At 74.5% G+C, this 113,046-nt stretch carries 104 protein-coding genes, 2 tRNA genes and 2 pseudogenes (1 of these 108 only partly in view); 66 read left to right on the forward strand and 42 right to left on the reverse strand.

Features of this window, described 5'->3' with window-relative positions:
* Together IE106_RS26250 and fdxA are read left to right on the forward strand one after the other, a co-directional pair.
* Positions 1-208: pseudogene (locus IE106_RS26250) on the forward strand (flavodoxin-dependent (E)-4-hydroxy-3-methylbut-2-enyl-diphosphate synthase); the annotation flags it as partial.
* A complete protein-coding gene (gene fdxA / locus IE106_RS26255; protein ID WP_189537714.1) occupies positions 205-525 on the forward strand; it encodes a ferredoxin in 321 nt (106 codons plus the stop codon). The pseudogene IE106_RS26250 and the gene fdxA, both read left to right, overlap by 4 nt.
* A gap of 69 nt (positions 526-594) precedes the next feature.
* On the opposite strand, the gene IE106_RS26260 is transcribed toward fdxA, so the two are convergent.
* The 3 genes from IE106_RS26260 to IE106_RS26270 all read right to left on the reverse strand — a co-directional run bounded on the left by IE106_RS26260 (position 595) and on the right by IE106_RS26270 (position 2,337).
* The gene (locus tag IE106_RS26260; protein WP_189537715.1) at positions 595-777 is read right to left on the reverse strand and encodes a hypothetical protein; all 183 of its coding nucleotides are present in this window, start codon (positions 775-777) and stop codon (positions 595-597) included.
* Positions 774-1,223, reverse strand: a complete 450-nt coding sequence (locus IE106_RS26265; RefSeq protein WP_189537716.1) for a hypothetical protein — start codon at positions 1,221-1,223, stop codon at positions 774-776. Before IE106_RS26265 ends, IE106_RS26260 begins: the two co-directional genes overlap by 4 nt.
* 136 nt (positions 1,224-1,359) lie before the next feature.
* Entirely contained in the window at positions 1,360-2,337 is a 978-nt protein-coding gene (locus IE106_RS26270; protein WP_189537717.1) for a prenyltransferase, read from the reverse strand.
* 742 nt (positions 2,338-3,079) lie between these two features.
* Here IE106_RS26270 and IE106_RS26275 point away from each other — a divergent pair.
* Positions 3,080-4,051 (forward strand): GNAT family N-acetyltransferase, encoded by a 972-nt coding sequence (locus IE106_RS26275; protein WP_189537718.1) that lies wholly within the window; start codon positions 3,080-3,082, stop codon positions 4,049-4,051.
* 352 nt (positions 4,052-4,403) lie between these two features.
* On the opposite strand, the gene IE106_RS26280 is transcribed toward IE106_RS26275, so the two are convergent.
* Both IE106_RS26280 and IE106_RS26285 read right to left on the reverse strand, forming a co-directional pair.
* Positions 4,404-4,477, reverse strand: a tRNA-Pro gene (locus tag IE106_RS26280).
* 80 nt (positions 4,478-4,557) lie between these two features.
* Positions 4,558-5,484 (reverse strand): metallophosphoesterase, encoded by a 927-nt coding sequence (locus IE106_RS26285; protein ID WP_189537719.1) that lies wholly within the window; start codon positions 5,482-5,484, stop codon positions 4,558-4,560.
* Between the two features lie 88 nt (positions 5,485-5,572).
* On the opposite strand from IE106_RS26285, the gene IE106_RS26290 reads away from it, so the two are divergent.
* The gene (locus tag IE106_RS26290) at positions 5,573-6,037 is read left to right on the forward strand and encodes a GatB/YqeY domain-containing protein (protein ID WP_189537720.1); all 465 of its coding nucleotides are present in this window, start codon (positions 5,573-5,575) and stop codon (positions 6,035-6,037) included.
* 68 nt (positions 6,038-6,105) lie between these two features.
* On the opposite strand, the gene IE106_RS26295 is transcribed toward IE106_RS26290, so the two are convergent.
* The gene (locus IE106_RS26295; RefSeq protein WP_189537721.1) at positions 6,106-8,361 is read right to left on the reverse strand and encodes a transglycosylase domain-containing protein; all 2,256 of its coding nucleotides are present in this window, start codon (positions 8,359-8,361) and stop codon (positions 6,106-6,108) included.
* 461 nt (positions 8,362-8,822) lie between these two features.
* Here IE106_RS26295 and IE106_RS26300 point away from each other — a divergent pair, with 461 nt between their 5' ends.
* Positions 8,823-9,167, forward strand: coding sequence for a WhiB family transcriptional regulator (locus tag IE106_RS26300; protein WP_175408568.1), 345 nt, complete (start codon positions 8,823-8,825; stop codon positions 9,165-9,167).
* Positions 9,168-9,306: 139 nt separating this feature from the next.
* On the opposite strand, the gene bagB is transcribed toward IE106_RS26300, so the two are convergent.
* A complete protein-coding gene (gene bagB / locus IE106_RS26305; RefSeq protein ID WP_189537722.1) occupies positions 9,307-10,581 on the reverse strand; it encodes an ATPase BagB in 1,275 nt (424 codons plus the stop codon).
* Positions 10,578-11,546: an ATPase BagA gene (bagA, locus tag IE106_RS26310; RefSeq protein WP_189537723.1), complete on the reverse strand. Its 969-nt coding sequence runs from the start codon at positions 11,544-11,546 to the stop codon at positions 10,578-10,580. Before bagA ends, bagB begins: the two co-directional genes overlap by 4 nt.
* Positions 11,547-11,627: 81 nt before the next feature.
* Between bagA and sp36 the strand changes: the two genes are divergently transcribed.
* The 5 genes from sp36 to IE106_RS26335 all read left to right on the forward strand — a co-directional run bounded on the left by sp36 (position 11,628) and on the right by IE106_RS26335 (position 15,161).
* Complete coding sequence (sp36, locus tag IE106_RS26315) at positions 11,628-11,786, forward strand: Sp36 family protein (RefSeq protein ID WP_019992579.1); 159 nt, start codon at positions 11,628-11,630, stop codon at positions 11,784-11,786.
* Complete coding sequence (locus IE106_RS26320) at positions 11,783-12,256, forward strand: RidA family protein (protein WP_189537724.1); 474 nt, start codon at positions 11,783-11,785, stop codon at positions 12,254-12,256. Before sp36 ends, IE106_RS26320 begins: the two co-directional genes overlap by 4 nt.
* A 164-nt stretch (positions 12,257-12,420) precedes the next feature.
* The gene (locus IE106_RS26325; protein ID WP_189537725.1) at positions 12,421-13,326 is read left to right on the forward strand and encodes an NUDIX hydrolase; all 906 of its coding nucleotides are present in this window, start codon (positions 12,421-12,423) and stop codon (positions 13,324-13,326) included.
* Entirely contained in the window at positions 13,323-14,153 is an 831-nt protein-coding gene (locus IE106_RS26330) for an MBL fold metallo-hydrolase (RefSeq protein ID WP_189537726.1), read from the forward strand. The genes IE106_RS26325 and IE106_RS26330 overlap by 4 nt, the downstream gene beginning before the upstream one ends.
* 123 nt (positions 14,154-14,276) lie before the next feature.
* Positions 14,277-15,161, forward strand: coding sequence for a prohibitin family protein (locus tag IE106_RS26335; RefSeq protein WP_189537727.1), 885 nt, complete (start codon positions 14,277-14,279; stop codon positions 15,159-15,161).
* 80 nt (positions 15,162-15,241) lie between these two features.
* Here the strand turns inward: IE106_RS26335 and IE106_RS26340 are convergent, their stop codons facing one another.
* Positions 15,242-15,916 (reverse strand): Crp/Fnr family transcriptional regulator, encoded by a 675-nt coding sequence (locus IE106_RS26340; RefSeq protein ID WP_010473292.1) that lies wholly within the window; start codon positions 15,914-15,916, stop codon positions 15,242-15,244.
* Positions 15,917-16,232: 316 nt separating this feature from the next.
* Here IE106_RS26340 and nth point away from each other — a divergent pair, with 316 nt between their 5' ends.
* The 3 genes from nth to IE106_RS26355 all read left to right on the forward strand — a co-directional run bounded on the left by nth (position 16,233) and on the right by IE106_RS26355 (position 19,125).
* Positions 16,233-17,099, forward strand: a complete 867-nt coding sequence (nth, locus tag IE106_RS26345) for an endonuclease III (protein WP_229840798.1) — start codon at positions 16,233-16,235, stop codon at positions 17,097-17,099.
* A 47-nt stretch (positions 17,100-17,146) separates the two neighbouring features.
* The gene (locus tag IE106_RS26350; RefSeq protein WP_373295982.1) at positions 17,147-17,860 is read left to right on the forward strand and encodes an NUDIX hydrolase; all 714 of its coding nucleotides are present in this window, start codon (positions 17,147-17,149) and stop codon (positions 17,858-17,860) included.
* A 65-nt stretch (positions 17,861-17,925) separates the two neighbouring features.
* Positions 17,926-19,125, forward strand: coding sequence for a MarP family serine protease (locus IE106_RS26355; RefSeq protein WP_189537729.1), 1,200 nt, complete (start codon positions 17,926-17,928; stop codon positions 19,123-19,125).
* A 309-nt stretch (positions 19,126-19,434) separates the two neighbouring features.
* Here IE106_RS26355 and IE106_RS30525 read toward each other — a convergent pair whose 3' ends face one another.
* The 6 genes from IE106_RS30525 to IE106_RS26380 form a co-directional block, all read right to left on the reverse strand.
* The gene (locus IE106_RS30525; RefSeq protein ID WP_229840804.1) at positions 19,435-19,614 is read right to left on the reverse strand and encodes a hypothetical protein; all 180 of its coding nucleotides are present in this window, start codon (positions 19,612-19,614) and stop codon (positions 19,435-19,437) included.
* A 141-nt stretch (positions 19,615-19,755) separates the two neighbouring features.
* Complete coding sequence (locus IE106_RS26360) at positions 19,756-20,694, reverse strand: alpha/beta fold hydrolase (protein WP_189537730.1); 939 nt, start codon at positions 20,692-20,694, stop codon at positions 19,756-19,758.
* Positions 20,691-21,185, reverse strand: a complete 495-nt coding sequence (locus IE106_RS26365; protein WP_189537731.1) for a phage holin family protein — start codon at positions 21,183-21,185, stop codon at positions 20,691-20,693. Before IE106_RS26365 ends, IE106_RS26360 begins: the two co-directional genes overlap by 4 nt.
* 38 nt (positions 21,186-21,223) lie before the next feature.
* A complete protein-coding gene (gene nhaA, locus IE106_RS26370) occupies positions 21,224-22,675 on the reverse strand; it encodes a Na+/H+ antiporter NhaA (RefSeq protein WP_373295983.1) in 1,452 nt (483 codons plus the stop codon).
* Positions 22,676-23,069: 394 nt separating this feature from the next.
* Positions 23,070-25,082, reverse strand: a complete 2,013-nt coding sequence (gene acs / locus IE106_RS26375) for an acetate--CoA ligase (protein ID WP_189537733.1) — start codon at positions 25,080-25,082, stop codon at positions 23,070-23,072.
* 239 nt (positions 25,083-25,321) lie between these two features.
* Positions 25,322-27,673 carry a SulP family inorganic anion transporter gene (locus IE106_RS26380; RefSeq protein ID WP_189537734.1) on the reverse strand — a complete coding sequence of 784 codons (2,352 nt, stop codon included), beginning with the start codon at positions 27,671-27,673 and terminating at the stop codon, positions 25,322-25,324.
* A 295-nt stretch (positions 27,674-27,968) separates the two neighbouring features.
* Between IE106_RS26380 and IE106_RS26385 the strand changes: the two genes are divergently transcribed.
* Entirely contained in the window at positions 27,969-29,240 is a 1,272-nt protein-coding gene (locus IE106_RS26385) for a polysaccharide deacetylase family protein (protein WP_189537735.1), read from the forward strand.
* A 28-nt stretch (positions 29,241-29,268) separates the two neighbouring features.
* On the opposite strand, the gene IE106_RS26390 is transcribed toward IE106_RS26385, so the two are convergent.
* Complete coding sequence (locus IE106_RS26390; protein WP_189537736.1) at positions 29,269-30,252, reverse strand: ATP-binding protein; 984 nt, start codon at positions 30,250-30,252, stop codon at positions 29,269-29,271.
* Between the two features lie 102 nt (positions 30,253-30,354).
* Here IE106_RS26390 and IE106_RS26395 point away from each other — a divergent pair, with 102 nt between their 5' ends.
* Positions 30,355-31,182: a Fic family protein gene (locus tag IE106_RS26395; protein WP_189537737.1), complete on the forward strand. Its 828-nt coding sequence runs from the start codon at positions 30,355-30,357 to the stop codon at positions 31,180-31,182.
* A gap of 368 nt (positions 31,183-31,550) precedes the next feature.
* On the opposite strand, the gene IE106_RS26400 is transcribed toward IE106_RS26395, so the two are convergent.
* Positions 31,551-32,420: an HAD family hydrolase gene (locus IE106_RS26400; protein ID WP_189537738.1), complete on the reverse strand. Its 870-nt coding sequence runs from the start codon at positions 32,418-32,420 to the stop codon at positions 31,551-31,553.
* Positions 32,421-33,011: 591 nt separating this feature from the next.
* Here IE106_RS26400 and ssd point away from each other — a divergent pair.
* The 7 genes and pseudogenes from ssd to IE106_RS30535 form a co-directional block, all read left to right on the forward strand.
* Positions 33,012-34,115 (forward strand): septum site-determining protein Ssd, encoded by a 1,104-nt coding sequence (ssd, locus tag IE106_RS26405; protein WP_189537739.1) that lies wholly within the window; start codon positions 33,012-33,014, stop codon positions 34,113-34,115.
* Positions 34,112-35,263 carry a TadA family conjugal transfer-associated ATPase gene (locus IE106_RS26410; RefSeq protein WP_189537740.1) on the forward strand — a complete coding sequence of 384 codons (1,152 nt, stop codon included), beginning with the start codon at positions 34,112-34,114 and terminating at the stop codon, positions 35,261-35,263. The genes ssd and IE106_RS26410 overlap by 4 nt, the downstream gene beginning before the upstream one ends.
* A complete protein-coding gene (locus IE106_RS26415; protein ID WP_373295984.1) occupies positions 35,257-36,105 on the forward strand; it encodes a type II secretion system F family protein in 849 nt (282 codons plus the stop codon). Before IE106_RS26410 ends, IE106_RS26415 begins: the two co-directional genes overlap by 7 nt.
* Positions 36,102-36,875, forward strand: coding sequence for a type II secretion system F family protein (locus IE106_RS26420; RefSeq protein WP_229840807.1), 774 nt, complete (start codon positions 36,102-36,104; stop codon positions 36,873-36,875). Before IE106_RS26415 ends, IE106_RS26420 begins: the two co-directional genes overlap by 4 nt.
* 61 nt (positions 36,876-36,936) lie before the next feature.
* The gene (locus IE106_RS26425; RefSeq protein WP_373295985.1) at positions 36,937-37,149 is read left to right on the forward strand and encodes a DUF4244 domain-containing protein; all 213 of its coding nucleotides are present in this window, start codon (positions 36,937-36,939) and stop codon (positions 37,147-37,149) included.
* Between the two features lie 41 nt (positions 37,150-37,190).
* Positions 37,191-37,526, forward strand: a complete 336-nt coding sequence (locus IE106_RS30530; protein WP_373295986.1) for a TadE family type IV pilus minor pilin — start codon at positions 37,191-37,193, stop codon at positions 37,524-37,526.
* A 41-nt stretch (positions 37,527-37,567) separates the two neighbouring features.
* Positions 37,568-37,789, forward strand: a pseudogene (locus IE106_RS30535) (Rv3654c family TadE-like protein); the annotation flags it as partial.
* A gap of 40 nt (positions 37,790-37,829) precedes the next feature.
* Here IE106_RS30535 and sftH read toward each other — a convergent pair.
* Positions 37,830-40,445, reverse strand: a complete 2,616-nt coding sequence (gene sftH, locus IE106_RS26435; RefSeq protein WP_229840810.1) for a DEAD/DEAH box helicase — start codon at positions 40,443-40,445, stop codon at positions 37,830-37,832.
* A 78-nt stretch (positions 40,446-40,523) separates the two neighbouring features.
* Here sftH and IE106_RS26440 point away from each other — a divergent pair, with 78 nt between their 5' ends.
* The 11 genes from IE106_RS26440 to IE106_RS26490 all read left to right on the forward strand — a co-directional run bounded on the left by IE106_RS26440 (position 40,524) and on the right by IE106_RS26490 (position 57,471).
* Positions 40,524-40,877: an STAS domain-containing protein gene (locus IE106_RS26440; protein WP_003967428.1), complete on the forward strand. Its 354-nt coding sequence runs from the start codon at positions 40,524-40,526 to the stop codon at positions 40,875-40,877.
* A gap of 604 nt (positions 40,878-41,481) precedes the next feature.
* Positions 41,482-41,940 carry an ATP-binding protein gene (locus IE106_RS26445; protein WP_189537743.1) on the forward strand — a complete coding sequence of 153 codons (459 nt, stop codon included), beginning with the start codon at positions 41,482-41,484 and terminating at the stop codon, positions 41,938-41,940.
* Between the two features lie 253 nt (positions 41,941-42,193).
* Positions 42,194-44,590: a sodium-translocating pyrophosphatase gene (locus IE106_RS26450; protein ID WP_189537744.1), complete on the forward strand. Its 2,397-nt coding sequence runs from the start codon at positions 42,194-42,196 to the stop codon at positions 44,588-44,590.
* Positions 44,591-44,801: 211 nt separating this feature from the next.
* Positions 44,802-45,521, forward strand: coding sequence for a small secreted protein (locus IE106_RS26455; protein ID WP_189537745.1), 720 nt, complete (start codon positions 44,802-44,804; stop codon positions 45,519-45,521).
* An 87-nt stretch (positions 45,522-45,608) separates the two neighbouring features.
* Positions 45,609-47,132 carry a DUF7059 domain-containing protein gene (locus tag IE106_RS26460; protein ID WP_189537746.1) on the forward strand — a complete coding sequence of 508 codons (1,524 nt, stop codon included), beginning with the start codon at positions 45,609-45,611 and terminating at the stop codon, positions 47,130-47,132.
* A gap of 344 nt (positions 47,133-47,476) precedes the next feature.
* Complete coding sequence (locus IE106_RS26465; RefSeq protein ID WP_189537747.1) at positions 47,477-47,674, forward strand: hypothetical protein; 198 nt, start codon at positions 47,477-47,479, stop codon at positions 47,672-47,674.
* A 382-nt stretch (positions 47,675-48,056) separates the two neighbouring features.
* Positions 48,057-50,912 (forward strand): type I DNA topoisomerase, encoded by a 2,856-nt coding sequence (gene topA, locus IE106_RS26470; protein ID WP_189537748.1) that lies wholly within the window; start codon positions 48,057-48,059, stop codon positions 50,910-50,912.
* A gap of 226 nt (positions 50,913-51,138) precedes the next feature.
* Positions 51,139-54,246, forward strand: a complete 3,108-nt coding sequence (gene tmk / locus IE106_RS26475; RefSeq protein WP_189537749.1) for a dTMP kinase — start codon at positions 51,139-51,141, stop codon at positions 54,244-54,246.
* Between the two features lie 161 nt (positions 54,247-54,407).
* Positions 54,408-55,619, forward strand: a complete 1,212-nt coding sequence (locus tag IE106_RS26480) for a DNA polymerase III subunit delta' (protein ID WP_189537750.1) — start codon at positions 54,408-54,410, stop codon at positions 55,617-55,619.
* Positions 55,620-55,737: 118 nt separating this feature from the next.
* On the forward strand, positions 55,738-57,309 hold the full coding sequence (locus IE106_RS26485) for an alpha/beta hydrolase (protein ID WP_189537751.1): 1,572 nt from the start codon (positions 55,738-55,740) through the stop codon (positions 57,307-57,309).
* A gap of 85 nt (positions 57,310-57,394) precedes the next feature.
* Positions 57,395-57,471 (forward strand) — tRNA-Thr (locus IE106_RS26490).
* Between the two features lie 136 nt (positions 57,472-57,607).
* On the opposite strand, the gene IE106_RS26495 is transcribed toward IE106_RS26490, so the two are convergent.
* Positions 57,608-58,138: a pyridoxamine 5'-phosphate oxidase family protein gene (locus tag IE106_RS26495; RefSeq protein ID WP_229840815.1), complete on the reverse strand. Its 531-nt coding sequence runs from the start codon at positions 58,136-58,138 to the stop codon at positions 57,608-57,610.
* A 19-nt stretch (positions 58,139-58,157) separates the two neighbouring features.
* Entirely contained in the window at positions 58,158-59,600 is a 1,443-nt protein-coding gene (locus IE106_RS26500) for an MFS transporter (protein WP_373295987.1), read from the reverse strand.
* A 124-nt stretch (positions 59,601-59,724) separates the two neighbouring features.
* Between IE106_RS26500 and IE106_RS26505 the strand changes: the two genes are divergently transcribed.
* Positions 59,725-60,675, forward strand: coding sequence for a LysR family transcriptional regulator (locus IE106_RS26505; RefSeq protein ID WP_229840816.1), 951 nt, complete (start codon positions 59,725-59,727; stop codon positions 60,673-60,675).
* A 160-nt stretch (positions 60,676-60,835) separates the two neighbouring features.
* Here IE106_RS26505 and IE106_RS26510 read toward each other — a convergent pair whose 3' ends face one another.
* Positions 60,836-61,597, reverse strand: a complete 762-nt coding sequence (locus IE106_RS26510) for an alpha/beta fold hydrolase (RefSeq protein WP_189537753.1) — start codon at positions 61,595-61,597, stop codon at positions 60,836-60,838.
* Positions 61,598-61,639: 42 nt separating this feature from the next.
* Positions 61,640-62,506, reverse strand: a complete 867-nt coding sequence (locus tag IE106_RS26515) for an NAD(P)-dependent oxidoreductase (RefSeq protein WP_189537754.1) — start codon at positions 62,504-62,506, stop codon at positions 61,640-61,642.
* A 134-nt stretch (positions 62,507-62,640) separates the two neighbouring features.
* Here IE106_RS26515 and IE106_RS26520 point away from each other — a divergent pair, with 134 nt between their 5' ends.
* Positions 62,641-63,018 carry a winged helix-turn-helix transcriptional regulator gene (locus IE106_RS26520; RefSeq protein WP_189537755.1) on the forward strand — a complete coding sequence of 126 codons (378 nt, stop codon included), beginning with the start codon at positions 62,641-62,643 and terminating at the stop codon, positions 63,016-63,018.
* Between the two features lie 19 nt (positions 63,019-63,037).
* Here the strand turns inward: IE106_RS26520 and IE106_RS26525 are convergent, their stop codons facing one another.
* Positions 63,038-64,378, reverse strand: coding sequence for an aminotransferase-like domain-containing protein (locus IE106_RS26525; RefSeq protein ID WP_189537756.1), 1,341 nt, complete (start codon positions 64,376-64,378; stop codon positions 63,038-63,040).
* A 120-nt stretch (positions 64,379-64,498) separates the two neighbouring features.
* Here IE106_RS26525 and IE106_RS26530 point away from each other — a divergent pair, with 120 nt between their 5' ends.
* Both IE106_RS26530 and IE106_RS26535 read left to right on the forward strand, forming a co-directional pair.
* The gene (locus tag IE106_RS26530) at positions 64,499-65,149 is read left to right on the forward strand and encodes a LysE family translocator (RefSeq protein WP_189537757.1); all 651 of its coding nucleotides are present in this window, start codon (positions 64,499-64,501) and stop codon (positions 65,147-65,149) included.
* Positions 65,150-65,335: 186 nt separating this feature from the next.
* The gene (locus IE106_RS26535) at positions 65,336-67,291 is read left to right on the forward strand and encodes a caspase family protein (protein ID WP_189537758.1); all 1,956 of its coding nucleotides are present in this window, start codon (positions 65,336-65,338) and stop codon (positions 67,289-67,291) included.
* A 138-nt stretch (positions 67,292-67,429) separates the two neighbouring features.
* On the opposite strand, the gene IE106_RS26540 is transcribed toward IE106_RS26535, so the two are convergent.
* The 6 genes from IE106_RS26540 to IE106_RS26565 all read right to left on the reverse strand — a co-directional run bounded on the left by IE106_RS26540 (position 67,430) and on the right by IE106_RS26565 (position 71,512).
* Complete coding sequence (locus IE106_RS26540) at positions 67,430-68,083, reverse strand: RES family NAD+ phosphorylase (RefSeq protein ID WP_189537759.1); 654 nt, start codon at positions 68,081-68,083, stop codon at positions 67,430-67,432.
* Positions 68,084-68,088: 5 nt separating this feature from the next.
* Positions 68,089-68,835 (reverse strand): hypothetical protein, encoded by a 747-nt coding sequence (locus IE106_RS26545; RefSeq protein ID WP_189537760.1) that lies wholly within the window; start codon positions 68,833-68,835, stop codon positions 68,089-68,091.
* Positions 68,832-69,899 carry a macro domain-containing protein gene (locus IE106_RS26550; RefSeq protein ID WP_189537761.1) on the reverse strand — a complete coding sequence of 356 codons (1,068 nt, stop codon included), beginning with the start codon at positions 69,897-69,899 and terminating at the stop codon, positions 68,832-68,834. Before IE106_RS26550 ends, IE106_RS26545 begins: the two co-directional genes overlap by 4 nt.
* Before the next feature lie 128 nt (positions 69,900-70,027).
* Complete coding sequence (locus tag IE106_RS26555) at positions 70,028-70,681, reverse strand: vitamin K epoxide reductase family protein (RefSeq protein WP_189537762.1); 654 nt, start codon at positions 70,679-70,681, stop codon at positions 70,028-70,030.
* A gap of 117 nt (positions 70,682-70,798) precedes the next feature.
* Entirely contained in the window at positions 70,799-71,047 is a 249-nt protein-coding gene (locus tag IE106_RS26560) for a chaplin (RefSeq protein WP_189537763.1), read from the reverse strand.
* Between the two features lie 189 nt (positions 71,048-71,236).
* The gene (locus IE106_RS26565; protein ID WP_189537764.1) at positions 71,237-71,512 is read right to left on the reverse strand and encodes a hypothetical protein; all 276 of its coding nucleotides are present in this window, start codon (positions 71,510-71,512) and stop codon (positions 71,237-71,239) included.
* A 409-nt stretch (positions 71,513-71,921) separates the two neighbouring features.
* Here IE106_RS26565 and IE106_RS26570 point away from each other — a divergent pair, with 409 nt between their 5' ends.
* The 9 genes from IE106_RS26570 to IE106_RS26610 are packed head-to-tail and all read left to right on the forward strand — an operon-like array spanning position 71,922 to position 82,632.
* Positions 71,922-73,028, forward strand: coding sequence for a DUF3344 domain-containing protein (locus IE106_RS26570; protein ID WP_189537765.1), 1,107 nt, complete (start codon positions 71,922-71,924; stop codon positions 73,026-73,028).
* Positions 73,029-73,073: 45 nt separating this feature from the next.
* Positions 73,074-74,234: a glycosyltransferase gene (locus tag IE106_RS26575; RefSeq protein ID WP_229840821.1), complete on the forward strand. Its 1,161-nt coding sequence runs from the start codon at positions 73,074-73,076 to the stop codon at positions 74,232-74,234.
* Positions 74,231-75,715, forward strand: a complete 1,485-nt coding sequence (locus IE106_RS26580) for an exopolysaccharide biosynthesis polyprenyl glycosylphosphotransferase (protein WP_189537766.1) — start codon at positions 74,231-74,233, stop codon at positions 75,713-75,715. The genes IE106_RS26575 and IE106_RS26580 overlap by 4 nt, the downstream gene beginning before the upstream one ends.
* Positions 75,715-77,133, forward strand: a complete 1,419-nt coding sequence (locus tag IE106_RS26585) for an O-antigen ligase family protein (protein WP_189537767.1) — start codon at positions 75,715-75,717, stop codon at positions 77,131-77,133. Before IE106_RS26580 ends, IE106_RS26585 begins: the two co-directional genes overlap by 1 nt.
* On the forward strand, positions 77,130-78,860 hold the full coding sequence (locus IE106_RS26590) for a lipid II flippase MurJ (protein WP_373295988.1): 1,731 nt from the start codon (positions 77,130-77,132) through the stop codon (positions 78,858-78,860). Before IE106_RS26585 ends, IE106_RS26590 begins: the two co-directional genes overlap by 4 nt.
* Positions 78,796-79,542 carry a polysaccharide deacetylase family protein gene (locus IE106_RS26595; RefSeq protein WP_189537768.1) on the forward strand — a complete coding sequence of 249 codons (747 nt, stop codon included), beginning with the start codon at positions 78,796-78,798 and terminating at the stop codon, positions 79,540-79,542. The genes IE106_RS26590 and IE106_RS26595 overlap by 65 nt, the downstream gene beginning before the upstream one ends.
* Positions 79,539-80,651: a glycosyltransferase gene (locus tag IE106_RS26600; RefSeq protein ID WP_189537769.1), complete on the forward strand. Its 1,113-nt coding sequence runs from the start codon at positions 79,539-79,541 to the stop codon at positions 80,649-80,651. The genes IE106_RS26595 and IE106_RS26600 overlap by 4 nt, the downstream gene beginning before the upstream one ends.
* Positions 80,648-81,421, forward strand: a complete 774-nt coding sequence (locus IE106_RS26605; protein WP_229840822.1) for a YveK family protein — start codon at positions 80,648-80,650, stop codon at positions 81,419-81,421. Before IE106_RS26600 ends, IE106_RS26605 begins: the two co-directional genes overlap by 4 nt.
* Positions 81,418-82,632 (forward strand): GNAT family N-acetyltransferase, encoded by a 1,215-nt coding sequence (locus IE106_RS26610; RefSeq protein WP_189537770.1) that lies wholly within the window; start codon positions 81,418-81,420, stop codon positions 82,630-82,632. The genes IE106_RS26605 and IE106_RS26610 overlap by 4 nt, the downstream gene beginning before the upstream one ends.
* Here the strand turns inward: IE106_RS26610 and IE106_RS26615 are convergent.
* Positions 82,568-83,812 (reverse strand): glycoside hydrolase family 26 protein, encoded by a 1,245-nt coding sequence (locus IE106_RS26615; RefSeq protein ID WP_189537771.1) that lies wholly within the window; start codon positions 83,810-83,812, stop codon positions 82,568-82,570. The two genes, IE106_RS26610 and IE106_RS26615, sit on opposite strands and share 65 nt — an antisense overlap.
* Positions 83,813-83,982: 170 nt before the next feature.
* Here IE106_RS26615 and IE106_RS26620 point away from each other — a divergent pair, with 170 nt between their 5' ends.
* Both IE106_RS26620 and IE106_RS26625 read left to right on the forward strand, forming a co-directional pair.
* A complete protein-coding gene (locus tag IE106_RS26620) occupies positions 83,983-85,332 on the forward strand; it encodes a carboxylate--amine ligase (protein ID WP_189537772.1) in 1,350 nt (449 codons plus the stop codon).
* 17 nt (positions 85,333-85,349) lie between these two features.
* Positions 85,350-86,639, forward strand: coding sequence for an NAD(P)-binding domain-containing protein (locus IE106_RS26625; protein ID WP_189537773.1), 1,290 nt, complete (start codon positions 85,350-85,352; stop codon positions 86,637-86,639).
* Positions 86,640-86,721: 82 nt separating this feature from the next.
* Here the strand turns inward: IE106_RS26625 and IE106_RS26630 are convergent, their stop codons facing one another.
* The 3 genes from IE106_RS26630 to IE106_RS26640 form a co-directional block, all read right to left on the reverse strand.
* Positions 86,722-86,943, reverse strand: a complete 222-nt coding sequence (locus IE106_RS26630; RefSeq protein WP_189537774.1) for a hypothetical protein — start codon at positions 86,941-86,943, stop codon at positions 86,722-86,724.
* Positions 86,944-87,044: 101 nt separating this feature from the next.
* Positions 87,045-88,385, reverse strand: a complete 1,341-nt coding sequence (locus IE106_RS26635) for a cytochrome P450 (protein WP_189537775.1) — start codon at positions 88,383-88,385, stop codon at positions 87,045-87,047.
* A gap of 178 nt (positions 88,386-88,563) precedes the next feature.
* Positions 88,564-88,944 carry a DUF6479 family protein gene (locus IE106_RS26640; protein ID WP_189537776.1) on the reverse strand — a complete coding sequence of 127 codons (381 nt, stop codon included), beginning with the start codon at positions 88,942-88,944 and terminating at the stop codon, positions 88,564-88,566.
* 194 nt (positions 88,945-89,138) lie between these two features.
* Here IE106_RS26640 and IE106_RS26645 point away from each other — a divergent pair, with 194 nt between their 5' ends.
* Both IE106_RS26645 and IE106_RS26650 read left to right on the forward strand, forming a co-directional pair.
* Positions 89,139-89,672 (forward strand): SigE family RNA polymerase sigma factor, encoded by a 534-nt coding sequence (locus tag IE106_RS26645; protein WP_189537777.1) that lies wholly within the window; start codon positions 89,139-89,141, stop codon positions 89,670-89,672.
* A gap of 50 nt (positions 89,673-89,722) precedes the next feature.
* Positions 89,723-91,027 carry an NADH-quinone oxidoreductase subunit E gene (locus tag IE106_RS26650; protein ID WP_189537778.1) on the forward strand — a complete coding sequence of 435 codons (1,305 nt, stop codon included), beginning with the start codon at positions 89,723-89,725 and terminating at the stop codon, positions 91,025-91,027.
* Positions 91,028-91,060: 33 nt separating this feature from the next.
* Here IE106_RS26650 and IE106_RS26655 read toward each other — a convergent pair whose 3' ends face one another.
* The 3 genes from IE106_RS26655 to IE106_RS26665 all read right to left on the reverse strand — a co-directional run bounded on the left by IE106_RS26655 (position 91,061) and on the right by IE106_RS26665 (position 94,258).
* On the reverse strand, positions 91,061-92,728 hold the full coding sequence (locus tag IE106_RS26655; RefSeq protein ID WP_189537779.1) for a bifunctional 3'-5' exonuclease/DNA polymerase: 1,668 nt from the start codon (positions 92,726-92,728) through the stop codon (positions 91,061-91,063).
* A gap of 99 nt (positions 92,729-92,827) precedes the next feature.
* On the reverse strand, positions 92,828-93,382 hold the full coding sequence (locus IE106_RS26660; RefSeq protein WP_229840824.1) for a sugar O-acetyltransferase: 555 nt from the start codon (positions 93,380-93,382) through the stop codon (positions 92,828-92,830).
* Positions 93,383-93,439: 57 nt separating this feature from the next.
* A complete protein-coding gene (locus IE106_RS26665) occupies positions 93,440-94,258 on the reverse strand; it encodes an NAD(P)H-binding protein (protein WP_189537780.1) in 819 nt (272 codons plus the stop codon).
* Between the two features lie 81 nt (positions 94,259-94,339).
* Between IE106_RS26665 and IE106_RS26670 the strand changes: the two genes are divergently transcribed.
* Positions 94,340-94,741 carry a winged helix-turn-helix transcriptional regulator gene (locus IE106_RS26670; protein WP_189537781.1) on the forward strand — a complete coding sequence of 134 codons (402 nt, stop codon included), beginning with the start codon at positions 94,340-94,342 and terminating at the stop codon, positions 94,739-94,741.
* Positions 94,738-95,874, forward strand: coding sequence for a DUF2786 domain-containing protein (locus IE106_RS26675; RefSeq protein WP_189537782.1), 1,137 nt, complete (start codon positions 94,738-94,740; stop codon positions 95,872-95,874). Before IE106_RS26670 ends, IE106_RS26675 begins: the two co-directional genes overlap by 4 nt.
* Before the next feature lie 144 nt (positions 95,875-96,018).
* On the opposite strand, the gene IE106_RS26680 is transcribed toward IE106_RS26675, so the two are convergent.
* The 3 genes from IE106_RS26680 to rpmB form a co-directional block, all read right to left on the reverse strand.
* Positions 96,019-96,510 carry a hypothetical protein gene (locus IE106_RS26680; protein ID WP_189537783.1) on the reverse strand — a complete coding sequence of 164 codons (492 nt, stop codon included), beginning with the start codon at positions 96,508-96,510 and terminating at the stop codon, positions 96,019-96,021.
* Positions 96,511-96,571: 61 nt separating this feature from the next.
* Complete coding sequence (rpsN, locus tag IE106_RS26685) at positions 96,572-96,877, reverse strand: 30S ribosomal protein S14 (protein WP_189537784.1); 306 nt, start codon at positions 96,875-96,877, stop codon at positions 96,572-96,574.
* Complete coding sequence (gene rpmB, locus IE106_RS26690; RefSeq protein ID WP_189537785.1) at positions 96,877-97,113, reverse strand: 50S ribosomal protein L28; 237 nt, start codon at positions 97,111-97,113, stop codon at positions 96,877-96,879. Before rpmB ends, rpsN begins: the two co-directional genes overlap by 1 nt.
* 63 nt (positions 97,114-97,176) lie before the next feature.
* Here rpmB and rpmG point away from each other — a divergent pair, with 63 nt between their 5' ends.
* The 5 genes from rpmG to IE106_RS26715 all read left to right on the forward strand — a co-directional run bounded on the left by rpmG (position 97,177) and on the right by IE106_RS26715 (position 99,576).
* Positions 97,177-97,341 (forward strand): 50S ribosomal protein L33, encoded by a 165-nt coding sequence (gene rpmG / locus IE106_RS26695; RefSeq protein ID WP_010470368.1) that lies wholly within the window; start codon positions 97,177-97,179, stop codon positions 97,339-97,341.
* A 5-nt stretch (positions 97,342-97,346) separates the two neighbouring features.
* On the forward strand, positions 97,347-97,634 hold the full coding sequence (locus tag IE106_RS26700; RefSeq protein ID WP_189537786.1) for a type B 50S ribosomal protein L31: 288 nt from the start codon (positions 97,347-97,349) through the stop codon (positions 97,632-97,634).
* Positions 97,634-98,770 (forward strand): CobW family GTP-binding protein, encoded by a 1,137-nt coding sequence (locus tag IE106_RS26705; RefSeq protein WP_189537787.1) that lies wholly within the window; start codon positions 97,634-97,636, stop codon positions 98,768-98,770. Before IE106_RS26700 ends, IE106_RS26705 begins: the two co-directional genes overlap by 1 nt.
* Positions 98,771-98,775: 5 nt before the next feature.
* Positions 98,776-99,021, forward strand: coding sequence for a 30S ribosomal protein S18 (rpsR, locus tag IE106_RS26710; RefSeq protein WP_189537788.1), 246 nt, complete (start codon positions 98,776-98,778; stop codon positions 99,019-99,021).
* A 336-nt stretch (positions 99,022-99,357) separates the two neighbouring features.
* A complete protein-coding gene (locus IE106_RS26715) occupies positions 99,358-99,576 on the forward strand; it encodes a DUF397 domain-containing protein (RefSeq protein ID WP_086024571.1) in 219 nt (72 codons plus the stop codon).
* A gap of 124 nt (positions 99,577-99,700) precedes the next feature.
* Here the strand turns inward: IE106_RS26715 and IE106_RS26720 are convergent, their stop codons facing one another.
* Complete coding sequence (locus tag IE106_RS26720; protein ID WP_189537789.1) at positions 99,701-100,201, reverse strand: ATP-binding protein; 501 nt, start codon at positions 100,199-100,201, stop codon at positions 99,701-99,703.
* A gap of 289 nt (positions 100,202-100,490) precedes the next feature.
* Between IE106_RS26720 and IE106_RS26725 the strand changes: the two genes are divergently transcribed.
* From IE106_RS26725 to IE106_RS26745, 5 genes are all read left to right on the forward strand, one after another.
* Complete coding sequence (locus tag IE106_RS26725) at positions 100,491-101,375, forward strand: Sco1979 family transcriptional regulator (RefSeq protein ID WP_189537790.1); 885 nt, start codon at positions 100,491-100,493, stop codon at positions 101,373-101,375.
* Positions 101,376-101,453: 78 nt separating this feature from the next.
* Entirely contained in the window at positions 101,454-102,911 is a 1,458-nt protein-coding gene (locus IE106_RS26730; protein WP_189537791.1) for an aldehyde dehydrogenase family protein, read from the forward strand.
* 281 nt (positions 102,912-103,192) lie between these two features.
* Positions 103,193-103,834, forward strand: coding sequence for a PadR family transcriptional regulator (locus tag IE106_RS26735; RefSeq protein WP_189537792.1), 642 nt, complete (start codon positions 103,193-103,195; stop codon positions 103,832-103,834).
* A gap of 97 nt (positions 103,835-103,931) precedes the next feature.
* The gene (locus tag IE106_RS26740) at positions 103,932-104,687 is read left to right on the forward strand and encodes a MerR family transcriptional regulator (RefSeq protein ID WP_189537793.1); all 756 of its coding nucleotides are present in this window, start codon (positions 103,932-103,934) and stop codon (positions 104,685-104,687) included.
* Positions 104,688-104,963: 276 nt separating this feature from the next.
* A complete protein-coding gene (locus IE106_RS26745; RefSeq protein WP_189537794.1) occupies positions 104,964-105,659 on the forward strand; it encodes a VTT domain-containing protein in 696 nt (231 codons plus the stop codon).
* A 73-nt stretch (positions 105,660-105,732) separates the two neighbouring features.
* Here IE106_RS26745 and IE106_RS26750 read toward each other — a convergent pair whose 3' ends face one another.
* Together IE106_RS26750 and IE106_RS26755 are read right to left on the reverse strand one after the other, a co-directional pair.
* Positions 105,733-107,385, reverse strand: a complete 1,653-nt coding sequence (locus tag IE106_RS26750; protein ID WP_189537853.1) for a threonine/serine exporter family protein — start codon at positions 107,383-107,385, stop codon at positions 105,733-105,735.
* A 799-nt stretch (positions 107,386-108,184) separates the two neighbouring features.
* Entirely contained in the window at positions 108,185-108,679 is a 495-nt protein-coding gene (locus IE106_RS26755; RefSeq protein WP_189537795.1) for an inorganic diphosphatase, read from the reverse strand.
* Between the two features lie 136 nt (positions 108,680-108,815).
* On the opposite strand from IE106_RS26755, the gene dacB reads away from it, so the two are divergent.
* The 4 genes from dacB to hpt all read left to right on the forward strand — a co-directional run.
* Complete coding sequence (dacB, locus tag IE106_RS26760) at positions 108,816-110,240, forward strand: D-alanyl-D-alanine carboxypeptidase/D-alanyl-D-alanine endopeptidase (protein WP_189537796.1); 1,425 nt, start codon at positions 108,816-108,818, stop codon at positions 110,238-110,240.
* Between the two features lie 166 nt (positions 110,241-110,406).
* Positions 110,407-111,534 carry an Rv3626c family coenzyme F420 biosynthesis-associated protein gene (locus IE106_RS26765; RefSeq protein WP_189537797.1) on the forward strand — a complete coding sequence of 376 codons (1,128 nt, stop codon included), beginning with the start codon at positions 110,407-110,409 and terminating at the stop codon, positions 111,532-111,534.
* A gap of 211 nt (positions 111,535-111,745) precedes the next feature.
* Positions 111,746-112,837: a tRNA lysidine(34) synthetase TilS gene (gene tilS / locus IE106_RS26770; protein WP_189537798.1), complete on the forward strand. Its 1,092-nt coding sequence runs from the start codon at positions 111,746-111,748 to the stop codon at positions 112,835-112,837.
* Between the two features lie 95 nt (positions 112,838-112,932).
* Positions 112,933-113,046: the 5' portion of a hypoxanthine phosphoribosyltransferase gene (gene hpt, locus IE106_RS26775; RefSeq protein ID WP_037947448.1), read on the forward strand. It continues 426 nt past the right edge of the window; only the first 114 of its 540 coding nucleotides appear in the window; it begins with the start codon at positions 112,933-112,935; the stop codon falls past the right edge of the window.

The raw sequence follows: 113,046 nt of genomic DNA on the forward strand, positions 1-113,046 counted from the left end.
GCTGCGGGTGGCGGTGATGGGGTGTGTGGTCAACGGTCCGGGTGAGGCGCGGGAGGCGGATTTGGGGGTGGCCTCGGGCAACGGCAAGGGGCAGATCTTCGTGAAGGGCGAGGTCATCAAGACGGTGCCCGAGTCGAAGATCGTCGAGACGCTGATCGAGGAGGCCATGAAGCTCGCCGAACAGATGGAGAAGGAGACCCCGCAGTGACGTACGTCATCGCCCAGCCCTGCGTCGACGTGAAGGACAGGGCGTGCGTCGAGGAGTGCCCCGTCGACTGCATCTACGAGGGCCGGCGCTCCCTGTACGTCCACCCGGACGAGTGCGTCGACTGCGGGGCCTGCGAGCCGGTCTGCCCGGTCGAGGCGATCTTCTACGAGGACGACGTGCCGGCCGAGTGGAAGGGCTACCACACGGCGAACGTCGAGTTCTTCGACGGACTCGGCTCGCCCGGCGGTGCCTCCGCGCTCGGCCTGATCGACCGGGACCACCCGCTGGTGGCGGGGCGGCCGGTACGGACGGCCTGACGCCGGTACGGCGAGGGGCGGCCCGCCCGGCACCCGCCGGACGGGCCGCCCCTCGCCGGCGCGGCCCCCTCACCCCCTGGTCGTGCGGATCACGTCCAGTAACTCGGTGATGTCGAACTCGGCGCGGTTGCGCGGCCCGTACCGGGTCAGCTTGCCGCGCCGCACCCACTGGCGGATGGTCGCGGGGGAGACCCCCGCCGCGAGCGCGGCGAGTTCGGTGGGGACGCGGCGGTGCCTGGCGGGACCGGTCACGACGCCTCCCGCCGCTCGATCCGGGCCGACAGGAGCAGCCACTCCCGGGGCGGCCAGCTGTGCCCGCGGTCGCAGCCGATCTGCGAGGCGGCCAGGCGGCCGGGGGAGGTGCGGGCGGTGAGCCGCCCGTCGCACGATGCCTCGACGCAGCCGCCCAGGTGGTGGCGGGCCGGCGCGGAGCCGTTGACCAGCCGCTCCGCCCGGCCGCGCAGCGCCGCCACCTCCTCGGCGAACTCGGCGGCGGCGGTGGAGTCCATCAGCCAGTCGAGGTGGGCGGTGAGGAAGGCGGCCAGTCCGCCGACGCCCCCGTCCCGGTCCGGGCCCGGGACGGGTGATCCGCCCCTCTCCGCGACGAGGCCCGCCCAGGAGCGCAGGACGTCGTCGATGTGGCGGCGCACCTCCACCGCCTCGTCGTCGAACGGATCGGGGTCGCGGGAAGTCCGCACCCGGGTCGCGACGATCGCGGGGGACCGCCTGGGGGCAATCGCGTGGAAGCAGTCCTGGTAGAGGCCGGGAAGTCTTGTCAGGTCGTCTTTCACCGTGTTCCGGTGCGGTGCCTTCAAAGCCACTCGATTTCCCCTTTCAGCGGGCCCACAGCAGGGGGACGGCGAGGCCGGCGAATCCGAAGTTGTAGGCGATGAGCCCCAGCCTGCGGGCTTTGAGCCAATTCTTTTCGCGGGGGCCGTGGTACAACTGCGCGGCGTGGAGTGCGATGGTGGGAAGGATGATGAGCAGGGCCCACCGGGGCAGGTCGCTGAGGGAAATCCACACGAGGAGCGCGGTGGAGAGGGCGAAGAGTGCCGCCATCACCGTGACGACCGTCTTCGTGCCGGTCGCGACCGCGAGGGTCTTCCGCCCGACGGAACGGTCCCCCTCGATGTCGTTCATGTTCGAGTAACTGCTGACCATGACGAGCCAGAGGCCGAGCAGCAGGGAAATGACGACGGACGGGCGCGTCCATTCCCCGTGCACCGCCAGGAAAGGCGCCAGGAGTCCCGCGGCGGTCGACAGGCACAGCAGGGTCTCCGCCCCGCCGAGCCGGTAGCTGACCTTGATCCCGGCGGAGTACTGGACGCTGAAGAAGAAGCCGGCGCCGTAGACGACGTACGCCTCGACGGGCGCGCGCCAGTCGAGCACCCAGAACGCGAGCGTCCCCGCGACGACGGCGACGACGCCCGACCAGACGGCGAACCGGATCGCCTGCCGCTCGGTCACGGCCCCGCTGAGCAGGGGTTTCATGCGGATGTCGCGGAGGGTCTCGCCCTCCTTGTAGTTCACGGCGTCGCTGCCGTTGCGGTAGCCGGCGATGTCGTCCGCCGTGCAGGCGCAGGCGACGATCGCGGCCGATCCCAGCAGGAACAGCAGCATGGCGTACGTCGTCCCGGGGCGTCCCAGGGTGGCGCGGTCCAGCAGCGACCAGGCGAGGAACAGTCCGAAGTAGTGCTGGACGACTCTCACCTTGGAAAGGCGTAACAGCCCCAGCAGGACGTCGTTTCGGGACGGGTCGGGGACGGGTTTCGCGATGGTGGTGTGGAGTGCGGTCGTTTTTTTCGAGAGCATGCGACCCTTCCAGCTGTAGCGCTGCATGGCAAAAGGAAGTGACCTGCTGTCGAGCCAGCTGTGGAAGAAAACCCGGGAGAACGGCGGTGGGAGGCATCCCCAAGGGCATCGCGGTCGATTACGCGGCCGTGGGGGGATGCGCCGGGCGGCGCCGGAGAAGCGCCGGTTTCTCCCCGGGGTGGAGCGCGCGGGCGTGCGTCAGTGCGCGAGGGGCGACAGTCCGGGGTCGGGGCAGACTGGTGCCGTGTGCAAGAAAATGGATAGGCGTATGTGCCCTGATCGCATTCTTCGCTCCCCCGATGCGTGATGCTCTGACCGCGGGGCGTTCTGGCCCCCCGCTGGACCGTACGTGGATGCTACCGATTTTAGCCGTCGAGTATCAAGGGCTGACTGAATTCCGATCGGTTCTGGTGGGGGGTGACGCCTAAGAGATGGTTTGCCCGGCGACAGGTCGGCCGACTGACAAGTAATCAAACAATGGACGAGAGAGCGCCTGCATTTGCCAGATGAATGTGGGGCCGGGACACCGCCCCGGTGCGCTCCCCGCGACCACCGGTGCCGAGCCCGCCCCGGGCGGGGCCGATGTCCACGAGAAGGGACGGCGCCCGTCACCCCGTCCCGGGCAGCGGTGGCCTTCCTGTGCCTCGGAGACCCCGATCCTCAGGTCTGTCGCCGGACGCTCGCCTCGCCCGCGGCGCACCTCCGTGGTGCGATGGAAAAGGGGCGACGGAGGTACGGAGCGATGATCCCACCAGCAGCGGAGCGCAGGAGTGGCGCGGCCCCGGTATCGGTCCGCCCGCTGGGTGAGGCGGACCTGGATCGGGCCGATGAGATCTGCGGGCTCGCCTTCGGGACCTTCCTGGGGGCCCCTGATCCCTTCGGGACCGTCGACTACGTCCGTACGCGCTGGGCGGCCGCTCCGCAGGCGGCGTTCGCCGCGACGGTCGAGGGCGAAGTGGTCGGATCGAACTTCGCCACCGGCTGGGGCAGCGTCGGGTTCTTCGGACCGCTGACCGTACGTCCGGACCTGTGGGACCAGGGCATCGGCAGGCGTCTGATGGAGCCGGTCATGGACTGCTTCGACGCCTGGGGGAACCGCCACCTCGGCCTGTTCACCTTCGCTCACAGTCCCAAGCATCTTGAGCTCTACCGTCGGTACGGTTTCTGGCCCCGATTCCTCACAGCCATCATGAAGAAGCAGGTCACAGGCGGTGCCGCGGTCCCCGGCAGAGTGCTCTACGGCGAACTGCCCGCTGCCGGGCGGCCTGACGCGCTGAGTCTCTGCCGCGCACTGACAGGAGCCGTGTACGAGGGCCTGAGCCTGGAACGCGAGATCGTGGCCGCGCACGCGCAGGGACTCGGTGACACCATCCTGCTCCATGGCGCCGGCTCCGAGCTCGACGGCCTGGCCGTCTGCCACTGCGGAGCCGGGTCGGAGGCCGGCACGGACGTCTGCTTCGTCAAGTTCGGCGCCGTACGTCCCGGTCCGGATGCCGCCGACCGGTTCGAGCGACTGCTGGACGCGTGCGAGCGGCTGGCCGCCGAGCGTGGGCTGGGGCAACTGGACGCCGGCGTGAACCTGGGCCGCCCGGATGCCTACCGGCGCATGGCCGACCGTGGTTTCCGCACCTGGTTGCAGGGCGTGACCATGCACAGACCCAACGAACCCGGGTACAGCCACCCCGGGGCGTACGTGATCGACGACTGGCGCTGAGACCACCCCCGCGCCCGGCTGGGCGCACGGCCCACGAGTGTCGTCGACGGTTGCCGGACCCGATCAGGACGAAGACCTCGGCGCAGGGGAGCCGTCCGGGAACGCACCGCGCCCCGACCCGCCACGGACCGAACCGTCCGGCCTTCCCGGACAGGCCGACCGGCGGGGTCATCCGCCGCAGCGGATCCGGCCCGTGATCCGGACCGGCGCTGCGGTCCCGGACGGGATCTCCGGCGTCGACGCACAGCGGGCTCAGGCACGCGGGAAGCGACGGTCACGCAGATGGACACGCGGACGGAGACAGGCGAGGCACCTACGGATATCCGTAGGTGCCTCACCTGCTACTTCTCTGTCGGGGTGGCGGGATTTGAACCCACGACCTCTTCGTCCCGAACGAAGCGCGCTGCCAAGCTGCGCTACACCCCGATGTCGCCGTTGTTGTCCTGGCGACGACGTTTACTTTAGCCCACCGGCGCCCGGAGGCGAAATCCGGTTTCCCGGGGCCCTCAGTCGCGGGGCGTCAGGGTGAGGAGGGTGGCCTCCGGGGGGCAGGCGAAGCGGACCGGGGTGTAGCGGTTGGTGCCGCAGCCCGCGGAGACGTGGAGGTACGCCGTGTGGCCGCCCGCGCGGTGGGTGGAGAGGCCCTTCGCGCGGTCCGTGTCCAGGTCGCAGTTGGTGACCAGCGCCCCGTAGAAGGGGACGCACAGCTGGCCGCCGTGGGTGTGGCCGGCGAGGACCAGCGGGTAGCCGTCGGCGGTGAAGGCGTCCAGGGAGCGCAGGTACGGGGCGTGGACGACGCCCACCGAGAGGTCGGCGTCCGCCTCCGGGCCGCCCGCGACCTTCTCGTACCGGTCCCGCTTGATGTGCGGGTCGTCGAGGCCGGTGAACGCCAGCTCCAGGCCCTCCACCTTGAGGCGGCCGCGCGTGTTGGTGAGGTCCAGCCAGCCCGCCGTGTCGAAGGCGTCGCGGATCCCCTCCCACGGGTTGTGGACGACGCCGACGGCCGGGGCGTTGCCGTTGAGGCCGTGGCGGCCCTGGAGCTTCTCGAACAGGTAGCGGGCCGGGTTGCGGAGCTTGGGGCCGTAGTAGTCGTTGGAACCGAAGACGTACACGCCCGGGAACTCGAGCAGCGGGCCCAGCGCGTCCAGCAGCTCCGGCACGCCCTCCGGGTCGGAGAGGTTGTCGCCGGTGTTCACGACGAGGTCGGGGCGCAGGCCCGCCAGCGACCGCAGCCAGCGCTGCTTCTTGCGCTGCCCGCTCACCATGTGGATGTCGGAGACCTGGAGCACCCTGAGCGGGTGCGCGCCGCGCGGCAGGACCGGGACGGTCACCCGGCGGAGCCGGAACGAGCGGGCCTCGAAGCCGGCGGCGTAGGCCAGACCGGCCGCGCCCAGTGCAGTGATGCCGAGGGGTACTCCGTATCGCGCGCGCATGGGTCCATGGTCGCAGACCGGGGGAGGGGGTGCGACGCCCGGGAAATGGACGGGCGGGTGCGACGGGCCACCTGTCATGCTGGTCCGCATGACCACGCTCAAGTCCAAGTTGCAGGAAGACCTCACGGAGGCGATCAGGGCGCGTGACGAGCTCCGCTCCTCGACCCTTCGGCTGACCCTCTCCGCCATCACGAAGGAGGAGGTCGCGGGCAAGCAGTCCCGTGAACTCTCCGACGATGAGGTGCAGAAGGTGATCGCCAAGGAGGCGAAGAAGCGCCGTGAGGCGGCCGAGGCGTTCGCCCAGGGCGGTCGCGCCGAGCAGGCCGAGCGGGAGCGGGCCGAGGGCGAGCTCCTCGACGCCTACCTGCCGAAGCAGCTGACGGACGACGAGCTCCGCGAGATCGTGGCGCGTGCCGTCGAGGAGGCGAAGGCGGGCGGGGCCGAGGGGCCGCGCGCGATGGGCGCCGTGATGAAGATCGTGAACCCGAAGGTGGCCGGGCGGGCGGACGGCGGCCGCGTCGCCGCCGTCGTCAAGCAGCTCCTGGCGGGTTAGCGCCGGCGGACGGGCCGAGCACGCGAGAGGGCGCCCCCCGGGTGGGGGGCGCCCTCCGTGCGTCCGGGCTACCGGTCCCGGCCGCCCGGGCCGTTGCCGTTGCCGTTGCCGCCGTTGCCGTTCCCGTTTCCGCCGCCGCCCGTCTGGGCGCCGCCGCTGAGGACGTCCGTCGGGAAGGAGAAGCCGGGGAACGGCCTGTCGCCGCCGGTGCCGCCGCCCGGCTTGTCGTCGCCGCCCGGGTTCGGGGGCTGCGGCTTCTGGGCCTCCGGGATCGTGACCCTGGTGAAGTCCGGTCCCGGGTGCCCTTCCAGGGCGCCCGACATGGCGTCCTTCCAGATGGGGCCGGGGACCTTCCCGCCGAAGACCTTGTCGTGGTACCGCCCGCCGATGGTGATGGACTCCATCTTCACCTGCTGGGTGGGGCTGCCCACCCAGACGGCGCCGGACAGGTTCGGCGTGTAGCCGACGAACCAGGCGTTGCGGCGGCTGTCCGTCGTACCCGTCTTGCCGGCGCTGTCACGGGACTGCAGGCCGGCCTCCTGGCCGGTGCCGGAGTCGACCACGCCGCGCAGCAGCGTGTTGATCGTGTCCGCGGTCCGCTCGGTCATCGCGCGCTCGCACGTCGACCGCGGCACCCGCAGGCTGCGGCCCTCGCTCGTCTTGATCGACTCGATGGCCGTCGGCGTGCAGAACGTGCCGCGGTTGGCGAACGTCGCGTACGCGGCGGCCATGGTCAGCGGCGACATGCCCTGCGAGCCGAGGGTCAGCGCCGACGGCTTCTCGGGCAGCTTCTCGTCGTCGCCCATGACCACGCCGAGCTTGTCGGTCATCTCGACGACCGGGCACATGCCGATCTCGCCGAGCATCTGCACGAAGTACGTGTTGACCGACTTCTCCATGGCCTCCCTGAGCGCGTACGGGCCGACCTCCGACTCGTTCTCGTTCTCGACCATGTCGCCGCCCACGTTCCGCCAGGGCTTCCCGCTGCACGACTGGACCGAGTCCGGGTACGGCATCTTGTACGGCGACGGGTAGACCTGCGACGGCGGCTTGCCCTGCTCTATGGCGGCCGCGGCGACGAACGGCTTGAACGTCGAGCCGGTCGGGAAGCCGAAGTTCGACCCGCCCATGCTCCGGTTGACCGAGTAGTTGATCTGCGTCTCGTTCTTGCCGAAGCCGTACGGCTTGGACTGGCCCATCGCGAGGATCTTGCCCGTGCCGGGCTGGACCATGGTCACCGCCGCGGCGACCTTGTCGTCCTGGTAGACGTGGTCCTTGAGCGAGTCCTGGGTGGACTTCTGCGCCTGCGGGTCGAGCGTGGTCCTGATGGTCAGGCCGCCGCGGTTCCAGACCTTGGCGCGCTCCTCGCGGGACTTGCCGAAGACCGGGTCGGAGAGGAAGACCTCGCGGACGTAGTCGCAGAAGAAGCCGGCGCCGTCGCGCGCGGTGATGCAGCCGTTCTTCGGCCGCGTGATCCTCAGCCCGATCGGCTCGGCCTTGGCGCGGTCGGCCTCGGCCTGGCTGATGTCGCCGACGGCGGCCATCCGCTGGAGGACGACGTTGCGGCGCTCGGTGGCCTCCTGGACGTCGTTCACGGGGTCGTACCGGCTGGGGGACTGCACGAGTCCGGCGAGCATGGCGGCCTCGCCGAGGGTGAGGTCCTCGGCGCGCTTGGAGAAGTACCGCTGCGACGCCGCCTCGATGCCGTACGCCTGCTGGCCGAAGAACGTGATGTTGAGGTAGTTCTCGAGGATCTTCTTCTTCCCGAGCTCCTTCTCGACCTGGATCGCGTACTTCAGCTCCTGGATCTTGCGGCCCAGGGTCTGCTGGGTGGCCTGGGCGAACTTGTCGCGGTCGTCGCCGGCGGCCTCGACGAAGACGTTCTTCACGTACTGCTGGGTCAGCGTCGAGGCGCCCTGGGCGACCCCGCCCTCCTGCGCGTTGCGGTTCACCGCGCGCAGGACGCCCTTGAGGTCGATGGCCCCGTGCTCGTAGAAGCGCGAGTCCTCGATCGCGACGATCGCCTTCTGCATGTACGGCGAGATCTTCTCCAGCGGGACCACCGTGCGGTCGCGGGAGTAGACCGTGGCGATCAGACCGCCGTCGGCGTCCAGGATCTGGGTGCGCTGGCTCAGCGGCGGCCTCTTCATGTTGGCCGGGATCTCGTCGAACCCCTGGACCGTCCCCTTCGCAGCGAGGCCCAGGGCTCCCGCCGCGGGCATCGCGATGCCGGCGAGGACGACTCCGGAGAGCACGCTGACACCGAGGAACTTGGCGGCCTGCTGGGTCGCGGTCAGACCCCCGCCCGAGCGGTTCTTTGGCATGGGGGAAGCCTACGTTCTCATTCGCCGGACACGTGTATATGCCTTGGCCTAAGCTGGTCACAACTGTCACAGCAGTTGCACCGGTGCGCTGCTGCGGTCAGGTCACCGTCCTCGTCCACCCCCCCCGCACGGCACCGCGGCGCCGCCCCCTCCGAGCCGTGCGTCCCACCCCTCCCCCGCGTTCGACGGCGACGCGACACACCGCCCGTTTCCTGGCGTATGTACGGATATGCCCCGTGTCGCGGAGGGTGAATGACCCGCTTCGGGCTTTCTGTCCGTATGCCTCGGGGTCACTCCCCTGGGTGATCTACCGCGTACGCATAGTCCGTTCGGACCATTCAAGATTGGGCCCGAAGGGGGTGTTGCGGTGTGTCGACCTTCCGTAACGTCCTCAACTGGCAGCGGTGAATATGCCGCTGCCGCCGTGGGGGAGCCTCGATTCGGGAGAGGACGGCGCCGGCATGGGCTGGGTAGCTGACTGGAGTGCGCAGGCGGCCTGCCGCACTACCGATCCGGACGAACTGTTCGTACAAGGAGCGGCGCAGAACAGAGCCAAGGCGGTGTGCACCGGGTGTCCGGTGCGGACCGAGTGCCTGGCCGACGCGCTGGACAACCGCGTCGAGTTCGGCGTGTGGGGAGGGATGACCGAGCGCGAGCGCCGTGCCCTGCTGCGGCGGCGGCCGACCGTCACCTCCTGGCGGCGTCTCCTGGAGACGGCGCGCACGGAGTACGAGCGCAGCGCGGGCATCCTGCCCGTCGCGCTGAACGACGACGAGACGTACGAGACGTACGCGGCGGTCGGCTGACCGCCGACCCCGGAGCCGAAGCCGGCCGTGTCCGGTCGGCCCGCCACGGACCCGCGCACGCACGCCGTTCCGTTCCCGAGCCCTGCCCGGGTCCCCCCCAGCGGAACGCGTGCCGCGCGGCGCCGTGGCGTGCGCGCCGTCAGCGGTCCTGCCGGGGTGTCGCCAGGTGCGCGCCGATGGCGCGCAGCGTGGTCAGGTCGTGGACGTCGGCGGCGAGCGCGGGCACCTCGGCCAGCGGTACGTCCGGGTGGAGCTCGGTGAAGCGGTCACGCGTCCGCCGCTCGCGGGCGAGCACCTGCATCCGCTCCGCGTGGAGCCGCAGGAGACCCGCCGTCAACTCCGCGTCAGCAGGGGGTACTTCGGTCGTCGGTTCGGGTGCGGGAGCCTCGGGAGAGGTGGCCGCCGGGCCACCCACACGAGTCTGCCCGTCCCCCTGATCCACCATGCGGGCCCCGTCAAGATTTTCCGCGGCGGCGAGCGCCCGCTCGGCGGACAGCCCGGTGGCGGCGCTGCCGTGCACCCGGTTGAGCACGAGCCCCTCCAGGGGCATGTCCTCCGCGGCCAGCCGCTCCACGAAGTACGCCGCCTCCCGCAGCGCGTCCCGCTCCGGCGCGGCCACCACCAGGAACGCCGTGCCGGGCGCCTGCAGGAGCCGGTACGTCGCGTCCGCCCGCGTGCGGAAGCCGCCGAACATCGTGTCCATCGCCGCCACGAACGTCTGCACGTCCCGCAGCAGCTGACCGCCCAGCAGCTTCCCCAGCGTGCCCGTCATCATCGACATGCCGACGTTCAGGAACTTCATCCCCGCCCGGCCGCCCACCTTCGCCGGCGCCATCAGCGCCCGGATGAGCCTCCCGTCCAGGAACGACCCCAGCCGCTTCGGCGCGTCCAGGAAGTCCAGCGCCGACCGGGACGGCGGCGTGTCCACGACGATCAGGTCCCACTCGTCGCGGGCCCGCAGCTGGCCCAGCTTCTCCATCGCCATGTACTCCTGCGTGCCCGCGAAGCCGGCCGACAGCGACTGGTAGAAGGGGTTCGCCAGGATGGCGCGGGCCCGCTCCGGGTCCGCGTGCGCCTCGACGATCTCGTCGAACGTGCGCTTCATGTCCAGCATCATGGCGTGCAGCTCGCCGCCGGCGTCCGTCCCGGCGCCCGGCACCCGGCGCGGCGTGTTGTCCAGCTCCTCGATGCCCATCGACTGCGCCAGCCGGCGGGCCGGGTCGATCGTCAGGACGACCACCTTCCGGCCCCGCTCCGCCGCCCGCAGGCCCAGCGCCGCCGCCGTCGTGGTCTTGCCGACCCCGCCCGCGCCGCAGCAGACGACGATCCGGGTCGCGGGGTCGTCCAGCAGCGGATCGACCTCCAGGGCGTGCGGCACGGCGGCCGGTTCCGGTGCCGCCTCGGCGGCCGTCATGCGTCGCTCACCCCGAGATCCCTCCGCAGTGTCCTGGCCAGGTGGTACAGCCCGGCGAGGTCCACGCCCCCGCCGAGCAGGGGAAGTTCGCGCACGGGCGTCCGGAGCTTCGCCAGCGCCTCCCGCTGCTCCCGCTCCAGCTCCACCCGCCGCGCGTGCTCGGCGGCCTGGGCGAGGAGCGGGTCCACGAGCCGCTCCGGACCGCTCACCCCGGCCGCCGCCAGGGCCCGGGCGACACCGGCGCGCCGGTCGCCGGCGGCGGCCCGTACCGCGTCCTCGTCGAGGAGGCGCGGGCGGACCATGTTCACGAGGACGTCGCCCACCGGGAGGCCCGCGGCGCGCAGCTCGGCGACGCCGTCCGCGGTCTCCTGGACCGGCATCTCCTCCAGCAGGGTCACCAGGTGCACCGCCGTCTCCGGCGACTTGATCACCCGCATCACCGACTGCGCCTGGTGGTGGACCGGGCCCATCCGGGCCAGGCCGGCGACCTCGTCGTTGACGTTGAGGAAACGGGTGACGCGGCCGGTCGGCGGGGCGTCCATCACGACGTGGTCGTAGACGAACCGCCCGGCCCCGTCCTTGCGCCGCACCGCCTCGCACGCCTTGCCGGTGAGGAGCACGTCCCGCACGCCCGGCGCGATGGTCGTCGCGAAGTCGATCGCGCCGAGCTTCTTCAGGGCGCGGCCGGCGGCCCCCAGCTTGTAGAACATCTGGAGGTAGTCGAGGAGCGCCCGTTCGGCGTCGATCGCGAGGGCGTACACCTCCCCGCCGCCCGGCGCCACGGCGATCTTCCGCTCCTCGTACGGGAGCGCCTCCGTCTCGAAGAGCTGTGCGATGCCCTGCCTGCCCTCGACCTCCACGAGGAGGGTCCGCCTGCCCTCCGTCGCGAGGGCGAGCGCGAGGGCTGCGGCGACCGTCGTCTTACCGGTACCGCCCTTGCCGCTGACGACCTGGAGCCTGCTCACAGGGCGAGCGTAACCAGTGCCGCGGCGGCCCACGCAGGAGGCTGCCCCGGGGCGGCGCGCGGCAGCGGATACAGTCGGCCCATGACCAAGTGGGAATACGCGACCGTGCCCCTTCTCGTGCACGCGACCAAGCAGATTCTGGACACCTGGGGCGAGGACGGCTGGGAGCTGGTCCAGGTCGTCCCCGGCCCGAACAACCCCGAGCAGCTCGTGGCGTACCTGAAGCGGGAGAAGCCGTGAGCGGGCGCGTGGAGGCGGCCCTCGCGGAGCGCGGCCTGACGCTCCCGCAGGTGGTGCCGCCGCTGGCCGCGTACCAGCCGGCCGTGCGGTCCGGGGTGTACGTGTACACGGCGGGCCAGCTGCCCATGGTGGACGGCAAGCTCCCGGTCACCGGCAAGGTGGGCGCGGAGGTCACGCCGGAGGAGGCCAAGGACCTGGCCCGCGTCTGCGCGCTGAACGCGCTGGCCGCGGTGAAGTCGGTGGCGGGCGACCTGGACCGCGTGGCCCGCGTCGTGAAGGTCGTCGGCTTCATCGCCTCGGCGCCGGACTTCACGGGCCAGCCGGCCGTCCTGAACGGCGCGAGCGAGCTGCTCGGCGAGGTCCTCGGCGAGGCGGGCGTCCACGCCCGCAGCGCGGTGGGCGTGGCGGTCCTGCCGCTGGACGCCCCCGTGGAGGTCGAACTCCAGGTGGAGCTCCTCCCGGAGGCCTGACCCGGCCCGCGGCGCGTCCGGCCGCCCCTCGGGGGCGGGCGGCCGCGCCGCGCGCGGGGAGGCGGTACGGCGCCGCCACGCACGCGGGCGCGGCGTGATCGGTGCCGGCCCCCTCGCCCCCGCGGGCTCTCGAACATCTGGTCCGATCGGCATAGGCTCCGGCCATGTCCAATGGTCAGTGGTACCCCCCGGAATGGCCCGACCGGATCCGCGCCCTCGCGGCCGGTGAGCTGACGGCCGTGGAGCCCCGGCGTGCCGCCACCGTGCTGCTGCTGCGCGGGGCCGGCGCCACCACCGAGGTGCACATGCTGCGCCGCCGCACCTCCATGGCCTTCGCGGGCGGCGCGTACGCCTATCCCGGCGGTGGCGTCGACCCGCGCGACGAGCACCCGGTGCGCTGGGCCGGGCCGAGCCCCGCCGAGTGGGCCGAGCGCCTGGGCGTCGCCACCCCGGCCGAGGCGCAGGCCATCGTGTGCGCGGCGGTCCGCGAGACGTACGAGGAGGCGGGCGTCCTCCTCGCCGGCCCCACCCCCGACTCGGTCGTCGGCGAGGGGGGCGCCCCCTGGTCGGGCGGGGCCGGGAGCCCGGGGGAGACCGGTGACGACTGGGAGGCCGCCCGCGCCGCCCTCGTCGCGCGCGAGCTGTCCTTCGCGGAGTTCCTCGACGCCCGCGACCTGGTGCTCCGCTCCGACCTGCTGGGCGCCTGGGCCCGCTGGATCACGCCGGAGTTCGAGCCGCGCCGCTACGACACCTGGTTCTTCGTCGCCGCGCTCCCCACCGGCCAGCGCGCCCGCAACGCCTCCACCGAGGCGGACCGGACGGTGTGGATCCGCCCCGCGGACGCCGTCGCCGGCTACGACCGGGGCGAGCTGCTGATGATGCCGCCCACCATCGCCACGCTGCGCACCCTCACCGCGTACGACTCGCCGCTCGCCGCCCTCGACGCCGCCCGCGACCAGGACCTCACGCCCGTCCTCGCGCAGGCCCGGCTGGACGGCGGCGAGGTGGTGCTCAGCTGGCCCGGCCACGACGAGTTCACCAAGCACGTGCCCGCCGGAGGTGCCGCATGACCGACGCGGCCGCCCTCCCCGGCCAGCCCCGCGGCGCCGTGGTCTCCGGCCCCGCCACCGAGCGGGCCGTGAACGTCCTGGCGCCCAACCCGTCCGCCATGACCCTGGACGGCACCAACACCTGGGTCCTCTCCGAACCGGACTCCCCGCTCGCCGTCGTGGTCGACCCGGGCCCGCTCGACGAGGGCCACCTCGCGCGCGTGCGGGACACGGCCGAGCGCCTCGGCAAGCGCGTCGCCCTGACGCTGCTCACGCACGGCCACCCCGACCACGCGGAGGGCGCCGCCCGGTTCGCCGAACTGACCGGGACGCCCGTACGGGCCCTGGACCCGGCGCTGCGGCTCGGCGACGAGGGACTGTCGGCGGGGCAGGTCGTCACGGTCGGCGGCCTGGAGCTGCGGGTCGTGCCGACGCCCGGCCACACCGCGGACTCGCTCAGCTTCCACCTGCCGGCCGACCGGGCCGTGCTGACCGGCGACACGATCCTGGGCCGGGGCACCACGATGGTGGCGCACCCCGACGGGCGGCTCGGGGACTACCTGGACTCGCTGCGCCGGCTGCGCTCCCTGACGGTCGACGACGGGGTGCGCACGGTCCTGCCGGGCCACGGGCCGGTCCTGGAGGACGCGCAGGGCGCCGTGGAGTTCTACCTGGCGCACCGCGCGCACCGGCTCGCCCAGGTGGAGACCGCCGTGGAGGACGGCTACACGACCCCCGCGGAGGTCGTGGCGCACGTGTACGCGGACGTCGACCGGTCCCTGTGGCCGGCCGCCGAGCTGTCGGTGCGGGCGCAGCTGGAGTACCTCTCCGGGCACGGGCTGATCTGACACCGGGGTGTGGCGAAGTCGGTACGCGTTCGCGACGGCGGGCGGACTTCCCGGCGGCGGAGCATGCTTTACGCTCCCTTTACATCCGCCGCCACACCGGCTGCCGCTCCACGGGGGGTCTTCGTGTTCGTCCTGTCCATCCTGCTGCTCATAGCCGCGGTGGTGCTCTACTTCGTCGGGCGCGGCGAGGGCCGCGGCGGCTTCCGCCTCGGCGCGGTCGGCGCGCTGCTCGCGGCCCTCTGCGCGGGGATCGCCAGCTGCGTCCACATCGTCAGCGCCTACGAGGTCGGCGTCCCGGTGGCCTTCGGCAAGGTCGGCACGCCGATGAACCCGGGCGTGAACGTCATCTCGCCGTTCACCACCGTCACCACCTTCTCCACCCGCCCCGTCGACCTGAACCTCTCCGACAAGGACGTGGTGGAGGTCCGCTCCTCGCAGGGCGGCGTGATGTACGCCGAGCTGACCGTGAAGTGGGCGGTCACGCCGGCCAAGGCGGTCGAGCTGTACCGGCTCGCCGGCAACGAGTCGGCCATCCAGCAGCGGCTGGTCTTCCCGGACAGCCGGGAGATCGTCCGCAACGTCTTCGCGCGCCACACGAGCGAGGAGGGCTACACCTCCGCCCGCGAGAAGATCAACGCCGAGATCGGCAAGCTGATCAAGGAGCGCCTCGCCCCGCGCGGCATCGACGTGACGACCGTGAACCTGCGGAACGTGAAGCCGTCCGACCGGCTCCAGGAGCAGATCGACCGCAAGATCCAGCAGCAGCAGGCCACCGAGCGCGCCCAGGAGGCCGCCCGCACGGCCACGGCGGAGTCCGAGCGCCGCCGGATCGAGGCGGAGGGCATCGCCCGCGCCAACAAGATCCTCAACAACTCGCTGAGCGACAAGGTGCTGCTCAACCAGTGCATCGAGGCGTACAAGGAGGCCGCGGCGAAGAACCCGGTGTACGCGGTGCCGTGCGGCGGCGGCAGCGGCACGCCGGTGATCGTGGACGGCAAGAAGGACTGACGCCTCCCTGGGCCGTACGTGCGTGAGGGCCGCCCCGCAGCGACTGCGGGGCGGCCCTTCGCGTACGTACGGGCGGGCGGCTAGCGCGAGCGCTTCGCCAGGCGCTCCACGTCCAGCAGGATCACGGCGCGCGCCTCCAGGCGCAGCCAGCCGCGGCCCGCGAAGTCGGCCAGCGCCTTGTTGACGGTCTCGCGCGACGCGCCGACGAGCTGGGCCAGCTCCTCCTGGGTGAGGTCGTGCACCACGTGGATGCCCTCCTCCGACTGCACGCCGAAGCGGCGCGACAGGTCCAGGAGCGCCCGGGCGACACGGCCCGGCACGTCGGAGAAGACCAGGTCGGACATCTGGTCGTTGGTCTTGCGCAGGCGGCGGGCGACGGCGCGCAGCAGCGCCGAGGCCACCTCGGGGCGGGCGTTCAGCCAGGGCTGGAGGTCGCCGTGGCCCAGGCCGAGCAGCTTCACCTCGGTCAGCGCGGTCGCCGTGGCGGTACGCGGGCCCGGGTCGAACAGGGACAGCTCACCGATCAGCTCGCCCGGGCCGAGGACGGCGAGCATGTTCTCGCGGCCGTCCGGGGACGTGCGGTGGAGCTTGACCTTGCCCTCGGTGACCACGTAGAGCCGGTCACCCGGGTCGCCTTCGTGGAAGAGCGCGTCGCCGCGGGCGAGCGTCACCTCACTCATCGAGGCGCGGAGCTCCGCGGCCTGCTCGTCATCGAGCGCCGCGAAGAGCGGGGCGCGCCGCAGAACGTCGTCCACGAGTTCTCTCCTATGTCGACCTGCTCAGGGACGTTGGTCCCCATGATGCCGGACCGCGCCGTGCTCTTCCGGGGGACGTTGCGCGACGCGGTCCTCCGGGGGGTCCGGCCCCCGCAGGTTAATTGCCGTGCGATCAATCACAGCAAGTTTGACGTACTGGTACGCGTGTCCGTGCGGCAGGGGCCCGATTGGGTCCACATCGCCGGTGCCCAGGGCGGATGTCGGCGGGGGCGCTTAGGCTGGCCGGGTGTCCAATTCGCCGGTGAGAGCGCACGCCGAGGGGGCCGGGAGAGTGTCCGGGGAGCAGAATTCCGCCGTGGGCGAACAAGGTGCGGAGGCAGTCAGGAAAAACGCCCAGAAGCGGCCGAAGGCGACAAAAAAGGCGAGCGCGCCGGAATCCCGCCTCGCCCTGGTCCGCCGGGCGCGGCGGATCAACCGCGAGCTGGCCGAGGTGTACCCGTACGCCCATCCGGAGCTGGACTTCCGCAACTCGTTCGAGCTGCTCGTGGCGACCGTCCTGTCCGCCCAGACGACGGACCTGCGGGTGAACCAGACGACGCCGGCGCTCTTCGCGAAGTACCCCACCCCGGAGGACATGGCGGCGGCCGTGCCGGAGGAGCTGGAGGGGATCATCCGGCCGACCGGCTTCTTCCGGGCCAAGGCCAGGTCCCTGATCGGCCTCTCCACGGCCCTGCGCGACCGGTTCGGCAGCGAGGTCCCCGGCCGCCTGGAGGACCTGGTCACGCTCCCCGGAGTCGGCCGCAAGACGGCGAACGTCGTGCTGGGCAATGCCTTCGGGGTCCCCGGCATCACCGTCGACACGCACTTCGGACGGCTGGTCCGCCGGTGGAAGTGGACCGCGGAGGAGGACCCGGAGAAGGTCGAGGCGGTGGTCTGCGACCTCTTCCCGAAGTCCGAGTGGACGATGCTCTCGCACCGGGTGATCTTCCACGGCCGCCGCATCTGCCACGCCCGCAGGCCCGCGTGCGGCGCCTGCCCGATCGCGCCGCTGTGCCCCGCGTACGGGGAGGGCGAGACGGATCCGGAGAAGGCGAGGAAGCTGCTGAAGTACGAGATGGGCGGGTATCCGGGTCAGCGGCTGGCCCCGCCGCCGGACTACCCGGGCCGTCCGGCCGCCCCCCTGGCCACGGGCGACGGGGACGCGGACGGGGAGATGGTCTGAGCGGGGCGGAACGATCGAGTGGCCGGAAGGCGTTGTGTGAGCTGGGGGTGCCTGTGACGCGCGCGAGAGAAGACGCCGGGGAGGCCGGCGGGCTGCCGTCCGTGGACGTCAGCGCCGAGGGGCTGCCCGCGTGGCTGGAGCCCGTGGCCAAGGCGGCGCACACGATCGCGCCCGAGCAGCTCAGCCGGTTCCTGCCGCCGCCGGAGGGGGGCCGCCAGGCCGCCGTGCTGATCCTCTTCGGCGAGGGCGAGCGCGGCCCCGAGCTGCTGCTGATGGAGCGCGCGGGGACGCTTCGCTCGCACGCCGGGCAGCCGTCCTTCCCCGGCGGCTCCCTCGACCCCGAGGACGGCGACCCGGCCACGCTCGGCCCGCTGCGCGCGGCCCTGCGCGAGGCCCAGGAGGAGACCGGCCTCGACCCGTCCGGCGTCCAGGTCTTCGCCGTCCTGCCGCGCCTCTACATCCCGGTGAGCGGCTTCGTCGTCACCCCCGTGCTCGGGTGGTGGAGGGAACCGAGCCCGGTCGGCGCCATGGACCCGGCGGAGACCGCCCGGGTCTTCACGGTGCCCGTGGCGGACCTCACGGACCCCGCCAACCGCTCCACGGCACTCCACCCCAGCGGCTACCGGGGCCCGGCGTTCCTGGTCGAGTCCGCCCTCGTGTGGGGGTTCACCGCGGGGCTGATCGACCGGATCCTGCACTTCGCGGGGTGGGAGGAGCCGTGGGACCGGGGGAGGCAGGTCCCGCTCGACTGGCGTGCATGACAGGCTGACTGCTGGGCTCCGCGGCCGTAGGGGCCACCGGAGACGAATCTGCGAGGCTAATGACGGTGAACGTGCTGGACATCCTGCTGCTGGTCGCCGCCGTGTGGTTCGCGATCGTCGGATACCGACAGGGGTTCGTGGTCGGCATCCTGTCGGTGATCGGTTTCCTCGGCGGCGGACTCGTCGCCGTCTACCTGCTGCCGCTCGTGTGGGGGCCGCTCGCGGGGGACGCCGAGGTCTCCACGACGGCGGCCATCGTGGCCATCGCCGTCGTGCTGGTCTTCGCGTCCGTGGGGCAGACCCTGACCACCCATCTGGGCAACCGGCTCCGCCGCCACATCACCTGGTCACCCGCCCGCGCCCTGGACGCGACGGGCGGCGCGCTGGTCAACGTGGTGGCGATGCTCCTGGTCGCCTGGCTCATCGGCACGGCCCTCGCCGGGACGGCCCTGCCGACGCTCGGCAAGGAGGTCCGCAACTCCAAGGTGCTCCTCGGGGTGTCGCAGGTGATGCCCACCCAGGCGTCCACGCTGTTCGCCGACTTCTCGTCGGTCCTCGCGCAGAACGGCTTCCCGCAGGTCTTCAGCCCCTTCGCGAACGAGCCCATCACGGAGGTCAGGCCGCCCGACCCGGCGCTCGTCGACAGCCCGGTCGCCGCGCGCGCCCAGCAGTCCATCGTGAAGGTCGTCGGCACGGCCGGAGGGTGCGGCAAGGTCCTGGAGGGCACCGGCTTCGTCTTCGGCGAGCGCCGCGTCATGACGAACGCGCACGTGGTGGGCGGCGTCGACGAGCCGACCGTCCAGATAGGCGGCCAGGGCAAGCTGTACGACGCGACGGTCGTCCTGTACGACTGGGAGCGCGACATCGCCGTGCTCGACGTGCCGGACCTGAGGGCCAGGCCACTGGAGTTCACCGAGACCGACGCGCGCAGCGGTGACAGCGCCATCGTCGCCGGCTTCCCGGAGAACGGCGCGTACGACGTCCGCTCGGCGCGCGTCCGGGGCCGCATCAACGCCGACGGCCCGGACATCTACCACCGCGGCGAGGTCCGCCGCGACGTCTACTCGCTCTACGCGACGGTCCGCCAGGGCAACTCCGGCGGCCCGCTCCTCACCGCGGACGGCAAGGTGTACGGCGTGATCTTCGCGCGGTCCCTGGACGACGCGAGCACGGGGTACGCGCTGACGGTCGACGAGATCCGCGAGGACATCACGCTCGGCCTGAGCGCCAACCAGCAGGTCGACAGCCAGAGCTGCGCCCTGTGACGACCCGCCGGGGCCCGGCACCACCCACCGGTCCGGGCCCCGCGACGGGGTCGGCGGTGCGCGGCGTGGGTGCCGGTGCGCGGCGGGGGCCCGCCGGTGCGTGACGAGGTCGCCCGGTACCTGACGGGGCCACCCGGTACGGCGGTCGCCGGTACGTGACGGGAGCCCGCCGGTACGGGGTGGGGCCCCGCCGGTGCAGGGCGGGGCCGTCCGGTGCGTGACGGGGTCGCCGGCAGGCGGTGAGGGCGCCCGTCCGGGAGGCGGACGGCCGTGTGGGACGCGGACCCGGTACGGCCGCGTGCGGCGCGGTCAGTCGCGCTGGTGCCGCAGGCGTGCGGAGACCCAGCGGGCCCGACGGCGCAGGATGTGCGGGATCCCGAGGCGGGCGTCCAGCTGCGGGTCGCGCGGGCCGCCACTCCTCTCGGGAGGCGGCGCCGCGGCCGAGCGGCGGTTGCGTGTCGCGTCAACATGGTCGTGCGTCCAGCCCATACCCCGACGTGTGCCCGGGGCCCATGGTCGGTAACCGCCCGGGGGACGGCCAATTGGCCTATGCGTCGGGCATTTGGCCGATCGTAGGACAGGGGTTCCCGCCGGGCGCGCGCCTTCGCCCGCGCACCCGCCGGCCCCGCCTCAGCGGTCCGGCTCGGGGTCCTTCAGCCAGTTGACGAGCTCCGCCGAGAACGCCAGCGGGTCCTCCTCGTGCGGATAGTGGCCAAGCCCGTCGAACAGCCGCCAGCGGTACGGCGCTTCGACGTACTGGCCGGATCCCGCCGCGCTGCGCGTGCGCATCACCGGGTCGGCGGAGCCGTGCAGGTGGAGCGTCGGCACGCGGACGGGCCGCTTCATGCGCCGGTTGAACTGGATGCCGTCCGGGCGGGCCAGCGAGCGGACCATCCACCGGTACGGCTCGATCGAGCAGTGCGCCGTGGACGGGATCGCCATCGCCCGCCGGTACGCGTCGAGTGCCCCGGCCTCCGGCTCGCGGGCGCCGGACCAGTCCCGGATCAGCCGTTCCACGAGCGCCGCGTCGTCCGCGACCAGCCGCCGCTCGGGCAGCCACGGGCGCTGGAAGCCCCACACGTACGAACCGGCGCGGGTCTGCGCGAAGTCGGAGAGCATCGCCGAGCGCCACCGCCGGGGGTGCGGCATCGACGAGACGACCAGGCGCCGCACCAGCTTGGGGCGCATCACCGCGGCCGTCCACGCCAGGTACCCGCCCAGGTCGTGGCCGACCAGCGCCGCGTCCGGCTCGCCCAGGGACCGTACGACGCCCGTGATGTCGAGCGCCAGGTTCGCCGGGTCGTAGCCGCGTGGCGTGCGGTCGCTGCCGCCCACGCCGCGCAGGTCCATCGCCACGGCCCGGAACCCCGCCTCGGCGAGCGCGGGCAGCTGGTACCGCCACGTCCACCAGAACTGCGGGAACCCGTGCAGCAGCAGGACGAGCGGACCGTCGCCCATCTCCGCGATGTGGAACCGCGCCCCGTTGGCGGCCACGTCGCGGTGCGTCCACGGGCCGTCGATCCGGACGGGGCCGCCGGGGGCGCCGGTACTGCTCTCAGGGACGGTCATACGGACGAGCGTGCCACAACCGCGGCCTTCTCCTGGACGGTCGAGGTGCCGGGGCGGGGGTGCGGCTTGGCGTTCTGCAGCACCGCGGCCGTCCGCTTCACGGAAGCGGCGGTCTTCTGGGGGCCCTTGCCACGCTTCGCCTTCTTCGCGAACACCGCGCCGACGAGCCCCAGCAGGGCGGCCAGGACGACGTTCACGCCGAAGGACAGCAGGAAGCACAGCGACAGGTGCCAGCCGGTCCACGCGTGGAAGCCGTACGCGAGCGCGAAGCTCAGCATCGGCAGCGAGAAGAGCAGCACCATTCCGGCCGCCCCGAACCCCAGGCCGCTGATGGCACCGCGCTTCACGTCCTGCCGCAACTGGGCCTTGGCCAGCGCGATCTCGTCGTGCACGAGCGCGGACATCTCCGTGGTCGCGGAGGCGACCAGCTGGCCGAGGCTGGGCTCTGCACCGTTCCCGGCGATACCGGTCCTCCCGGCGGGGTCGCTCATCGTCTCGCTCCCTCTCTCCTCTACGGTCCGACCTCAGATCATGCCGGACGGTCGCCGTTCCTGCGCGCTGCCCCCGCTTGTTCGGCCCGGCGGCGGTGCTCCGCGGCCTTCCGCTCGTAGATCTCGGCGAGGCGGAGGTGGTGCTCGGGGTCGTCGGCCTCGTAGACGTCGGGGACGTCGTTCATGTCCTCGTCGCGCTCCTCCAGCTCGGTCATGGCCTGGTACGTGCGGACGCGGAGCTTCAGCAGGAACGCGGCGACCAGGGCGGCGATCAGCGACCCGGTGAGGACGGCGGCCTTGACCTCGTCGGTCAGCCTCGCGTCACCCTCGAACGCCAGCTCGCCGATGAGCAGGGAGACGGTGAAGCCGATGCCGGCGAGGGCGGCGACGGCGAACAGGTCCGCCCAGGCCAGGTCCTCGTTGAGCTTGGCGCGGGTGAAGCGGGCGGTCAGCCAGGTGCCGCCGAAGATGCCGACGGTCTTGCCGACCACCAGGCCGAGGACCACGCCCAGCGTCTCCGGCTGGGTGAAGACGTCGCCCATCGCGTCGCCGGACACCGCCACGCCCGCCGAGAACAGGGCGAACACCGGTACGGCGAAGCCGGCCGACAGGGGCCGCACCTGGTGCTCGATGCGCTCGCCGGGGGAGTGGTCCTCGCCCTCGCGGCGGGTGCAGCGCAGCATCAGGCCCATGGCGACGCCGGCGATGGTGGCGTGGATGCCGCTGTTGTACATCAGGCCCCAGACGACCAGGGCGAGCGGCACGTACACGTACCAGCCCCGGACGCCCTTGCGGAGCAGGAACCAGAAGAGGACCAGCCCGGCGAAGGCCCCGCCGAGCGCGGCGAAGTCCAGGTCGCTGGTGAAGAACACCGCGATGATCAGGATCGCGAACAGGTCGTCGACGACGGCCAGCGTGAGGAGGAAGGCCCGGAGCGCGGACGGCAGCGACGTGCCGATGACGGCCAGCACGGCGAGCGCGAAGGCGATGTCGGTGGCGGTCGGGACGGCCCAGCCGCCCAGGGAGCCGCCGCCGGTGACGTTGACCACCACGTAGACGAGGGCCGGGGCGATCATGCCGCAGAGCGCGGCGATCACGGGCAGTGCGGCGGCCTTGGGGTCGCGCAGCTCGCCCGCGACCATCTCGCGCTTGAGTTCGATGCCCGCGACGAAGAAGAAGACCGCGAGGAGCCCGTCGGCGGCCCAGTGCTCGATGGAGAGGTTCAGTCCGAGCGAGGAGGGCCCCACGTGGAACTCGCGGACCGCCTCGTAGCCGTGGCTCAGCGGGGTGTTCGCCCAGACGAGGGCCGCGATGGCGGCGAGGAGCAGCAGGACGCCGCCGACGGTCTCGGTGCGGAGCGCGTCCAGCACGAAGGTCCGCTCGGGGAACGGCAGGCGGCCGAGGAACCTCCGCTCGGTGGGGGCGGAGGCGGTGCCGGTGCTGCCGTCGGGGCTGGTGCTGTCGGTGTCAGGCGTCTTGGGCGCGGCCACGGTACGGAGACCTCCGGTGGTGTCGGCGGACATGGCGAATCACATGCCGACCAGACTTCCCGGCGCCCCATTGGATTTTCATCGCTTTGTTGATGCGACGCACACCCTACAGGCAGGACGCGAGGGCTTATCCGACCATCATCACTTTAAGCGCAAAAAGGGCACCCGGCATGGTGTCACCGGGTGCCCTCCGCCGTGCCTGTGACCGTGGCCGTGGTTCCGGCCGTGGCGATGACCCAGGACCGTGGCTACGGCTACGGTCCTGGGTCTGACTGCGGTCCTGGGCCCGGCCGAGATCCTGACCGCGGTCCTGGCCTGGGCCCCGACCTCGACGTCGCCCGCAGCCCCGGCCCCCGGCCGCGGCCGGGGGCCGGTCCTTCCGGCCCGCCCGCCGTCAGTCCTCGCTGGTGGCGGCCGGCAGCTTGGCCTGGATCAGGGCCATGACGGACGAGTCCGTCAGCGTCGTGACGTCCCCGAGCTGCCGGTTCTCGGCGACATCCCGCAGCAGCCGCCGCATGATCTTGCCGGAACGGGTCTTGGGCAGCTCCGCGACCGGCAGGACGCGCTTCGGCTTGGCGATCGGGCCGAGCGTGGCGCCGACGTGGTTGCGCAGGTCCGCGACGAGCGCGTCGGTGTCCGCCTCGGCCTCCGCCGCCGCGCTGCCGCGCAGGATCACGAACGCCACGATGGCCTGACCGGTCGTCTCGTCGGCGGCCCCCACGACGGCGGCCTCCGCGACCTTCGGGTGCGACACGAGCGCGGACTCGACCTCCGTGGTGGAGATGTTGTGGCCCGACACCAGCATCACGTCGTCGACACGGCCGAGCAGCCAGATGTCGCCGTCCTCGTCCTTCTTGGCCCCGTCGCCCGCGAAGTACCTGCCCTCGAAGCGGGACCAGTACGTGTCGATGAACCGCTGGTCGTCGCCCCAGATGGTGCGCAGCATCGACGGCCACGGCTCCGTGAGGACCAGGTAGCCGCCCCCACCGTCGGGCACCTCGTTCGCCTCGTCGTCGACGACGGTCGCCGCGATGCCGGGCAGCGGCCGCTGCGCCGACCCGGGCTTGGTCTCCGTCACGCCCGGCAGCGGAGAGATCATCATCGCGCCGGTCTCGGTCTGCCACCAGGTGTCGACGATCGGGCAGCGGCCGCCGCCGATGTGCTCCCGGTACCAGACCCACGCCTCCGGGTTGATCGGCTCGCCCACCGAGCCCAGGACGCGCAGGCTCGACAGGTCGAACTTGGCGGGGATGTCGTCGCCCCACTTCATGAACGTCCGGATCGCGGTCGGCGCCGTGTAGAGGATCGTGACGCCGTACTTCTGCACGATCTCCCAGAACCGGCCCTGGTGCGGGGTGTCCGGCGTGCCCTCGTACATGACCTGCGTCGCGCCGTTGGCCAGCGGCCCGTACACGATGTACGAGTGGCCGGTGACCCAGCCGATGTCGGCGGTGCACCAGTAGACGTCGGTCTCCGGCTTCAGGTCGAAGACGGCGTGGTGGGTGTACGCCGCCTGCGTGAGGTAGCCGCCGGAGGTGTGCAGGATGCCCTTCGGCTTACCGGTGGTGCCGGAGGTGTAGAGGATGAACAGCGGGTGCTCCGCCTCGAACGCCTCGGGGGTGTGCTCGGCGCTCTGCCGGTCGACGATCTCGTGCCACCAGACGTCCCGCCCCTCGGACCAGGCCACGTCCTGCCCGGTACGGCGTACCACGAGCACGCGCTCGACCCCGGCGACCCGGTCCAGCGCCTCGTCGACGGCGGGCTTGAGCGCGGACGGCTTGCCGCGCCGGTAGCCGCCGTCGGCGGTGATGACCACCTTGGCGTCGGCGTCCTGGATGCGGGCCGCGATGGCGTCCGCCGAGAAGCCGCCGAACACCACGGAGTGCGCCGCGCCGATCCGCGCGCACGCGAGCATGGCCACGGCCGCCTCGGGGATCATCGGCAGGTAGACCGCGACCCGGTCGCCCTTGCGGACCCCGAGCTCCGTCAGCGCGTGGGCGGCCCGGCTCACCTCGTCCTTGAGCTGGGCGTACGTGATGGTTCGGCTGTCGCCCGGCTCGCCCTCGAAGTGGATGGCGACCCGGTCGCCGAGGCCGGCCTCCACGTGGCGGTCCACGCAGTTGTACGCCACGTTGAGCTTGCCGTCGGCGAACCACTTGGCGAAGGGCGGGTTCGACCAGTCGAGCGTCTCGGTGGGCTCGGTGGCCCAGTCGAGACGGCGCGCCTGCTCGGCCCAGAAGCCGAGCCTGTCCGCCGCCGCCTGCTCGTACGCGGCCGCCGTCACGTTGGCCTGCGCGGCCAGCTCGGCGGGCGGGGCGAACCGCCGCTCCTCCTTCAGAAGGTTGGCCAGGCTCTCGTTGCTCACGACATCTCCCATTCCCAGGGCGTCCGATGTGTCCCAGCCCATAGCTCACCAGCCGGATGCCCGGGTGACAAGGGTTTCCCGGACATTGGTTTAGACCTCTCAGGCGGATGGGTGAGGGCGGGACGCTTCGGCCGACACGTGCGGTCAAGCAGCCCCCTCTCCTTCGGTGCCGGAAGGCGGGAAGAAGGGGCCACCCATGACCATCACGTCCCCACCCCACCGCCGGTTCACCCCGGGTGACGCCCGGGTGCCCCGGGTGTTCCCGGGGGACGCCCGGCCGGTCAGGCGCGGACCTCCTCCCGCCGTGCCGGGCCGCCACCGGTCGGCGCCACCGGGTGGAAGACCTGGTCGGTTCCCTCCCGCCCCAGCAGGTACGCCTGCGCCTCACCCACGTGGAAGTACATCCCGTGCAGCTCCAGCGTCCCCTCCGCGAGCCGTCTGGCGACCGCCTCGTGTTCCTTCAGGTGCTCCAGCTGCTCCACCACGTTCGTCAGGCACAGCTGCTCCACCGTGTCGGCGGGCGACCGCCCCGACAGCCGTGGAGGCGCCCCCTCCTCGCCGCGCATCCGTTCCAGGCTCGGCATCCCGTGCCGCAGCCACCGCCGCAGCGGGGTCTGCGGCGGACGTGCGCCCGGTGGCGGGTCGGCGGCGAGCAGCGCCTGCATCGCGCCGCAACCGGAGTGCCCGCACACCGTGATCGACCGCACCCGCAGCACGTCCACGGCGTACTCGATCGCGGCGGCCACCGAGTCGTCCCCGCCCTCCGCCCCGGGAAGCGGGACGAGGTTCCCGACGTTCCGCACGGTGAACAGGTCCCCCGGACCGCTCGCCGTGATCATGCTGGTCACCAGCCGGGAGTCCGCGCAGGTCAGGAAGAGCTGGGAGGGCTGCTGCCCCTCGCGGGCCAACCGGGCCAGTTCGTCCCGCACGTGCGGCGCGGTGTTCCGCTGGAACGAGCTGAGCCCACTCGCCAGCTGATGCCCCTTCCCCGCGTCCCGCTCCGCCGGGTGTTCTCCGCAGTGGTGATTGCGCCAGGGCGTCCAGGGCCGGCAGCACGTGTGCTCCCCGGCGACCGGATCCGCGATCCGCGTACCGGAGCGGCCCGTCAGCTCCACGTGGCCACCGTGCGCCGCTTGCGATGCCTGCCAGTCGTGCAGCGTCTCGTACGCGGCGTGGTCCATGAAGGACCCGTCCAGCTCGACGACCACCCGCGCGTCCGCCGGGATCTGGTGCAGCGTCCGGCTCAGCCGGGGCACCGCCAGGAACGTCAGCTGCCCGCGCACCCGCACGTGTTCGACGCCGTCCCGCCGCTCGTGGGTGATCCGCGTCCTGGCCAGCCGGTGGAGGGCCACTCCGGTGGCCACGGCGATCCCGATGGCCACGCCCTCGAGGACCCCGAGCAGGACGACACCCGTCACGGTCGCCGCGTACACCAGCGCCTCGCGATGGCGGGTGACCTTCCGCACGTGGGTGATGCTCGCCATCTGGATGCCGACCACCATCACCAGCGCGGCCAGCGCCGGCAGCGGGATCAGGTCCAGTACGGGGACGAGCAGCAGGGACGCCAGGACCACCCACGCGCCCTGCAGCATCGTGGAGTTCCGGCTGACCGCTCCCGACGAGACGTTGGCGACACTGCGGACGGCGACACCGGTGACGGGCAGTCCGCCGAGCGAGCCCGACACGATGTTCCCGATGCCCTGCCCGGCGAGCTCCCGGTCGAGCCGTGCGCGCGGGACCGGCACCGCCGGCTGCTTGCGGGCCGCGGCCAGTTTGTCCACGGCCACCGCCGACAGCAGCGACTCGACGCTGGCGACCAGGGTGATGGTCAGCACGCCGGCGATCAGGCCCAGCACCGGCCCCTCGGGCAACCCCGGCAGGGCGTGGCTGTGCCACGAGGGCAGGTCCACCCGCGGCACGGCCAGTCCCGCGAGCGACGCCAGGACCGTCGCGGCGGCGACCGCGGCCAGTGCGGCCGGCACCACGCGCAGGGCCTTCCCCCCGCGGCCGGGAAGGCGCGGCCACACGAGCAGCACCACGATCGTGAGGGCGCTGACCGACAGCGAGGCCGGATGCGGGTCCGACAACTGGACCGGCAGCTCCAGGGCGTTGTCGACGGCGGAGCTCTGCGGCGTACCGCCGAGGACGATGTGGAGCTGGGCGAGGGCGATCGTCCCCCCGATGCCGGCCAGCATCCCGTGCACGATGGCGGGTGAGACGGCGAGCGCCGAGCGCGCCACGCGCAACGTGGACAGAGCGAGTTGGGTGAGCCCGGCCAGGGCGGTGATCGCACAGGTGGTGCGCCATCCGTACCGCTGGATCAGCTCGGCCGTCACCACGGTCAGCCCGGCCGCGGGACCACTGACCTGGAGCGGCGCGCCGCCGAACCGGCCGACGACGATGCCGCCGACGGCCGCTGCCACGAGTCCCGCCTGGAGCGGGGCGCCGGTGGCGAGCGCGATGCCGAGGGAGAGCGGCAGGGCGATCAGGAACACGGAGACGGACGCGGACAGGTCGGAGCCCGCGATCCGGAAGCGCCGACGGGCCGGCGGAGGGCTGTGCTCCCGGGGACGGTCCGGGGTATCGGCCGGATGGGCGGTGCCGTTCGTGCGCGGAGCGGTGTGCGAGCTCATGTTTTCCGTCTCCTCGTGGACTGGGGTGGTCGCTGGGTGTCCGAGACGAACAGGGGGAACAAGGCCGCGGCGAAAGCGCCGACAGGCGAGGCCACATCAGGCGATTGCCAACTCTCGGTAAATGAACAGTAATGCAGGGTAAAGAAAAAGACATTACATTCCCGGCAAACAGAGCAATGATTCACCCGTCGAGGTGATTAGTCGTTCTATACGGCTCGTCATACCGCCCACCTCCGGCCTCCGATGCGACGTTGGCGGCGCTCGCACAGAACCGGCGAAACGGAAGGGTGGGCCGATGAGGGCTGCCAGGAAGAGGATCACTGTCGGCGCCGTCGCGGTGGCGCTGATCGGCGGGCTGGCGGGATGCGGAGGCTCCGACGGGCCCCCGGGATCCGGTGCCCGGGGGCCGGAGAAGGGCGCCGTTCCGCCCAAGAACCGCGTTCGGTTGATCGGTGACGGTTCCACCGCCGACACCGGCGTCCAGCCGGGCCTCGGGAAGCCCACCCGCCTGGCCCGGGGTCAGCGACCGCCGCAGTTCGTCGTCTTCTCGTGGGACGGCGCCGGTGAGGACAGCCAGAAGCTGTTCTCCCACTTCCGCCGTGTCGGCAAGCGGTACGGCGCGACGATGACGTACTTCCTCAGCGGCGTGTACCTGCTCCCCAAGGAGAAGGCCACTCTCTACAGCCCGCCCGGCCACGCCCCCGGCCGCTCCGACATCGGGTTCAACGACACCGAGGGCATCCGCGACACCGTGCGCGAACTCCGCGGGGCCTGGCTGGAGGGCAACGAGATCGGGACGCACTTCAACGGGCACTTCTGCGGTCCGCAGGGGGGCGTCGGCACCTGGTCCGTCGAGGACTGGAAGAGCGAGATCGCCCAGGCCAAGTCCTTCGTGAAGAACTGGAAGACCAACGCCGGCCTGGTGAAGGAGCAGCCGCTCCCCTTCGACTACGACAAGGAGCTCGTCGGAGCCCGGACCCCCTGCCTCGAAGGCCGCGACAACTTCGTGCGCGCCGCGAGCGAACTGGGCTTCCGCTACGACACCAGCGGCGTCAACAACCAGGTCTGGCCCAAGAAGGACGGGGCCCTGTGGGACCTGTCCATGCACCTCGTCCCCATTCCCGGCCGGGCCTTCGAGACGCTGTCCATGGACTACAACTTCATGGTCAACCAGTCCGGGACCACCAAGGGCGACCCCGCCATGCACCGGTTCTGGGGCAACCAGATGCGGGACGGACTGATCCAGGCGTTCAACCGGTCGTACCAGGGCAACCGCGCGCCCCTGATCATCGGGAACCACTTCGAGTCCTGGAACGGCGGCACGTACATGCGCGCCATTGAGGAAACGATTGCTCACGTCTGTGTGAAGCCCGAGGTCCGCTGCGTGTCGTTCCGTCAGCTCGCGGACTGGCTCGACGTCCAGGACCCGGCCGTCCTCGCCAGGCTGCGGACACTGAAGGTGGGGCAGGCGCCGGCCGAGGGCTGGAACCGCTTCCTCACCGCTCCGCCGGCGAGCGCCTCACCGTCGCCCGGCGGCGGGAACGCGGACCAGGCGGCCGCCCGGTGACGGCACCGGCCGGCGCGCGCCGGGACGGTTAGACCGACAGCCGCGCCACCGCTTCCCCCAGCACGAAGGCGGGGTCGATCTGCGCGGCCAGGTCGGCACCCGTCTTCGCGTTGCCCCAGCTCTCCGCGTTCCTCAGGTGGAAGTGCACCATCTGGCGCGTGTACCGCTCCCAGTCGCGCCGCTCGTACGTCGCGTCGACGGCGTCCCGCAGTACGCGCAGGGACTCCCGGTTCTCCGGCTCCAGTGCCCCGAACGGGCCGGTCCGCCCCTTCTCCATGGACCGCACCCAGTCCGACTGCCCGACCGTCACCAGCAGGTCGTCCCCCACCTGGTCCCGCAGGAACTCCAGGTCGTCCCGGCTCTGGACCTTGTTGCCGACGACCTTCAGGGCGACCCCGAAGTCCCGCGCGTACTCCGTGTACTGGCGGTAGACCGAGACGCCCTTCCGCGTCGGCTCGGCCACCAGGAACGTCATGTCGAACCGGGTGAACAGCCCGGACGCGAACGAGTCCGAACCGGCCGTCATGTCGACGACGACGTACTCGTCGGGACCGTCGACCAGGTGGTTCAGGAACAGCTCCACCGCACCGACCTTCGAGTGGTAGCAGGCCACCCCCAGGTCCGCCTCGGTGAACGGCCCCGTCGCCATGAACCGGATCACGCCGCCGTCCAGCCGCAGCGGACGGGCGCACGCCTCGTACACCGGGTTGTCCTCGCGGACGCGCAGCAGCCGCGAGCCCTCGCCGGGCGGCGTCGTCTTGATCATCGTGTCGACGGAGCCGATCCGCGGGTTGCTGCCGCGCAGGTACTGCTTGATCAAGGGCAGGTGCGCGCCCATCGAGGGGAGCGCCGCCGCCTCGTCCTCACCGAGGCCGAGCGCGGTCCCGAGGTGCTGGTTGATGTCGGCGTCCACCGCGACCACGGGGGCCTCGGTGCTCGCCAGGTGGCGGATGAAGAGCGAGGACAGCGTCGTCTTGCCGCTGCCGCCCTTCCCAACAAAAGCGATCTTCATGTTCACCTACCGTAGCGGTTCGATGGCACCGCGTTGCCCATCCCTATGAGGAACACCACTGGGGGTGGGTCGGTGTCGCCGGTGCGCGTAGCCTCGCTACTTATGAGTACGCATGCCGCCGACCCGTTGGTCGCCCTCGCCGCGCTGCCGGGTGTCCCCGACGCCGTGGACTCCGTGCGCAAGGCCGTCGACCGGGTCTACGGGCACCGTGTGATGCGGCGCCGCAGCAACGAGATCTCCTCGGAGGCGGCGCTGCGCGGCGCGCGCGCCTCGGCGGCGCTGTCCGGCGCCGACTGGGCCCTGGAAGAGGTCCGCAGGCGTAGCGACTTCCGCGCGGACGTCGAGGCGCGAACGGTCGGGGCGGCGCTGAGGCTCGGCGTCGAGGTCGGCCAACTGCTCTCCATCTGGCGGCAGTCGCCCCTCCGGGTCCTGGCCCGGCTGCACCTCGTGGCGGCCGGTGACGCCGCGGATTCCGCGGCGTCCGTGGGCCGGCCGCGGCAGCCCGGTGAGGCGGTCGACGAGCAGCTGATCGAGGCGCCCCTGCCGGACGCGGCCGACGTCGCCGCCCGACTGGACGGCCTCGCGGAGCTGATCGTCGCGGGCACCTCCGCCCCGGCGCTCGTCACGGCCTCCGTGGTGCACGGCGAACTGCTGGCGCTGCGGCCCTTCACCTCGTACAGCGGCCTGGTGGCGCGGGCCGCCGAGCGCCTGGTGCTGATCGGCAGCGGACTCGACCCGAAGGCGATCTGCCCCGCCGAGGTCGGCCACGCCGAACTGGGCCGTGCCGCGTACGTCGCAGCCTTCGACGGTTACCTGTCCGGGACGCCGGAGGGCATGGCCCGGTGGATCACCCATTGCGGCCGGGCGGTGGAACTCGGTGTCCGGGAGTCGACGGCCGTCTGCGAGGCGCTCCAGCGCGGCGCCGCCTGAGCCCGTCCGGCGACAGGGCGCGCCCGCCGCGCAGGGGGCCCGGCCTTCGACCGAGGGGAGGGGCCGTGCCCCGGCAGGGTTGCGGCGGTACCGATTCCGGTACCGCCGCTGGCACTTCCGCCGAGTTACCATGCGTCCTCGATATGTGCCCATCAGGCGGGGAACTCTGCCCTACGCCTGGTGCGGCTGGCCCGTAATCGACGGGTCGACGTCGCGTGGGTGCTCAGCTTCCGTGCTGTTCGGTCCGTGGGGCCTTCTTGCTCAACAGGTGATCCTTTCGGATGTCCTTGGTCTCGCGGGCCGTAAGTCCTTTGTACTACCGGGACCCGTGATGCGAAAGCCCTGCACGAATATCTTTACTTTTGCATTCAAATACGGACAAGTCCGGTAGTGGATGCGCCCTTCGGTGACGCCGGCTGGCGGCGCCTGCTCGCGTACCAGACCAGCCCCGCGGTGGCGGCCGCCGCGCCGATCGCCGCGACCGCCACCAGGGTCGGTCGCGGCGGCATCCGGAACGAGGGGAGGCGCTGCTTCAGCCGGACGGGGCGGTTGAAGACGAGGACCGGCCACTCCCGCGCCGCCGCCTCCCGCCGCAGCGTGCGGTCCGGGTTCACCGCGTGCGGGTGCCCGACCGCCTCCAGCATCGGCAGGTCCGTCGCCGAGTCGCTGTACGCGTAGCACCGCGACAGGTCGTACCCCTCCGACGCGGCCAGTTCCCGCACCGCCTCGGCCTTGGTGGGGCCGTACGCGTAGTACTCCACCTCCCCCGTGAAGCAGCCGTCGTCGCCGACGACCATGCGGGTGGCGACCACGCGGTCCGCGCCCAGCATCTCGCCGATCGGCTCCACCACCTCGGCGCCGGAAGTGGAGACGATCACCACGTCCCGGCCGGCCGCGTGGTGCTCCTCGATGAGCGAGGCGGCCTCGTCGTAGATGATCGGGTCGATCAGCTCGTGCAGCGTCTCGGCGACCAGCTCCCTGACCTGCTGGACGTTCCAGCCCTTGCAGAGTCTGGAGAGGTACGTGCGCATCCGCTCCATCTGGTCGTGGTCGGCGCCACCCGCGAGGAAGACGAACTGCGTGTACGCGGTGCGCAGCGCGTCGCGGCGGTTGATCAGGCCGCCTTGGTAGAAGGACTTGCCGAAGGTCAGCGTCGATGACTTCGCAATGACCGTCTTGTCCAGGTCAAAGAACGCTGCTGTGCGAGGCGAGGAGTGGTTTTCCACAAGCCAGAGCATAGGTGCCCGCCATTCGGCGTACGCCGGGGCGTGTGGGTTTGCTTGAGAAGGCTCTCGGGTACACCATGGAAGTCACGGATCGTTCGCGACCGTGCTAACCCGGACCGGCTCCTCCCCCCCCCGAGTCGGCCGGAGAGACGACCCCCGCTCTCCCCCCCGGCGGGGGTCGTCGCATGTCCCGAGGGGTTTTCGCCCGCCGGTCCGGTCTCGGCATCCTCGTTCCGCCTCCCTCGCGCTCCCGTGGCGCCACCTTCGGCGTGCCCGCTTTTCCTCACTCAGAGTAGCCGAGGTGCTGCTCTGCGGAAGTCGCCGGTATGGGTGATCGAGATATTCACAAGTGGTGGGCTGTCCACAGTTTTTCAGCAAGATCCACTTTATTTCCGGAAGTCCGGCACGGTGATTCCGGCCGCGAAGCCGTGACGTGGAATCACGGATCTCCCGTCACGCCGGCGCGGCGCGACTCGGTGCCGACGCGCGCCGAAAGCCGCGTGCGGACGCCGCGTGGACGACGCACGTGCGCGACACACGGGGCCGAGCGGGGACACGGCACCGGACAGGTGCCGTGGGGAAGCGGAAGAGGGGGTGGAGACCATGGCGGACTCCAGGACGTACGAGCGGGCGCCGGCCGTGGAGGACCGGCGGGTGGAACCGCTGATCGTGACCGAGGACGTCGAGCTGCTCGACGACCTGCTCAGGCTGTGCGCCGCCGCGGGCTGCCAGCCGGTGGTGCACCACGCGCCACCGGACCGCAAGGCCGAGTGGGAGGCGGCGCCGCTGGTCATCGTCGGTGACGACGCGGCGGCACGCTGCCGGGGCGTGTCGCGCAGACCGGGTGTGCTGCTCGTGGGCCGTGACCAGGACGACGGCAACGTGTGGCGGCGGGCCGTGGAGATCGGAGCGGAGTGCGTGCTGCGGCTGCCGGACGCGGAGAGCTGGCTCGTCGACCGGATCGCCGACGTCGTCGAGGGCGTCGGACGACCGGCGCTGACCGTCGGCGTGCTGGGGGGCCGAGGAGGGGCGGGAGCGTCGACCCTGGCGTGCGCCTTGGCCGTCAGCGCCGCCCGAGGCGGACACCGCACGATGCTCGTGGACGGGGACCCGCTCGGAGGCGGGCTCGACGTCCTCCTGGGCGCGGAGCGGGAAGAGGGCCTGCGATGGCCGGATTTCGCTGCTTCCAAGGGGCGGGTCGCCGGCGCGGCCCTCGAGGAGTCGCTGCCGTCGCTGCGCGGCCTGCGGGTGCTGAGCTGGGACCGGGGCGACACCGCCGTGGTCCCTCCCGAAGCCATGCGGTCCGTGCTCGCGGCGGCGCGCCGCAGGGGCGGCGTCGTGGTGGCCGACCTGCCACGCCGCATCGACGACGCCACCGTCGAGGCACTCGCCCAGGTCGACATGGGACTGCTCGTCGTACCCGGGGAGTTGAGGGCGGTCGCCGCGGCCAAGAGGGTGGCGTCCATGGCGGGCATGGTCCTCGACGACCTGCGCGTGGTGGTACGCGGCCCGTACGCCACCGGGGTCGACGAGACGTGGGTCGCCCGGGTGCTCGGGCTGCCGCTCGCCGGGGAACTGCCCGAGGAGCCGGGGCTCCTCGCGTCGCTGGACGGGGGGACCCCGCCCGGCGGCAGTGCCTCCGGCCCGCTGGGGCGGTTCTGCTCCGCGCTCTGGGAGCGGGTGCTCGTCGCGGAGGCCGTGTCATGACCGCCGGGCTGCTGGAGGCCGTGCGGCAGCGGCTCGCCGAGAGCGGCACCGAACCGACCCCGGCCGGGGTGGCGGCGGCGCTGCGGGCCCAGGGAAGGCTGCTGGGCGACACCCAGGTGCTGGGGACTGCGGAGGAGCTGCGCTGCGAACTGGTGGGCACGGGGCCGCTGGAGCCGCTGCTCGCCGATCCCGCGGTCACCGACGTGCTGGTGTCCGCGCCGGACCGGGTGTGGGTGGACCGGGGCGACGGCCTCGAACCGTCCGGCGTCTCGTTTCCCGACGCCGAGGCCGTACGCCGACTCGCACAGCGGCTCGCGGCGGTGGCGGGCCGTCGCCTCGACGACGCCCGCCCCTGGGTCGACGCCCGGTTGCCGGACGGTACGCGGATGCACGCGGTGCTGCCGCCGATCGCCGTCGGCTCGACGTGCCTGTCCCTGCGCGTGGTACGGCCACGCGCCTTCACGCTCACCGAACTCGTCCGTGCCGGGACGGTCCCGCCGCGCGGCGACCGCGTCCTGCGGGCACTCGTCGAGAACCGGGTGTCGTACCTGGTCAGTGGCGGCACGGGCACGGGGAAGACGACGCTGCTGTCGACCCTCCTCGGGCTCGTCGGGGAGCGCGAGCGGATCATCCTGGCCGAGGACTCCGCGGAGCTGCGGCCCGACCATCCACACGTGGTGCGGCTGGAGGCCCGCCCGCCGAACCAGGAGGGCGCCGGCCGGGTGACCCTGCGGGACCTGGTGCGTCAGGCACTGCGGATGCGACCGGACCGCCTCGTCGTCGGCGAGGTGCGGGGCGCGGAGGTCGCCGACCTGCTCGCCGCCCTGAACACGGGCCACGAGGGCGGCTGCGGGACGGTGCACGCCAACACCGCGGCGGACGTACCCGCGCGCCTCGAGGCCCTGGGAACGGCCGCGGGGCTCGACCGGGCCGCCCTGCACAGCCAGCTGGCCGCCGGCCTGTCCGCCGTGGTGCACCTCGTGCGCGCGCCGGGAGGCCGCCGGCGGGTCGCGGAGGTCCACGTGCTGGAGCGCAACCCTGACGGGCTGGTCACCACCGTGCCCGCACTGCGGTGGGCGCCGGCCGGCTTCACCCAGGAACGGGGCTGGGAACGGCTGCGCACCCTGGTCGGGGGTGCGCGGTGGTGACGGGCCGGCCGGTGTCCACGGCGGCGCTGTGTGCGGCCACGGCCTTGCTCCACCCGGGACGGGGCCGGGGGCCGCGCCGGGGAAGGCTGTTGTTCGCGGGCAGCGCGGCCCACGTCGGCCCTGCGCCGACCGGCCTGCGGTCGAGGTGGCCGGCGTCACGCTTCCGGCCGGAGTGGCTGTGCCTCGTGGCCGCGCTCGTGCCGGCCCTGCTGGGAGGATCCCTGCTGCCGCTGCTGGCGGGCGCGGTCGCCGTGCCCCTGGTCGGCAGACGACTGCGCGCACGGGCCCGCGTCAAGGAGCGGGACCGGCGGGCCGACACCGTGATCGAACTGTGCGCCGCCGTCGCGGCGGAACTGCGCGCCGGCAGCCAGCCCGCCCAGGCCCTGCGCTTCGCCGCCCACAGCACCGGGGCGCTGGGCGCCGAGGAGCCCGCCGTGCTCGCCGCCGCACGGTTCGGCGGTGATGTCCCCGAGGCGCTGCGCGGCGCGGCGGGCGCGGCGGGCGCCGACGGGCTGGCCGGCCTCGGAGCCTGCTGGCAGGTCGCCGTGGACGGCGGTGCGGGGCTGGCCGCAGGGCTCGACCGGCTGGAGGCGGCGCTGCGCGAGCGGCGGGAGCAACGGGAGCGGCTCCGGACCGAGCTGTCCGGTGCGTGGGCCACCGTCGTCCTCCTCGCCCTGCTGCCCGTCGCGGGTCTCGCCATGGGCGCCGCCCTCGGCGCCGATCCGCTGAGGGTCCTCCTGCACACCCCGGCCGGCCTCGCCTGCCTCGTGGTCGGCGGGGCCCTGGAAGCGGCGGGGCTGTGGTGGGCCGGGCGGATCGTCGGAGCGGGGGAGGAGCCGTGACCGGAGGGGCCGGAGAGGTCGTCCACCACCTGTGGACGGCGATCGCGGTACTCGCGACCGCCCTGGGGACGACGTGGACGGTGGCGCGCACCCGGCGGACCAGGCGGACCCGCGGACGGCTCGTGGCGCTGGCCGCAGCCGAGTACCCCCGCCGTCCCCGGCCCCGATGGACGGGGCGCGTCGCGGCCGGGACGCGCCGGTGGGCCGGCCCGGCCGCGGCAGCGGCGGCCGGGTGGGCGCTGTTCGGCGGGATCACCGGCTGCGTGATCGGCGCCGTGGGGGCGTACGGCGCGCGGAGGTGGCGGCGCCGTCCCCGCCCCACGGCCACCGACATCGAGGCGGCCGGCCGGCTGCCGCTCGCCGCGGAGTTGCTCGCGGCCTGCCTGTCGGCCGGGGCGGGCCCCTGCGAGGCGGCGGAGGCGGTCGGCCGGTCGATGGGCGGCCCCGTGGGCGAGCGGCTCATACGGGTCGCGGCGGAACTGGCGCTGGGCGGTGACCCGCGCGAGGCGTGGGGCCGGTTCGGGGGCCTGCCGGGGGCGCGGCCGCTGGCCCGCTGCCTGGAACGGGCGGCCGCCTCGGGGGCCCCGGCGGCGGCACCGGTGTCCCGGCTGGCCGCGGGGCTGCGTGCCGAGCGGGCCAGAGCCACCGCCGCCCGCGCCCGGCGGGCGCAGGTGCTGATCACGGCGCCGGTGGGGCTGTGCTTCCTGCCCGCCTTCCTCGCGGTCGGTGTCGCACCGGTCGTGATCGGACTGGCCGGCCGCCTGCTGTGAGGCACACCGGCCCCTGGAGCCGGTGGCAACGACACGAGTGGTACGAGACAAGGAGGTTGCCGTGTGGCACCGGATGGCGGGATGGACGAGGCGGCGCTGGTCGAAGGCCCGGACGGGCATGCGGCGGGACGCCGGCATGAACACGGCGGAGTACGCGATGGGCACGATCGCCGCGTGCGCCTTCGCGGCCGTGCTGTACAAGGTCGTGACGAGCGACGCCGTGGCGTCGGGACTGCGGGCGACGATCGAGAGGGCGCTCGATGCCCCGTTCTGAGACGCGGACCCGGCGCCCGGCGGCGCGCGGACCGGGGCTCGGTGACGGCGGAGGCGGCCCTGTCGGCACCCGCGCTGGTGGTGTTCACGATGGCGCTGCTCTGGGGGCTCGTCGCGGCGGCCGCACAGATCCAGTGCGTGGACGCCGCGCGCGCCGGGGCACGGGCGGTGGCCCGGTCGGAGCCGGAGGCGTCGGCGGTGGAGACGACCCGGGAGGCCGCACCGGACGGGGCGCGGGTGGTGGTGGAACGCGTGGGCGACCTGTGGCGGGTACGGGTCGAGGCGCCCGCGCCAGGGCCCGCCTCCTGGGGGGTGACCCTCCGCGCCGAGGCGGCCGCCCTCGCGGAGGACGCGGTGGGCGGGGAGGACGGTCCCTGAGACACGGCGGCGACCGGGGCTCGGCGAGCGTGTGGTCGGCCATGACGGCGGGCACGCTGTGCGCCGTGTTCGCCGCGGTGCTCGCCCTGGGCCAGGCCGTGGCGGTCCGGCACCGGGCGGGCGGCGCGGCCGACCTGGCGGCTCTCGCGGCGGCCGACCGCGCCCTGCGGGGAGCCGAGGGCGCCTGCGAAGCGGCCGCCCGGGTCGCGCGGGCGCAACGGGCGGAGGTGGTGCGGTGCACCCTGCGGGGGGAGATCGCGGAGGTGGCGGCACGGGCGCGCCTCGGCCCGTACGCCCCGGTGGTCAGGTCACGGGCGGGCCCTGCGGAGGCGTGGCCGGAGCCCCGGGGGCCTTGGGAGGGGGAGCCGAGGACCCCCGGGGCTCCCGGCGGGCGCCCGGGCCCGGAGGGTCCTTCCGGAGGGAGGCCGGCCCCGGAGGACCCTCCCCGGGAGCGTCCGGCCCCACCGGGTCCTGCGGGGCGCTCCGGAGGAGTTCGGTGAGGAGGCGTACGGCGGCGCGCTTGTGCAGCGGGTCGTTGCCGTTGCCGCACTTGGGCGACTGGATGCAGGACGGGCAGCCCGCGTCGCACTCGCACGCCGCGATCGCCTCGCGGGTCGCGCCCAGCCAGGCACGGGCGGTGTGGAAGGCCCGCTCGGCGAACCCGGCGCCGCCCGGGTGGCCGTCGTAGACGAACACCGTCGGCAGCAGCGTGTCGGGGTGGAGCGGGACGGACACGCCGCCGATGTCCCAGCGGTCGCAGGTGGCGAACAGCGGCAGCAGACCGATCGAGGCGTGTTCGGCGGCGTGGAGCGCCCCGCCCAGCTGCTCCGGGTTCACCCGGGCCGCGTCCAGCTGGTCCTCGGTGACGGTCCACCACACGGCCCGGGTGCGCAGGGTGCGCGGCGGCAGGTCGAGCTTGGTCTCGCCGAGGACCTCGCCGGTCATCAGGCGGCGGCGGAGGAAGGAGACGACCTGGTTGGTGACCTCGACGGAGCCGTAGCAGAGGCGGCCCTCCCCCCACGGGATCTCGGTGTCGGTCTCCAGGACGGAGATGGAGGTGGTGTCGCGGGCGGTGGTGGAGTACGGCGGGGCGGCCTCCTCGACGAGGGCGACCGACTCCTTCAGGTCGAGGTGTCGCACCAGGTACGTACGGCCCTGGTGGAGGTGGACGGCGCCCTCGTGGACGGTGGTGTGGGCGGCCGAGGCGTCCACGGTGCCGAGGAGGCGCCCCGTGCCCTCCTCGACGATCTGGACGGGGCTGCGGCCCTCGCCCCGGATGTCGGCGAGGTCGGCGGCGCGTTCGCGACGCGTCCAGTACCAGCCGGACGCCCGCCGCCGCAGCAGACCGGCGGTCTCCAGCTGCGGCAGCAGCTCCGCCGTGGAGGGGCCGAACAGCTCCAGGTCGCCGTCGGAGAGCGGCGACTCGGCCGCTGCCGCGCACAGGTGCGGGGCCAGGACGTACGGGTTGTCGGGGTCCAGGACGGTGGACTCCACCGGCCGCCGGAACAGCGCCTCCGGATGGTGGACGAGGTACGTGTCCAGCGGGTCGTCGCGGGCGACCAGCACCGCCAGGGCGCCTTCCCCGGACCGCCCGGCGCGGCCCGCCTGCTGCCACAGGGAGGCGCGGGTGCCCGGATAGCCGGAGATGAGGACCGCGTCCAGGCCCGACACGTCGATGCCCAGCTCCAGGGCGGTGGTCGCGGCGAGGCCGAGGAGCTCGCCGGAGTGCAGGGCCCGCTCCAGGGCGCGGCGCTCCTCGGGGAGGTAGCCGCCCCGGTAGGCGGCGACCCTGCGGGCGAGGGACCGGTCCACCTCGGCGAGACGCTCCTGCGCGATGACCGAGATCAGCTCGGCGCCCCGCCGGGAGCGGACGAAGGCGACCGAGCGGACGCCCTGCACCGTCAGGTCGGTCAGCAGGTCGGCGGTCTCGGCCGTCGCGGTGCGCCGGACGGGAGCGCCGTTCTCGCCCTCCAGTTCGGTGAGCGGCGGCTCCCACAGGGCGAAGACGAGCTCGCCGCGCGGCGACGCGTCGTCGGCCACCTCGTGGACCGGCAGGCCGGTGAGACGGCCCGCGGCGACGGCCGGCTCGGCGGCGGTGGCCGAGGCGAGGAGGAAGACGGGGTCGGATCCGTACCGGGCGCACAGGCGGCGCAGCCGTCGCAGCACCTGCGCGACGTGGGATCCGAAGACTCCCCGGTACGTGTGGCACTCGTCGATCACGACGTAGCGCAGGGCGCGCAGGAAGGAGGCCCAACGCGGGTGGGAGGGGAGCACGCCCCGGTGGAGCATGTCCGGGTTGGTCAGCACGTAGTTCGCGTACTGGCGGACCCACTCGCGCTCCTCGACGGGGGTGTCCCCGTCGTACACGGCCGGGCGGACGCGGTTGCCGAGCGGTGCCGAGAGGGCCCGCACGGCGCGCCGCTGGTCGGCGGCGAGCGCCTTGGTGGGGGACAGGTACAGCGCGGTGGCGCCCCGGCCGTTCGCCGCCTCGGAGCCGTCCAGGAGCGTCGACAGGACGGGTGCGAGGTAGGCCAGGGACTTTCCGGATGCCGTACCCGTGGCGATCACCACCGACTCGCCGTCCAGGGCGTGCTCGGCGGCGGCCGCCTGATGGACCCACGGATGGTCGACACCGGCCTGGTGAATGGCGTTGATCACTTCCGGACGGATGCGATCCGGCCAGACGGCATGCCGGCCCTCCCTCGGGGGCAGGTGCTCCGTATGAGTGATGCGCGCAGCCCGGTTCGCCCGTGCGGTGAGCCGGTCGAGGACCGCACCGGGAGAGGGGCGGGTGTCCCCGTTCTCGGGGGGACGACTGGGGCGGTGATTCCTGGCCATCGACACCGAGTGTGTCACCGGCGTGACGGACAATGCTCCCAAGGCGTCGTGCATGGCTGCTGGTAAGTGATTGAATGCCATCGCGGCTGGCGATCCGTCCCCTGACTCCGTCGGGGAGACCCGGGGGCGACCGCTCGATAGCAAGGTGCTGGAGGATCCGTGGACCTGTCCCTGTCGACTCGCAATGTGTCCGGCCCTGGTGGCGACCGTACGGTCGTCGAGGTCGGTGGCGAGATTGATGTGTATACCGCGCCCAAGCTGCGCGAGCAGTTGGTCGAGTTGGTGAACGACGGCAGCTACCACCTGGTCGTCGACATGGAGGGTGTGGACTTCCTGGACTCGACCGGTCTGGGTGTCCTGGTCGGCGGGCTGAAGCGTGTGCGCGCCCACGAGGGTTCGCTGCGCCTGGTCTGCAACCAGGAGCGCATCCTGAAGATCTTCCGGATCACGGGCCTGACCAAGGTCTTCCCGATCCACACCACGGTCGACGAGGCCGTCGCCGCCACCGACTGACCAGGACGACGACGCCCGGCCCCGTGCGGGCCGGACGCCGCCGCGGTCGTCGACCGCGCCCCCGTCCGCTCCCGCGGTGCCCGAGCGCCGGCGGGAGGCGCTGCCGTGGGCCGGTTCGGTGGCCCGGTGGCCGGTTCGCCGTGCCCGTGCCGAAGCCCGTGGGGCCCTCGGGTCGTCTCGGTGTCCTGCACGCGCCGGTGACGGTGGCGAGCCGACGGCCCCGGGTCGGGGCCCGAGGTCGCGGCGGCCACGCGCCGCCATGGGCCCGCGCCGGGCTCCCGCCAGGGCCCGGTGCCGAGGCCGCGGCTCCCTGCGCCCTCCACCGGCTCCACCGGTGAGGGGACGGCACGGAAAGCCGGAAACGGGCCCACGAGCCCCCTGGGCGGGGCGTGAAGGCCCGCTCACCGGGCACATGGCCTTGTGGGAGGGCTCCGGGTCCGCGGGGCCCACAGGACGCGCGGGAGGCGGTACCGCCGCTGGTGGCCCAGCGCCCCGGCGGTGCGGATGTGCCGGACGGACCCGGGACGTCCGGTGGAACGGCAGGGGCACCGGGCAGCTGGCCCGGACCCCTGGGAGACACGCTCGTACGCCCGAGGGGGACCGCATGGCCACCGTTGAACTCCGCTTCAGCGCCCAGCCCGAGCACGTCAGGACCGCCCGCCTGGTGGCGGCGGCCGTCGCACGCCGGGCAGGGGTCGACGAAGCCGTGCTGGACGAGGTCAGGCTCGCCGTGGGTGAGGCGTGCTCCCGCGCCGTCGGACTGCACCGCAGCAACGGCGTCACCGCGCCCGTCAAGGTGATGCTGACCGAGGAGGAGAAGGCGTTCTCCATCGAGGTCGGCGACGAGGTGCCCGGCGCCGGTGTCGCGGCCGCCGACGCGGCCGGTGTGCCCGGTTCGCGCAGCGGCGCGCCGACCCGGGACTTCGACGACGCGGAGGGCGAGGACCAGATGGGGCTCGCGGTGATCAGCGGGCTCGTCGACGACGTCGAGGTGTCCGCGGGGGAGCGCGGCGGACTCATTCGGATGAGCTGGCCCAGGGCGGGTCTCGCGGAAGCCCTCTGAGGTCCCCGCGCCTCCCGCACCACCCGTGAAAGGCCCTGCCGAGCAGGGCCTTCTTCCTTTTCCGGAATCCTTCGGGGCCCTCTCCCCGGAAGTCGGCACCGCCACCCCGCTACTGCTTCCGGGTGGATTTCGAAAACGGATCATTTGCCGACCGGAAGGGCGCGGCCGATTCTTTTTCTCGACGCCCCGTGCCGACCGGGTGCCGCTCCCTGCAAGCCGTCCGTGTCCCGGGCTCCGACATCGAGGAGGACGAATGGCGGAGCTCCTCGCCCCACAGCGGTCCCCCGGCCCGGGCCCGCTCGCCGCCGCGGTCCTCACCGGAGAGAACCGGATCATCGTGATCGCGATCGCCTTCGTGGCGCTGATCGCCCTGGTCGTCGCCCGGCTGCTCGTCCGCCAGGTGCTGGCCGCCGGTGAGGGCACCGAATCCATGAGGAGGATCGCCGCCGCCATCCAGGAAGGCGCCAACGCCTATCTGGCACGGCAGTTGAGGACCGTGGCGGTTTTCGCGGCCGTCGTCTTCTTCCTCCTCATGCTGCTTCCGGCCGACGACTGGGCCCAGCGCGCCGGTCGTTCGCTGTTCTTCCTCGTCGGCGCGCTTTTCTCCGCCGTCATCGGGTATGTCGGCATGCGCCTCGCCGTGCGGAGCAACGTGCGGGTGGCGGCGGCGGCGCGTGAGGCCACCTCGGCGCCGGGCGAGCCGGGAAGGGACCCGGCGGCCGTCTCCCGCAGGGCCATGAGGATCGCGTTCCGCACGGGCGGCGTGGTCGGCATGTCCACCGTCGGCCTCGGACTGCTCGGCGTCTGCTGCGTCGTCCTCGTCTACGGGGCGGACGCGCCCAAGGTCCTGGAGGGCTTCGGCCTCGGTGCCGCCCTGATCGCCATGTTCATGCGCGTCGGCGGCGGCATCTTCACCAAGGCCGCCGACGTCGGCGCCGACCTGGTCGGCAAGGTCGAGCAGGGCATCCCCGAGGACGACCCGCGCAACGCCGCCACCATCGCCGACAACGTCGGGGACAACGTCGGCGACTGCGCCGGCATGGCCGCCGACCTCTTCGAGTCGTACGCCGTCACGCTCGTCGCCGCGCTGATCCTCGGCAAGGCCGTCTTCGGCGACCTCGGCCTCGTCTTCCCCCTCGTCGTCCCGGCGATCGGCGTCGTCACCGCGATGATCGGCATCCTCGCGGTCGCGCCCCGGCGCTCCGACCGCAGCGGCATGTCGGCGATCAACCGCGGGTTCTTCCTCTCCGCCGTCATCTCGCTCGTGCTCGTGGCGGTCGCCGCGTTCGTCCACCTGCCGGCCTCATTCGCGGAGCTGGAGGGCGTCACCGACACCGCCGTGCGGGCGCACGGCGGCGACCCCCGGGTCCTGGCGCTCGTGGCCGTCGCCCTCGGCATCGTCCTCGCCGCGCTGATCCAGCAGCTGACCGGGTACTTCACCGAGCCGAGCCGGCGGCCCGTGAAGGACGTCGGGAAGTCGTCGCTGACCGGCCCCGCCACCGTCGTCCTCGCGGGGGTCTCCCTCGGCCTGGAGTCCGCCGTCTACACGGCCCTGCTGATCGGCCTGGCCGTCTACGGGGCGTTCCTCCTCGGCGGCGCGTCGATCATGCTCGCGCTGTTCGCCGTCGCGCTCGCCGGCACCGGGCTGCTCACCACCGTCGGCGTCATCGTCGCGATGGACACCTTCGGGCCCGTCTCCGACAACGCGCAGGGCATCGCCGAGATGTCCGGCGACGTCCGGGGCCCCGGCGCGCAGGTCCTCACCGACCTCGACGCGGTCGGCAACACCACCAAGGCGATCACGAAGGGCATCGCCATCGCCACGGCGGTCCTCGCGGCCTCGGCGCTGTTCGGCTCGTACCGGGACGCCATCGCCACCGCCGTCGCCGACGTGGGCGCCAGGGCCACCGAGACGACCCTCAGCATGGACATCTCGCAGCCCAACAACCTCGTCGGGCTCGTCCTCGGCGCCGCGGTCGTCTTCCTCTTCTCCGGACTGGCCATCAACGCGGTGTCCCGTTCGGCGGGGTCGGTGGTGTACGAGGTGCGCCGCCAGTTCCGCGAGCACCCCGGGATCATGGACCGCACGGAGAAGCCGGAGTACGGGCGGGTCGTCGACATCTGCACCAAGGACGCCCTGCGCGAACTGGCGACCCCGGGCCTGCTGGCCGTGATGGCGCCCATCGCGGTCGGCTTCACCCTCGGGGTGGGCGCGCTCGGCGCCTACCTCGCGGGAGCCATCGGCACCGGCCTCCTGATGGCGGTCTTCCTGGCGAACTCGGGCGGTGCCTGGGACAACGCCAAGAAGCTCGTCGAGGACGGCCACCACGGTGGCAAGGGCAGCGAGGCCCACGCCGCGACGGTGATCGGCGACACGGTCGGCGACCCGTTCAAGGACACCGCGGGACCGGCGATCAACCCGCTGCTCAAGGTCATGAACCTGGTGGCGCTGCTCATCGCGCCCGCCGTCGTCCGGTTCGGCCACGGCCCCGACTCCAGCGCCGGCGTCCGGGCCGCGGCGGCGACGGTCGCGATCGTCGTCATCGTCGCCGCGGTGTACGTCTCCAAGCGGCGCTCGGTGGCCGGGGACGGCGAGGACACGCCCGGGCGCGTCACGGGTTCCCCCGACGAGGCGGCCCCCGTCCGGTGACGGCCGGCCGTACCACGGTGTGACGCCTGGCCGGGCAGGGGTGGCCGGCCCGCGGCCGGGCCGGTCCACCGGATGCCGGAGCCTTTTCGGTGAGCCTTCTCTCCCTTGGTGCAAACGGTGCAAAAGGGTGCGTAATGGTGACACGACACGCGGGTGTCGCCCACTTGGCGTGTATGTTCCGGGGCCGAGAGCCTCGGAAGGGACCGATCCGGTGAACAAGAAGCTTGCAGCCGCGCTGTCCGGCGGTGCGGTGCTGGTACTCGCGCTGTCGGGCTGCAGCAGTGACGAAGTCGACGAAGGCCAGAAGGTGGACGCCTGGGCGAAGACGTTCTGCGACCAGGCCAAGCCACAGATCCAGAAGCGGGCCGACGCCCAGCAGACCATCATCTCGACGGCGGCGGACGGCAAGCCAGCCGACGTCCAGGCGGCGGACTCGAAGGCGTTCCAGGACATCGCCGACACGGACAAGGCGCTCGCCAAGGCGGTCGAGAGCGCCGGCGTCCCGCCCGTCGAGAACGGCGAGAAGCTCCGGCAGGACGCCATCAAGGAGCTCAACGCCACCGCCACGGCCTACGAGGGCCTGAGGAAGCAGGTCGACGCCCTCGACCCCAAGGACCAGCAGAAGTTCGCCGACGGCCTCCAGGGCGTCGCGGACGGGCTGAAGCGCATCGAGAAGATGGACCAGGACGCGCTGGCCAAGATCCAGTCCGGTGAACTGGGCAAGGCCATGGCCAAGCAGCCGGGCTGCCAGAAGACCAGGGCGTCCGTCGCGCCCACCGCGACCAGCGGCCCCGCCGCCAAGCCCGGTGACGCCGCGCCCGCCTCCCCGTCCGCCGCCGCCTCCGGCAGCGCGTCGGCGAAGCCCTCCGCCCCGGCCAAGCCCTCCACTTCGGCGAAGCCCTCCGCCTCGACGAGCGCCGCGTCCGAGTAGCGGTACCCGCCCCAGTCGTCCGGCCCGGTTGTCCACAGGGAAGCCGGGCCGTTCGTCATCGCCCGTGGCGCCGGTCACAATGAGTGGGTGAGTACGACCAGCCTGACCACCAGCCTCCCGGTGCCCGACCACGCCGACCGCCTGCGCGCCGCCCTCCTGGCCGCCGGCTTCACCGCCGACGGGCTCCTCGACCGGCTCGGCGCGCCCGCCTACGCCGCCCTCGCGCGCAGCGAGACGGTGCCCGCCCTGCGCGCCACCCGCGGGGACGGGGCGCTGGACGCCCTCGTCCGGCTGTTCCTGCTCCAGCAGCGGGTGCCGTACGAGCAGGCGCGCTCCGCCCTCCCGATGGACGAGGCGCTCGCGGACGGCTGGGTGGCACGGGACGGCGACGGCGTCCGGGCCGCGGTCGACGTGCGCCCGTACGGCGGCCCCGACGGCGAGGACTGGTACATCGTCTCCGACCTCGGGTGCGCCGTGGGCGGCGCGAGCGGGGCCGGCGGCAGGGGCGAGGGCGTCGTCCTCGGCGTCGGCGGCGCGTCCACCACGCTCGCCGGGCTCACCGTGCGGACCCCCGTCGCCTCCGCGCTGGACCTCGGCACCGGCTCCGGCATCCAGGCGCTGCACGCCACGCGGCACGCCACACGGGTGACGGCGACGGACCTCAACCCGCGGGCGCTGGAGTTCACGCGGCTGACGCTCGCGCTGTCCGGCGCACCGGAGGCCGAGCTGCGGACCGGCTCGCTGTTCGAGCCGGTCGGGTCGGAGACGTACGACCTGATCGTGTCGAACCCGCCGTTCGTCATCTCCCCGGGCGCCCGGCTCACCTACCGGGACGGCGGGATGGGCGGCGACGACCTGTGCCGCGTCCTCGTCCAGCAGGCCGGGGAGCGGCTCAACGACGGCGGCTACGCGCAGTTCCTGGCCAACTGGCAGCACGTCGAGGGGGAGGACTGGAAGGACCGCGTCCGCTCGTGGGTGCCGCGCGGGTGCGACGCCTGGATCATCCAGCGGGAGGTCCAGGACGTCACCCAGTACACGGAGTTGTGGCTGCGGGACGCCGGGGACCACCGCGCCGGCCCGGAGGAGTACCAGGCACGGTACGAGGCGTGGCTCGACGAGTTCGAGGCACGCAGGACCAAGGCGGTCGGCTTCGGCTGGATCACGCTGCGCAGGTCCGGCGCGGACGAGCCGTCCGTCGTCGTCGAGGAGTGGCCGCACCCGGTCGAACAGCCGCTCGGCGAGACCGTGCGGGCGCACTTCGCCCGCCAGGACTACCTCCGGGCGCGGGACGACGCGGCCCTGCTCGCCGACCACTTCGTGCTCGCCCCCGAGGTGGTGCAGGAGCAGGTCGGGCTGCCGGGCGCGGAAGACCCCGAGCACGTCATCCTGCGGCAGAACCGCGGGATGCGGCGGGCGACCAAGGTCGACACGGTGGGCGCCGGGTTCACCGGCGTCTGCGACGGCACGCTCAGCGCGGGCCGCATCCTGGACGCCATCGCCCAGTTGACGGGCGAGGACCCGGTCGTGCTGCGGGACCGCACGCCCCGGGCGATCCGCCTCCTCGTGGAGGAGGGCTTCCTGGAGCCCGCGCGGCCGGACGGGCGGGGCTGACACGACGCCGGGCGGGTGAACGGCGGCGCCGGTCCCCGCGCCGTTCACCCGTAATTCGCGCTCCCGACGCCCGGAGGTGTCAACCTCCCCGTGGACACCCCGCAGCACGGCCCCCGGCCCCGGCCCGGGGCCGCCGCGGCACCACCCGGCCGGCACCCGCCGGCGGGGAGCGCCGCGGGCACGCGGCCGTGACGGCACCGTCCCGTGCGGCACTCCGCCCGCCCGGCACCCGGGCCCCGGAACCGCGGCACGCGGCGGTCGGTGCCGGGCCCGTGCCGCACGCGGTCGGCTCGCGCGCGACCTGCGGGGCCCCGAGGACTGGTACGACGGAACGGGGTACGGGCATGGAGAGCGGACCGGCCATCTTCGCCGGCGCGGCGTTCACGATCTTCGGCGCGGGGCTGCTGGTGTGGACGGCGGCGCGTGTGACGCACCGCGCACCGGTGGCCCACGGGGTGAACCCGGCCACAGCCGTCGCCTTCGCCGTCGGGGCCGGCGTGGCGTTCCTGGCCCTCGGCGTGTGGTGTTTCGGCCGGATCTGACGGAGCCGCCCCCACCGCTCCGGCGGCCGGCGCCGCCGACACCGCCACGACCAGGGACGTACCCCTCCGAGCAGGCCGAACCGGGCGGAGACCGGCGACCCGGACGGCCCGGCGCACGGCGCGGACCGCCCTTCGCCGGAACGCGGCCCTCCGCACCGCGAAGGGAGTCCGGGCGGCAGGAAGGGCAGAAGTCGGGTTACCGTTCGAGTGGCCGTTGCGGGCTTTCGCCGTTTGACACGGGGGCGGGTTGTACCGTCACACTCCGCAGCGACAGCAGCGCCACAGCCGTGGCGCAGTGCCCGCAGTGCCCGCGGTGCGCCCCGGACGGGGCGGCGTCGCGCCGCACATGCACCGAGCGCCGACCGGAGAGAAGAGCGAAGAGTTGTCCCCGACACGCGAGACCGCACAGGGCGGCCGCCGACTCGTCATCGTCGAGTCCCCTGCCAAGGCGAAGACGATCAAGGGCTACCTCGGCCCCGGCTACGTCGTCGAGGCGAGCGTCGGGCACATCCGCGACCTCCCGAACGGCGCCGCGGAGGTGCCCGAGAAGTACACCGGCGAGGTGCGCCGGCTCGGCGTGGACGTCGAACACGACTTCCAGCCGATCTACGTCGTGAACGCCGACAAAAAAGCCCAGGTCAGGAAGTTGAAGGAGCAGCTCGCCGAGTCCGACGAGCTCTACCTGGCCACCGATGAGGACCGCGAGGGCGAGGCCATCGCCTGGCACCTCCTGGAGGTCCTCAAGCCCAAGGTCCCCGTCCACCGGATGGTCTTCCACGAGATCACCAAGGACGCGATCCAGCAGGCCGTCGCCAACCCCCGCGAGCTGAACAAGCGGATGGTCGACGCCCAGGAGACCCGCCGCATCCTGGACCGGCTGTACGGCTACGAGGTCTCGCCGGTCCTGTGGAAGAAGGTCATGCCCCGGCTGTCGGCCGGCCGCGTGCAGTCCGTCGCCACCCGGCTCGTCGTCGAGCGGGAGCGCGAGCGCATCGCCTTCCGCTCCGCCGAGTACTGGGACCTCACCGGCACCTTCGGTACCGGCCGCGCCGGCGACGCCTCCGACCCCTCGACCCTGACGGCCCGCCTCGCCTCGGTCGACGGCCGCCGCGTCGCCCAGGGCCGTGACTTCGGTTCGGACGGCCGCCTCAGGGGCGACCAGGTCCTCCACCTCGACGAGGCGAACGCCCGCGCCCTGGCCGCCGCGCTCGCCGACACCCGGTTCGCCGTCCGCTCGGTCGAGTCCAAGCCGTACCGCCGCTCCCCGTACGCGCCGTTCCGCACCACCACCCTCCAGCAGGAGGCGAGCCGCAAGCTCGGCTTCGGCGCGAAGGCCACGATGCAGGTCGCGCAGAAGCTGTACGAGAACGGCTTCATCACCTACATGCGCACGGACTCCACGACGCTGTCCGACACGGCCGTCGCCGCCGCCCGCGCGCAGGTCACGCAGCTGTACGGTGCCGACTACCTGCCGGGCGCGCCGCGCACGTACGCCGGGAAGGTCAAGAACGCGCAGGAGGCGCACGAGGCGATCCGCCCCTCGGGGGACCGTTTCCGCACGCCCGCCGAGACCGGACTGACCGGCGACCAGTTCAGGCTGTACGAGCTGATCTGGAAGCGGACCGTCGCCTCCCAGATGAAGGACGCGGTCGGCGACTCCGTCACCGTCCGGATCGGCGGCCGCTCCTCGGACGGCCGCGACGCCGAGTTCAGCGCCTCCGGCAAGACGATCACCTTCCACGGCTTCATGAAGGCGTACGTCGAGGGGGCCGACGACCCGAACGCCGAGCTCGACGACCGCGAGCGCCGCCTCCCGCAGGTCGCCGAGGGCGACGCCCTGGCCGCCGAGGAGATCACGGCGGACGGCCACGCCACCAAGCCGCCGGCCCGCTACACCGAGGCGTCGCTGGTCAAGGAGCTGGAGGAGCGCGAGATCGGCCGCCCGTCGACGTACGCGTCGATCATCGGCACGATCCTGGAGCGCGGCTACGTCTTCAAGAAGGGCACGGCGCTCGTCCCGTCCTTCCTCTCCTTCGCCGTCGTCAACCTGCTGGAGAAGCACTTCGGCCGGCTCGTCGACTACGACTTCACCGCGCGGATGGAGGACGACCTCGACCGCATCGCGCGGGGCGAGGCCCAGGCCGTGCCGTGGCTGAAGCGGTTCTACTTCGGCGAGACGGTGCCCGGCAGCGGCTTCGCCGCCGGGGGCGCGGGCGCCGCCGACGCGGGCAACGGCGACGGCGACCACCTCGGCGGCCTGAAGGAGCTGGTCACGGACCTGGGCGCGATCGACGCCCGGGAGATCTCCTCCTTCCCCGTCGGCAACGACATCGTGCTGCGCGTCGGCCGCTACGGCCCGTACATCGAGCGCGGCGTGAAGGACGAGGAGGGCCACCAGCGCGCGGACGTGCCCGCCGACCTGGCGCCCGACGAGCTGTCCGTGGAGTACGCGGAGGAGCTGCTCGCCAAGCCGAGCGGCGAGTTCGAGCTGGGCGCCGACCCGGCGACCGGTCACACGATCGTCGCCAAGGACGGCCGCTACGGCCCGTACGTCACGGAGATCCTGCCCGAGGGCACCCCGAAGACCGGCAAGAACGCGGTGAAGCCGCGCACGGCCTCCCTCTTCAAGTCGATGTCGATCGACACGGTGACCCTGGAGGACGCGCTCCGGCTGATGTCGCTGCCGCGCGTCGTCGGCAAGGACCCCGAGGGCGTCGAGATCACCGCGCAGAACGGCCGCTACGGCCCGTACCTGAAGAAGGGCACGGACTCGCGGTCCCTGGGCAGCGAGGACCAGCTCTTCACGATCACGCTGGAGGAGGCCCTCGCGATCTACGCCCAGCCGAAGGCCCGTGGCCGCGCGGCCGCCAAGCCGCCGCTGAAGGAGCTGGGCAACGACCCGGTGAGCGAGCGCCCCGTCGTCGTCAAGGACGGCCGCTTCGGCCCGTACGTGACGGACGGCGAGACGAACGCGACGCTGCGCAGCGGCGACAGCGTGGAGACGATCACGCCGGAGCGCGGCTTCGAGCTGCTCGCCGAGAAGCGGGCGAAGGCCCCGGCGAAGAAGACCGCCAAGAAGGCCCCGGCGAAGAAGACCACCGCGGCGAAGAAGACGGCGGCGAAGAAGACGACGGCGGCGAAGAAGACCGCCGCCAAGAAGACGACCGCCAAGGCCGCCACCGCCAAGACCGCCACGGCCAAGAAGGCGACGGCGAGGACCGGCACCTCCGACGAGTGAGGCGGCACGGCGCCCCGCGGCCCGAGGGCCCGGGGCGGCCGGCCGTCCGTCGGACACGCCCGGGCCCCGGCCCGGGCGTGTGCCCGTACCCTCTCGGCCCCGCGCCCGCCCCGCCGCACCCGTGCGGCGCGTGTGACGCGTGTGGCGCGGCACCGTACCGGGGGCCGTGCGCTCGCGCGTTCGGTCGGGGCGTATGAGTGCCGGTCCGGGCGGATAGGCTGAGGGGATGACGCGAGCCGAGCAGCCAACGGCCCTGGGCCCCACCTCAGACCCCGAAGCCTCCGACGCCGCACTCGCCGCGGACTCCCGCGAGCGCGCCGTACGGGCACTGCTGCGCAACCCACGGCTGCGCCGGCTGTGGAGCGCGTCGCTCGTCGGCGGCATCGCCGACGCCCTCGCCCTGCTCGTCCTGATCCTCCTGACCGTGCGCGCGGCCGTCACGGAGGAGACCTTCGGCGGCGGAGCGCGCGGCGCGGCCTTCGCGGTCGCCGCCGTCCTCGGCGCCCGCGCGCTGTCCACCCTGCTCCTCGGCGCCGTGCTGCTCGGCCCGATGAGCGGACTCGTCGCCTCCGGCGGCCCCCTCGACCGCCGCTGGACCATGATCGCCGCGGACGGCGTGCGGGTCGCGCTGCTGGTCGTCGCCCCGCTGTGGATCGTCTGGACGCCCGAGCAGGCCGTCCTCCTCCTCCTGGTCACGGCCTTCCTGGCCGGTGCCGCCGAGCGGTTCTGGACGATCACCAAGGACAGCGCCGCCCCCGCCCTGCTGCCCGCCCCGCCCCTGGAGGGCGCCGCCGTGCGCCCCCTGCCGGACCACCTGGGCGCACTGCGCCGGCTCTCGCTGCGCACCGGCTTCGCCGCCATCCCGGCGGCGGCCCTCGCCCTGCTGGTCACGGCCCTCGTCGGCAAGCTGCTGGCGCTCGGCGTCGACTGGTTCGCGACGCACCAGGCGGCGCTCGGCTCGTACGCGGCGGCCGGGCTGTTCGCCGGGTCCCTGTCGATCCTGTACTTCCTCCAGCTGCCCGGCACGCAGACGCCGCGCCCCCGCTCCCCGCTGGAGGGACTGCGCCGGCCGTCCACCGGCACGGGCACGGAGAAGGGCCGCACGGGCGCCATACCGCTGCTCGTCCTCGTCTGCGCCGCCGTCGCGGCGGCGGTCGCCTCCGCCGCGGCCGTCGCCGTGCTGCACGCGGCCGAGCTGGGCGGCGGCCCCGTCACGTACGCGCTGCTCGTCCTCGCCCTGACCGGGGGCACCGGCCTGGGCGTCCGCGCCGCCCGCGCCGTCCTGCCCGCCCTGTCCCGGCGCCGGCTTCTCGCCCTCGCGACCGCCGTCACCGGGGTCGCGCTGCTCGTGACGGGCCTCGTGCCCGACACGGCGACCGTGCTGTTCCTCGCGCTCGCCGCCGGCCTGTCGGCCGGTGTCGCCGCGAACGTCGGGCACACGCTGATCGACCAGGAGACCGAGGAGTTCCGCAGGACACGCCTGACCGAGCACCTCCAGGCCGTCGTCCGGGTCGCCATCGCGCTCGGCGCGCTCGCGGCGCCGCTGCTCGCCGCGGCCATCGGCCCGCGCCGCCTCGCCGGCGGGGACGTCGTCTTCGCGCACGGCGGCGCCGCCTTCACGCTGATGCTGGTCGGCGCGCTGCTGCTGCCCGTCGCCGCGCTCGTCCTCGCCAAGACCGACGACCGGTCGGGCGTGCCGCTGCGCCGCGACCTGCGCGACGCGCTGCGCGGTGCCGACCCGGCGCAGGCACCGGCCCCCACCGGCTTCTTCATCGCCCTCGAGGGCGGCGACGGCGCCGGGAAGTCCACGCAGGTCACGGCCCTCGCCGAGTGGATCCGCGCGAAGGGCCACGAGGTGGTCGTCACCCGCGAGCCGGGCGCCACGCCCATCGGCAAGCGGCTCCGTTCGATCCTGCTGGACGTCTCGTCCGCCGGGCTCTCCCACCGCGCGGAGGCGCTGCTGTACGCCGCCGACCGCGCCGAGCACGTCGACTCGCTGGTCCGCCCCGCACTGGAGCGCGGCGCCGTCGTCATCTCCGACCGGTACATCGACTCGTCCGTCGCCTACCAGGGCGCCGGCCGGGACCTCTCCCCGACGGAGATCGCCCGCATCTCCCGCTGGGCGACCGGCGGGCTCGTCCCGCACCTGACCGTGCTGCTGGACGTGTCGCCGGAGACGGCCCGCGAGCGGTTCACGGAGGCGCCCGACCGGCTGGAGTCGGAGCCGGCCGAGTTCCACGCGCGCGTACGGGCCGGTTTCCTCGCCCTCGCGGCCGCCGACCCCGCCCGGTACCTCGTCGTGGACGCCGGCCAGGAGCCGGAGGCCGTCACCACCGTCGTGCGCCACCGGCTCGACCGGATGCTGCCGCTGTCCGAGGCCGAGGTGAAGGCCCTGGAGGAGGCGCGGAAGGCCGCCGAGGAGGAGGCCCGCCGCAAGGCCGAGGAGGAGGCCCGGCGCAAGGCGGAGGCGGAGCGCCTGGAGCGGGAGCGCCAGGAGCAGCTCGCCAGGCTCCGCGCCGAGGAGGAGGAGCGCAAGCGCCGCGAGGAGGAGGAGGCCCGCCGCCGCGAGGCCGAGCGGCAGGCCGAGGAGGCCCGCCAGCGCGCGGCCGAGGCGCGCCGGCTCGCCGAGGAGGAGCGGCGGCGGCGCGAGGCCGAGGAGAAGGCCCGCCGCGAGGAGCAGGAGCAGCTGCGCAGGCGGGCCGAGGAGGAGGCCCGGCTCCGTGCCGAGGCCGAGGAACGGCGCCTGGAGAAGCAGCGCAAGGCGGAGGAGGCCCTGCTGCGCGCGGAGGAGGCCCGCCGTCAGGCGGCGGCCGAGGCCGAGGCGGCGGCCGCCGCTGCCGCCGCTGCCGCCGCGGCCAGGGCGACCGTGTCGCCCCACGACGTGACGGTGCCGACCCCGGTCGTACGGCCCGAGGAGATCACGCAGCCCCTGCCCGCGCCCCGCATCGGCCTGCGCAAGGACGACGAGGAGACGCAGCGCATCAACATGCGCAAGGACGAGGAGCCCGCGTTCCGCCCGGAGGAGGAGACCCAGCGCATCGACATGCGCAAGGACGACCCCGCCCCGGACGTCGCCGAGACGGCGGTCCTGCCGCCCGTACGCGACGAGCGGCCCGACGACCGCGTGCCGCCCGGTTTCTTCCGCGACGAGGTCCGGCCCGGCGCCGACGACCGGACCCGTGAGCTGCCCCAGGTCGACGAGCGGGGCCGGCCGCGGCGAGGCCGCCCCGACTGGGCGGAGGAGACCCCGCTGGACGACCTGCCGTCCCTGGCCGACGAACTCCTCGGCGGCCAGGACGACGAGGACGGCGGCAGGGGCGGCCGCCGCCGCTGAGGCCCGACCTCGGACGCCGGGCCCGGACCTCAGTGCCGGTCCCGGGCGTGGCGGTAGACGGCCCGTCCCGGCCGGCCGGAGCGGACGGCGTTGTCGGAGGGCTCCGCCACAATGGGGGACGCCGGTGGAAGGGCCGCCGTGTGAGGAGAAGGTGGTGACCCGTGCCCGTATGGGATGACCTGGTGGGCCAGGACCGCGTCCAGGCGCAGCTCGCCGCCGCCGCGCGGGACGCGGACGCCCTCGTCACGGCCGCGGCCCAGGGCGCCGAGGCGCCCGACGCGGCGAAGTCGAAGATGACGCACGCCTGGCTGTTCACCGGGCCGCCCGGAGCGGGCCGGGACACCGCCGCCCGCTGCTTCGCGGCCGCCCTCCAGTGCGTCAGCCCCGACCGGGCGCTCGGCGGGGAGCCCGGCTGCGGCTTCTGCGACGGCTGCCACACCGCCCTGATCGGCACCCACGCCGACGTGGAGGTCATCCGCACGGACCTGCTGTCCATCGGCGTCAAGGAGACCCGCGAGCTCGTCCGGCGCGCGCAGCTCTCCCCGGCCGGCGGCCGCTGGCAGGTCATCGTCCTGGAGGACGCCGACCGCCTCACGGAGGGCGCCGGGAACGTCCTGCTGAAGGCCGTCGAGGAGCCCGCGCCCCGCACGGTCTGGCTGCTGTGCGCGCCGTCCCTGGAGGACGTGCTGCCCACGATCCGCTCCCGCTGCCGGCACCTCACGCTGCGCACGCCGCCGGTGGACGCCGTCGCCGACGTGCTCGTACGGCGTGACGGCATCGACCCGGAGACGGCCGCCGCCGCCGCTCGCGCCACCCAGGGCCACATCGACCGCGCCCGCCGCCTCGCCACCGACGAGCGCGCCCGCGCCCGCCGCGCCGCCGTCCTCAAGCTGCCCCTGCGCGTCCAGGACGTGGGCGGGTGCCTCAAGGCCGCCCAGGAGTTGATCGACACCTCCGGGGAGGACGCCAAGCAGCTCGCCGAGGAGACCGACGTCAAGGAGACCGAGGAGCTGAAGGCGGCCCTCGGCGGGGGCCAGGGCGGCCGCATGCCGCGCGGCACCGCGGGCGCGATGAAGGAGCTGGAGGACAGGCAGAAGCGCCGCAGGACCCGCACGCAGCGCGACAGCCTGGACCTCGCCCTCGGCGACCTGACCGGTTTCTACCGGGACGTCCTCGCCCTCCAGCTCGGCACGCGCACGGCGATCGCCAACGAGGACGTGCACGACGCGCTCGACCGGATCGCCCGCGCCAGCACGCCCGAGTCGACCCTGCGCCGGATCGAGGCCGTCCTCGCCTGCCGCGAGGCCCTCGACCGGAACGTGGCGCCGCTGCTCGCCGTGGAGGCCATGACCCTGGCCCTGCGCGCCGGCTAGCCCTCGGCCCCGCGCGTGGCGGTCAGCCCCCTGGCCCCGCGCGCCGGTTAGGCCGTACGGGTAGGACGCGCGCGGATCCCCGGTCGCCCCGTGTGACCGCGCGACTACGCTCCGGTGAATGCGCCCACGCCGTCTGCCCCGCACGTCCGCGTCCGCCGCCGCGCTCGCCCTGCTCCTCGCGGCGGGCTGCACCGGGAGCGGCGCCCCCCGGGACGTCCCGGCGCCGCACGCCACCGCGCCCGCCGTCGTGCCCGCCGCGTCCGTCTCGCCCGACCCGGCCGCGCTCCGCCCGTACTACGCCCAGCGGCTGAGCTGGCGCAACTGCGGGACCTCGGGCTTCCAGTGCGCCACGCTCCGGGCGCCCCTCGACTACGCGCGGCCGGGCGGCGCCCAGATCCGGCTCGCCGTCGCCCGCGTCAAGGCCACCGGCCCCGGCAAGCGCCTCGGCTCCCTGCTGGTCAACCCGGGCGGCCCCGGCGGCTCCGCCGTCGGCTACCTCCAGGGGTACGCCGGGCTCGCCTACCCCGCCCCCGTCCGCGCCCGGTACGACATGGTCGCCCTCGACCCGCGCGGCGTGGCCCGCAGCGAACCGGTCCGGTGCCTCGACGGACCGGACATGGACGCGCACACGCAGGTCGACCCGACCCCGGACGACCGGCGGGAGACCGACCTGCTCGCCGCGTCCTTCAAGAGGTTCGCCTCGGCCTGCGCGAAGAGGTCCGGCCGGATCCTGCCGCACGTGTCCACCGTGGAGGCGGCCCGCGACATGGACGTCCTGCGCGCCGTGCTCGGCGACGGGAAGCTCACCTACGTCGGCGCGTCGTACGGGACGTTCCTCGGTGCCACGTACGCCGAGCTGTTCCCGTCCCGCACCGGCCGCCTCGTCCTGGACGGCGCCATGGACCCGTCCCTCACCGCCGCCCGGCTGAACCTCGACCAGACGGCCGGCTTCGACACGGCCTTCCGCGCCTTCGCCGCCGACTGCCTGACCCACCCCGACTGCCCCCTCGGCACCACGTCGGTACGGGACGCCACCGCCCGCATGCGGGCGTTCCTCGCCCGGCTGGACCGCGCGCCCGTCCCCACCGGCCAGGACCGGCCCCTCGGCGAGGCCCTCGCCACGATCGGCGCGATCACCGCCATGTACGACGAGGCCGCCTGGCCCCAGCTCCGCACGGCGCTCACGCACGCGATGGACGGCGAGGGCTCCGGCCTCCTCGCCCTCGCCGACAGCTACTACGAACGCGACGGCGACGGCGGCTACTCCAACCTCATGCCCGCCAACGCCGCCGTGAACTGCCTGGACCAGCCACCCGCCTTCACCACCCCCGCGGCGGTCGCCGCCGCCGTGCCGTCCTTCGAGAAGGCGTCCCCCGTCTTCGGCCGCGGCCTGGCCTGGGCGTCCCTGACCTGCGCGTACTGGCCCGCGAAAGCCACCGGCGCCCCGCACCGCATCACCGCCGAGGGCGCGCCCCCGATCGTCGTCGTCGGCACCACCCGCGACCCGGCCACCCCTTACAAATGGGCCCGGTCCCTCGCCGCCCAGCTCTCCTCCGGCGTCCTCCTCACCTACGACGGCGACGGCCACACCGCCTACGGCCGCGGCAGCGACTGCGTCGACACCGCGATCAACACCTACCTCCTGGAGGGCACGCCCCCGCCCCCGTCCCAGCGCTGCCGCCAGTCGTAGGGCCCCGGAAAGGGTGTGCGTGAGCACCCCTTCCACCTGTGTAGACTTGTCCTCGCCGCTGCACCCCCAGGGGAGCACGTGGCGCGCCGCCTTAGCTCAGTTGGCCAGAGCAACGCACTCGTAATGCGTAGGTCTCGGGTTCGAATCCCGAAGGCGGCTCCACCGAACCCCAGGTCAGATAATCGCTGACCTGGGGTTCTCTGTTGTTGGGCAAGCGCGTCACACGGTTGGGGGCGGTGGGACGGATTGCGCGAGGGGAGGGGCCGCGGTGAGGGCCGCTCGTCTTGCCCACGACCCTTCAGCCGGCGGCTTTGTCCGAGGACCTCGAGCCGGCAGGCCCGGACACCGCCGGGGCCGGTTCCTGCTTCCGCCGGAGTGTGCCGCGCAGGTCGGAACCGCGGACGAGCCGTATGCGCCACGGCTCGATCCGCAGCACGTGGTAGCCGGGACCGCCAGGCGGGTAAGGGGACGGGTCGTGACCCATGCCGGGCGGACCGCCCCGCTCGTACACCTCCCACGCGTGGACCCTGGATCCCTCGTCCGCTGCCCAGGTCGGGACGCTGTCCACGAAGACCGCGTTCTGCCGGGGGCTCCAGTACGCGCACGTCGTATGGGGGTTGCCCGCGAGGTGAGCGCTCTTGACGGGAGCCGGGTACGAGGCGAGCCAGCCGACCGGTTCGCCGTCGATGACCTCCCCCACGGGCAACAGCACGCGAGCGCGCGGGCGGTTCCGACGGTCGACCGTGATCATGGTCGCGTACTCGGTGTCCCGGACGTGGGCGAGGAAGGCGTCCTGGATCTCGGAGAACCCGCTGACGGTGACGGTCACGGGCCTGTCCTTCCCGGGGTCAGCGGGAGACGGGGGAGCCCATGTGCCCGGCGACGGCCTTCACCGCGGCGGGCGGTGCGTCTCCTCGCCGGAAGCGCAGGCCGAAGGCGCCGACGGCAGCGGCGAGGGCCGCTGCCACGAACGGGACGAGCAGACCGGCCCGGTAGCCGTCCAGCAGGGCGGCGGGAGTCTGGGCGCGGGTGGCGGCCGCGCTGACGGCGGTGACGGCCGAGAGCCCGAGGGCCGCACCGAACTGGAAGGCGGTGTAGAGGAGACCGCCGGCGAGTCCTTGCTCCTCCTCCGGGACCCCCTCCGTGGCGACGATGGTGAGCGGGCCGTACGCCAGGGAGAAGGCGAGACCGAGAGCGATCAGGCTCGGGAACATCACCGCGTAGCTCCAGTCCGCGCCCACCGGAAGGAACAGTCCGTAGGAGAGCACCGCGAGCAGGAGACCGCCGAAGATCACCTTGGCGTTGCTGAAGCGGTCGACCAGCCGTGGGGTGAGGGTCGGCGAAAGGATCGCGTCGATGCCGATGACCAGCATCGCGAAGCTCGTCTGCAGTGCCGACCAGCCGCGCAGTTCCTGGAGGTACAGCACCACCAGGAACTGGAAGCCGAAGAAGCCGGCGGAGAACAGCATCGCCGAGAGGTTCGCCCGGACCAGGGAGCCGTTGCGGAAGACGTCCAGGCGTACCAGGGGATCCGCGGAACGCCGTTCGATGACGAGGAAGGCCACGAGGAACGCCGCCCCGGCCAGCAGTGTGCCGACGCTGACGGCGGCCCCGGCGTGGGCCGCACGCTCGACCCCCAGCACGATCAGGACGAGGGCGGCGGTGACGGTGAGCGCGCCGGCGGTGTCGACGTGCTTGCCGGATCCGTCGGGGCGCGCGGACTCGGGGACGAACACGAGGGCCGCGACGAGGATGAGGAAGGAGAGCGCGACCGGGGCGAAGAAGACCCACCGCCAGTCGACGGCGGTGAGCAGCCCGCCGGTGACCAGACCGACCGTGAAGCCTCCTGCGGCGGTGCCCGAGTAGACGAGCAGTGCCTTGTTCCGCTCCGGCCCTTCGGCGAAGCTCGTGGTGATGATGGACAGACCCGCCGGAGTCATGAAGGCCGCGGCGACGCCTGTGACGAACCGGGCGGCGATCAGCATCCACCCCTCGGTGGCGATGCCGCCGAGCCCGGAGAACAGCAGGAACACGGCGAGCCAGAAGACGAACATCCGACGGCGTCCGAACAGATCGGCCGCCCGTCCGCCGAGGAGCATGAAACCGCCGTAACCGAGGACGTAGGCGCTCATGACCCACTGCAGTTCACCGGTGGGCAGGCCGAGATCGGCGCGGATCGCCGGCAGGGCCACGTTGAGCATGGCCACATCGATGCCTTCGAGGAAGATCGCGCCGCACAGCACGAGCAGGATGCCCCGCTTGCGCGCGTTCAGCCCGTCGGAAGCGCTCAAGGCACTCACGACCATCAACTCCGTTCGGGATGACAGGTGGTGTCGGTGCCTCAAGCCTTCGTCAGCGCTCGACCGGGAACAACAGCGATGATCGCAACGTTCGTTCAGCCAGGCTTACCGATCCATGTCCGCACGCATCCCGGAGACGCACGTGGACCAGAACGAACTCGGCTGCTTTCTCGTGCTGGCCGAGGAACTGCACTTCGGCCGTACTGCCAGCCGGCTGCACCTGTCCCGTGCCCGGGTGAGTCAGCTCATCCAGAGGCTGGAGCGCCGCGTCGGAGCGCCCTTGTTCACGCGCACGAGTCGGCGGGTGGCCCTCACCGGCCTGGGCAGTCGCCTCCGTGACGACCTCGAACCGCACTACCGCGGTATCGAGGACGCCCTGGCCCGGGCCGTCGCGTCGGCACGCACCACGGCGGGAGTCCTGCACGTCGGCTTCTCCACCCCCCTGGCGGGGGAGATGGTGATGAAGGCGACCGAGAAGCTGCGCACCACCTGTCCCGGACTCGCCGTCGAGGTGTGCGAGGTGCCGCTCTGCGATCCGTACGGAATGCTGCGCAAAGGCGATTTCGACCTCCAGCTGACGGACTTCCCCGTGCGCGAGGACGACCTGACCCGCGGGCCCACGCTCCTCACCGAGGACAGGGTGCTGGCCGTCGCGGCCGGACACCCCCTGGCCGGACGGAACACGGTGACACTCGAGGATCTGGCCGGTGTGCCCTTGCTGACGATCGCGGGCGACATCCCGGAGTACTGGCTGGAGCACCAGCTGCCGACGCGCACGCCCAGCGGCAGGCCGATCGAGCGGGGGCCGTCCATCACGAGCCTCCAGGAGGCGCTGACACTCGTCGCCGGCGGCAAGGGAGTGGTCCTGGCGGGGGCTCACACCGCCTTCTACCACAGCCGTCCCGGCGTCTCCTATGTCCCGGTGGAGGGCGACAAGCCTCTGCGGTACGGCCTGACGTGGCGGTCCGGCGGCGGCAACCGGACGATAGAACTCTTCGGGGCTGTGGCTCGCGAGATCGCGCGGGGCATGGCTCCGGCCGGTCCCGGGAGAGCGACACCCGGCTGATGCTCCGCTCCGGGGCGTCGGACGCCTCGGTGGAGGAGGGAACACCCTCACCGCCACGCCCCGGGCAGGCCCCGGTCGGATCCTTCTGACCGGGGCTTTCCGTCCGGGGGCGGGGGTGGAGGGGCCGGGGTCGGCTCCGCTCCCGGGTGGGTGGTCCGGCTCAGGGGCCGGTGGGCGTCTCCCGGAGGAAGCGGGTGAGCAGGTCGGTGGTCGGGGCGGGACGTTCCAGGTTGGGGAGGTGGCCCGCCCAGGGGAGTTCGAGGTGGCGGGCGCCGGGGACGCGCCGCGCGACGGTGGCGGCGATCTCGCGGAAGTCCGGCAGGTCGTGGGCGCCCGAGACCACCAGGCAGGGAGCCGTGATCCGGGAGAGGTCGACCTGCTCCCCGGGCAGGGAGAAGTCCTCCGCCGCCGCCTGGACCTCGAAGGCGTGCCGCTGCATGCGGCGGACCCGTTCCCGGGCCTCGTCGTCGGCCTCCGGGCCCAGCCACGTCCGCACGTTCAGTTCGACGGCCCCCGCGATGTCGCCCGCCTCGAACAGCTCCTCCTCCCGCTCGTCGAAGGAGCGCAGCGCGGCGCCGGGCTCGTGGCCGGGCATCGCGGGGCAGAGCAGGGCCAGCCCCGTGACGCGGTCCGGGCGGGTCGCCGCCAGTTCGAGGGCGACCCTGCCGCCGTACGAGGCGCCGACGAGCACGGCGCGGTCGACGCCCAGGTGGTCGAGGAGGTCCGCGACGTCCGCGGCGTCGCCGTAGGGGCGGTCCGCCACCGGGGACTCGCCGTACCCCCGGAAGTCGCAGCGGACGACCCGGTGTCCGGAGTCGGCGAGGGCCGGCCACTGGGGGTCCCACATGCGGCGGTCGCAGACCGAGGAGTGCAGGAGGACCACGGCGGGCCCGTCGCCCGATACGTCGTGAGCGAGTGTCATCGGCTGGACGCTACCGGGCCCCGCCGTGCGGCGACACCGGATTCACCGGATGCTCTCGATGATGCGGGGGAAGCCCTCCTTCCCGTGTCCGGCGTCGATCTGGCGCCGGATGAGCCGCTGGACCATGCCGATGACCTCGGTGCTCACGCCCTGCTCGGAACTGGCGTCCAGGATGTGGCCGAGGTCGGAGAACTCCAGGCTCTGCTGCCCTTCGACGGTGTAGTCCCCGCCGTCGATGACGGTGGCGTACCCCTCCAACTCACCCGTCATGGCGGACAGCCACGGCGCGGCCATGGAGGCGAACTCGCGTGCCGTCACCCCGGCCGGCGCGACCATGGCGGCGCCGTGCACGAAGCCGGCGAACATGACGTACATGCCCGAGAGCAGGGCGAGGTCGTACAGGGACGCCAGCCCGGCGTCCTCGCCGAAGTAGGTGCTGGTCCCCCACAGTCCGAGCAGCGGCTCGTACTGGCGGAAGACGTCGGCCGACCCGCTGTAGAGGATCGAGGACCCCGGCTTGCCGATCATGTGCGGGACGGCCATGATGCCGCCGCTCAGGTACGCGATCCCGGCGTCGGCGGCCCACGCGGCCAGCTCCCGCGCCTGGGCCGGTGACGTCGTGGTCAGGTTGATCAGGGTGCTCCCGGCCATCTCGCCGGCGAGCGGGTCGAGCACCTCGTGGACCGACGCGTGGTCCAGCAGGCACGCGATCACCAGCCGGCCGCCCCGGACCGCGTCGCCCGCGGTGGCGGCGGCCGTCGCGCCCCGGGCGACGAGGCCGTCGGCCTTCCCCGGGGTGCGGTTCCAGACCGTCGTCGGGTGTCCGGCGTCCACCAGGGCTTCCGCCAGCGCGGTGCCCATCGCCCCCAGGCCGAGAACGTTTACCTGGACGCTGTTTTCCTTCGTCATGCGTGTACTTCCCCTCGGTTTCGTCCTTCGCTCCGATCCTCTCCGCCGCCGGTAGGGTTGACCAGTACGGACTAATGAGTGGGGTACGCACCTGCCGGTAAGTACCGGCGGTCGCGGGCCCCTTGGAGGGGCGGATGGCTGCATCAGCGCGACGCGGGCCCTACTTCTGCGGCATCGACGCGGCGATGGACGTCGTCGCCGGCAAGTGGAAGTCGCTGATCCTCTGGGAGTTGCACCACCACGGCACCCGCCGGTTCGCCGAGCTGCGGCGGGGGCTGCCGGGGGTCAGCGAGAAGATGCTGATCCAGCACCTGCGGGAGATGGAGGAGGACGGGCTCGTCCACCGCGAGGTGTACCGCCAGGTGCCGCCGAAGGTCGAGTACTCCCTGACGGAGCACGGCGCCTCCCTCAACGCCGCCCTGGCCTCGCTGGGGGAGTGGGGTACCGAGCGCATGCGGCGCATCGGGGCCGAGAGGGTCTCCGTCGACGGTGTCGCCGCGGCGGGCCGCTGAGGGCCCGGCGCGCGGCGGGTCATGCCGGGAGGTGGGCGTCCGGGCCGGAGCGGGCCAGGCCGGCCAGGGTCCGCAGGGCCCGCGTGAGGACCTCCCGCGGGGGTGAGGCCAGGCCCAGGCGGACGGCGTGGGGCGCCCGGTGGGGGTCCGTGGTGAAGGCCGACGCCGGGGTCAGGGCGATGCCGTGGCGGGCCGCCGCCGCCACGAACAGGTCGGCGCGCCACGCCGGGGGCAGGTCCCACCAGCAGAAGCAGGAGCGCGGGTCCGTGCGCAGGGCGAACCCGGACAGGTCGCGGCGGACCAGGGACTGGCGGTGCTCGACCTCCCGGCGCTTCGCGCGGACCAGGGCGTCGACCGTTCCGGCCGACTGCCAGCGCGTCGCCGCCTCCAGGGCGTAGCCCGACGGGGACCAGCCGCCCGAGCGCACGGCCGCCTCGACGGCGGGGGCCAGGGCGTCCGGTACGACGGCGAAGCCCACGGTCAGACCGGGGGCGAGGCGCTTGGACAGGCTGTCCACGACGACCGTCCGCTCGGGTGCCAGGGCGGCGAGCGGCGGCACGTCGTCGTACAGGAACGCCCAGATGGCGTCCTCGATCACCGGCACGTCCAACCGCCGCAGGGTCGCGACGAGTTCGGTGCGGCGGCCGGGCGGCATGGTGAGGGACAGCGGGTTGTGGAGCGCCGGCTGCAGGTAGACGGCGTGCAGCGGCGCGGTGCGGTGGGCGTCGGCGAGGGACTCCGGCCGTACGCCGGCCTCGTCCATGGCCAGCGGGACCACGGTCACGCCGAGGCGGCCCGCGAGGGACTTCAGCACCGGGTACGTCAGCTCCTCGGCGCCCAGCCGCCCGCCCGGCGGGACCAGCGCGGCGACGGCGGCCGAGATCGCTTGGCGGCCGTTGCCGGTGAACAGCACCCGGTCCGGGTCGGGCCGCCAGTCGGCGCGGGCCAGGAGGCGGGCGGCGGCCGTACGGGACCGGGCGGTGCCGGTCGCGCCCACCGGCCGCAGCGCCGCGTCCAGGACGTCGGCGCGCAGGAGCCCCTCCAGGCCCTCGGCGAGGAGGGCCGCCTGCTCGGGGACGACGGGGTAGTTCAGTTCGAGGTTGACCGGCTGGGCCGGCGGCTGGCTCAGGGCGGGTGCGGCGGACGGGTGCCCGGTCGCCCGGACGAACGTGCCCCGCCCGACCTCCCCCACCGTCAGGCCGCGCCGGGCCAGTTCCCGGTACACGCGGGCGGCCGTGGACGGGGCGACGCCCCGGTCGCGGGCGAACCGCCGCTGCGGCGGCAGCCGGTCGCCCGGCCGGAGCCGGCCCGCCGCGATCTCCGCCGCCACCGCGTCCGCCACCCGCCGGTAGTCGTCCACCTCGGTCCGCTCCCTCCGCCGTCCCAAATTGCACCGAGAGCAATGTTTTTATTGCACCGAGTGACGGGCTGTCAATATGCTCGAACCGTCGGTGGTCGGAGACGGCACGGGGGTGGCACCGTGGTGGAAGGCAGCGCCCTGCTGGGCGTGTTCGCGATCGCGCTCGGCATGGTGCTCACCCCCGGGCCGAACATGGTCTACCTGGTCTCGCGGTCCCTCACCCAGGGCCGCCGCGCCGGGGTCGTCTCGCTCGGCGGGGTCGCCGTCGGGTTCCTCGTCTACCTGGTGGCCACCAACCTCGGCCTGTCCGTGCTGTTCGTCGCGGTGCCGCAGCTGTACCTGGCCGTGAAGCTGGCCGGCGCCGCGTACCTCGGCTGGCTCGCCTGGTGCGCGCTGCGGCCCGGCGGGGTGTCCGTCTTCACCCCGCAGGACGTGCCGCCGGACCCGCCGCGCAGGCTGTTCGCCATGGGGCTGACGACGAGCCTGCTCAACCCCAAGATCGCCATCATGTACCTGTCGCTCATCCCGCAGTTCGTCGACGTCGGGGAGGGGCACGTGCTCGTCCAGGGGCTCGTCCTCGGCGCCGTGCAGATCGCCGTCAGCGTCGGGGTGAACCTGGCGATCGTCATGGCCGCCGGGGCCGTCGCCGTGTTCCTCGCCCGCCGCCCCGCCTGGCTGCGGGTCCAGCGGTACGCCATGGGCGCCGTGCTGGGCGCCCTCGCCGTCGGCCTCGCCGCGGACACCTCCGCGCCCCGCGCCGCCGCGCGCTGACCGCCTCCCCCCTCACACACGACTGCCGTACGTCGATGACACGACGACACGACGGCGCGACGGCGCGAGTACGGCCAAGGGGCCGGGAGGTGCGGGACCCCCGCGGACGGAGCCGCCCCGGAAAGGCCCGGAGAAGGACCCGCAAACGCCCCGAACCGCGCGGCTCCGCCTGCCAGACTCCCCCGCATGGCGAAGGTGTACGCCCTCTTCGTGGGCATCGACGACTACCCGGCAGGCCGGTGGGCCAAGCTCGGCGGCTGCCTCAACGACATCGAGGCGGGGCGCCGTTGGCTGGAGGAGCGGCTCGACGCCCCGCCCGCCGTCCGCGTCCTCACCGACCGCGGGGCGACGGTCGCCGCGGTGACCGACGCGATCACCCGGCACCTCGGCAAGGCCGGCCCCGGCGACAAGGCGTTCCTCTGGTTCTCCGGCCACGGCACCGAGTACGACGTGTCGTCCCCGGCCGAGCGGTTCGTCGAGGCGACCGGGAAGTGCCAGGCCCTCGTCTGCTCCGACGGGCCGCTGCCCGACAAGCGCCTCGGCGCGCTCCTCGACGGGATCGCCGCCCGCGGCGCGCACGTCTCCGCCGTGCTCGACTGCTGCTTCTCCGGCGGCGCCACCCGCGACCCGGTGGACGCCGTCGCCCGGTACGCGCCGCCGCTCCCCGAGTGGACGACGCTCCCGCAGCACGCGCCCCCGGCGGCCCGGGACACCGGCGACCCCGCCCGGGGCCCCCGGCACGTGCTGCTCGCCGGCTGCCGCCTCGACCAGCGCGCCTACGAGCGGAAGTACGGGGGCCGGGCGCACGGCGTGTTCACCCACGCCCTGCTGGGCGCCCTCCGCGCCGCGCCGCCCGGTGCCACGTACCGGGAGGTGCTGGCCGCAGCCCACGCGCGGGTGCAGACCGACGAGCGGTTCCAGCACCCCGTCCTCGCCCCGGCCGACCCCGGCGGCATCGCCGACACGCCCGTCCTCGGCGGCGCCGTCCGGCCGCCCGCCCCGCACCTGCTGCGGTACGGCCCGGACGGCTGGGAGGTCGACTGCGGCGGCGTCCACGGCCTGCGCGCGGGCGCCGGCGCCGCCCGCGGCACCGCGTTCACCGTCACGGGGGACCACGGCGGCCCCGCCGTCCGCGCCCGCGAGGTCCACCCGACCCGCACGCTCGTCACCCCGGACGGCTGGACGCCCGACCGCGCCCGCGCCTACCCCGTCGCGCCGTCGTCGCTGGCCCTGCCGCCGCTCGCGGTGCGCCTGGAGGGCCCCGACGCGAAGGCCGTGGCCCGCGCCCTCGCCACCGCCGGGCCGGGCGGCCGGCCCTCCCCGTTCGTGCGCGTCGGCGACGGCGCGCACCCCGACGGGCTGCGCCGCGTCGTCACCGGCGGCGGCCGGGCGCACATCCTCCGCCGCGACGGCTCGCCCGCCGTCGACCCCCTGCCGCTCACCGGTCCCGCCGACGCCCGGCGGGTCGCCCGCTGCCTCGTCCACCTCGCGCGCTGGCACCAGCTGCACGCCCTGGACAACCCGGCGTCGCCGCTCGCCGGACTGGTGCGCGTCGAGGTCGTCCCGTGGGGGCGCTGGGGCGCGTACGGCAGGGCCTCCGTCGCCCCCGACGCGACCGGCGACCTGGTGTGCCGCTACTCCGGCGGACCCGGCTGCCCGCGTCCCCCCGAGGTCACCATCCGCATCCACAACCACGCGAACCGCGCCCTGTGGGCCGTCCTCATCGACCTGACCGACACCTACGCCGCCCGCACCCACCTCTACCCGGGCCACTTCATCGGCGCCCGCCGCACCGGCCACGTCTTCGACGGCGAGGTCGTCGAGCTGTCCCTCCCGCCCGGCCGCGCCGAGAAGCCGGGCGCCGAGGCCCGCGACTGGCTCAAACTCGTCGTCGCCGAGAACGAGATCAACACCGCCCCGTTCCGGCTGGAGCGGTGGGACCCGTACGCCGACGCGCACGAGTCGGCCCGCGGCGACACCGCCGGGCCCGACCACGACGCCCCGGACGGCGTGCTCCACCTGGCCGTGCCGGGCGCCGACCGCGACCTCGGGCCGTCCCGGCGCAGGGGGCCCGGCCAGTGGTGGGCGACCACCGTGCCGGTACGGACGGTCGTGCCGCCCCTCACCGGCCGGGGCGCGTGAACCCCGCCCACGACACCGGGCCGTCCCGGTCGCCCGCGCCGCCCGCTCCCGCGGTGCGGGCGGCACGGCCCCGGGCGGCCGGCGCGCCGGGTCCGGCAGCCCGTCGGAGCCCGCCGTGCCGCCCCCTCCTCCGCGCGCTCAGCGCGGGGTGATCCGGGCGTGGTACGGATCGAGCACGCCGTTCAGCCAGTCCTCGCCGTCCGGGGTGGAGAGGTCCACGGCGGGCGTACCGGTCTCCTCGACCGCGCCGGGCGGGCAGCGGTCCCCGAAGAGGACCGCGACCCGGTCGGCGGGCTCCCGCTTCGACGGCCACACGAAGCCCTGCGCCCACGGGTCGGTGTGGCGCCGGATCCAGTGCCCCCACGCGCGCGTGAAGGCGTACTCGTGCGCCTCCGCCTGGACGAGCCACGCGTCCTGCGCGACCGCCGCCAGGTCCCGCCCCGACATCAGCGACACGACGTCGACGTCCACGGCGAGCCGCAGGAACGCCAGCCGCCGCCCCCGCACCGCCGCGCGCGGCACCGGCCGCGGCTCCGGCGTCGTGCAGGGGATCGACCGCAGCAGCGTCTCGCACACCGCGGCGGACGCGGTGAACCCGGCGTACAGGAAGGGGTACGGGTCGTCCTCCGTCGCGTCGAACCGGCCGCCGCCCCAGAGCCGTCCGGCCGGCTCGGGGTTGAACGCGGTCGCCGGCCACGCCGCGCGGTGCACCCGGAACAGCGGCGTCCCGGCCGGCAGCGTCGCCTTCACGGGCGTGCCGGGCGGGGCGGCGGGCGGCGGGGTGTTGGGCATCGCCGTCACTCCCCGTCCACCAGGGCGCGCGCCGCGCCCACCAGGTCGTCGTCCCGCCCGGTACCCAGGAGCGCGGCCGGCGACGCGGCCAGCCACGCGTTGTCGGCGAGCCACCAGTCGGCGGCGCCCCACGGGTCCTCGTCGGCGCCGAGCAGCCCGTTCACCTCCAGTACCACCGGCCACGGCAGGGCGTCCCCGGAGAACTGGAACCGGGGCAGCCGCACCGCCCCGCCCGCGCCGCGCAGCCGGATCAGCCCGGAGGCGTACGGGTCGCCGCCCCGCCGCCGCACGGCGTCCTCCGACAGGGCGGGCACCGCCAGCAGCCGGTCCCGCACCGGCCCGAGGACGGGGCCGACCATGCGCGTGCCGTCCAGCACCAGGACGGCCAGGTCCACGGCGCGGAAACCGGCGTACGCGGCGGCGTGCGGCGACGCCGGCGAGGCGGCCGTGGCGGGCGGCTCGGCCACGAACCGGGCGCCCTCCCCGTCCCCCAGCGCGTCCGCCAGCACGCGCGCCGCGTCCCAGGCCGCGCCCCGGGCCGCCTCCCACCCGCCGGTCCCGCCGGCCCCGTTGGTCCCGTCAGGCCGGCCGGTCCCGTCGCCCCCCTCGGACTCGTCGCCCCCCTCGGACCCCTCCCGCAGCCGCCGCAGGGCGTCGCGCAACCGCCGCGCCGCCTCCGGACCCAGCCGGGGCTCCAGCGCGTCCCAGGCGGCGGCCGCCCTCGCCAGCACCGCGTACGGGTCGCCACTCACGCCCCGCCCCCCTCGACGAGCCGGGCCAGCACGTCGGCGTCGGCCGCGTCGAGCACCACCAGGTGCAGGTCCCAGGCCGCGCCCCGCGCCAACTCCGCCTCCACCGCGGCCCACACGGCGGCGGCGCTCACCTCGGCGGGCAGCCCGCCCCGCCCGGCGCCGAGCAGCGGCAGGCACAGCGACCGCAGCGGCGGGTCGAACCGCGCCGACTCCTCGCCGAGCAGCGCGAACACCCGGGTCACCGCGCGCGTGACGTCGGCCGGCAGCACGTCGTAGTCGTTGGTGCCGGCCCGGGGGACGGCCACCGCCGCGTGGTAGAGCCGGCGCACCCCCTGCGCGGCCAGCGCGCCCGCCCCGGTCACCGCGACGGTCGCCGGCCGGACGGCCCGGCCGGCGGCGCCGTGCCGGGCGGCCCAGGCCCGCAACTCGTCGTGGATGCGGTCCTCCACGAGCTCCCCCGTGGGCCCGCGCACCGCCCCGGCCTGACGCAGCGACGCCGGCACGGACGACTTGTAGGGCGCGGGCAGCGCGAACCACACGTTGGCCGGGGACACCACCACGTCGACGTCGCGCAGCAGGTCCACGGAGTGGACGTGCAGGGTCAGCCGGTGCGGTCCCGCGCGCAGCTCCCGGTGCGTGGTCCGGGCCGGCACCGCCGCGGGGGCGCCGGGCTGTTCGGCGGCCACCGCGGCGACCTGCTCGGCGACCTGACCGAGCACCAGGGGCTCGTGGTGCTTGCGGAACCGCTCGACGCTCACGCCGTACACCTCGGCGGCCCTGCGGCGCCGGTCGGCGGCGGGCCGGTCGCGGGTGCCCTGGACGAGGCCGAGGCCGTAGGCGGCGGCGTCCCTGAGCGTCCCCGCGTCCAGCCGGGCCACCGCGGCCCGTAACAGCCGCTCCACGGGGGTGGCGCCCGGACCGTGGGCGAGGGCGAGGGCGGCGGAGGAGGCGGCGCGGGAGAGCGAGGGGAGGTCCAGCTCGCGCAGCCGCACGAGGCCCGCTCGCCGTACGGCCTTCACCTCCCCCAGGATCGAAGCGTGATCGGGCATGGGGCCGGTCGGCATGCACGGAAGGATCCCAACACGCCGGTCGGTCCACAAGCCGCGTCCCGCTGTTCATCCCACCGGGTGAACCGGTCGCCTTCGGGGCGGCGGGCCGGGCGCCTTCCGGTCGGCGCCCGGCGGGACGGGCGTCAGCCGGTCCAGAAGTCCCACCAGCGGGTCAGGACGAGCACGCCGACGACCCCCAGGTGCAGGGCGGGCGGGAGCCAGGGGAGGTCGTCGAGGAAGCGCCGCGCCCCGCGCGGGGCGGGCAGCCGGCCGTGCCGCGCGTTCTCCGCGGTGACGTGCCAGAACATCACGATCGTCGCGGCCCAGGCGAGGCAGCACCACAGGCACAGGGCGTTGATCTCGTACAGGGACTGCCACATCAGCCAGGTGCAGAAGCCGACCCCGAACAGTGTCCCCGCGTTGAGGCCGAGCCAGAACCAGCCCCGGTGGCGGGCGCCCGCCAGCAGACCGGCGCCGATCGCGACGACCATGCCGTACGCGACGAGGCCGAGCATCGGGTTGGGGAACCCGAACACCGCCGCCTGGTCGCTCTTCATGACGCTGCCGCACGACACGACGGGGTTGAGGCTGCACCCGGGCGTGAAGTGGGGGTCCTCCAGCAGCCGGTACTTGTCGAGCGTGATGACCCACGAGGCGAGCACCCCCGCCGCGCCGGTCACCACCAGCAGCCAGGCCAGGGCGCGGCCCGGCCCCGCCGCGCCGTCCCCGGCGGGTGGCGCGGCGGGGCGGGCGTGGGCGGGTGCGGGCTTCGTGTGCGTGCCGCGGGTCATCGTCATGGTTCCCACCGGTCCTCTCGGTGTCGGGTGCGCGGGGCGGGGACGAGGCGGTGCGCGCCGTCCTGCGGGAACACGGCGGCGGAGGTCATGGGGCCGGGTGCCGAGGGGGGAGGGGGGTCAGCCGCCGCGGCGGGGCTCGCCGGGGTTGGCGCAGACGTTGCCGAACGCCGGGTTCAGGACGCCGACCACCTCCGTCGTCTCGCCGCACAGGCCGACCCGGGAGTGGAGCGGCACCTGGACGGTCCTGCCCGAGGTGCTGCCGGTGACGGCGTCGAGGCCCGGGACGGCGGCGGCCGTGCCGACTCCGGCCAGGGTGACGGCGCCCGTGCCGGCGACGACGGTGGCGGCCTTCGCGATGCGGGACATCGGGGATCTCCTCGTACGTGGTGGGGCGATGGGGACGGCGGCCGGCGCCCGGTCACCGCGCGCCTCCTCGCGGCCGGTGACGGGCGGGCCCCGGGGGCCGGCCCCGCGCACCGGGGCCCGGCCGTCCACCGCAGGGGGGCGGGACCGGCACCGGTCCCGCCCCCCTGCGCGTGCGCGTGCGCGTGTGCGTCAGCGGTCGAGCGGCAGCCCGCCGAGCAGCGGCGCGGCCTGCTGCGGGGCTCCGACGCCGCCGGCGGCGTCCGCGACCTTGTCGACCAGCTTCTGGTCGGCGACCTCGCCGACGTCGTCGGAGGGGACCGCCTCGGTCAGGCCCCGCTCGCCCAGCGCGCCGACCGCTCCCTTCAGGCCGGAGGGGGTGAGGGCGTCGGCGGCGAAGGCCGGTGCCGCCACGCCCATCGCCATCACGGAGCCGGCGAGGACCGCGGCAACCTTCGTGGGCTTCATTCGGGGGAGTCCTTCCTGGAAGGGCATCGTGCGGAACGACCCGCGCCGCCGGCGGGGCACTCGGCCGGCCGCGGTGGCACGCGTCTGTCCTCTGTAACGAGCCCCGCGCGCGCCGGAAACCCCGTGCCGCGGGAATTCCCGGTACTGCACCCGAATGACGCGGGGCGGTCCGATCCTCCGACCGGTACGAAGAAACGAAGGCGCCGCGTCCGGGGCGTCGCGGCCGGTCGCGGCGGGGTGCGCGGCCCCCCGCCGAACACGCTGTCGAACACGGCGGAGGGGCGCGCGTACTGTGTCGTAAATGTCCTAAATGCTTCGCGTTTTAGCTGTCTGGTTATAGCGTGCGTCCTGTTGTGCCGGTCCATCCCGGCAGAGCCCGTTTCCTCACTGCTCAATGCGGAGAACCCCCATGCGGATCCCAGTGGTTCCAGCCGTGCGGCGCGTGCTGGTCTGCGTCCTCTCCTGCGCCGCGCTGTCGGCCGTCCTGCCCGCCGACGCGGCGCCCCGTGCGAAGGAGCAGCCGCGCATCCCGTTCACCCAGCGGTACCACGCCGTCCAGCACGGCGGCCTGATCCGCGCCGCCAACTCGGCGGTCACCTGCCGGCGGTCCGCCGCGGCCGACGGAGCGGCGGGGATCCCCTGCTCCTCCGCCCGCCGCGGGGAGGGCGCCGCCGCCAACCACCAGTACGACATGTTCTACACGGACGTGGACGACGACCCGAACACGTACAACTCCAGCCGCGCCGAACTGGCCCTGCCCAAGCAGGCCCGGGTCACGTACGCCCGGCTGTACTGGGGCGGCAACCTCCGGGTCGGCGAGCAGAAACCGCCGAAGGACAACGGGCGGGTCCTGGTCGCCGAACCGGGCGGCGCCTACAAGGCCGTCCTCGCCGACTCCGTCATCGGCCACCGCACCGCCAACGGCGCCGACGCCTTCCACGCCACCGCCGACGTCACCGAACTCGTCAGGAATTCCGGCCCCGGCATGTACACCGTCGCCCAGGTCAACGTCGCCATGGGCCGCACCGCCGTCGGCGCCTGGGGCGGCTGGACGCTCGTCGTGGCGTACGCGAAGAAGGACGCCCCACTGCGCCACCTCGCCCTCTGGGACGGGTTCGAGACGCTCGCCGAGGGACGCCGCTCGTTCCGCGCGGACCTCGGCCGGATGCGCGTCCCGGTGGGCGGCTCCGGACGGCTCGGGACGGTCACGTACGACGGCGACCGCGGCATCACCGGGGACTCCCTCGCGTTCGAACCGCACCCGGGCCGGACGGTGCCGCTCGCCGACGCGGCGAACGCCGCGGGCGACGCCTTCAACTCGACCATCGCCGACTCCGGCGAGGCGCGCCTGCGCCGCGAACCCGACCACCCCAACACCCTCGGGTACGACTCCGACGTGGTCGACCTCTCCCCGGCGCTCCGCCACGGCGCGAGCGACCCGGCCGTGCGCATCGGGGCCGCACGCGACTACCTGTGGCTCGGCGCGCTGTTCGTGGAGGCCGACGCCCGCGCCTGACCGGCGCCGCACCACCCGCCACCACTTCGTCAGAAAGGGACACGCGTGCGTCCTCCCCTCACCGCACTGCACGTCGTCCAGCCCGGGGACGGCGGGGTGGCCAGGGTGGTCACCGATGTGGTCGGCGCCCACGTGGCGCAGGGCATGCGCGTCGCCGTGGCCTGCCCGCCCGACACCCCGCTCGCCGCCGCCGCCCGCGCCGGGGGCGCCGAGGTGCACCCCTGGCCGGCCCGCCGCGAACCGGGGCGGGACGTCGTCGCGGAGAGCCGCGCCGTCGCCGGACTCGTCGCGCTGGTGCGCCCCCACCTCGTCCACGCGCACAGCGCCAAGGCCGGGCTCGCCGCCCGCCTCGCCGTACGCGGCCGCCTCCCCACCGTGTACCAGCCGCACGCCTGGTCGTTCGAGGCCGTCGACGGCCCGACCGCCGCCCTGGCCCGCCGCTGGGAGCGGTGGGCCGCCCGGTGGACCGACCGGGTCATCTGCGTCAGCGAGGCCGAACGCCGCCGCGGTGAGCAGGCCGGCGTGCGCGCCTCCTGGACGGTCGTCCACAACGGCGTCGACACCGGCCGGTTCGGCCCCTACCCGACCGGCGCCGAACGGGCCGCGGCCCGCACCGCGCTCCTGGCCGGCACCCCCGCCGCCGCGCCCGTCGTGGTGTGCGTGGGCCGGCTGTGCCGCCAGAAGGGGCAGGACGTCCTCCTGCGCGCCTGGGACACCGTCCGCGCGCGCGTGCCGCTGGCCCGGCTCGTCCTCGTCGGCGACGGCCCCGCCGCCGGCGGGCTGCGCGCCGCGGCCCACCCGTCCGTCCTCCTCGCCGGGGCCGTCGCCGACCCGCTGCCCTGGTACCGGGCCGCCGACCTCGTCGTCCTGCCGTCCCGCTGGGAGGGCATGGCCCTCGCCCCGCTGGAGGCCATGGCCTCGGGCCGCCCGGTCCTCCTCACCGACGTCGACGGCGCCCGCGAGAGCCTGCCGCCCGGCCAGGCGGCGCACTGCCTCGTCCCACCCGGCGACGCCGACGCGCTGGCCGCGGCGCTCGTCCGGCTGCTCCAACGGCCCATCCTCCGGCAGACCCTGGGCCGCCAGGCGCACCAGCACGTCCTCGCCCGCTTCGACGTGCGACGCGCGGGTGCCGCCATCGCCGACGTGTACCGCGAGGTGGCGGCCGGAGCGCGCCACCACGAGCGCAGAGAGCCGATCACCCAGTGACCACGGAAAGCACCAGCACGTCCGGCCCCCACACCACCCGGCCGGCCGGCCTCGCCCCGCAGCGCGGCAGCGCCGCGCGGACCGCCCCGCCGCGCTCCCACCCCCTCCCCAGGGCCCCGTTCGCCTCCGCCCTGGTCGCCGCGGACTGCCTCGCCGTCCTGCCCGCCGCGCTCGCCCTCCCCCCGGGGCAGCGGTCCGCGGCCCTGCTCCTCCAGCTCACCGTCGCCGCCGTCGCCCTCCACGCGCACGCGGGGCTGTACCGGCCCGACGCGTTCGGCTCCGTACGCGCCGGGGCGTACCCCACCCTCCTCGACGAGGTCCCCGCCGTCGCCGCGCGGCTCGCGTTCCTGTGGTGCGCGGCCGCCGCGCTGCTCGCCGCCCGGTCCCCGGACCCGGCCCTCGGCCCCGGCACGCTCGCCGCCGCGTACCTCCTGCACCTCGCGTCCGCCGCGGCCTTCCGCGGCGCCGTGCACCGCCGGCGCCGCCGCGTCGCCCGCGACCGGCCGTGCGCCGCCCTCGTCGTCGGGGACGCGCCCGCCGCGCACCACCTCGCCGCGCTGCTGCACCAGCACCCCGAGTACGGCGTCCTCCCCGTCGGGCTCGTCACGCCCGCCGCGCGGGACGTCCCGCAGCCCGCCGACGCCGCGCCGCCGCCGGGGCCGCCCGTGCTCACCTCGCCGGAGGACGTCCAGCGCGCCGTCATCCAGAACGACGTCCGCGACGCCCTGTTCGTCGCCGGCGCGGACGGCGTGCCCTGCCCCGACCACGTCGCCCTGCTCCGCCGGCACGGCTGCGCCCTCTGGCTCGTCGGCGCCCCCGCCCCCGCGGGGGCCGCCCCCGTGCCCATGGGGCGGCACCTGTGGGGGTACGCGCTGCGGCCGCTGGAGCCCCTCGAGGCCCGCGCCGGGCGGACGGCCAAGCGGGCCCTCGACGTCGCCGGTGCCGGGCTGCTGCTGCTGGCCGCCGCGCCCCTCCTGCTGCTGTGCGCCGCCGCCGTACGCCTCGCGGACGGGCCGGGCGTCCTGTTCCGGCAGGAGCGCGTCGGGGAGAACGGGCGGCTGTTCACCCTCCTGAAGTTCCGCACCCTGCGCCCCGAGAACGAGCGCGAGGCCGAGACCCGCTGGAACGTCGCCCACGACGAACGGCTCAGCCCCGTCGGCTCGTTCCTGCGCCGCACCTCGCTCGACGAGCTGCCGCAGCTGTGGAACGTCCTGCGCGGCGACATGAGCCTCGTCGGCCCCCGCCCCGAACGCCCCTACTTCGTCGAGCGGTTCAGCAGCCTGCACGCCGGCTACGCCGCCCGCCACCGCATGCCGGTCGGGCTGACCGGCCTCGCCCAGGTGCACGGGCTGCGCGGGGACACCTCCATCGAGGACCGCTGCCGCTTCGACAACCACTACATCGACCACTGGTCCCTCTGGCAGGACGTGCGCATCCTCCTGCACACCGCCGCCACGCTGGTCCGCCCGGCGGGCAGCTGATGGCCACGCCCGCCGTCCCCGCCCCGTACGGGCTGCGGCTCCCCGCGTCCGTGCGCGTCCCGCCCGCCTGGCCGGCCGCCCTGGCCCGCCGGGCGCACCTGGTGCCGCTCCTCGCCGTGGTGGCGCTCCTCGCGGTGCCGCCCGGCGGCGCCCCCGGCTCCGGCGGGACGGTCGCGGACGCGGCGTCCGGCGTCCTCGTCCTGTGGTGCGCCGTGCGCGTCGCCCGCGCGCGCGTACGGCCCCTCACCCGCGTCGCGGCGGTCGTCCTGGCCCTGCCCGTGGTGGGGATCTGCGCCGCCGCCGCCACCGCCCACGACCCGGCCGCCGCCCTGCCCGGCCTCGTCCGCCACCTCCAGGTGTTCGTGCTGGTCCCGGCCGCCGTCGTCCTGACCCTGCGCGACCGGCGGGACCTCACCGCCGTCGCCTGGGCGCTCATCGGCCTCGCCCTCGTCCAGGGCGGCGTCGGCGTCGTGCAGTACGCCACCGGGACGGGCGCCTCGTACCGGGGGGAGGACGTCCGCGCGGTCGGCACCTTCGGCCCGACCGACGTGATGGGCATGGCGACCGCCGTCGCGTACGGCATCGTCGCCGCCGTCGGCCTCGCCCTCGGCGCGCCGGCCCGCGGCCGCACCCGGGTGGCCGCCCTCGCCTGCGCGGCGCTCCTCACCGTCCCGCTGGTGCTGTCCTTCAGCCGCGGCGCCTGGATCGCCACCGTCCTCGCCTGCGCGGCGCAGCTCGCGGCGACCGGGCTCCGCCGCCTCCTCGGGGCGGCCCTGACGGCCGGAGCGCTCGCCGTCGTCCTCGTCGGCGGCCTGGGCGTCGGCTCCGCGATGGTCCAGGAGCGGGTCGCCAGCATCACGCGGGTCACCGCCGCGCCCGACCAGTCCGTCACCGACCGGTACACCATGTGGGCGGCCGCCGCCGGGATGTGGCGCGACCGGCCCCTCACCGGCGTCGGCCTGAAGGGCTTCCCCGCGTACCGCGACGGCCACGCGTCGCTCGCCCTGTCGTCGGGCAGCGACACGGCCGGCGCGGGCATGGGCTTCCGCAGGCAGCCGCTGCTGTCGCCGCACAACATGTACCTGCTGATCCTGGGCGAACAGGGCCTGCTGGGCCTGGTGACGATCGCGGGCGGCTGGCTGGCGCTGCTGGTGTGCGGCTGCCGCCGCCTCCCGGCCGCCCGCCGCACGGGCCGCCGGCTGGACTGCGCGCTGGTCGCCTTGGGACTGCTGGGGTGGCAGCTGGTGGACTTCCTGTACGCGGACATCGGCGGCCCGTCCACGGTCCTGACGGCCGTCGTGCTGGGGGCGGCGGCCTGGTGGGCCCTGGCCGCCCGGCCGCCCGCCGACCGGCCCGGCGGCCCGGGTGCCGACCGGTCCGGTGGCCCGGGTGCCGGGACCCCGGGACGGCGCCCGTGAGCGGGGGCGCCGCCACGCTGACGGACGGGGCGCGGTCCGGCGGGCCCGCCGGGGTGCCGTCCAACCGGTTCCTCGCGCGCGCCGCGCTGCTCACGGCGGCCTTCACCGCGGCGGGCGCCCTGCTGGGCCTCCTCCGCGACCAGCTCCTCGCCCGCACCTTCGGCGCGGGACCCGACAGCGACGCGTTCCTCGTGGCCTGGACGGTGCCCGAGTTCGCGTCGACGCTGCTCATCGAGGACGCCATGGCGCTCGTCCTCGTCCCCGCGTTCAGCCGCGCCCTGGCCCTGCGCGCCGAGGCCGGGGCGGCCGGGCCGGACCCGGTGCTGGGCCTCGTACGGACCACGCTGCCCCGGACCGCGGTCGGCACCGCCGCGGCGGCCGCGCTGGTCGCCGCCGCCGCGCCCCTCCTCGTACCGCTGCTCGCGCCGGGACTGCCGGAGCAGCGGCTCGCGGTGGACTGCACCCGGCTCACCGCCACCTGCGTCCTGTCGTTCGCGCTCGCCGGGTACTTCAGCGCCGCGCTGCGCGCGCACGGGCGCTACCTCGCCCCCGCCGCGATCTACGTCGCGTACAACACCGGCATCATCACGGCGGTCGTCCTGCTCGGCCCCGCCTGGGGCGTCCGGGCGGCGGCCGCCGGTGTCGCGGCGGGCGGCGCGCTGATGGCGCTGGTCCAGGCGCCCTCCCTGGTGGGGCGGCTCCGCAGGCGCGCCACCGGCGCAGCGGACCGGGACCGGGGCGGGGACCGGGAGCGGGGCGGGGACCGGGACCGCGCCGCGGCGGCCGGCGGGGTGGTCCTCGCGCTCGTCGCGCCGGTCATCGTCTTCGCCGTCGGCCGCCAGTCGCAGGTCCTCGTCGAGCGGTTCCTCGCCGCGCCGCTGCCCGCCGGGGCGATCTCGCACCTCAACTACGCCCAGAAGGTCGCCCAGCTGCCGATGGTGCTGTCGCTGATGCTGTGCACCGTCAGCTTCCCCGTCATCGCGCGGGCCATCGCCGCGGGCGACCGGGAGGCCGCGCGGCGCCGCGCCGAACGGGACCTGCTGCTCGCCGGGGTCATCGTCCTCGTCGGCGCGGCGACGGTCGCCGCCGCGGCCCCGCAGATCGTCGGGCTCCTCTTCCAGCGCGGCGCGTTCGACGCCGCCGACACCGCCGCGACGGCCTCCGTCATGCGGGTGTACGCCCTGGGCCTGCTCGGCCACGCCCTGGTCAGCGCGCTCGGCCGGTGCTACTTCTCGGCGTCCCGCCCGCTGTGGTTCCCCGCCGTCGCGATGGGCCTCGGCGTCGCCGCGAACGCCGCCCTGGGCGCCCTGTGGGTGGACCGCTGGGGCGCCGCCGGGATCGCCCTCGCCAACGCCGCCGGCATCACCCTCACCGCCGCCGTCCTCCTCGCCGGCACCGGCCGCCGGCAGGTCCCGCTGTCCGCCCGCACCGTCGTCGCCGGCCTCGCCCGGCTCGTCGCCGCGGCCGCCGCGGCGACCACCGCCGGCCGCCTGTGCGCCTCGTGGACCGCCCACCCCCTCCTGGGCGCGGTCCTCGCGGCCGCCGCCGTCCTCGCCGTCTTCGTCCTCGCCGCACACGCGCTGCGGGCGCCCCTCGTGCCCCACCTCACCCGCGTGGCGCTGCGCACCCCCCTCCCGCGCCCCCTCTCGCGAAGGCACCGCCATGCTCCGACGCCCGACGCCCCCCTGGATCGCGATGTACCACTCCGTCGACACCGACCGGGATGACCCGTACCGCGTCACCGTCACCCCCGCACGGCTCGACGCCCAACTGCGCTGGTTCCGCGCGCGGGGGCTGCGCGGCGTCGCCGTGCGCGACCTCCTCGACGCCCGCGCGCGCGGGGACGCCACCGGGCTGGTCGGGCTGACCTTCGACGACGGGTACGCCGACTTCCTCCACCACGCCGTCCCGCTGCTGCGCCGCCACGGCTGCACCGCCACCGTCTTCGCCCTGCCCGGCCGGCTCTGCGGCGACAACGCCTGGGACCCGCTCGGCCCCCGCAAACCCCTCCTCACCGCCGAGGGGCTCCGCCGCTGCGCCGACGCCGGCATGGAGGTCGCCTCCCACGGCCTGCGGCACGTCTCCCTGCCGGCCGCCGACGACGCGGCGCTGCGCGACGAACTGCGCGGCAGCCGCGACCTGCTGCACACCCTGACCGGCGAGCCGCCCGCCGGCTTCTGCTACCCGTACGGGCACGTCGACGCGCGGGTGGTGGCCGCCGTGCGGGACGCCGGCTACGCGTACGCCTGCGCCATCGACCCGGGTGCCCTGAGCGGCGTCCACGCCCTGCCCCGCGTCCACGTCGGGCAGCGCGACACGGCCCTGCGGCTGTACGCCAAGCGGCGCCTGCACGCGCTGCGCCGCCGGGGCCCCGCCGACCTGCCGGCCGCCCCGGCCCACGCCTCATGAGGGTCCTGCACGTCATCACCGGCCTCGGCATCGGCGGCGCCGAGCAGCAACTGCGGCTCCTGCTGCGCCACCTGCCGGTCCACAGCGCCGTCGTCACCCTCACCAACCCCGGACCCGTCGCCGACGCCCTGCGCGCGGACGGCGTCCCCGTCGCCCACCTCGGCATGCGCGGCAACCGCGACCTGGCCGCCCTGCCCCGCCTCGCCCGGCTCATCCGGCGCGGCCGCTACGACATCGTCCACACCCACCTGTACCGGGCCTGCGTGTACGGCAGGATCGCCGCCCGCCTCGCCGGGGTGCGGCACGTCGTCGCCACCGAGCACTCCCTGGGCGCCGGCCAGATCGAGGGCCGCCCCCTGAGCACCGGGGCCCGCGCCCTGTACCTGGCGACGGAACGGCTGGGCAGCGCCACGGTCGCCGTCTCCGAGACCGTCGCCCACCGCCTGACCGACTGGGGCGTGCGGCCGCACCGCATCCGCGTCGTGCCCAACGGCATCGACGCGGCGGGCCTGGCACACGACGAGGCGGCCCGCGCCGCCGCCCGCCGCCGCCTCGGCGTCCCCGCCGACGCGTACGTGGTGGGCGGCGTCGGCCGCCTGGTGCCGGGCAAGCGGTTCGACACGCTGGTCGGCGCCGTCGCGGAACTGCCGGCCGACGTACGGCTCCTCCTCGTCGGGGAGGGCCCGCACCGGGAGCGGCTGGAGCGGCTGGCGGCCGCGAGCGGCGTGGACGACCGGGTGGTGTGGGCGGGAGCCGTGACCCGCGACCTGCCGGCGCTGCTCTGCGCGATGGACCTGTTCGTGTCCCCGTCCGCCGACGAGGCGTTCGGGCTCGCCGTCGTCGAGGCGCTGGCCGCCGGGCTGCCCGTCCGGTACGTGGCCTGCCCCGCCCTCGACGACCTGCCGCCGGAGGAGGCGCCCGACGCCCGGCGGATCGGCGGCACCGTCGCCGACGTGGCCGCGGCGGTGCGCGAGGCCCGCGCCGCCCACGCGGCGCGGCCCGGGCGGCGCCCGGTGCCCCCGGCGGCGCACCGCTACGACATCGCGCGCAGCGCGCGGCAGCTGACGACCCTGTACCGGACCCTCTACCGAGAAGCGAGTGACCGATGACCCCGCGAACCCTCCCCGTACGGCGCCTGCTCGGCAGGCTCGCCCGCCGGGCCGCCCGGGCCGGGCGCCCGGGCCGCGCCTGGACCGTGCCGGCCGCGGTGCTGGCCGGCGCCGTCGCCGGCGGTGCGTACGGGCTGCTGAGCACCCCCGAGTACGCGGCCACCAGCTACGTCGTGGTCGTCCCCGGGGAGGGGTCCGACCCGGCCGGGGCGATGGGCCTGGCGCAGGCGTACGGGAAGGTCGCCACGGACGTCGCCCTCACCGGGGACGCCGCCGTGTGGGCGCGCGTGTCACCCGCGACGCTCCGGGCGAGCGTGGCGGCGGCGACCTCGCCCGACGCGCCGATGATCTCCCTCACGGCCCGCTCCGACCGCCCCGAGACGGCCGCCGCCATGGCGGACGGGGTGGCGCGGGCGCTGGTGCAGAAGGGCGCGCACACGCAGGCCAGCACGCGCGTGCGGGTCGTGCAGTTCTCGCGCGCGACGACCCCGACCAGCCCCGCCTCGCCGTCGGCCCCGCTGGCGGCCCTGGTCGGCGCCGCCGGCGGCGGGCTCCTGGGCGGCCTGTTCCTGCTGGTCCGCCCGAAGCGGGGCACCGCCGCGGCCGGGGGAGCGGCGGCGGACGGGGGCACCGCCGCGGAGGGCGGCGCCCCGGCCGACGGGGGCGGGGCGCGGGGGTCCGCGGCGGGTTCCGGGGCGGGGTCCGGGGGGCGGGGGGCCGCCGTGCCGGGGCCCGCCGTCAAGGGCGCGTCCCAGGCGGGGACCGCATGAGCGCGGTCGGCACCCGCGCCCCGGCGGCCGGCGCGCGGCGGGCCGGGGACCTCACCGTCACCGTCTGCCGCGACGACCGGCACTTCGCCGCCCTCGCCGCCGAGTGGGCGGACCTGTACGGGCGGTGCCCCACCGCCACCCCGTTCCAGACGCACGCCTGGCTGCACTCCTGGTGGCTCTCCTACGGCGCCCCCGGCCGGCTGCGCGTCGCCCTCGTGCGCCGGGCCGGCGACGGACGGCTCGTCGCCGCCGCCCCCCTGTGGCTCACCCGCGCCCGCGTGCCCACCCTGGCGTTCCTGGGCGGCCCCCTCACCGACTACGGCGACGTGCTCGTCGACGAGGACCGGCCCGAGGCCCTCCCCGTACTGGCGGCCGCGCTCGCCGGCCTCGCCACGCGCGCCGTGGTCGACCTGCGGGAGGTCCGCCCCGGGGCCGCCGCCGAGCGGCTCCTCGCCTGCTGGCCGGGCCCGCGCACCCGCCTGCCGGACTCGGTGTGCCTGGAACTGCCGCCCGTGCCCGTCGACGAACTCGTCCGCCGGCTCACGTCCGCGCGGGCCCAGCGGTCCCGGGCGAAGCTCCGCAGGATCGACCGGGAGGGCATCGAGGCGCGGCCCGTCCCCGCCGAGGAGGTGCCCGGCGCGCTGCGCCGCCTGCTCGACCTGCACCACCGCCAGTGGGCCGGGCGCGGGGTGACGGAGGAGCACCTCACCGAGCGGTTCGCCGAGCACCTCGGCCGCGCCGCGCGGAGGATGGCCGAGAGCGGGCACGCCCGCGTGACGGAGTTCCTCGTCGGCGGCGACGTGGTGGCGGCCGACCTGATGCTGCTCTCGCCCCTGCTGTCCGGCGGCTACCTGTACGGCGCCGACCCGGCGCTGCGCTCCCTGAAGGTGGACGTGGCGACGCTGCTGCTCCGCAACAGCGCCCGGCTCGCCGGGGAGGCGGGCTGCGGCACGCTGAGCCTGCTGCGCGGCGACGAGCCGTACAAGCACCACTGGCGCCCGTCCGTGGTCCGCAACCAGCGGCTGCTGCTGGCGCGCCGCCGTACGGCGCCCGCGCTGTGGGTGCGGGCGGCGTACGCGTCCGGGCGGCGCTGGGCGGCGGACCGGCTCCGCGACCGGTCCTGGGCGCACGGGCTGCGGCGCGGCCTCAGGACCGGAAGGGGGACCCCTCCTTCCCCGGGGCGCACGGACCGGCGTCGAGCCACTTCCTGATCCAGGGACCCAGGTCCACGGGCACGCCGCACCCCGGCCCGTCCGCGCCGCCCGCCGGGTCCGCGGGTCCGTCCGGGTCCGCGGGTCCGTCCGGTTCGGTCGGCTCGTCGGGTTCGGTCGGCTCGTCCGGTGCGGTCGGCTCGTCGGGCCGGGTCGGCGGCTCCGCCGGCGGCGTGTCCCGCCCCGACAGCATCGACCGGAACACCTCGGACGACCTCGGGTTGCTCGCGCACTGCCACACGCCGTGCGGGCAGTAATCGCTGATCGAGTGGTAAAGCGGCCGGTGCTCCTTCACCCATTCGAGCATCCGGCGCATGTACTCGGGATTGTCGCCGTTTCGGAACAGGCCCCACTCGGGATAGGAGATAGGCTTTCCGTGGGCGGCGGCGAATTCCACGTGGTCCCGCAGCCCGTACGGTTCGTTCACCTGTTCGTCGAAGGTCCGGCCCGGCGGCTGGTCGTAGGAATCCATTCCCACGATGTCCACGACGTCGTCGCCCGGATAGCACTCGGTCCACGGAATGGCGTCCCGGCCCCGATTGGGCGCGAAGTCGAACCGGAATTGTTGGCCGGGCACCTCACGCATGGTGGTGACGATGCGGTTCCAGTACCTCTTCCACGCCTCCGGGTCCGGCCCGCACCGGTGGCTGTACGTCGTCCCGTTCATCTCCCAGCCGAGGACGACCACCGTGTCCGGCACGCCCAGCCCCACCAGCCGCTCCGCGAGCGCGCGGAAGTGCTGGTCGAACCGGCCCTCGGCGCCCGCCCGCAGCAGCCGCCGGACCAGGAAGTCCGGCAGCCGGCTCTCGTTGCGCTCCATCATCGGCACGTTGAGGACGAACATCCGGTCCGCGCGGGCCTGCCGCCACCGCGCCCAGTCCTCCAGGAAACCCACCTGCCCGGCGATGTTGGACCAGCGGTCGCCGGGCAGGTAGGTGTGACCGACCCGCAGTTCGGTGCCGCCCAGCCACTGCCCGAGCTCCTCCATGCGCCGGATTCCGGTGGGGCCGTAGTGCAGATAGGCGCCGAGCGCCGTCTCGCCGGTCGCCACCGGGTCGGCGCCCGCCCGGAATTCGGCCGCCTGCGCGGCCTGGGCCGTCAGTACGGACCCCGAGACCAGCAGGCCGGCCGCGCAGGCCCCCAGCCAGGCTTTCTTCTTCTTTCCGTTCCGGATGGTCATCGCCACTCCCTCACCGGCCGCCGCGTCACGTCACGCCGTTCATCACTTCGTTATCGATTCGTCTGGAAAGAACGTATTCCTTGGAAGCCGACCGGGAAGCCGGCCCGGCTTTTTCCTAGCCCATCAGTGGATTTCATCGCCCAGTCGGGGCACCGAGACGAGGACATGCCGTGCCGCTCTTTGACACCCGGGTCGCCGCCGTACTGGTACGGCTCGACCGGAACCCGTTCCACCACGGCACGCTCGGCGCCGCGCGCTCCCTCGGCCGTGCGGGCGTCCCCGTCCACGTCGTGGCCGGCTCCCCCGGGGAGCCGGTGGCGCGCTCCCGGTACGTGCGGCGGTGCCATCCCCGCCCCGCCGAAGACGGCCCCGCGGGCGTCCGCCGCGCCCTCGCCCAGGTCTCCGAGGCCCTCGCCGGGGCGCCCGCCGTCCTCCTGCCCCTGGACGACGCGACCGCCGTCGCGCTGGACGAGCTGCGCCGCGAACCGGACGGCCCGGTCCGCCGCTTCCTGGTGCCCGAGCAGCCGCGGGGGCTCACCTCGCTCGTCGCCGACAAGGCGGCGCTCGCCGCGACCTGCCGCCGCCTCGGCGTCCCGCACCCGCGCACCCTCGTCCCCGCCGACGCCGACGAGGCCGCCGCCATGGCCGCCTCCCTCGGGCTGCCCCTCGTGGCCAAGTGGAGCCGCCCCTGGCTGCTGCCCCCGGGCTCCGGGCTGCGCAGCACCGTCCTGGCCCGCTCCGCCCGCCAGGTGCGCGAGCTCCACGCGCGCGGGGCGGAGGCCGGCAGCCCCCTGCTGCTCCAGCGGTACCTGCCCGCCAGCCGGGACGGCGACTGGTTCTTCCACGGGTACTGCGACAGCGCCGGGGCGTGCCGCGTCGCCGCGACCGGCCGGAAGGTCCGCTCCTGGCCGGACGGCGCCGGACTGACCGCGGTGGGGACGTGGGCGCCGAACCCGGCCGTCGAGCGCCTGGCGCGCGGCCTGGTGGGCGCGCTCGGCTACCGGGGCGTCGTCGACCTCGACTTCCGCCGGGACCCGGACACCGGGGCGTACCACCTGCTGGACTTCAACCCCCGGCCCGGCGCCCAGTTCCGGCTGTTCTCCGACCCCTGGGGCCTGGACGTGGTCCGCGCCCTGCACCTGGACCTGACGGGGCGTCCGGTGCCGGACCTCGTCCGCTCGTACGGGCGCAGGTTCGCCGTCGAGAACTACGCCGCCCTGTCGGTCCTCGCCTCGCCCCGGCCCCGCGCGCGCGGGGCCGGCCCGTCGGGCGGCCTGGAGACCGCCTGGTACGCGGCGGACGACCCGGCGCCCGCGCTCGCCATGGCCCGCGCCTGGACCGCCCATCTGGCCCGCCGCGTCTGGGCGGTGCCGCGCCGGGTCTGGCACGCCGGAGCGGGCGCCCGCGCCCCGATCCCGGCCCAGCCGTCGGCCCGTGCCACGGGCCCCCGCCCGGCCTCCGCCCCTCCCGACTCCTCGGCCCCTCCCCCCTCCTCCGCCCCTTCCACCCCCAGACGATGACGAAAGCGGTGCGATCGATGCACGACGACGACCTGGTGATCGTGGGCGCCGGTCCGTACGGCCTGTCGGTGGCCGCCCACGCGGCCGCGCGCGGCCTCGACGTGCGCGTCCACGGCCAGGTGATGCGCTCCTGGCGCCACATGCCGCCCGGGATGCTCCTGAAGTCCGAGCCCTGGGCGTCGGACCTGTCGGACCCGGCCGGCGCGTACCGCCTCGCCGCGTACGCCGCGACGCGCGGGAGGCGGGCGGAGCACGGGGTGCCGCTGCCGGTCGGGTTCTTCGCCGAGTACGGCGAGTGGTTCGCCCGGCGGGCCGTCCCCGCCGTCGACCCGCGCACCGTCGTCGCGGTGCGCCCCCGCCCGGACGGCGGGTTCACCGTGACGACCGAGGACGGCGAGGAGAGGGGCGCCCGCACGGTGGCGCTCGCGCTGGGCGTCATGCCGTTCACCGACGTACCGGCCGGGCTGCGCCCGCTGATGCCGCACCGGGTGTCCCACAGCAGCGACCTCACCGACCTCACCGCCTTCGCGGGCCGGGACGTGACCGTCCTCGGGGCCGGCCAGGCCGCCCTGGAGACCGCTGTCCTCCTCGCCGAACTCGGCGCCCGGACGCGGGTGGTGGCCCGCTCCCGCGACCTCGTGTGGAACACCGTCCCGCCGGCCCTGCGCCGGGGCCGCCGGGAAGCCGTCCTCGCCCCGCACACCGGCCTGGGCTGCGGGTGGCGGAACATGCTGTACGCGCGCACGCCCGGCGTCTTCCGGCACCTGCCCGACACGACCCGCGAACACCTTTTCGACACCGCCCTGGGCCCGGCCGGCGCCTGGTGGCTGCGGCCCCGCTTCGCCGCCGTGTCCGACGTGCGGCTCGGGAGGACCGTCGTGGCCGCCGTACCGGCCGGGCCGCGCGGCGACCGCGTGCGCCTCACCCTCGCCGACGGCTCCGGGACGGCCGTGCCGACGGTGGAGGTGGAGACCGACCACGTCATCGCCGCGACCGGCTTCGCCCCCCGCCTGGACCGGGTGGAGGTGCTGCCCGAGGACGTGCGCCGCACGCTGCGCACCGTCGGCGCGAGCGGCGCCCCGGAGGTGAGCGGCCACTTCGAGTCGTCCCACCCGGGGCTGTTCCTGGCGGGGCTGCTGACCGCGCCGGCGTACGGCCCGGCCATGCGCTTCGTGTACGGGGCCGCCTACACCGCCGGGAGGCTCGTGCGGGGCGTCGAGCGGCGGCTCCGGGCCGAGCGGCGGCCGGCGGCGGTGCCGGGGGCCAGGTCCGGGAGGCGCCCGGCCGGCGCCGGCGTGCGGGGCTGACCGGGGCCGGTCCCCCCGCCGCGCCGGCCGGTGGCGCGGCGGGCGGCCGGCGCGGGACGGGGCGCGCCCCGGCGGTGGGCGCTCAGCGCCCGGGCCACGCCGGACGTCCGACGAGGAGCTCCCACTCGTGGTCCCGCGCGCCCGGGACCACGCGGCCCTCGGACCGCCACTCCCGGGCGAGCGCCGCGAAGACCGGGACCGCGTCGGCGGACCCGAGACGGGCCGCGGGGGTCACCGCGGCGTGCCCGTGGCCGGGACGCGGAGCGAAGGACATGCGCTCCCACTTTCCGGTGCCTGAGGCCATGACAACCCTTCCGTTCACAGCGCGTGTCGGATCCATCGCATCATGTCACAACGACTCCGCCCGTACCGGAACTCCCGGCAAGCGGCCGGAGCCGCGCCGGGTCAGTGGTGCGGGAGCACCGCGAACCTCAGCCCGAAGTGGTCCAGGGTGCGCGGCAGCGGCCGGTCGGGGCGCAGCCGCCCGGGCCGGTCCGGCAGCCAGGCGTGCCGCTCCACCAGCGCGGCGAGCAGCGTCGACGTCAGGAGCAGCACCAGGTCCTCGCCCGGGCAGGCGCCGGGCCCCGCGCTGAAGGGGAGCAGCCCGGCGGTGTCCTGCGCGGTCCCGTCGAGCCACACCTCGGGCGTGAACCGGTCCGCGTACGGCAGGGCGTCGTCCCGGTGGAACAGCGGCGTGTAGACCAGGAACCCGGTCCCCGCGGGCAGCGTGCCGCCGCCCCATTCGGTGTCCCGCACCGCCTCGCGCAGCAGGAAGGGCGTCGTCGGCCACAGCCGCACCGACTCCAGGACGCAGGCCCGCGTGTACGGCAGCAGGTGCGGTTCGGTCAGGTCGGTGACGGCCACCTCGCCACGCACCTGCGCCTCCTGCGCGGTGTGGGTGGCCAGCAGGGCGAGGGTCCGGTACGCGGCGATGCCCGCCGCGTCGAACGCGAACAGCCAGTGCGGCACCTGCCCGGCCGGGTCGAGGCCCGGTCCGGCGGGGGTCGCGGCGAGCGCGGCGGCGAGGCTGCCCGGCTCGGCCCGCCCCACGTGGGCGCGCAGCCGCTGCTCGAAGCGCTCCCGCAGGCCGGTGCGGCGCGGGGCGGCGACCGACCAGTTGGCGGTCGCGCGGAGGCGGCCCAGCATGGCGGTGAGCGCGGTGTCGTCGCGGGCGCCGTCGCCCAGCGTGACCCGCCGTACGGTGCGGTCCCACGCCGCGGCGAAGTCGTCCCACGCCAGTTCGCCCGCGTCGGCGGTCACCGACCGCAGCAGCCCCCCGGCCTCCTCGCGCACGGTGCGCACCAGCCGGGGCGCGAGGCTGTGCAGCTGGTTGCCGGTCTCCAGGACGGACTCGTTGAGGGCCCGCCGCCCGGCGCGCTCCGCGCCCCGCGAGATCAGCACCCCGTGCGGCTGGAACTGCTCCAGGGCGGCCCGCTTCTCGCGGGTGGCCGGCGAGTACGGGTCGGGGGTGGCGTCCAGGACGCGCAGGGCGTCGTCGGTGCGCAGCACCAGCGCGAAGTGCCGCCCGCCCACGTCCGCGCGCAGGGGACCGCTCCCGTACCGCCGCCGCAGCTCGCCGAGCAGGCCGATGGCCCGCCGGTCCACCGCGTACCGCTCCGCCAGGGCCATGCCGCCGCGCCGCCGCACGATCACCCCGGCGGCCAGCGTGGGCGCCACCACCACGGCGGCGATCCGTGCCGCGTCCCGGGCCGAGACCCGTACCGCTCCCGTCTCCGTCGTCACCATGGCGGCCGGGTGCCCCGGCCGGGTCCCGGCATGCGTCCCCGGGCGCGGACGCGGGCGCTCGCGGGGCCGCGGGGCGCGGAGCGTACGGGGTGCGCGGGCCCGGGGCACGCGGGCGTGCGGGCACGCCGACGCACCGGGGGCACGCGGCCACCGGTGCGTCGGCGGGAGCGGAGCGGGGTCAGCTGCCCGTGGTGGGGCCTCCGCTGCCGAAGCCGCCGCTGGGCGCCCCGCGCCACTTGCGGTCGTGGTCCGACAGGGGGGCCGTGTCCGGCTCGCTGTTCTCGTGCTTCAGCTCGTACGGCATCATCCGCCGTTCGCTCTGCGGCACCTCGGCGGGCCTGCGGTGGCCCTCCACCTCGCCCGGCAGCCCGGCGTCCGGCGGCCGGTGCGGCTGCTCCTCCGGGGCCGGGGGCGCGGGCTCCTTGGTCCAGATCCGCCGGCCCAGCCAGAAACCGCCGATGAGGAAGCCGACGAGGAGGATGCCCGCCACCAGCGGACCGATCCCGACGATGTGATCCTTCGCGGCGAACTCCGCGCCGTACGTGATGAGAGCGTCCATGGGGCACGCGTACCCCCACGGGGACGAAACAGACACACGTGCACCCGTCCGCCCCGGCCCCCGGCCCGCCGCCCCGGGGCTCCGGCGGCCGTGGCGCGGGGGCGCGCCGAACCGGTTCGGCGTCGGGGTGAAACATTCCCGGGGGGCCACCGCGTCAGGGGGGTGAACGACGACAGCGGCGCGAAGGGGAGGGCATGAGTAGGTCCCGCACGGACGAGTTCCTGGAGTTCGCCGCCGCACGGTCCGGGCACCTCTTCCGCTCGGCCTGCCTGCTCACCAGCGGGGACACCCACCTCGCCGAGGACCTGGTGCAGGAGACGCTGGGCCGCATGTACGCCCTGTGGGGGCGCACCGGCCCGATCGGCCGGGCGGCCCGGATCGACAACCCGGCCGCGTACGCCCAGACCGTCCTCGTCCGCGTCTTCCTGAGCCACCGGCGGCGCCGGGCGGCCGCCGAGCGGCCGCTCGGCGAACTGCCCGACAGCGCGCACGCCCGCACACCGGGGGACGACCCGGCGCTGCGGGTCGCGCTGCTCGACGCCCTCGCCGCGCTGGCTCCCAAGGACCGGGCGGTGGTCGTGCTGCGCTACTGGGAGGACCGAAGCATCGAGGAGACGGCCCGCGCCCTGCAGGTCAGCTCCGCCGCCGTGCGCACCCGGTCGGTGCGCGCGCTGGCACGGCTCAGGGAACGGCTCGGCGGCGGCATCGCCGAGTACGCCGCCCGTTGACCGTCTGCCGTACGACCACGTGATCCATGGATCGGAGTTGGTGATTCAGCATGTCAGCCGAAGAGAATTTCGAGGACGAACTCTCCGTCGCCCTGCGCCGTACCGGTGACGGCTTCACCGCGGGCGACGGGGACGGCCTGGTGGCCGGGGGACTGGCGCGCGGGCGCCGCCGCGTGGTGCGCCGGCGGGCCGGGGCGGTCGCCGCGAGCACGGTGGCGCTCGCCCTGGTCGGCGTCGGGGGCGCGTACACGGCGGGCGCGCTCGGCGGCGGGGAGGGCCACGCCTCCGTCGCCGCGGCGCCGCCGGCCGTCGGGGAGGCCCCCTCCGCGGCGCCCGTCCACGCCGACGCGCTGCTCGCGACCTTCCGCCGGGTCCTCCCGGCGCGCGGACGGCTGGCGGACACCGCGGCCCGCGGCACCGACGACGAGCGCGGGCCGACGGCGAGCGGCGTCTACGACGACGGCCGGGGCAAGGCGGCCGTCGGCATCGGCTTCTTCCAGGCCACCCCCGGCGACAAGGGGTTCTCCGAGTGCCCGGACAAGGCGCTCAACGCGTACGACGCCTGCGTCACGAAGGACCTGCCCGGCGGCCGGCTGATGATCTACCAGGGGTACGAGTACCCGGACCGCCGCGAGGACACCAAGCACTGGCGGGCCACCCTCCTGCGCCCGGACGGACTGGTCGTCGACCTCGGCACCTGGAACGCGCCCGCCCAGAAGGGCGCCGCCGTCTCCCGCACCGACCCGCCCTTCACGCCCGCCGAGATGAGGCGGATCGTCACCCACCCGGCGTGGGCGCCCGTCCTGGAGGCCACCGGGAAGCCGGCGGCCGGGAAGGCGGCGGGCGGGAAGCCCGTGGCCGGCGCGTCCGGCTCCACGGGGAAGTCCCGGCGGGAGCCGGTGCCCGGCGGCTTCGCCGGGGCCGCGTTCGACGGCGCGGCCGTATGGCCCACGCTGCTCTCCCTGCTGCCCCGGGACCTCACCGTGTCCGACCGGGGAGGCGAGGACGGGTACGGGTACGCCGTCGTCGACGACGGCGAGGGCAGGAGCCTCGTCCAGGTCAACGCCCAGCCCGACATGCGCGACGTCGAGGACCAGCTGTTCCCGCCGGGCGGGTACGAGACCCTGCCCGACGGCACCAAGGTCGTCGTCCGGCAGCAGCCCGGGGAGAAGGGCGGCGAGGGCGTCGTCATGTGGACGGTCGACACCATCCGCCCCGGCGGGTACCGGGTGGTCGTGTCCGCGTTCAACACCGGTGCCCAGCACGACCCCGCCACGCGCGCCGAGCCCGCGCTCTCCGTCGAGCAGCTCAAGGCCCTCGCCACCAGCGAGCAGTGGCTGAAGCTGGTGAAGTAGCGCCCGCCGGCCCGCCCGCCGCGGCGCACCCGGTCACTTCGCGTCGGAGTACCGCTCCACCACCGCCGTCGTGAACGGGAAGCGCACCGGCGTGTCACCGAAGGCGATCCGCCCGGCCAGGTCACCGGCCGCGCGGATCGCCGCGGCGACCGCCTCCGCCTCCTGCGCCGGGCAGTGCACGATCACCTCGTCGTGCTGGAAGAACACCAGCTCGGCCCGCATCCCCGCGGTCGCCCGCCGCAGCGCGGCCAGCATCAGCAGCGCCCAGTCGGCGGCGCTGCCCTGCACCACGAAGTTCCGGGTGAACCGGCCCCGCGCGCGGGCGTCCGCGCCCGTGCCCGCCGGGGCCCGGTCGTCCTCCTGCGGGATGCCCGCCTCCTCGGCCTCGCCGGCGCCCACGGCCCGCGGGCTCGTCCGGCCCAGCCACGTGCGGACCAGCCGGCCCTCCTCGCCCGCGCGGGCCGCGTCGTCGACGTACGCCACCGCGCGCGGGAACCGCCGCCGCAGCGCCGCCAGGTTCTTCAGCCCGTCGCCGCTGGTCTGCCCGTAGATCGCGCCGAGCAGCGCCAGCTTGGCGTGCTCGCGGCTGCCCGGGAAGGCCCGGTCCGACAGCCGTGTGTACAGGTCCCCGTCGTGCCCCGCCACCTCCATCAGCCCCGGGTCGCGGGAGATCGCCGCCAGCACCCGCGGCTCCAGCTGGTCGGCGTCGGCGACGACGAGCCGCCACCCCTCGTCGGCGACGACCGCCCGCCGGATCACCTTCGGGATCTGCAGCGCCCCGCCGCCGTTCGTCGTCCACCGCCCGCTGGCCGCGCCGCCCGGCACGTACTCGGGCCGGAACCGGCCCTCGCGCACCCAGTCCTGCAGCCAGCCCCAGCCGTGCGCCGTCCAGATCCGGTAGAGCTTCTTGTAGGCGAGGAGCGGCTCCACCGCCGGGTGGTCGACCTTCGCCAGCTCCCAGCGGCGCGTCGACCGGACCTTGATCCCGGCCTCCGCGAAGGCCCGCACCACGTCCGCGGGCAGGTCCGGCCGCACCGGCCGCCCGAACGCCGCCGACACCTCGGCCGCCAGCTCCGCCAGCCGGCGCGGCTCGCCCCCGCCCGCGTACCGCTCGCCCAGCAGTTCGTGCAGCACCGCCCGGTGCACGTCCGCCCGCCACGGCAGACCGGCCCGGTGCATCTCGCAGGCGACCAGCGTGCCCGCCGACTCGGCCGCCGTCAGCAGCCGCATCCGGTCCGGGTGCTCGGCGGCGGCGTGCCGCCGCTGCTGCTCCGCGTACACCTCCAGGAGGCCCTCGAACGGCACCTTGGGGCCGCCGTGCCCCGTCTCGAACAGGGGGGACTGCGCCCCGGGCCCGGCCGCCCGCGCGGGCCGGTCGGGCGGTACCGGGCGGTGGTGCAGCCGCGCCCAGGCGGCCGCCGCCGACCGGGGCTCGCCCAGCCGCCCCTCGTGGCCGAGGAGCAGCTGCTCGGCGGCCTCGACGTCGTAGCACCGCTCGACGCGCACGCCCGCGGCGAGGAGCCGCGGATGGAGGTCGGCCGTGGACCGCCACACCCACCGGTCGACCTCCGGCCGCGACCGCACCGCCGCCACCAGGTCGGGCTCGGTGACGACGGGACCGGCGGGCAGACCGTCCCCGCCGAGGGGGACGAGCCTCGCCCCGCCGCCCTCGACGTCGTCCAGCGCCCACCGCTCGCTCACGGGTGCGAGTCTGGCACCCGGCACTGACAATCCCCCGCAGCCGTCACCCCGGGGCCGCGTCACCCCGCAGCCGTCGCCCCGGGGCCGGAGCCGGCCCGGTCAGAGCGACCGGACCACCCGCGCCGGGTTGCCGACGGCGAGCACCCCGGCCGGCAGGTCCCGGGTGACGACGGAACCGGCGCCGACCACCGTGTCGGCGCCGATCGTCACCCCCGGGCAGACGATCACCCCGCCGCCCAGCCAGACGTCGTCCCCGATCGTGATCGGCGCGGCCCGCTCCCAGCCGGCCCGCCGCCGGACGGGGTCCAGCTCGTGCGTCGGCGTGAGCAGCTGCACGTTCGGGCCGATCTGGACGTCGGCGCCGACCGTGATGGGGGCGCAGTCCAGGAACACGGCGCCGAAGTTGACGAACGTCCGGTCGCCGACGCCGACGTGGTACCCGAAGTCGCAGTGGAACGGCGGCCTGATCCGCACCCCCTCCCCGACCGCGCCGAGCAGCTCCCGCAGGATCCGCGCCCCCTCCTGCGGCGGGGCGGGCGGCAGCGCGTTGTACGCGGCGCACAGCGCGATCCGCCGCTCGGTGTCGGCGGCCAGCTCGGGGTCGTCGGGCAGGTACCACTCCCCGGCCAGCATCCTCCGCTTGTTCTCCCCCACGGCCCGCTCCCTCCGCTCGCGCGGCCCCCGCCCCGGGGCCCGCCGTCCCGGGGAGCCCTACCCCACCGCGCGGGCGTACACGTCCACCGCCGGGCGCGGCTCCCGGCCGAGCAGCCCGCGCAGGTGGCCGCGGGGCACGCCGGTGCCGTCCAGGAAGCCGTGGGCGATCGCCGAGTACGTGCCGGTGAGCATCGGCACCTGGAACGGCGCGGCCCCCGACGCCGCGACCGCCGCCCGGGCCGCGGCGAGCCCGTCGCCCGGCTCGTACGTCCCCGACACCGCCGCCGCCAGGTCGGCGCCGCCCAGCGGGACCTCGCCGACCAGTTCGTACACCCGGCCGGTGTGCGGCGCCGGGTCGACGGCCACCCGGAACGCCGCCTCGGCCAGGTCCGCCCGCGCCACCGCCGCCAGGGCGCCCCCGCCGAGCGGCGCCGTGATCCGGCCGTCGGCGTCCGGCGCGGCGAGCGCCGCCAGCAGCTCGGCGTACAGGCCGTTGCGCAGCACCGTCCACGCCGCCGTCGAGGCGCGCAGCCGCCGCTCGGTCCAGCGGTGGGGGAGGGCGTACGGCAGGTGGTCGCCGTCCCCGGAGAGGCTGGTGTAGACGATGTGCCGCACCCCGGCCCGCTCCGCCGCGTCGATCGCCGCCCCGTGGCGGGCCGTGACCACGTCGTCCTCGCCGTACCCGGCCGAGACGAGCAGCAGGGTGTCCACCCCCGCGAAGGCGCCGGGCAGCGACGCCGGGTCGTCGAAGTCCACCCGGCGCGCGGCGGGCCGGCCGTCCGGCGAGCGGGTGCCGAGCAGGACGTCGTCGCGGCCCTCTGCGTGCCCGGCGACCAGTCCGCCGAGCCCGCCCGAGACACCGGTGATCAACAACATGGGAATGCCCCCCGTTCCGTGGACGTGTGCGCTGCGACCATGGTGGGTGTGGTGGCGGCGTACGGGTAAGGAGGCACTTTCATGTCCGTGGGGCACACGGAGGTAACCGGTGGGGACGCGCCCGCCGAGCTGAGCTGCGCGCAGGACTGCGGCGTGCGCGACGTGCAGGACCGGCTCGGCGACAAGTGGACGGTGCACGTCGTCGTCGAACTGGCCGGGGGCGTGCGGCGCTTCGGGGAGCTGCGGCGGCTCGTCCCGGGCATCTCGCAGCGCATGCTCACCCTCACGCTGCGCCGCCTCGAACGCGACGGCCTGGTCACGCGGACGGTGCACGCCACCGTGCCGCCGCAGGTGGAGTACGAGCTGACGCCGACCGGTCACGACCTGACGCGGCTGGTCAGGGCGCTCGTCGACTGGTCCCTCGCCCACCGCGGGTCCATCGCGGAGGCCCGCCGCGCCTACGACGACCGGCGGCGGCCGTGAGCGCCGGGGCGGGCGGCGGGTCGACCGTCGAGCGGGCCCTCGGCTCCGCCCTGTACGCGGACGGCACCGCGGCCCTCGACACCGCCGCGTCCCTGCTGGCCGCCGACCCGTCCGCCGACGCGGAGCTGGCGCGGCGCGGGGAGGAGCTGCTGCGCCGGGCCTGGGCGCGCGGCTGGCAGCCCGCCGACGTGGTGCGGCTCGTGCGCCGGGACCTGGAGGGCCACCACGTGCGGCTGGTGTCCGTGCTGGTGGCCGGGGAGTCCGCCGGGTACGCGCACCTGCCGCCGCGCTGGCGGGAGCAGCTCGCCGCGCTGGACACCGAGCCCTGGCGGGCCGACCGGTTCTCGTACGCGACGGCCGTGCTGGAGCTGTACCGCCTGCTGGCCCGGCTGCCCGCCCTGGAGCCGGTCGCCCCGCCGCCGGGGGCCGCCTCGCTGACGGCGCCGGTCGAGGGCGAGCCGCGCACGCTGGCCCGGATCCGGGCCCTGCTGGCCAAGGCGGAGGCGACGGACTACCCGGAGGAGGCGGAGGCGCTCACGGCGAAGGCCCAGGAGCTGATGGCCCGCCACAGCCTGGACGAGGCGGCCCTCGCCGCCCGCGCGCACGGCGGCCTTGCCCCGGACGAGCCGGCGGCCGCGCGGATCGGGGTGGAGCCCCCGTACGAGACGGCGAAGGCGATCCTGCTGGACGCGGTCGCCGGCGCGAACCGCTGCCGCGCCGTGTGGAACGAGGAGTTCGGCTTCTCGGCGGTCGTCGGCTACGAGGCGGACCTGGAGGCGGTGGAGCTGCTGTACACCTCGCTGCTGGTGCAGGGGCAGGCCGCGATGGCGAGGGCGGAGGCGGCGCAGCGGGCGGGGGGCCGCAAGCGCACCAAGACGTTCCGGCAGTCGTTCCTGCTGGCGTACGCGCAGCGGCTCGGCGACCGCCTGGCGGCCACGTCCCGCCGGATCACCGCCGGGGAGCCGACGCTGCTGCCGGTCCTGGCGGCGCGGGACGTGGCGGTGACGGCCCGTACGGACCGGATGTTCCCGGGCGCCACGACGACCCGGGTCCGGGGCGCCACGGACGCGGCGGGCTGGGACCACGGCAGGGCCGCGGCCGACCGGGCGGACACGGGCCGCGCGGCGCCCTGAGCGGCACGGCACCCCGAGCCGTGCGGCGCCTTGGGCCGTGCGGCGCCTTGGGCCGCGGGCCGCACGCGCCGCCCCCGCCGGGACCCGCACCCGCCGGGACCCGTACGCCGCCGTGGCCGCGGGGCCGCGGCGGCGTACGCGGTCCTACGACTGCGGCGGCAGGGACGGCAGGGCCGGGATGGACGGCATGTTCGTGGGCAGGCCGCTGGCGGCCGGCTTGGCGAGCGTGTCCGTCTTGCCGGAGTCCCAGGTGACGACCAGCTGCTTGCCGTCGGCGGAGCCGATCGTGCCCGACGCGCGGTCGGTGTTGCCGTCCTTGCAGGTGAGGGCGAGCGTGAGGGTGTCGCCCTCCTTCGCGGTGCCCTGGCAGACGTGCGCCTCGCTGATGACCACGGCCTGGCCGCCCTTGCTGATCGTCAGCGTGACCGGCTTGCCGTCCGTCACCCCCAGCCAGGCGCCCTCGGCGTCGGCGAGGGCCACGCGGGCGGCGGACCCCGAGGCTCCGGCGGACGGCGCGGCCGAGCCGCCCCCGTCGCCCGGCTTCGCGACCTCGCCGTTCGAGCCGCAGGCGGTCAGCGCGACGGCCGAGACCAGCACCGCCGCGACGGCCGCGCCCTTCCGTACCAGCTTCTGCACGTTCGAGTCCCCCTTGTCGGTTGATCAGATCGCGCCAAGCTACCAGGAAGGGCCCGCGGCACTACCAGGACGACTTGCGCACCCCGGGGAGGAAGCCGGCGTGCGCCTGCTCCCGCAGGCGCACCCGTGAGATGCCGAACTTCCGCAGGTGGCCGCGGGGTCGGCCGTCGACGGAGTCGCGGTTGCGCACCCGCGTGGCGCTGGCGTCGCGCGGCTGGCGCCGCAACTCCCGCCAGGCGGCGAGGCGTTCGGCCTCCGGGGTGCCCGGACGACGGATGATCTCCCTGAGTTCGGCGCGGCGGGCGGCGTACCGCTCGACGACGGCCTTGCGGCGCTCGTTGCGCGCGATCTTGCTCTTCTTCGCCATCAGACCTTCACCCCCCGCGCGCGGATGCGGGCGACGGCCGCCTCGACGCCGATCGTGTCGACGGTCTTGATGCCGCGGGCGCTGAGGACGAGCCGCACGTAGCGGCCCTCGCTGGGCAGCCAGTAGCGCTTGCGCTGGATGTTGGGGTCGAAGCGGCGGGACGTGCGCCGGTGGGAGTGCGAGACGCGGTTGCCGAAGCCCGGCTGGGCGCCGGTCAGCTGGCAGTGGGCGGACAAGGGTGACCTACCTCTCGGGACATTGTCTTGGTAATGGAAACCATTTCCATTTACTGTACCCCCATGGCCCGCGACGAACTACGCCCGATCATCAAGCTCCGGTCCACCGCCGGAACCGGCTACACCTACGTGACCCGCAAGAACCGCCGCAACGACCCCGACCGCCTGACCCTGCGCAAGTACGACCCGGTCGTCGGCCGGCACGTCGACTTCCGAGAGGAGCGCTGACCGCCGTGAAGCCCGGAATCCACCCCGCCTACGGACCCGTCGTCTTCCGCGACAAGGCCGGCGGCTTCGCCTTCCTCACCCGCTCCACCCTGTCCGGCGACAAGACCGTGGAGTGGGAGGACGGCAACACCTACCCCGTGGTCGACGTCGAGATCTCCTCGGCGAGCCACCCCTTCTACACCGGCCAGGCGCGCGTCCTCGACACCGCCGGGCGCGTGGAGCGGTTCGAGCGCCGTTACGGCGCGGCGGGCGCCGGCGCGCCCGGGCCCGCCGGGCGGCGCGAGGTCCGCTGATGTCCTCCGTCCCCCTCTCCGTCGCCCTCGTCGGCGGGCTCCACTCCGACGCCCGCCGCGCCGCCGTCGACCGGCTGCTCGCCTCCGTGCCGGGCAGCGTCGCGCTCCACCACGACCTGTCCACCGCCGAGCGCGGCACGGTCGTCCGGACGGTCCGCGACGCGACCGGCGTGCTCTCCACCGGTGAGGCGCCGCTCGTCAACGACTGCGCCTGCTGCGCGCTCCGCGAGGACCTGGTGCCGGAGCTGGAGCGGCTCGCCGGCGCCGGCCTGACCCGGCTCGCCGTCGTGGAGCTGTGGGACTCGGTCGAGCCCAAGGCGATGGCCGAGGTCGTGGCCGCCGCCGGGCTCGACCTGACCGGGGTCGTCACCGCCGTGGACCCCGCGCTGCTCCTCCCGTACCTGGGCAACGGCGACGACCTGGCGGACGCCGGGCTCGCGGCCGCCGCCACGGACCAGCGGACCGTCGCCGACACCTGGGCCCGCCAGCTGGAGTACGCGCCGGTGCTCGCCGTCCTGGACAGCCCGGAGGCCGACGACGAGGACCGCGCGCTGCTCGCCCAGCTCCACCCGACGGCCCACCGCGTCGCCGTACCGGACGGGGACCTGGCCGCGGCCGTCCTCGCCGGGTTCGACGTGGAGGCCGCGGCCGCCGCCCAGCACCCGGCCTGCGCGCTGCTCCCGCAGGAGGCGGACGCGGCCGGCGTGAGCACCTACGTGTGGCGGGACCGCCGGCCCTTCCACCCCGGGCGGCTGTACGCGGCGCTGGAGGACCTGACCTGCGCCGCCGCGCGCAGCCGCGGCCGGTTCTGGCTCGCGGACCGGCCCGACACGCTGCTCGCCTGGGACGCGGCGGGCGGCGCCCTGTGCGTGGAGAGCGCCGGCCCGTGGCTGGCCTCGCTGCCGGACGCCGCCTGGGAGATGGTGCCGCCGGTACGCCGGGCCGCCGCCGCGCTGGACTGGGACCCGGAGCTCGGCGACCGCTGCCAGCACCTCGTCTTCACCTCGCCGGGACTGGACCGCGAGGGGCTCGCCGAGCTGCTCGGATCCTGCCTGCTCACCGATGCGGAGTACGCCGCCGGCCGTACGGCCTGGAAGCAGCTCCCGTCCGCCTTCGACACGCTCCTGGAGGTCTGACCCCCATGCCCCCGCGCCGTTCCGCCGACCGCAAGCCGGCCAAGGCCCGTCCCAACCCGCTGGACCGGGCCGGGATCACGTACATCGACTACAAGGACACCGACCTGCTGCGGAAGTTCATCTCCGACCGCGGCAAGATCCGCAGCCGCCGGGTGACCCGCGTCTCGGCCCGGCAGCAGCGGCAGCTGGCCAGGGCCGTGAAGAACGCCCGTGAGATGGCGCTGCTCCCGTACGCGTCGCCGGCCCGCTGAGGCCGCCGCAGGCCGGGCCCCGACCGGGGCCCTGATCGGGGTCCCGGCCGGGACCCGGCGAGATTCCGCCTCGTTCCGGCCGGATGGGGCTCCCCCGCGTTCCGCACGCGTGGGGAGCCCTTTTTTCGTGTGTCCGGGAAGGGAGGCAGCCTGGCGGGCCTTCCGTACGTCTCAGTAGTCGAAAGGACACCCCCCGTGCACGTGCATCTGCTCATGCAGGCGCAGATGAACGCAGCTATGATCCGGGATAGTTGACACCTGCAACATCACTCACTCATGTAACTCATGTGACTCGGGGAGCGTCCTGTGCACCACGTGTTGAACGTGTACAACGGCATGGCGGCCACGGAGCTTCACGGGGTCGTCTGGCAGAAGAGCCGGCACAGCAACTCGCAGGGCTCGTGCGTCGAGTTCGCCAAGCTGCCCGGCGGGGATGTGGCGGTGCGCAACTCGCGGTTCCCCGACGGGCCCGCCCTGGTCTACACCCCCGCGGAGATCGAGGCCCTGCTGCTGGGCGTCAAGGACGGCGAGTTCGACCACCTCGTCGGCGGCTGACGAACCGCCCGCACCCGGGCACGGAAAAAGGGGCTCCGCGGACGGAGCCCCTTTTCATCGGCTGCGAGTCCCCCGTGGCCTCGGGCCGACGTCTCTTCCGGTGCGGCAGCGCGCCGCCGCCCGGCTACGGCTGGTCCGCGAGCCGGAACAGCGCCCAGACGACCTTCCCGTGCAGCGCCCCCGCCAGGGGGTGCCACCCCCAGCTGTCGCTGAACGACTCGACCAGGAACAGCCCGCGCCCCGACTCCGCCGAGAAGTCCTCGCCGGAGGTGCGCGCCGCCGGCGTGTCCGGGCTGGGGTCGCGCACGGCGCACACGAGTCGGCCCGCCCAGCGCATCAGGTGCAGCCGCACGGGCGGGTCGAGCTGGTGTTCGCGCGGGGTGTCGGCGGGCAGTGCGTGCCGCAGCGCGTTGGTGACGAGTTCGGAGACGACGAGCGCGACGTCGTCGAACCGGTCGCAGAGGTTCCACTGCGTGAGGGTGGTGCTGGTGAACTGGCGCGCTCCGCGCACGGCCTCGTACCGGGCGGGCAGGGCGCACGACGCCGAACTCGACACGGACGTGACGTCGATCGGCGGAAGCCCCTGCCTTAACGGCTCGAGCATGGTCGATCCATTCGTCCCCATGCGAGGCACTCCCCCGATTCGCGGCTGTGGTGCTACAACACGAACGACTACGCAGGTGCGCGGGGCCCATGCTTCCGAAAGGCAGGGGCAGATGCAAGGGCAGATGCACGTGCACGCGCCCGAGGTGTCCCGCCCCGTGACGGTTCTTGGCCATATCTTCCTCGGGGCGCCCCCTCGGCCGTGGCCGAAGTGGTCGCCGATCTGTAATCGTTCGCGTACGGGGTGAAGCGTTTTGGTGGCAGAATCCGCTTCCTCGGGGCTTGGGGGTGCTCCGTCGTACACATCAGCGATGGGGAGGGTTGGAGACGTGACCGCGACTGAATCCGGCGGTTCCGTGGTGCGGCGCATCCTGCTGGGCTCACAGCTGAGGAGGCTGCGCGAGTCGCGCGGCATCACCCGGGAGGCCGCCGGCTACTCGATCCGCGCATCCGAATCCAAGATCAGCCGGCTGGAGTTGGGAAGGGTGAGCTTCAAGGCGAGGGACGTGGAGGACCTGCTCACGCTCTACGGCGTGACCGACGAGAAGGAGCGCGAGGCGCTGCTGGGCCTCGTCCGGGAGGCCAACCTCGCCGGCTGGTGGCACAGTTACGGCGACGTCCTGCCCGGGTGGTTCCAGACGTACATCGGCCTCGAGGGCGCCGCCTCGCTCATCCGCATCTACGAGGTCCAGTTCGTCCACGGCCTGCTGCAGACCGAGGCGTACGCGCACGCGGTCGTCGCCCGCGGGATGTGCTCCGCCGTCTCGACGGCCGAGATCGACCGCCGCGTCGCACTGCGCCTGGAGCGGCAGAAGGTCCTCGTCTCCGAGCGCGCCCCGCACTTTCACGCCGTTCTCGACGAGGCCGCGCTGCGCCGCCCCTACGGCGACCGGTCCGTCATGCGCGAGCAGCTGAAGCACCTGATCGAGATGTCGGAGCGGCCCAACATCACCCTCCAGGTGATGCCGTTCAGCTTCGGCGGGCACTCCGGGGAGAGCGGCGCCTTCACCATGCTGCGGTTTCCCGAGTCCGACCTCTCGGACATCGTGTACCTGGAGCAGCTGACGGGCGCCCTCTACATCGACAAGCGCGACGAGGTCGGCCAGTACGAGCGCGCCATGGAGAGGCTCCACGCGGAGAGCCCCGGTCCCGAGGAGAGTCGGGATCTGCTCAGGGGACTCCTACAACTCACTTGACGCATAAGTAGGATGACGTCCCGTCACATACGCCCGGAAGCGGCCCTGCGGGCCACACGGCCTTCGGAAGGGATGCCCATGTCCTACTTCAGAGATCTGGCCCTGCAGTACATCGACGGTGAATGGCGGGCCGGCGGCGGCTCGTGGGACATCATCGACTTCAACCCGTACAACGAGGAGAAGCTCGCCTCCATAACCGTCGCCACCGTCGATGAGGTGGACCAGGCCTACCGCGCCGCCGAGCGGGCGCAGGTCGGGTGGGCCGCCACCAACCCGTACACGCGGCGCGGCGTCTTCGAGCGCGCCCTGCGGATCATCGAGGACCGCGAGGACGAGCTGATCGAGGCGATCGTCGCGGAGCTCGGCGGCACGCGCGGCAAGGCGGCCTTCGAGCTCCACCTCGCCCGCGAGTTCATGCGCGAGGCGGTCCACCTGTCGCTGCGGCCCGAGGGGCGGATCCTCCCCTCGCCCATCGACGGCAAGGAGAACCGGGTCTACCGGCTGCCGGTCGGCGTGGTCGGCGTGATCAGCCCGTTCAACTTCCCGTTCCTGCTCTCGCTGAAGTCTGTCGCCCCGGCGCTGGCGCTCGGCAACGCGGTGGTGCTCAAGCCGCATCAGAACACCCCGATCCTCGGCGGCACCATGCTGGCCAAGGTCTTCGAGGACGCGGGGCTGCCGCCCGGCGTGCTCAACGTCGTCGTCACCGACATCGCGGAGATCGGTGACGCGCTGCTGGAGCACCCGATCCCGAGCGTCATCTCCTTCACCGGCTCCGACCGCGTCGGCAAGCACGTCGCCACGGTGTGCGCCACCCACTTCAAGCGGGCCGTCCTGGAGTGCGGCGGCAACAGCGCGCTCGTCGTCCTCGACGACGCGGACGTCGACTACGCCGTCGACGCGGCCGTGTTCAGCCGCTTCATCCACCAGGGCCAGGCGTGCATGGCCGCCAACCGCGTCCTGGTCGACCGGTCCGTGCTCGACGAGTTCACCGAGAAGTTCGTCGCGAAGGTGCGGACCCTGAAGACGGGCGACCCGTCCGAGCCCGAGACCCACATCGGCCCGCTGATCAACTCCTCGCAGGTCGAGTCGGTCATGGCCGCCGTCCAGCAGACCGTCGCGGCCGGCGCCAGGGTGCTGGTGGGCGGCACCTGTGAGGGCAACGTCGTCGCGCCGACCGTCCTGACCGACGTGCCGGACGACGCCCCCGTCCTCAGCCAGGAGATCTTCGGCCCGGTCGCCCTCCTCATCCCGTTCGACGGGGAGGACGAGGCCGTCCGCATCGCCAACGCCACCCCGTACGGCCTGAGCGGCGGCGTCCACACCCGCGACGTCGAGCGCGGCGTGCGGTTCGCCCACCGCGTCCACACGGGCATGATGCACGTCAACGACGGCATCATCCACGACGAGCCGATCGTGCCCTTCGGCGGCGAGAAGCACTCCGGTGTCGGGCGGCTCAACGGCGACGCGACCGTCGAGGCGTTCACCACGCAGAAGTGGATCTCCGTCCAGCACGCGCGCAGCGCCTTCCCGATCTGACCCGCCCGCGCGGCGTCCAGACCGTCCCCGGCGCGCCCGCCTTCCGCGACGGGACCGTCGAGGAGCCGGAGGGCCCCGCGGCGGGGACGGTGCCGGGCTCAGACGCCCCGGTCTCCCGGTTCACCCGGGCGGCCGGGGCCCGCGCCGGCCTCCCCGCTCCCTCGTCCGGGGGATCCCCCACCGGTCCCCGGGGCCCCCGCGCCCCCTGCCCTCCGGCGGGGGCGCACCGAACCCGTACCCTAGTCAAAATTGACATCACGGTACGGAGGGCAGGGAAGCGGATGTCGGCGATCCGGCTGCTGGTGCTCGGCGCCGTCCGCCAGCACGGGCGGGCACACGGCTACCAGGTGCGCAACGACCTGGAGTACTGGGGCGCCCACGAGTGGTCCAACGCCAAACCGGGCTCGATCTACCACGCCCTGAAGCAGATGGCGAAGCAGGGACTGCTGCGCGCCCACGAGACCGCGCCCAGCACCGCCGGCGGCCCGCCCCGCACCGAGTACGAGATCACCGACCGGGGCACCGAGGAGTACTTCGCCCTGCTCCGTCAGGCCCTCACGGCGTACGACCAGAAGCCCGACAGCCTCACCGCCGCCCTCGGCTTCGTCGTCGACCTGCCCCGCGAGGAGGCGGTCGGCCTGCTCCGGCAGCGCGTCGCGGGCCTGGAGCGCTGGCGCACCACCGTCACCGAGCACTACACGCCCGAGGGCGGCCCCGAGCAGCTGGGCCACATCGGGGAGATCATGAACCTGTGGCTCCACCAGGCCGACGCGGGCGCCGCCTGGACCCGCGGCCTCATCGAGCGCGTCGAGGGCGGCGCGTACACCTTCGCCGGCGAGGGCGACCCGTTCGTCGGCGTCCTCGCGGACGGCCAGGAGAACCCGTACGCGACGGGCTCCGGGCACCCCGGCGACCAGGGCTGACGCCTTCGTGACGGGCCCCGGGGAAAAGCGGCTTGCACCTCACGTCGCGTGAGGACCCAGGCTGAGGGGCGTACCGAAGGAAGGAGCGGGGAGTCGAATGGGCTACTCCGTCGGACAGGTCGCCCGTCTCACCGGGATCACGGTGCGCACCCTGCACCACTACGACGAGATCGGGCTGCTCAGCCCGAGCGGGCGCAGCCACGCCGGACACCGGCGCTACGGGGACGACGACCTCGACCGGCTGCAGCAGGTCCTGTTCTACCGGAAGCTCGGCTTCCCGCTCGACGAGGTCGCGGTCCTGCTCGACGACCCGGACACGGACCCGCAGGAGCACCTGCGGCGCCAGCACCACCTGCTGACCACCCGGATCGCCGAACTGCAGAAGATGGCCGAGGCCGTCGAACACGCCATGGAGGCCAGGAAGATGGGTATCAACCTCACCCCCGAGGAGAAGTTCGAGGTCTTCGGGGACGACCCGGAGAAGTACGACGACGAGGTCGAGCAGCGGTGGGGCGACACCGACGCCTACCGCGAGTCCCGGCGCCGCACCGCCGGCTACACCAAGGCGGACTGGCAGCGCATCCAGGACGAGGCGAAGGAGTGGGGCGTCCGCTACCAGGCGCTCATGGAGGAGGGCGAGGAGCCCTCGGGCGAGCGGGCCATGGACATGGCGGAGGAGCACCGGCAGCACATCCGCCGCTGGTTCTACGAGTGCTCCCACGAGTTCCACCGCTGCCTGGGCGCCATGTACGTCGACGACGAGCGCTTCAAGGCGTTCTACGACGCCATGCGCCCCGGCCTCGCCGCGCACCTGCGGGACGCGATCCACGCGAACGCCGACCGCCGCGCGTAGGCGGGGGAGCGGTCCGCTCCGCCCCGTGCGGACGGGGGGCACCCGGGGCGGAGCGGACCACGCAGGCGCCCCGGGATCCCGGGCGCCCCCGGAGGCCCCTCCGCCCCCACGAGACGGTCACGCACGGTGACCGGCGGGGGCGGTATCCGGTCGTCCGGTTCGCGCGCACCGGCCTTCCGCACCACCGGAAGGCCGGTGGAACCGAGGGCACACCGGTGGCGTTGATAGTTTTGGGCAGCCGTCCCCGCCCATCGACCCAGGAGCCCGGAACCCGTGATGACCCTTGCGCTTGGCCCGGAGTGGCTCAGCCCGGACTACCTGATCTCCGAATACGGCCTGCCCGGCATTCTCCTCATCGTCTTCGCCGAGTCGGGTTTCTTCGCCTTCCTGCCGGGCGACTCGCTGCTGTTCACAGCGGGCCTGCTGGTCGCCGAGGGCAACTACATCGAGCAGCCGCTGTGGCTGGTCTGCACGCTGATCGTGGCCGCCGCGATCACCGGTGACCAGGTCGGCTACGCCATAGGCCGGTTCTTCGGCCCGAAGCTGTTCAACCGCCCCAACTCCAAGGTCTTCAAGCAGGAGAACCTGGACAAGGCGCACGAGTTCGTCGAGAAGTACGGCCCGAAGGCGATCGTGCTGGCCCGTTTCGTGCCGATCGTGCGGACGTTCGCGCCGATCGTCGCGGGCGCCGGCCGGATGAAGTACCGGACCTTCATCGCGTACAACGTCGTCGGCGGCGTGCTGTGGGGCGCCGGCATCACCGTCGCCGGGTACTTCCTCGGTCAGATCGGCTTCATCAAGGAGAACATCGAGGCGATCCTCATCCTGATCGTCCTGCTGTCGGTGGTTCCGATCATCATCGAGTTCGTGCGCGGCCGCTCGAAGGCGAAGAAGGAGGCCGCGCTCGCCGCGGCGACGGCCCCGGCCGACCCCGCCGCCCAGGCGCCGCGCGGCCGCCACGCCAGGCGCTGATCCGCCGGCGCCCGGACCGCCGGGCGCCGCACCGGCACGTGCGGCCGGCCGGGGGACCGGCCGGCCGCACGCGTCAGAAGCCCCTCGTGCGCTTCGCCGCGCGGCGGGTCGCCGCCGTCGCCGGCGCCCGCAGGAACATCCGGGCCAGCTCGCCGCCCAGGTTCACGCCGATCGCGATGGCCAGCGCCAGCGCCGCCGCGCGCGCCAGCGACGCGAAACCGGCGTCCATGTTGTTCTGCGCGATGTTCAGGACGCCGTAGTACATCGCGGAGCCGGGCAGCAGCGGACCGATCGCCGCCGTCACGTACGGCAGCGACGTCGACCGCTCGTAGCGGGCCATCAGCTGCCCGAAGAGGCCGACCAGCCCGGCCGCCAGCGCCGTCGCCAGCATCGCCGACCCCCCGGCCGTCACCGCGACCGCGCCGAAGACCACCCACGCCACCGCGCCGTTCACCATCACGAACACCACCGTGGAACGTTCCTGCTGGAGCAGGACCGCGAAGGTCAGCGACAGCGCCATCGCCGCGAGGATCGACACGACGGGCCGCTCCACGGGCACGGTGGTCCCCTCCGGGCTCAGCTCCGCGCCCAGCTGCACGCCCACGTACAGCGTCGTCAGCACGCCCACCACGATCGCGACGAAGAAGTACACGACCTCCAGCAGACGTGCCGACGCGGTGATGTAGAAGCCCGTCAGGCCGTCCTGCACGGCCGCGACCAGCGCCCGTCCCGGGATCAGCGCGAACAGCCCACCCGTGATCACCGCCGACGGCCGCAGCCCCGCGTGCAGCAGGCTCACCGCCACGCCCAGCGCCGCGGGCGGCACCGCCGCCACCGCGAACTGGTAGAACTCCGGCAGTCCCCGCCCCGCCGCCAGCCACGCCAGCCGGTCGCCGAGCATCGCCCCCGCGGCCGCGATCAGGAACACCGCCCAGCCGCCGCCGAGCAGCACCGACGCCGCCCCGGCCAGCCCGCCCGCCGCCAGGGTCAGCGCCCAGCCGGGGTAGGGGTGCCGGTTGCGGCGGATCAGCGCGAGGCGCCGGTACGCCTCCTCCAGGGTGACGTCGACGCCCTCCGTGTTGATGTCGGTGACCAGCTGGTACACGGCCGTCAGCCGCGTGTAGTCGGTGCCGCGGCGCCGCACGATCCGGCTCGCCGTCACCGGGTCGTCCACCAGCGACGGCTGGTACGTCACCGACAGCAGGGTGAACGTGACCGTCGGCTCGCAGCGGTCCATCCCGTACGAGCGGCAGATCGCGAACATGGCCGCCTCGACGTCCTCGGCGCCCTCGCCGCCCGCCAGCAGCAGCTCGCCGATGCGCAGCGTCAGGTCCAGCACGCGGGGCACGGCCGGGCCGCCGCCCTCCTCGTGCCGCTGCGCGGGCTCGGTCAGCGGCCGCTCGCTCACCGGCATCCGCAGCATGGTCCGCATCCGGTCCTGCCACGGCGCGTCCTTCGACAGCCGGACCGTCGGCAGGCCCTGCGCGGGCGTGTACGCCGGGTGGGCCAGCCGCGCGTCGAACGTGGAGGGCGGCGCGAACGCGGACCTCTCCGGCTCGCCGGACGGCTCCGCCGCGAAGCCCTCCGGGACGGCGAACTCCGAACTGGGGTGGTCGTCCTCGGGCGGGCCCGGCGGCTCCACACCGGCAGGCGGGGTGAAGGCGCTGTGCGCCTCGTCCGACTGCGGTTTGCGGTCCTCCTCCGGACCGTACGGCTCCGCCACCACTGTGCCGTCCACTCCTGCCCGATCTTCCCTCGCGTCGTCTCCGCATGCCCGGGGCACCGTGCCGTACTCCCGGCGCTCCCGCGGGCCCTGCGCGCGGCGCCCGTCCCGCCCAAGTATGTACGGCCACCCCCGGCGCCCCGCCCCACCCGGCCAGGGGACACGGCCGCGCGGGCCCCCGGGAGCGGGCACCCACGTGGGTCACTGGTGGGGCTGGTGGGGCGGGTGGGTGCCGGGGCGCGTCCATGGAAGCTCGGGGGAGGGGACGGACACCCGTTGGGCCGCTCGTGGAGCCGATGGGGCGCGCGGGTGTCGAGGCGGTGATCGCGCGCAGCGCCCCGAGGTGCGAGATGTCCGGGCTGGGGGAGGGCGCCCATGTGGGCCGTGTTCTGTGCCGGGGAGGGGACGGACACCCCGTTGGGCCGCTCGTGGAGCCGAAGGGGCGCGCGGGTGTCGAGGCGGTGATCGCGCGCAGGCCCCGCGGTGCGAGGTGTCCGGGCTGGGGGAGGGCGCCCATGTGGGTCGTGTTCTGTGCCGGGGAGGGGGAGGGCGCGCCGTTGGGCCGCTCGTGGAGCCGAAGGGGCGCGCGGGTGTCGGGAAGACGAGCGCGCGCAGGCCCCGAGGTACGAGGGGCCGAGCACGGTCGACTTCCCGACACCCGCCGAAAGCGCCCCGGAGGCGCAACGAGCCAAAAAAGGGGGGAGGCGGAACGAGCCAAAAACCAAAAAAGGGAGAAACGGGCGACGCGCCCCCGAAGATCAGGGGTGCGCCGCCCGCCGGCGGAACGCGGTGAGGGGGTGCCTCAGTGGGCGCCGCCCTGCTCCTTCAGGCGCTTGATGGACGCCTCGATCTCGGCCTCGGCCTCGGCGCGGCCGACCCAGTCGGCGCCCTCGACGGACTTGCCGGGCTCCAGGTCCTTGTAGACCTCGAAGAAGTGCTGGATCTCCAGGCGGTCGAACTCCGGCACGTGCTGGATGTCCTGCAGGTGCTCCATGCGCGGGTCCGACGCCGGGACGCACAGCAGCTTGTCGTCGCCGCCGGCCTCGTCGGTCATGCGGAACATGCCGACCGCGCGGCACTTCACCAGGACACCGGGGAAGGTCGGCTCGTCCAGGATGACCAGCGCGTCCAGCGGGTCGCCGTCCTCACCCAGGGTGCCCTCGACGAAGCCGTAGTCCGCCGGGTACACGGTCGAGGTGAACAGGTGGCGGTCGAGACGGATGCGACCGGTCTCGTGGTCCACCTCGTACTTGTTCCGCGAACCCTTCGGGATCTCGATGCAGACGTCGAACTCCACGGGTGGCTCCTCCAAGATCAATCACAATGTCGGGTCACTGGACCGCCGTGATCACCGGGGTGCCGTGCTCGTGGCCCAGCTCAGTGGTTAAGTGTCCCTCACGCAACCGTGTGCTCGCGAAAGGGGCTGGTCAGCCGTGCTGGAGCGGAACGTGCTGCGGCTGGCCGCGGGCTCCACCGTCCTCGGTGTCGTCCTGGCCGCCACGGCGGCGGGTCTCGCCGGTCCCTGGGACGGGGGTCAGCGTACGGCCGAACGCGACCGCGCGGCTGCCCGGTCCGCCACAGGTGGCGCACATCACGGTGGGAGCGCCGCGCCGGGCGCCGCCGCCCGCCCCGGGCCCGCGCCCGCGCCGGTGCCCGCGCCGAGCGCCCCCGCGGTCCTCACGCCCCTGACCGCGCCCGCCCGCGTCCGGGCCGCCCCCGCGCCCGGCCTCGCCGGGGCGCTCGACCCGCTGTTCCGCGTCCCCGGCCTCGGTGCCCCGCGTACGGCGGCCGTCGTGGACGTGGCGACCGGCCGCCGGCTGTACGAGCACGGGGCGGCGGCGCCCATGCCCCCGGCCTCCACCATCAAGATCGCCACCACGGCGGCGGCCCTCTCCGCCCTGGGCCCCGACCACCGCCTCACCACCACCGTCGTCGCGTCGCGGGACGCCCGCACGGTCACCCTCGTCGGCGGCGGTGACCCGACGCTCGACGGGAGCCGCCTGAAGGCCCTGGCGGCGGCCACCGCGAAAGCGCTGCGCGCGCGGCGCGTGACGCCCGCGGCCCTGACGTACGACACCTCCCTGTACGAGGGCCCGGTACGGCACCGGATCGGGGCCAACGACAACATCGCCCCCGTCACGCCGCTCATGACCGACGCGGCGCGCCTCGACGGCTCCGTGTCCGGTCCGGCCCCCCGCGCGGCCGATCCGGCGGGGGAGACGGCGCGCGCCTTCGCGAGGCTGCTCGCGGCGCAGGGCGTGAAGGTGCCCCCGGCCCCCCGGCCCGGCCGCGCCCCGCACGAGCCCCTGCGGCTCGCCGCGACGCACTCGGCCCCCCTGTCCGCCCTGGTGGAGCGCACGCTGACGTACAGCGACAACGACCTGGCGGAGGCGCTGGCCCGGGCGACCGCCCGCGCGACCCGCCACCCCGCCGGCTTCGACGGCGCCGGTCGGGCCGTGCGGGCGCAGCTGGGGAGGCTGGGCGTACCGCTGGACGGCGCCGTCCTGAGGGACGGCAGCGGCCTCGACCGCCGCAACCGGGTCTCCGCGCGCCTCCTCACCGCGCTCCTGGCCCGTGCCGCCGACCCCGCCCGCCCCGAGCTGCGCCCCGTCCTGACGGGCCTGCCGGTGGGCGGCTTCAGCGGCACCCTGGAGGACCGCTACACGGACGGCTCCCCGGCGGCGGGCCTCATCCGCGCGAAGACCGGCACCCTGACGGGTGTGAACGCCCTGGCGGGCACGGCGGTGACCCGTGACGGCCGCCTCCTGGCCTTCGCCTTCCTGGCGTCGAACACCCCGTCCCCGTACGAGGCCCAGCCGGCCCTGGACGCCCTCGCCACCACCCTGACCACCTCCTGACCCCCGGCCACCGTCCGCCGACCGCCCCGGCCCGTGGCGGCCTCCCCGGCCCGTGGCGGCGTTCCCGGGGGGAGGCCGGCCGCCTCCGTGCCCGCCGTCCGGCCCGCGTACCGCGCGGGGCGTCCGCGGGGTCTCCCTCGGGGCGTGGAGCACGTACGGTTGACGCATGACGAGCATCGGTGGTGCCGAGATGGTCGACTGGAACCTCGCGGTGGCGACCGCGACCCGATTCGTGCGGCCCGGGCCGGAGGTGAGCCGCGACGAGGCGCGGGAGGTCGTCGCCGAGCTGCGGCGGCACGCCAAGGCCTCGGAGGAGCACGTCCGCGGGTTCACCCGGATGGTCCCGGAGGGGCACGAGCCGGAGGACACCCCCGTCCTCGTCGTCGACCGGGCCGGATGGATCCGGGCGAACGTGGCGGGCTTCCGCGAGCTGCTCAAGCCGCTGCTGGACAAGATGTCGGAGCGCCGCTCCGGCGGCCCCGGGGGCGCCGTCCTCGGCGCGGTCGGCGGCAAGGTGACCGGAGTGGAGCTGGGCATGCTCCTCTCCTTCCTCGCCTCCCGCGTCCTCGGCCAGTACGAGACCTTCGCCCCCGCCACCCGCGACCTGCCCGCCGGGGCGAACGGCGGCGGCCGGCTCCTCCTCGTCGCGCCCAACATCGTCCACGTCGAGCGGGAGCTCGCCGTCGACCCGCACGACTTCCGCCTGTGGGTGAGCCTCCACGAGGAGACGCACCGCACGCAGTTCACCGCCGTCCCGTGGCTGCGCGACCACCTCCAAGGGGAGGTCCAGGCGTTCCTCGGCGCGACCGAGGTCGACCCGATGACCGTGCTGGAACGTCTCCGCGAGGCCGTCCAGACCTTCGCCGGCGCCCGGCCGGAGGGCGAGGAGGACGAGGGGGGCCGCTCCCTCGTCGAGCTGGTCCAGACGCCCGAGCAGCGCGAGATCCTCGGCCGCCTCACGGCCGTCATGTCGCTCCTCGAAGGCCACGCCGACTACGTCATGGACGGCGTCGGCCCGCAGGTCGTGCCGTCCGTCGCGGAGATCCGCGAGAAGTTCCAGCAGCGCCGCGCGCGCGGGGCGTCCCGCCTCGACATGGCGCTGCGCAGGCTGCTCGGCCTGGACGCCAAGCTCCGCCAGTACCGCGACGGGGAGCGGTTCGTCCGCGCCGTCGTCGACGAGGTCGGCATGGCCGGTTTCAACCGGGTGTGGACCTCCCCGAACACCCTGCCCACGAAGGCGGAGATCGCCCGGCCGTCGGACTGGGTGGCGAGGGTGCACCGCAAGGCCGACTGAGGAACCGGAACCGGGGGTTCCCCGGAACGGCGCCGCTCCAATCACCCATCCGAGGGACCGTGGGCGACGGATAGGCGTGCGATGCTCGGGTAAGGGCCGTGTTCTGTCACCATCGACACACGCTGAGTGACGACCTGAGTGACCGAACCCCCCGTTCCGACCGTTAAGACTCCGACCGAGGCACCCCCAACTTTCACGAAGGGCACCGGACATGGGTCCCCATCCTGCGGTCGCGGCGATACGCCTGGCGGTTCGCCGCGTACTCCACGACGTACTCAACGAGGTCTCCCGGAACACCGCCGCCTGTCCCGCGGCGGCCGCTCCCGCGCACCCGGGCGCCGCCGACCCCGAGCGGGACGCGCGCACCGGCACCGACCGCGCCGGCGAGCCGCCGCCGCTCGTGCTGGTCGCCTGCTCCGGCGGCGCCGACTCCATGGCGCTGGCCTCCGCCCTCGCCTTCGAGGCGCGCAAGCTGGCCGTCCGCGCCGGCGGCATCACCGTCGACCACGGCCTCCAGCCCGGCTCCGACCTGCGGGCCGCCGAGGTCGCCTCCCGGCTCAGCGCCCTGCGGCTCGACCCGGTCGAGGCCGTCGCGGTGACCGTCGGCCGCGAGGGCGGTCCCGAGGCGGCCGCCCGCGACGCCCGGTACGCCGCCCTGGACGAGGCCGCCGAGCGCCTGGGCGCCGCCGCCGTCCTGCTCGGCCACACCCGCGACGACCAGGCCGAGACCGTGCTCCTCGGCCTCGCCCGCGGCTCCGGCATCCGGTCCCTGTCCGGCATGGCCGCCGTCTCCGGCGCCGCCGGCCGCTACCGCCGCCCCTTCCTGCACCTCGACCGCCAGACCGCCCGCAAGGCGTGCCTGGTCCAGTCCCTGCCCGTCTGGGACGACCCGATGAACGCCGACCCGGCGTACACGCGGTCCCGGCTGCGCCACGAGGGCCTGCCCGCCCTGGAGAAGTCGCTCGGCAAGGGCGTCGTGGAGGCCCTCGCCCGTACCGCCCAGCTCTGCCGCGACGACGCCGACGCCCTGGACCGCTGGGCCGCCGACGCCGACGCCACCGTCCGCGACGAGGCCGGCCTGCTGGAGTGCGCCAAGCTGTACGCCCTGCCGCCCGCCGTGCGCCGCCGCGTCCTGCGCCGCGCGGCCATCGCCGAAGGCGCCCCGGCCGGTTCGCTGTTCGCCCGGCACATCGAGGAGCTGGACCGCCTGATCACCGGCTGGCGCGGCCAGGGCGCCATCAATCTGCCCGGCCGCGTCGTCGCCCGGCGCCAGGGTGGCAGACTGGTCATCCGGCAAGGCTGACCGAAAACCGGCCGAGGCGTCGGCCGGCAGGCCGTCCGAGCCGGTCCAGGCTGACGCAGGCTGCAACGAAAGTGACCCGGGTGAACCAGAACGACATGGGTGCCGACCTCAAGTCGGTGCTCATCACCAAGGAAGAGATCGACGCCAAGCTGGCCGAGCTGGCGTCGAAGATCGACGCGGAGTACGCGGGCAAGGACCTGCTCATCGTC

The organism is Streptomyces roseolilacinus, from assembly GCF_014649335.1.
Lineage (GTDB): Bacteria > Actinomycetota > Actinomycetes > Streptomycetales > Streptomycetaceae > Streptomyces > Streptomyces roseolilacinus.

Bases quoted from the DNA above. Each gene is read 5' to 3' on its own strand.
- IE106_RS26270 (WP_189537717.1), bottom strand. From the start codon at position 2,337: ATGCTCTCGAAAAAAACGACCGCACTCCACACCACCATCGCGAAACCC.
- IE106_RS26275 (WP_189537718.1), top strand. From the start codon at position 3,080: ATGATCCCACCAGCAGCGGAGCGCAGGAGTGGCGCGGCCCCGGTATCG.
- IE106_RS26285 (WP_189537719.1), bottom strand. From the start codon at position 5,484: ATGCGCGCGCGATACGGAGTACCCCTCGGCATCACTGCACTGGGCGCG.
- IE106_RS26290 (WP_189537720.1), top strand. From the start codon at position 5,573: ATGACCACGCTCAAGTCCAAGTTGCAGGAAGACCTCACGGAGGCGATC.
- IE106_RS26295 (WP_189537721.1), bottom strand. From the start codon at position 8,361: ATGCCAAAGAACCGCTCGGGCGGGGGTCTGACCGCGACCCAGCAGGCC.
- IE106_RS26300 (WP_175408568.1), top strand. From the start codon at position 8,823: ATGGGCTGGGTAGCTGACTGGAGTGCGCAGGCGGCCTGCCGCACTACC.
- bagB (WP_189537722.1), bottom strand. From the start codon at position 10,581: ATGACGGCCGCCGAGGCGGCACCGGAACCGGCCGCCGTGCCGCACGCC.
- sp36 (WP_019992579.1), top strand. From the start codon at position 11,628: ATGACCAAGTGGGAATACGCGACCGTGCCCCTTCTCGTGCACGCGACC.
- IE106_RS26325 (WP_189537725.1), top strand. From the start codon at position 12,421: ATGTCCAATGGTCAGTGGTACCCCCCGGAATGGCCCGACCGGATCCGC.
- IE106_RS26330 (WP_189537726.1), top strand. From the start codon at position 13,323: ATGACCGACGCGGCCGCCCTCCCCGGCCAGCCCCGCGGCGCCGTGGTC.
- IE106_RS30525 (WP_229840804.1), bottom strand. From the start codon at position 19,614: ATGGGCTGGACGCACGACCATGTTGACGCGACACGCAACCGCCGCTCG.
- IE106_RS26360 (WP_189537730.1), bottom strand. From the start codon at position 20,694: ATGACCGTCCCTGAGAGCAGTACCGGCGCCCCCGGCGGCCCCGTCCGG.
- IE106_RS26365 (WP_189537731.1), bottom strand. From the start codon at position 21,185: ATGAGCGACCCCGCCGGGAGGACCGGTATCGCCGGGAACGGTGCAGAG.
- acs (WP_189537733.1), bottom strand. From the start codon at position 25,082: ATGGGCTGGGACACATCGGACGCCCTGGGAATGGGAGATGTCGTGAGC.
- IE106_RS26380 (WP_189537734.1), bottom strand. From the start codon at position 27,673: ATGAGCTCGCACACCGCTCCGCGCACGAACGGCACCGCCCATCCGGCC.
- IE106_RS26385 (WP_189537735.1), top strand. From the start codon at position 27,969: ATGAGGGCTGCCAGGAAGAGGATCACTGTCGGCGCCGTCGCGGTGGCG.
- IE106_RS26390 (WP_189537736.1), bottom strand. From the start codon at position 30,252: ATGAAGATCGCTTTTGTTGGGAAGGGCGGCAGCGGCAAGACGACGCTG.
- IE106_RS26395 (WP_189537737.1), top strand. From the start codon at position 30,355: ATGAGTACGCATGCCGCCGACCCGTTGGTCGCCCTCGCCGCGCTGCCG.
- IE106_RS26400 (WP_189537738.1), bottom strand. From the start codon at position 32,420: ATGCTCTGGCTTGTGGAAAACCACTCCTCGCCTCGCACAGCAGCGTTC.
- ssd (WP_189537739.1), top strand. From the start codon at position 33,012: ATGGCGGACTCCAGGACGTACGAGCGGGCGCCGGCCGTGGAGGACCGG.
- IE106_RS26410 (WP_189537740.1), top strand. From the start codon at position 34,112: ATGACCGCCGGGCTGCTGGAGGCCGTGCGGCAGCGGCTCGCCGAGAGC.
- sftH (WP_229840810.1), bottom strand. From the start codon at position 40,445: ATGGCATTCAATCACTTACCAGCAGCCATGCACGACGCCTTGGGAGCA.
- IE106_RS26445 (WP_189537743.1), top strand. From the start codon at position 41,482: ATGGCCACCGTTGAACTCCGCTTCAGCGCCCAGCCCGAGCACGTCAGG.
- IE106_RS26450 (WP_189537744.1), top strand. From the start codon at position 42,194: ATGGCGGAGCTCCTCGCCCCACAGCGGTCCCCCGGCCCGGGCCCGCTC.
- IE106_RS26465 (WP_189537747.1), top strand. From the start codon at position 47,477: ATGGAGAGCGGACCGGCCATCTTCGCCGGCGCGGCGTTCACGATCTTC.
- tmk (WP_189537749.1), top strand. From the start codon at position 51,139: ATGACGCGAGCCGAGCAGCCAACGGCCCTGGGCCCCACCTCAGACCCC.
- IE106_RS26485 (WP_189537751.1), top strand. From the start codon at position 55,738: ATGCGCCCACGCCGTCTGCCCCGCACGTCCGCGTCCGCCGCCGCGCTC.
- IE106_RS26505 (WP_229840816.1), top strand. From the start codon at position 59,725: ATGTCCGCACGCATCCCGGAGACGCACGTGGACCAGAACGAACTCGGC.
- IE106_RS26510 (WP_189537753.1), bottom strand. From the start codon at position 61,597: ATGACACTCGCTCACGACGTATCGGGCGACGGGCCCGCCGTGGTCCTC.
- IE106_RS26515 (WP_189537754.1), bottom strand. From the start codon at position 62,506: ATGACGAAGGAAAACAGCGTCCAGGTAAACGTTCTCGGCCTGGGGGCG.
- IE106_RS26520 (WP_189537755.1), top strand. From the start codon at position 62,641: ATGGCTGCATCAGCGCGACGCGGGCCCTACTTCTGCGGCATCGACGCG.
- IE106_RS26535 (WP_189537758.1), top strand. From the start codon at position 65,336: ATGGCGAAGGTGTACGCCCTCTTCGTGGGCATCGACGACTACCCGGCA.
- IE106_RS26540 (WP_189537759.1), bottom strand. From the start codon at position 68,083: ATGCCCAACACCCCGCCGCCCGCCGCCCCGCCCGGCACGCCCGTGAAG.
- IE106_RS26550 (WP_189537761.1), bottom strand. From the start codon at position 69,899: ATGCCGACCGGCCCCATGCCCGATCACGCTTCGATCCTGGGGGAGGTG.
- IE106_RS26555 (WP_189537762.1), bottom strand. From the start codon at position 70,681: ATGACGATGACCCGCGGCACGCACACGAAGCCCGCACCCGCCCACGCC.
- IE106_RS26560 (WP_189537763.1), bottom strand. From the start codon at position 71,047: ATGTCCCGCATCGCGAAGGCCGCCACCGTCGTCGCCGGCACGGGCGCC.
- IE106_RS26565 (WP_189537764.1), bottom strand. From the start codon at position 71,512: ATGAAGCCCACGAAGGTTGCCGCGGTCCTCGCCGGCTCCGTGATGGCG.
- IE106_RS26570 (WP_189537765.1), top strand. From the start codon at position 71,922: ATGCGGATCCCAGTGGTTCCAGCCGTGCGGCGCGTGCTGGTCTGCGTC.
- IE106_RS26585 (WP_189537767.1), top strand. From the start codon at position 75,715: ATGGCCACGCCCGCCGTCCCCGCCCCGTACGGGCTGCGGCTCCCCGCG.
- IE106_RS26595 (WP_189537768.1), top strand. From the start codon at position 78,796: ATGCTCCGACGCCCGACGCCCCCCTGGATCGCGATGTACCACTCCGTC.
- IE106_RS26600 (WP_189537769.1), top strand. From the start codon at position 79,539: ATGAGGGTCCTGCACGTCATCACCGGCCTCGGCATCGGCGGCGCCGAG.
- IE106_RS26605 (WP_229840822.1), top strand. From the start codon at position 80,648: ATGACCCCGCGAACCCTCCCCGTACGGCGCCTGCTCGGCAGGCTCGCC.
- IE106_RS26610 (WP_189537770.1), top strand. From the start codon at position 81,418: ATGAGCGCGGTCGGCACCCGCGCCCCGGCGGCCGGCGCGCGGCGGGCC.
- IE106_RS26615 (WP_189537771.1), bottom strand. From the start codon at position 83,812: ATGACCATCCGGAACGGAAAGAAGAAGAAAGCCTGGCTGGGGGCCTGC.
- IE106_RS26625 (WP_189537773.1), top strand. From the start codon at position 85,350: ATGCACGACGACGACCTGGTGATCGTGGGCGCCGGTCCGTACGGCCTG.
- IE106_RS26630 (WP_189537774.1), bottom strand. From the start codon at position 86,943: ATGGCCTCAGGCACCGGAAAGTGGGAGCGCATGTCCTTCGCTCCGCGT.
- IE106_RS26635 (WP_189537775.1), bottom strand. From the start codon at position 88,385: ATGGTGACGACGGAGACGGGAGCGGTACGGGTCTCGGCCCGGGACGCG.
- IE106_RS26640 (WP_189537776.1), bottom strand. From the start codon at position 88,944: ATGGACGCTCTCATCACGTACGGCGCGGAGTTCGCCGCGAAGGATCAC.
- IE106_RS26645 (WP_189537777.1), top strand. From the start codon at position 89,139: ATGAGTAGGTCCCGCACGGACGAGTTCCTGGAGTTCGCCGCCGCACGG.
- IE106_RS26650 (WP_189537778.1), top strand. From the start codon at position 89,723: ATGTCAGCCGAAGAGAATTTCGAGGACGAACTCTCCGTCGCCCTGCGC.
- IE106_RS26665 (WP_189537780.1), bottom strand. From the start codon at position 94,258: ATGTTGTTGATCACCGGTGTCTCGGGCGGGCTCGGCGGACTGGTCGCC.
- IE106_RS26670 (WP_189537781.1), top strand. From the start codon at position 94,340: ATGTCCGTGGGGCACACGGAGGTAACCGGTGGGGACGCGCCCGCCGAG.
- rpsN (WP_189537784.1), bottom strand. From the start codon at position 96,877: ATGGCGAAGAAGAGCAAGATCGCGCGCAACGAGCGCCGCAAGGCCGTC.
- rpmG (WP_010470368.1), top strand. From the start codon at position 97,177: ATGGCCCGCGACGAACTACGCCCGATCATCAAGCTCCGGTCCACCGCC.
- IE106_RS26705 (WP_189537787.1), top strand. From the start codon at position 97,634: ATGTCCTCCGTCCCCCTCTCCGTCGCCCTCGTCGGCGGGCTCCACTCC.
- rpsR (WP_189537788.1), top strand. From the start codon at position 98,776: ATGCCCCCGCGCCGTTCCGCCGACCGCAAGCCGGCCAAGGCCCGTCCC.
- IE106_RS26715 (WP_086024571.1), top strand. From the start codon at position 99,358: ATGGCGGCCACGGAGCTTCACGGGGTCGTCTGGCAGAAGAGCCGGCAC.
- IE106_RS26720 (WP_189537789.1), bottom strand. From the start codon at position 100,201: ATGGGGACGAATGGATCGACCATGCTCGAGCCGTTAAGGCAGGGGCTT.
- IE106_RS26725 (WP_189537790.1), top strand. From the start codon at position 100,491: ATGGGGAGGGTTGGAGACGTGACCGCGACTGAATCCGGCGGTTCCGTG.
- IE106_RS26730 (WP_189537791.1), top strand. From the start codon at position 101,454: ATGTCCTACTTCAGAGATCTGGCCCTGCAGTACATCGACGGTGAATGG.
- IE106_RS26735 (WP_189537792.1), top strand. From the start codon at position 103,193: ATGTCGGCGATCCGGCTGCTGGTGCTCGGCGCCGTCCGCCAGCACGGG.
- IE106_RS26740 (WP_189537793.1), top strand. From the start codon at position 103,932: ATGGGCTACTCCGTCGGACAGGTCGCCCGTCTCACCGGGATCACGGTG.
- IE106_RS26745 (WP_189537794.1), top strand. From the start codon at position 104,964: ATGACCCTTGCGCTTGGCCCGGAGTGGCTCAGCCCGGACTACCTGATC.
- IE106_RS26765 (WP_189537797.1), top strand. From the start codon at position 110,407: ATGACGAGCATCGGTGGTGCCGAGATGGTCGACTGGAACCTCGCGGTG.
- tilS (WP_189537798.1), top strand. From the start codon at position 111,746: ATGGGTCCCCATCCTGCGGTCGCGGCGATACGCCTGGCGGTTCGCCGC.